The sequence below is a fragment of the Micromonospora sp. URMC 105 genome, from assembly GCF_051386295.1.
Classification (GTDB): domain Bacteria; phylum Actinomycetota; class Actinomycetes; order Mycobacteriales; family Micromonosporaceae; genus Micromonospora.
This window is the reverse complement of the sequence record NZ_JBPQTL010000006.1, coordinates 1-114,180: the sequence shown is the minus strand read 5'-3', so window position 1 is coordinate 114,180 and position 114,180 is coordinate 1. Positions and strand designations below refer to the sequence as shown.

The window sequence follows — 114,180 nt, the reverse complement described above, 5'->3', positions numbered from 1 at the left end:
CACCCCACCCACCCTGCGCCGCTCCGGCGACCCGAAGGTGACCAAGGACATCGCCACCGCCACGATCCGGGTCGAATGGGCTCTGCCGGGCACGACCACCTGGGCGTACGACCGGCCGGTACGGCTGCGCCAGGGCCGGGACGACCAGTGGCAGGTGATCTGGGAGCCGCAGCTGGTGCAGGAGCAGCTCGGCGAGGGCGACCGGTTGACGCTGCGCCGCGACCGCAGCCCCCGGGCCGGGGTGCTGGACGCCGCCGGGCAGCCGATCGTGGCGCCCCGGAAGGTGGTCCGGGTCGGTGTGCAACCCAGTGAGGTGACCGACGCCAAGGCGCTGGTCCGGCAGCTCGACGCCGCGTTCCGGGCGATCCGGCCGCCGCTGAATCCCCCGGTCGACCTCTCCGACCTGCCGAAACGGCTCAGCGAGGCCGATCCGGGCGCTTTCGTCGAGGTGGTGACGCTGCGGGACGAGGCGTACCGGCAGATCCGGCCGCGCATCTACGACCTGCCCGGCACCCGGTTCCCCAGCGAGCAGCGCGACCTGGCGCCCACCCGGGAGTTCGCCCGGGCGCTGCTCGGCTCGGTCGACGAGGCGCAGGCCGACGACCTGGCCGCCCACCCGGACAAGTACGCCAAGGGCGACCTGGTCGGCCACGGCGGCCTGCAGGGCCGCTACGACGACCGCCTGCGCGGCACCCCCGGGCTCACCGTGCTCGTCCAGCGGCCCGCCGGCCCGGACGGCACGCCGGAGCCGACCGAGGTCTTCCGGCACGCGCCGCAGCCCGGTCAGCCGATGAAGACCACCCTCGACGTGGCCACCCAGAACGCGGCGGACGCGGCGCTGCGCGGGGAGAAGCGCCGCTCGGCCCTGGTGGCGGTACGGATCAGCGACGGCGCGGTGCTCGCCGCGGCCAACGGGCCGGGCGCGGCCGGGGAAAACCTGGCCTTCACCGCCCAGGTGCCGCCGGGCTCCACCTTCAAGATGGTCAGCGCCCTCGGCCTGCTGGACCGGGGCGCGGTGAGCGCCGACGCCACGGTGGACTGCCCGAAGACGTTCACCGTGGACGGACGCCCCTTCAAGAACTCCGACGACTTCGTCCTCGGCAAGGTGCCGTTCCGCACCGACTTCGCCCGCTCCTGCAACACCGCCTTCGCCTCGCTGGCGCCGAAGCTGGGCCCCGACGGGCTCGCCGCCACCGGCCGTACCCTCGGTCTGGAGGGCAGCTGGGACCTCGGCACGGACGCCTTCACCGGCAAGGTCTCGGCCAACGGCTCCCCGGTCGAGCAGGCCGCCGCGGCGATCGGCCAGGGCACCACGGTGGTCAGTCCGCTGGCCATGGCGGGGGCGACCGCCGCCGTCGCCCGTGGTCGCTGGGAGCAGCCGAAGCTGGTGCTCGACCCGGCCCCGGCCAAGCCGGCGGAGCCCGGTCCGCAGCTGAAGGCCGAGTCGGTGGAGCCGCTGAAGGCGATGATGCGCGAGGTGGTCACCGCCGGTACGGCCAAGGCGCTGTCCGACGTGCCGGGCGGTCCGGTCTACGGCAAGACCGGCACCGCCGAGTACGACAACAACCCGGCGCACACCCACGCCTGGTTCGTCGGCTGGCAGGGCGACGTCGCGTTCGCGGTGTTCGTGGAGCAGGGCGGGTCCAGCACGTCCAGCGCCGTTCCGATCAGCGAGCGTTTCCTCCGCGCCCTGCGCTGACCCGCCCGGCGTCGTCGCGCCTTCCGGCGCCCGGGCGAACCCCCGTTTGCGGCGGGTCGGGGTGTCCGTCGGCCGTGATGCCCCGACCCGCCGCGAACGGGGATCGATCACGGACAGGCGATGCCGGCGGACGACGGCGACGTCCCGTCCTCCGCGGCCCCGTCCTCCTCGGCGCGGGGCACCCGGCGGAGCAGGCCGGGCCCGACGGCAGCGGGCGGACCGACCGGCTCGACGGCCACCGGTGTCTCGACCGGCGCCGGCCCGAGCAGCCCGGTCGCCGGGCCCGGTGCGGCCCCCGCCCCGACCTCGCCCTCGACGGCCCGGCCGGCGTCGGCCGCGTCCACCGCCGGCTCTCCGGACCCGTCCGGCGTGATGCCGACCGGCGAGCCCGTCCCCCGGACCGGCTCGGCACCACTGCCGGGCGGGGTGACGGCACGGGCGAGCGCCCCGGTGGACCGGACGCGCTGCGGCGGCGGGGCCGCCGGCAGCAGCCGGGGCGGCACCGCCTCCGGCGCCGACACCGGGGCCAGCCCGGCCACGACGGTGTTGACGATCTCGGCGGCGTACGAGCCGTCCGGGTCGTAGTCGGGGTCGAAGACGGTCAGCTCGACGCCGAGGCAGTGCGGGGTGTCCACCAGGCCGGCGAGGAGGATCTCCAGTTCGGCGAAGGCGATCCCGCCCGGGTCGGGGGCGTCCACCGCCGGCATCACCACCGGGTCGAGCACGTCCACGTCGATGTGCACCCAGTAGCCGGCGCAGTCGGCGAGCTGCTCGTGCGCCCACTGGGCGGTACGGGCCGCGCCCTCGGCGCGCAGCGCCGGCACCGGCCGGGTGGTGATGCCGGCGGCCTGCAGGTCGAGGCGGTACTCGTCCTGCGCGCGGATCCCGAGCACCACCACGTCGATGTCGCGGAAGTAGGGGCGCCGCCCCTCGATGGCGGCCAGGTCGGCCTGCCCGCGCCCGGTGACCAGGGCCAGGTCCTCCCCCGCCGCCGCGCCGACGTACGAGGCGTTGCCGGGGTGCCGGAAGTCGGAGTGACCGTCCACGAAGACCAGGCCGATCCGGCCGCCGACGGCCTCGCCGAGCCGGTGCATGGCCAGCGCCGAGCCCAGCAGCACGGAGCAGTCCCCGCCGAGCACCAGCGGGAACTCGCCCCGGTCGATGATCGCGCCGATCCGGTCGGCCAGCGCCACCGAGTAGCCGGAGATCTCCCGGGCGTGGCAGACCCCGTCGCCGGGCCGCCAGTCGCCCGGGTCGTACCGGGGTGGGGTGAGGCAGCCGGCGTCGCGGGCCCGCAGCCGGGCGAGCAGGTCGTGGTCGCGCAGCGCGCCGGGGGCCTTGCCGCAGCCGGGGACGGAGGTGGACGTGGGTGGGCGCAGTCCCAGGTTTGTCGGCGCGTCGAGGACGGCGATCCGGCGCATCATGGGCTCCCGTCCTCGGTGGTCGGGCGGGCCGGCCGGAACGCCGGCCCGCGCTGGCGTGCTACGAACTCAGAACAGGGCGCTGGCCAGGGCCCGCCGGGCCGAGGCGACCGCGGGGTCGTCCGGGCCGGCGATGGTGAAGAGCGAGACCAGGTGCTGGCGTACCTTCTCCCGGTCGTCGCCGGCGGTCCGGCGGACCAGACCGACCAGCCGGGCGTACGCCTGCTCGGCCATGCCGCTGAGCACCTCGACGTCGGCGGCGAGCAGCTGAGCCTCGACGTCGTCGGGGGCGCCCTGCGCGGCGGTGAGCGCCGCCTGCGGGTCGACGCCGGCGACCCGGCGGGCCACCCCGACCTGGGCCAGGCCGGCCTCCGCCGCGGCGTCCGCCGGGGACTCGGCCAGGATCTTCCGGTACGCCCGCTCGGCGGCGTCCAGGTCGCCGCTCATCAGGGCGTCGTCGGCCTCGTCGAGGCGCGGGTCCTCCGGCTCGGCCACAGCCACGCCGCCGGCCTTGAGCACCGCGGAGATCCACTGGCGCAGCTGGGCCTCCGGCACCACGCCCGGGAAGGCGTCGATCGGCCGCCCGCCGACGACCGCGTAGACGGTCGGGAGCGCCTGGATCTGGAACATCTGGGCGATCCGGGGGTTCTCCTGCACGTCGATGCGGGCCAGCACCCACGTGCCGCCACCCTCGGCGGCCAGCCGCTCCAGCACCGGCGCGAACTGGTCACTCTCCGGGTAGCCGGCCGCACCGAAGAAGATGACGACGGGCACGGTCATCGACCGTTCGAGCACCTCGGACTGGAGGGTCGCCTCGGTCACGTCGACCACGGCGAGGCCGCCACCACCGGTGGCGGGGCCGCCCGGGAGACCGGCGGGCGGGCCGGCCTGGGTCGGTGTGCTGGGGCGGGTGTTGGCCGGTGCGGTGCTGCGCAGCGCACTGAGGTCGACCGCGCCGCGGGTGAAGATCGACGAGGTGATCCGTGGGTCGCTCATGGTTACCTAGTCTCGCACGTGTCCCGCTGAACTCAGATCAACCGCGACGGCGACAGTTGCAACTCTCACCCCTGCTCACCGCCCACCCGGCCGCTTCCGCGACCGCCCCGCGCGACGATGCCCTCGCCGGTGGCCGTCCGCACCTTTCGCGGTGCTTCGCGGCCACCGGCGAGGGCACCGGTCGCGGAGGGTGGAGCAGGGTCAGAAACGGGCCGGCTCGCGGTAGACGCCCCACTCGGCGCGCAGCGCGTCGCAGATCTCGCCGAGGGTGGCCTCGGCGCGGACGGCGTCGAGCATGGCCGGGATCATGTTCTCGCCGGTGCGGCCGACCTCGACCATCCGGGCGACGGCGGCGGTGACGGCGGCGTCGTCGCGGGCGGCCTTGCGCTCGGCCAGCAGCCGGCGCTGCTCCAGCTCCACCTCGTGCGAGATGCGCAGGATCTCCAGCTCCTTGGCGACCGTGCCGGTGTGGCAGTTGACGCCGACGATCCGCTTGTCGCCCTTCTCCAGCGCCTGCTGGTAGACGAAGGCCGACTCGGCGATGTGGCCGGTGAACCAGCCGTCCTCGATGCCGCGCAGGATGCCGGAGGTCATCGGGCCGATCTGGTGCGGGCCCTCGCCGCCGAGCTGCCGGATCCGGGCGAAGATCTCCTCCGCCTCGGCCTCGATCTTGTCGGTGAGCGCCTCGACGTACCAGGAGCCGCCGAGCGGGTCGGCGACGTTGACCACGCCGGTCTCCTCCATCAGCACCTGCTGGGTACGCAGGGCGATCTCGGCCGACTCGTCGGTGGGCAGGGCCAGGGTCTCGTCCAGGGCGTTGGTGTGCAGCGAGTTGGTCCCGCCGAGCACCGCGGCGAGCGCCTCGACGGCGGTGCGCACCACGTTGTTGACCGGCTGCTGCGCGGTCAGCGACACCCCGGCGGTCTGCGTGTGGAACCGCAGCCAGAGCGCCTTTTCACTGGTGGCGCCGTAGACGTCGCGCAGCCAGCGGGCCCAGATCCGGCGGGCGGCGCGGAACTTGGCGATCTCCTCGAAGAAGTCGACGTGCGAGTCGAAGAAGAAGCTCAGGCCCGGAGCGAAGACGTTGACGTCCAGCCCACGGCTGAGCCCCAGCTCGACGTAGCCGAACCCGTCGGCCAGCGTGTACGCCAGCTCCTGCGCGGCGGTCGCCCCGGCCTCGCGGATGTGGTAGCCGGAGACCGACAGCGGCTTGTACCGCGGGATCTCCCGGGCGCAGTACTCCATCAGGTCGCCGATCAGGCGCAGGTGCGGCTCAGGGTCGAAGAGCCACTCCTTCTGCGCGATGTACTCCTTGAAGATGTCGGTCTGCAGCGTCCCGTCCAGCGTGGACAGGTCCACGCCCTGCCGCTCGGCGGCGACCAGGTACATGCAGAAGACCGGCACGGCCGGGCCGGAGATGGTCATCGAGGTGGTGACGCCGCCCAGGTCGATGCCGTCGAAGAGCGTCTCCATGTCGGCGGCGCTGTCCACCGCGACGCCGCAGTGGCCGACCTCGCCGAGCGACTGCGGGTCGTCGGAGTCACGCCCCATCAGGGTGGGCATGTCGAAGGCGACGGAGAGCCCGCCGCCACCGGCGCCCAGGATCATCTTGTAGCGCTCGTTGGTCTGCTGGGCGTTGCCGAACCCGGCGAACTGCCGGATGGTCCAGGTGCGCCCCCGGTAACCGGTCGGGTAGAGCCCCCGGGTGTACGGGAACTCGCCCGGCCAGCCGATCCGGTCGAAGCCCGGGTACGCGGTGCCCTCCGGCGGCCCGTAGACCGGGTCGACGGTCATCCCGGACAGCGTGGTGAAGTCGGCGTCCCGCTTTCGCGCGGCGTCGTAGCGGGCCTGCCAGCGTGCCCGTCCGGCTGCGATCTCGTCGGCGTTCATCCGCGGGGCTCCTCCTCGAGTCCTCGACTGAAGACCGAGTGTAGAACGCCGGCCTGAACGATCGCTAAGGATGTTCGTACCGGCCGGTAACGTGACCGGCCGGTACGCACCTCGATCAGGTCACTCGGACGAACGGGCGCTTTCCTGCCGCCGGAACTCCTCGACCGGGAGCCCGCCGCGCCCCCAGTTCTCGGTGTCGACCTCGTCGATCACGACGAAGGTCGAGGTCAAGGGCTTGTTCAGGACGTCGAGCAGCAGCTGGCTCACGCCCTTGATGAGGGCGGCCTTCTCCTCGGCGGTCGCCGCGGAGGCGCCCGGCGTGCTCCCCTCCCGGGTGATCTGGATGGTGACGATCGGCATCGCGCTGGTCCTTTCTGCGGGGTTGCGTTGGGTCAGTGACCGGCGTTCTGGCCGCCGTCGACGTGCAGGATCTCGCCGGTGACGAAGGGCGCGGACTCGAGGTAGAGCACGGCGTCGACGACGTCGCTGGTCTCGCCGAGCCGGCCGACCGGGTGCAGGCCGGCGAGCGCCTCGTGGGTCTCGACCGGGTGCATCGGGGTCTTGATGACACCGAGCGCGACGGCGTTGGCCCGGACGCCCCGGCTGGCGTACTCGATGGCCAGGGACTTGGTCGCGGAGTTGAGGCCACCCTTGGTCAACGACGCCAGCACGGAGGGGACGTTGGAGTTGGCCTGGTCCGCCAGGGTGGTGGTGATGGTGACGATGTGCCCCGCGCCGGAGGCCAGCAGGTGCGGCAGGGCGCGCCGGGTGATGTGGAAGAAGCCGGTGACGTTGATCCCGGTGACCCGCGCGAAGTCCTCGTCGGTGTAGTCCGTGAACGGCTTGGCGACGAAGACGCCCGCGTTGTTGATCAGAGTGTCGATGCGGCCGAAGCGCTGCAGGGCGGCGTCGACCACCCGCTCCGCGGTGTCGGCGTCGGCGATGTCGCCCCGGACGGTGACGATCTCCGGGTCCTGGGCGTCGCCGATCGAGCGCGAGGTCGCCACGACGCCGTAACCGAGCTTGCGGTACGCCGCCACCAGGCCGGCGCCGATGCCCTGGGACGCCCCGGTGACCACGGCGACCTTCTGTCCCTGACTGGTGCTCATGACGTTCCCTTCCTGACGGGCTGAGACCCCGTTGGCCCGGCCCTGCACGACCAGTAGACGACTGGTCGACAAAAAGTTAGCCGACCGGTCATGTATCGTCTAGTTCATGGGACGGACGAGTGACGCACGGAACAAGATCCTGGAGGCCGCCGCGACCCTGTTGGAGCAGCGGGGATATTCCGCGCTGGGCGTGGCGGAGATCTGCACGACGGCGGGTGTGCCGAAGGGCAGCTTCTACTACTTCTTCGAGTCCAAGCAGGCGCTCGCGCTCACCGTCATCGACGAGCACTGGACGCGGCAGCGACGGCAGTGGGTCGAGCTGCTCGGCAGCGACCGCGACCCGCTACGGCGCCTGCGGGACCTCTTCGAGGCCACCGCGGAGGTGCAGCGCGCCGGGCAGCAGAAGGCCGGCCTGGTCACCGGCTGCCTCTTCGGCAACCTCGCGCTGGAGCTGAGCACCCAGGCCGAGGAGGTCCGCAGCCGGCTCCAGGAGATCTTCGAGGCCCAGATCGACCTCATCGAGCCGCTGGTCGCCGAGGCGAAAGAGCGGGGCGAGGCCGGTCCGTCGGTCGACACCCGCGAGACCGCGCGGTCCATCGTCGCCCAGATCGAGGGACGCGCGCTGCTCGCGAAGCTGCTCAACGACCCGGCCCAGCTGGAGACCCTGTGGCGCAACGGCCTGGACCTGCTCCAGGTGCCGCCGCAGGTGCGGGCCGCGCTGGACTGAAACTGACCCCGCGTCGGCCCGGAAAAAGCGCGGCGCGCACGGCCTCAGGCCGACGGCACCGCCGGACCGCCCAGGGCCACGTCGTCCACCCGGATGTTGATTTCGTCGACCCGCAGCCCGTACCCCTCGACCGCCGCCGTCACCGCCGCCCGGACCCCGTCGGTCACCTGTGGCACCGGGTGACCGGCGGTGATCACCAGCACCAGGTTGACCACGGCCGCGCCACCGGTCACGTGCGCCGAGCAGCCCCGCCGGGCGTCGCCGACCTGGTCCAGGCCCACCTTGTCGAGCACGGCGTTGAAGAACCGGGCCACGTCGCCGCCCAGCTCGGCCACCCCGGGCACAGACTTGGCGGCGGCCACCGCGATCTTCTCCACCACCTCGTCGGAGACATGCGTCGTCCCGCCCGCCACCGCCTCCGGCGTCACCGACAGCTCCTGGGTCGCCTCGTCCATGCTCTCCCCAAACGGCTCGCACCGCCCCACGGGTCGTGAGGCGGTGCGAGCGTACTAGCCGGGGACCGGTCCGCAGTGGACCGGTCAGGAGCCGAGCTGCGTCAGCAGCTCGTCCGCGGCGGCGTACGGGTCGAGCGCGCCCTTCGCCACCTTGGCGGCGAGCGTGGTCAGCTCCGTACCGTCGCGCAGCGAGCCGATCCGGGCGCGGAGCGCGCCGAGCGCGATCGCCTCGATCTCGGCGGCGGCCCGCGCCTCCCGGCGGCGGCGCAGCTCGTCGTGCTGCTCCAGCCAGCCGCGGTGCTTGTCGATGGCGGCGGCGATGTCGTCGATCCCCTCGCCGCGGGCGGCGATCGAGCGGACCACCTGCGGGCGCCACTCCCCCGGCCCGCGCTCACCGAGGGCGATCATGCCCTGAATGTCGCGCACGGTGGCGTCGGCGCCGTCCCGGTCGGCCTTGTTGACCACGAAGACGTCGGCGATCTCCAGGATGCCGGCCTTGACCGCCTGGATCGCGTCACCCATGCCGGGCGCCAGCAGGACCAGCGTGGTGTCGGCGAGCGAGGCCACCTCGACCTCGGCCTGGCCGACGCCCACCGTCTCCACCAGCACCACGTCGCAGCCGGCACCCTCCAGCACCCGCACCGCCTGCGGGGTGGCCGCGGAGAGGCCGCCGAGGTGGCCCCGGCTGGACATCGAACGGATGTAGACCCCCGGGTCGGTGGCGTGGTCCTGCATCCGGACCCGGTCGCCGAGGATCGCGCCGCCGGTGAACGGGCTGGACGGGTCGATCGCCAGCACACCGACCCGGTGCCCGCGCGCCCGCAGCGCCCGGACCAGCTCGTTGGTGGTGGTCGACTTGCCCACCCCGGGCGAGCCGGTCAGCCCCACCACCTGGGCCTGACCGGCGTACGGCGCGAGGGCCGCCGCCACCTGCGGCAGCACCTCGTCACCGGACTCGACCAGGGTGATCAGCCGGGCCACCGCGCGGGGGTCACCCGCGCGGGCCCGTTCCACCAGCATCGGTACGTCCCGGCTGCGGCGCACCGGCCCGGTGGCCGCCGCCGGGGCGTGGTCGACGGCATCGCTCACTGCTGGGTCTCGCCACCGTTCGGCACGTGGATGATCAGCGCGTCGCCCTGACCGCCGCCACCGCAGAGCGCGGCCGCGCCGGTGCCGCCACCCCGGCGCTTGAGCTCCAGCGCGAGGGTGAGCACCAGCCGCGCGCCGGACATGCCGATCGGGTGGCCCAGCGCGATCGCGCCGCCGTTGACGTTGACCTTGTCCGGGCTGATCCCCAGGTCACGGGTCGACTGGATGCCGACCTGGGCGAACGCCTCGTTGATCTCGATCAGGTCCAGATCCTCGACGCTCAGCCCGCCCTTCTTGAGGGCGTGCTGGATGGCGTTGGACGGCTGCGAGTGCAGCGAGTTGTCCGGCCCCGCGACGTTGCCGTGCGCGCCGATCTCGGCCAGCCAGGTCAGCCCCAGCTCCTTGGCCTTGGCCTTGCTCATCACGACCACGGCGGCGGCGCCGTCGGAGATCGGCGAGGAGCTGCCGGCGGTGATGGTGCCGTCCTTGGCGAACGCCGGGCGCAGCTTCGCCAGCGACTCCACCGTGGTGTCCGGCCGGATGCCCTCGTCCTCGCTGATCACCAGCGGGTCGCCCTTGCGCTGCGGGATGACCACCGGGGTGATCTCGTCGGCGAAGTGGCCGTTCTTCTGCGCGGCGGCGGCCCGCTGGTGGCTGGTCGCGGCGAACGCGTCCTGCTCCTCACGGGTGATGCCGTGCCGCGTGCCGTGCTTCTCGGTGGACTCGCCCATCGCGCAGCAGTCCCAGGCGTCGGTGAGCCCGTCCAGCGCCATGTGGTCCTTGATCGTGACGTCGCCGTACTTGTAGCCGGAGCGCTGGCCGAGCAGCAGGTGCGGGGCGTTGGTCATCGACTCCATGCCGCCGGCCACCACGACGTCGAACTCGCCGGCCCGGATGAGCTGGTCGGCCAGGGCGATCGCGTCCAGGCCGGAGAGGCAGACCTTGTTGATGGTCAGCGCGGGCACGGACATCGGGATGCCGGCCTCGACCGCCGCCTGCCGGGCCGGGATCTGGCCGGCGCCGGCCTGGAGCACCTGCCCCATGATCACGTACTGAACCTGGTCCGGGGCGACGCCGGCGCGCTCCAGCGCCGCCTTGATCGCCACGCCGCCGAGCTTCGTCGCCGGGAGGTCCTTGAGGTTGCCCAGCAGGCGCCCCATCGGGGTCCGCGCGCCGCTGATGATCACCGAAGCCATTGCCTGCCTCCGAGGGGGTGCCGACCTGTACGCCTTAACGATTGTTCGGTCAGACTAGCGCCATGGCTGAGAACTCCCCCGTCGAGCCCGCTGCCGACTATGTCACAGACATCGGTCTGCGCCGTATCGACCACGTCGGGGTCGCGGTCGCCGACCTCGACGCCGCGATCGACTTTTACCAGCGCACCTTCGGGATGCGCTGCGTGCACACCGAGACCAACACCGAGCAGGGCGTCCGCGAGGCGATGCTGGCGGTCGGCCCGACCACCGAGGGCGGCTGCGTGCAGCTGCTCGCCCCGCTGACCCCCGAGTCGACCATCGCGAAGTTCCTGAACCGCAACGGGCCGGGCGTGCAGCAGGTGGCGTACACGGTCGCCGACATCGACGCCGCCTGCGCCGCGCTGCGCGAGCGGGGCGTACGGCTGCTCTACGAGAAGCCCAAGCGCGGCACCGCCGACTCCCGGATCAACTTCGTGCACCCGAAGGACGCCGGCGGCGTCCTGGTCGAGCTGGTCGAGCCGGCCGCCGACGCCCACTGACCACGCCTCGCCCCCCTTCGCGCCGCCGTCTGTGGCGGGTCGGGGTGTCCCCGTCGCCGGACACCCCGACCCGCCGCGAACGGGGGCGGCGCGGCCGAGAGGAAGGGGAGCGAGCGCGAGGGTGCGCGGTAGGGGTGCCGCACGGACATCTCCACGCATCGGCCAATGCAGTTTTTCACAGAGGACTTCCGGCCCTAGCTACCGTTCAGTAACGTCCCGGCCCAACAAGGAGCGCGACCGGTGCCGGATGTGTCGATTGCCGACATGGCGGTCGGTCGCACCGGCGCCGACGATGGCAGCACCCTCTGCCCCCGGCGTGGGTGCGGACGAACGGGAGGTCACCGTGCAGGACATCCTCGAAGCGATCATGGCGGCGGAAGGCTCGGACCAGCCGGAGCGGGAGCTCGCCGGTCTCGCCGGGTTGCCGGTACCGGAGACCTACCGCGGCATGGTCGTCCGCGCCGAGGACACCCGGATGTTCGACGGGATGGCCACCCGCGACAAGGACCCGCGCAAGGCCCTGCACCTGCAGGAGGTCCCCACCCCGGAACTCGCCCCGGGCGAGGCCCTGGTCGCCGTGATGGCCAGCGCCATCAACTACAACACGGTCTGGACCAGCATCTTCGAGCCGCTGCCGACCTTCAAGTTCCTCCAGCGCTACGGCCGGCTCTCCGAGCTGACCCGCCGGCACGACCTGCCGTACCACGTGGTGGGTTCGGACGCGGCGGGCGTGGTGCTGCGCACCGGGCCCGGCGTGACCAAGTGGAAGGCCGGCGACGAGGTCGTCGCGCACTGCCTCTCGGTGGAGCTGGAGGACGCGGCCGGCCACGACGACACCATGCTCGACCCGCAGCAGCGGATCTGGGGCTTCGAGACCAACTTCGGCGGCCTCGCCGAGCTGTGCGTGGTCAAGGCCAACCAGCTGATGCCCAAGCCGCGCCACCTGAGCTGGGAGGAGGCGGCCAGCCCCGGGCTGGTCAACTCCACCGCGTACCGGCAGCTGGTCTCGCACCACGGCGCCAACATGAAGCAGGGCGACGTGGTGCTGATCTGGGGCGCCTCCGGCGGCCTCGGCGGCTACGCCACCCAGATGGCCCTCAACGGCGGCGCGATCCCGGTCTGCGTGGTCTCCTCGCCGGAGAAGGCCGAGCTGTGCCGGAAGATGGGCGCCGAGCTGGTCATCGACCGCACCGCCGAGGGCTTCCGGTTCTGGAAGGACGAGCAGACCCAGGACCAGGACGAGTGGCGCCGCTTCGGCGAGCGGATCCGTGAGCTCACCGGCGGCGAGGACCCGGACATCGTCTTCGAGCACCCCGGCCGGGAGACCTTCGGCGCCAGCGTCTACGTGGCCAAGAAGGGCGGCACCATCGTCACCTGCGCCTCCACCAGCGGCTACCAGCACCAGTACGACAACCGTTACCTGTGGATGCACCTCAAGCGGATCGTCGGCAGCCACTTCGCCAACTACCGGGAGGCGTGGGAGGCCAACCGGCTGGTGGCCCTGGGCCTGATCCACCCGACGGTGTCGCGGACCTACCCGCTGGAGCAGACCGGCCAGGCCGCGTACGAGGTGCACCGCAACGCCCACCAGGGCAAGGTCGGCGTGCGCTGCCTCGCCCCCGCCGACGGGCTGGGTGTCCGGGACACCGAGCTGCGAGCCCGCCACGAGGATGCGATCAACCGGTTCCGCGGCCACTGAGCCGTCCGGGTGAGGCCGGCATGCCCATTGCGGTGAGGAGGCCATTGCCTTTCCACATGGGTGGCGTACCCCCATTCGAGTGACGACGGACAAAGGGCCGCGGGCATCCCCCGCGGCCCTTTTCCTGCTCACTCGGCGTAACCTCGGCCCGCCCGGGACCTGCCAAGATCGCCGATTGGTCCGGTGTCGACGAGGGCAGAAGTTGACCATGTAATGAGGACACGAAAGCTCGGGACCGCTCTTGCGAACGACCCCGGGGAGTCTGCAAGTATGTCCCAATGCCCCAGCAGCAGTCCTCCCCTCTCGCGTTCTTCGATAACGCGAACTCGCAGCCAGATTTCACCGTCGGCCTGCGCGGATACAACACCCACCAGGTCGATGACTTCATCGGCCGGATGACCGCCGCGCTGACCCAGTCCGAGCAGGCCCGGGCCGAGGCCGAGCAGCGGATGAACGACGCCCAGCGTCGGCTCCGCCAGGCCGAGCAGCGCCAGGGCGCGCTCGAGCAGAAGCTCGCCGACACCAACAAGCAGCTCGAGGAGAACAGCCGGCCGACCCTCTCCGGCCTGGGTACTCGCGTCGAGCAGATCCTGCGGTTGGCCGAGGAGCAGGCCAACGACCACCGTAACGAGGCCAAGCGCGAGTCGGAGGGCATCCTCTCCGCCGCCCGCCTGGAGGCCCGGGAGATCACCGACAAGGCGCGCGCCGAGGCGGCGGCGATGAAGGCCACCGCCGAGCGCGAGGCCGGCAACGTCCGCACCACCGCCGAGCGCGAGGCCGCCGAGGTCCGGGTGCAGGCCCGCCGCGAGGCCGACACCCTGCGTGCCGACGCCGACCGGGAGACCAAGCAGCTGCGTACGGTCACCGCGCACGAGGTGGCCGAGCTCAAGTCCACCGTCGAGCGGGAGGTCGCCACGCTGCGCGCCACCGCCGAGCGGGAGATCACCCAGCAGCGGGCCAAGGCCGCGCGCGAGGCCGAGGAGAAGCGGGCCGAGGCGACGAAGCTGCTCACCGACGCCCGGGACAAGCGGGACAAGGACCTGCAGGCGCTGGAGCTCCAGCTCGCCGAGCGCCGCGAGAAGGCCGAGCGCGAGGAGTCGGAGCGGCACGCCGCCCAGGTCGCGCAGACCCAGAAGCTGGTCGGCGAGGCCGAGCAGCGGGCCCGCGCCGCCCAGGAGCGCGCCAAGGAGATCGAGCAGCGCGCCGAGGCGCGCCGGGTCGAGTCCGAGCGCACCGCCAACGAGACCGTCGACAAGGCCAAGGCGCTGGCCGAGAAGACCCTCAACGAGGCCAAGGCCGAGGCGAAGCGGCTGCTCACCGAGGCGCGCACCGAGGCGGAGCTGACCACCCAGGCGGCCCGTCGCGAGGTCGAGGACCTCACCCGTCAGAAGGACGCGGTCACCTCCCAGCTCGGCCAGATGCTCTCCGGTCTGGCCGGCATCGTCCCGGGCGTGCCGGCCCAGCAGTCGGCCGCCGCGCCGGCCAAGCCGGAGGCCGCCAAGGCGGCGGGCACCGAGCAGCGGGCGACCGCGGAGACGGCCAGCTGACCCAGCGCACCGTGGGGGCATGAGTGCACGGCGTGGGGTGCCATCGGGTTGACCGGTGGCACCCCGCGCCGTATGCGTTTCCCAACCCCTGATACAGGCGGTACGGCCACAGTGAAGTAGGTCCCAACAGGGGCGTCCGTATCGCCCCAGCAGGGCCGGATGCGTGTGAGGATGGGGGCATGTCGCACGGCGAGGAACTGTTCGCTCTCGGCGGGGACGTGACCACGGAGCCCAGCTTCGAGTCCGCCCTGCGGGGGTACGAGAAACGACAGGTCGACCGGTACGTCGCTCGTGCGGAGCACGAGATCGCGACTCTGACGGCCGAACGGGAACAGGCGTACACCCAGATCCACAAGCTGGCCGGGCAGGTCGAGCACCTCCAGCGGGACCTGGCCCAGGTGCGCAAGCAGGTGGGCGTGGTGGACCGGGCCTCGTTCAAGCACCTCGGGCCCCGGGTGGAACAGATCCTCGCCCTCGCCGAGGAGCAGGCGGACGCCATCCTGAGCGCCGCCAACGAGGAGATCGAGGCCCGCCGCGCCGCCGCCGAGCACATCATCGACGAGGCCCGCGAGCAGGCCGCCCGGGCGCTCAAGGACTTCGAGATCGCGCTGGCCGCGCGGCGCGCGGAGGAGGAGCGGCACACCGCCGCCCGCAAGGCCGAGGCGGACACCGCGGTCCGGACCGCCAAGGAAGACGCCGCCCGGATGCGGGCCACCGCCCAGGACGAGTCGACCCGGATGCGGGCCACCGCTGAGGACGAGTCGACCCGGATGCGCACCGCCGCCCAGGAGGCCCTGGCCAAGGCGCAGCAGGAGGCCACCCAGCTGCGCGACACGGCCAAGGAGATCCACAGCCGCGCCCAGCAGGAGGCCACCAAGCTGCGCGAGACGGCCCGGGAAGCGCTGGCGAAGGCCCAACAGGAGGCGACCCAGCTGCGCGAGGCGGCCAAGGAGGTGCACGCCAAGGCCCAGCAGGAGGCCAAGCGGCTCACCGAGTCGGCGGCCGAGGCCGGGCGGGCCACCCACGCCAAGGCGCTGCAGGAGGCGAAGCGGATCACCGACGACGCCGAGGAGGCTGCGAAGGGCACCCGGGGCCGGGCCCGGCAGGAGGCGCACCGGCTGACCACGGAGGCCGCCGAGGCGGCCAAGCGCAACCGCGCCGAGACCGAGACGTACGTGCAGCGGATGCGCACCGAGACGGAGGCGTACGTCCAGCACGCCCGCGCGCAGACGCAGCAGGAGCTGGGTGCCTGGCGGGCGGGCGTGGAGAAGGAGGTCAACAGCCGGCGGGAGACCGCCGACCGGGAGCTGGCCCAGCGCCGCGCCGCCGTCGAGCAGGAGTACGCCAAGCGCCGCGACGAGCTGGAGAAGAAGTACACCAGCCGGCACCAGGAGCTGGAGAAGCAGCACAAGACCCGCCACGACCAGCTGGAACGGGAATGGACGGCGCGCCGCGACGAGATCGAACAGGGTGCCGCCGGGATCCGCCAGGCCGCCGAGACCGACGCGCTCACCATGCGCCGCCGGGCCGAGGAGGAGGCCACCACGCTGCTGCAGCGGGCCGAGACGGACGCGGCCGACAAGCGCCGCAAGGCCGACGAGCACGTCGCGGCGTCGCGCCGCCAGTTCGAGGAGTACGCCGCCACGACCCAGCAGCACCTGGCCACCACCCAGCAGCACCTGGCCGCCACGCAGCAGGAGGCGGCGGCGGGCCGTCAGCAGCTCGCCCAGGTGATGCTGGAGATCGCGCAGGCCCAGCAGCAGCTCGCCGACCTGCGGCAGGAGACCTGGCAGGCGCGGCAGGAGTTCGACGATCTCCAGCGCCAGATCACCGAGCTCCAGCTGCAGAAGGTCACCGGCACGGCGGCCGTGCCGATGACGGACGGTGCCACGCCGGCGCTCAGCGGTGCCACGCCGAGCACCGACGGCGCGAAGCCGACGGCCGACGGCGCCAAGCCTGCGACCATCGGCGCGAAGGCCACGGCCGTCGCCACGAAGAACACCGCCGACGGCGCACGGCCGACGACCGACGGCGCCAGGCCGACGACCGACGGGGCGACGGCCGGCACCGGCGGGGCGAAGGCCACCGGCGACGGCGGGCGGACCGCCAAGGGCGCGCCGGCCGGGCCGGTCCCCGCCACGGACGGCGCGAAGCCCAGCGCCCGGCCGGTGGCTGAACCGGTGACCACGGTGGACGGTGCTGCGGCGGGTGCCGGGGTGGACGGCGAGCCGACGGTGGCCGCGGTCCCCGGCACGGGCGGCCGGGGGGCCACCCCCACCAAGATCACTAGCAGCGGCGAGAACGGCAAGCGGCCGACCAAGCCGACCACCGACGAGCGCAGCGCCAAGCCGAGCAAGGTCACCGCCGAGTCGGAGTGACCGGAGCCGGTGCGTCGGCCAGGGCCGTTGCAGCGGTACCGCCGCCAGGGCCGTTGCACCGGCACGGTCGGCCGGGGACCGCTGAAGCGGCACCGTCAGCCGGGATGGTGCTGGCCGCTACCGCATGATCAGCCACCGGTCCCGCCCTTCGCCCAGATCGCGATGACCGGGCCCGGCGGCACCCCTGCGCCAATCGCTTTGCTCTGCTGCCCTTACGGCGACACCGGCGCTGTCGCCGTAAGGGCAGCAGAGCAAAGGACCGGAGGAAGGCACCGAGGGCGGGGCGCAGTGCCGCCCCCGGTGAGCTGACAAACCCGGGCCCGCACCTGCGCCCGGCGGGCCGCGCCGCCATCGTCGTCCGGCGCGCCCCGACGGGTGCCGCACGTGCCGACGGGGCTGGCCCGGACACCTGCCGGCCATTACCCTCCGGGCAGGAGAGGCCGGGCACGGGCTCAGGTCACGGGCTCAGGACACGGACGGTCGGCAGTTCCGGCGTACCCGTCGGGACACGATCCCGGGAGGTCGGGTGGGACAGGACGAACCGGCGGAGGGCGGCTCCCGGAGCGACGCCGGCGGTACGGGACCGACCACGCCCGGCGTGGACCGCACCCCGCGCGGCGGGGCGTACCCCGGCACGGGCAGCGAGCACTCCGGCACCGACGCAGAGCACCCGCGGGCCGTCGAGGAAGGGGCCGGCGACACGACGACCACGCCGGCCGAGGCGGACCCGGCCGACCCCGCCGCCCCCGTGGCGACCGCCTCCGGCCGCTTCGGGCAGCCGGGGCGGCCGCTGCGCCGCAGCAGCTTCCTGGTCGGCTTCACCGGGACGCTCGGCGTGCTGCTGGCGTACACGCTCTACCTGGGCATCCGCAACGCCGGGGGCATCCTCGTCCTGGTGGTCATCGCGCTGTTCCTGGCGGTCGGGCTCCGACCGGCGGTGGTCCGGCTGCGTGACTGGCGGGTGCCGAACGGCCTCGCGGTGGCGGTGGTCGTCCTCACCGTGCTGCTGCTGATCGCCGGCGGCCTGGTGGCGATCGTGCCGCCGGTGGTGAGCCAGACCGGGGAGTTCGTCGACCAGATCCCCAGCTACGTCGAGGAGTTGCGGCGCAACCCCACGGCCAACGAGCTGGTGGAACGGTACGACGTGATGGAGCGCGTCCAGTCGGCGGCGAACCCCGACACCGTGGGCCGGGCGCTCGGCGGGGTGCTGGGCGGCGCCCAGCTGATCTTCGGGACCCTGCTCCGGGCGCTCACCGTGCTGGTGCTGACCATCTACTTCCTGGCCTACTTCGACAAGCTGCGCGCCCTGGCGTACGGGCTGGTGCCGCGCTCGCGCCGGCAGCGGGTCAGCCTGATCGGCGACGAGATCCTGGCCAAGGTCGGGGCGTACATGGTGGGGGCGCTGAGCATCGCCGTGCTGGCCGGCGTGAGCACCTTCGTCTTCGCGCTGGCGGTCGGGCTGCCGTACCCGTTCGCGCTGGCCGTGGTGGTCGCGGTGACCGATCTGATCCCGCAGATCGGCGCCACCCTCGGCGCGGTGATCGTCGGGCTGGTCGGATTCGCCACCGGGCTGCCCACGGGCATCGCCTGCGTGGTCTTCTTCCTGATCTACCAGCAGGTGGAGAACTACCTGATCTACCCGAAGGTGATGCGGCGGTCGGTAGAGGTCAACGAGGTGGCCGCCCTGCTCGCCGCGCTGCTGGGGGTGGCGCTGATCGGGGTGGTCGGTGCGCTCATCGCCATCCCCACGGTGGCCGCCCTCCAGCTGATCCTGCGCGAGGTGGTGCTGCCCCGGCAGGAGGCCCGCTGAGGCTCAGTCCCGCGCCGGACCCGGCACGGGCGTGTCGGCGAAGGAGGCCACGGTGCGGTCGGCGTACGCGCTGACGTCGCCGGTCTCCATCGGGCCGTCCCAGGTGGTGGGCAGCGGCAGGGGCACCGCCGGGTTGACCCGCCGGACGATCTCGTCCAGCACGCGCTCGGCGTCGCCCACCCAAAGGTGCTTCGCGCCGGGCACCCCGACCACCTCGGCCTGCGGCACCGCCGCGAAGCGCTCCCGGGCCTCGTCGGGCCGCAGGTAGTCGTCGAACTCGGGCACCAGCGCGGTGACCGGCGTGCCCTCCTCGGCCCACGTGGCGAGATCCGCCGGCTGGGAGAAGCGCAGCGGCGGGGAGAGCAGGATCGCCCCGGCCACCGCCGGGTCGCAGCCGTACTTCAGGGCCAGGTCGGTGCCGAACGACCAGCCCACCAGCCAGATGTTCGGCAGCTCGTGGAACTCGGCGTACTCGATCGCGGCGGCGACGTCGAAGCGCTCCCCCACCGCGGCGTCGAAGGCCCCCTCGCTGGTGCCGCGGACGCTGCTGGTGCCCCGGGTGTTGAACCGGAGCACGGCGAGGTCTGCCAGGGCCGGCAGCCGCCAGGCCGCCTTGCGGAAGACGTGGCTGTCCATCATCCCGCCGTGCGTGGGCAGCGGGTGCAGGCAGACCAGGGTGCCGACCGGCTCGCGGTCCACCGGCCGGGCCAGCTCACCGACCAGGCGCAGGCCGTCGGCGGTGTGCAGCTCGATGTCCTCCCGGTGGCCGGGCAGGATCGACGACGCGCGGATCGGTGTGCTCACTGCTCAAGTCTGGCGCGACTTCACCGCCGCCGCCCGCCCGGGCGGAAACGAGGTGATCCAGATCGCTCAGCCGTACTTCGGGGCGCTGCGCCCGCGCTGGATCCCCGGGCCGCGCCGGTCCCGGGCCCGCCAGCAGCCGCTGTGCCAGTGCCGGCGGTCGGTGAGGTCGCCCGTCCCGTCGGCCGGCCAGGCCACCAGGTGCGCCACCCCGGGGCGGATCTCCTGGTCGCAGCCGGGACAGCGGTACGTCTTGGTGGACGCACCGCCGCCGATGCCGCGTACCTGCCACTCCCCGTCGCGCCACTGCTGCACCGAGGCGACGCCCTGCCGGACGCGGTCGGAGTCCAGGTGGGCGGCGTCGTCCCGGCGGGGACGGTTGCGACGAGGGCTCACGCTTTCCAGCGTACGGTCCGGCCGACGGGACGCTCCGCCGGCCGGACGCCGGGTCAGTCCCAGCTCTCCGGCCGGGTGAGGTCGTCCGCGAGGCGCGCCCCGCCCAGCACCGTGACCGCGTCCGCCTCGGTGAACCCCTGCTGGGGCCGGCCGGACGAGGGCCGGCCCGCGGCTGCTGACGTACTCCTCGAAGGTCACACCCTCAGACGCCGTCACCGGCGCCCGGTGTTGACCGGGTCAGCGACGGGTGTGGTCGCGGAAGCCCCGGCCGCTCTTGCGGCCCAGGTAGCCGGCGGTGACCAGGTGCTCCAGCAGCGGCGCGGGGGCGAAGCCGGGCTCGCGCAGCTCCAGGTAGAGCTCCCGCTGGATGGCCAGCGAGACGTCCAGCCCGACCACGTCGAGCAGCTCGAAGGGGCCCATCGGGTAACCGCAGCCGAGCTTCATCGCGTAGTCGATGTCGTCGGCGGTGGAGTAGCTGGCCTCCAGCATCTTCACCGCGTCGTTCAGGTACGGGAAGAGCAGCGCGTTGACGATGAACCCGGAGCGGTCGCCGCAGACCACGCCGGTCTTGCCCAGCGTCGCGCAGACCGCGCGGGCGGTGGCGGTGGTCTCCGCCGAGGTGCGGATGGTCTGCACCACCTCGACCAGCGGCATGATCGGCGCGGGGTTGAAGAAGTGCAGCCCCACCACGTCGGCCGGGCGCTGGGTGGCCATCGCCACGTCGATCACCGGCAGCGAGGAGGTGGTGGTGGCGAGCACCACGCCCGGCTTGCAGATCTCGTCGAGGCTGGCGAAGAGGGCCTTCTTGACGCTCAGCTCCTCGACCACGGCCTCGACAACCAGGTCGACGTCGGCCAGGTGCTCCAGCGTGGCGGACCAGTTGATCCGGCCCAGCGCAGCGTCCCGGTCGGTCTCGCTGAGCTTGCCCCGCACCACGCCCTTGTTGAGCGAGGTCTTGACGGACTCGAAGACCTTGGCGGACTTCTCCGCGCCGCGGGTCACCGAGACGACCTCGTAGCCGGCCTTGGCGAAGACCTCGATGATGCCGGTGGCCATCGTCCCGGAGCCGACCACGCCGACCTTGGCGATGCCCCGGGCACCGTCGGCGAGCGCCGACTGCGACGCCACGGGCGTCTGCTCGTCGGGTACGACGACCGGGGAGCCCGGCCGCTCGTAGGTGTAGAAGCCCCGGCCGGACTTGCGGCCGAGCAGACCCGCGGTGACCATCTGCTTGATCAGCGGCACCGGGGCGTGCCGGCGGTCCCGGCCGCCCCGCCGGTACATGGTGTCCAGGATCTCGTACGCGGTGTCGAGGCCGATCAGGTCCATCAGCGCGAGCGGGCCCATCGGCAGGCCGCAGCCGAGCTTCATGGCGGCGTCGATGTCCTCGCGGGTGGCGTACCGCGACTCGAACATGCTGACGGCGTGGTTGAGGTAGCCGAAGAGCAGCGCGTTGGCGATGAAGCCGGCCCGGTCGTTGATGGTGACGTCGACCTTGCCGAGCCGCGCGCAGAGCGCCTCGACGTCGGCGACCACCTCGGCGGAGGTGACCACCGTGCGGACCACCTCGACCAGCTTCATCACCGGGGCCGGGTTGAAGAAGTGGATGCCGATCACCTGGTTGGGCCGGGTGGTGGCGACGGAGATCTCGGTGACGCTCAGCGACGAGGTGTTGGTGGCCAGGATCGCCTCGGGCTTGCAGACCCGGTCCAGCTCGGCGAAGATCCCCTGCTTCAGGTCGAGGTGCTCGGGGACGGCCTCGACCACCAGGTCCACCGAGTGCAGGGCGTCCAGTCCGACCTGGAAGTGCACCCGGGAGAGCAGGGCGTCCCGGTCGGCCTCGGCGAGCTTGCCCTTGGCGACCGCGCGGTCGGTGGAGCCGGTGAGGTTGGCCCGGCCGCGCTCCAGCGCGCCCTCGGAGATCTCCACCGCGACGACGTCGATGCCGTTGCGGGCGAACACTTCGACGATGCCGGCACCCATGGTGCCCAGACCCACCACACCCACACTGGTGAACTCGCGCGCCACGACCGGCCTCCCCTGGTTTGCTCCGCACCCCGCCGACTTGAACGGCGACTAAGGTTATGCGCCGGAGTCTGCCACGTGACGATGCGTTGTCGAGACGCCGTGGGATATTTCACGCACGGGGTCAGTTCGTCGCCGGCGCCCCGGTCAACGCCAGCAACTCGGCCACGAACTCGGCCGGTCGTTCCAGGTGCGGGCTGTGCCCGCAACCGGGAAGCACCAACTCCCGGTACGTGCCGCCGGCTGCGGCGTACCGCTCCAGCACCGCCCGGGTCTGCCCGACCATCGGCTGCGGCGGGCACGCCTGCTCACCCGGCCAGCCCGGCACCACCCCGAGCGACCCCAGGTACGCCAGGTCGAACAGCGAGGTGTCCGAGACGATCACGTCGGCGTCGCCGCGTACCCAGGAGATGGGCGGCTTGACCGCGACGGCGACCAGCTCGTCGGCGAGCCGGAAGTGGGCCGGGGCGAGCGCGTTGAGCACCCCGCGCTCCCCGGGCGCGGTACCCGGCCAGTGCGGCGAGGCGATGGCCGTGCCGGGGTAGTTGTCGTCGCCGGTGGCGGTGCTGAGCAGGCTGTCCAGCAGCAGTTCCTCGTCCTCGGCGAGCGCGGCCGGGTCGGCGACGTAGGCGCTGCGCAGCACGGAGCGGGGGCTGGTCGGGGCGTCCGCGCTCCGGTCGCCGGCGGCGAGCCGGGCCACGAAGTCCGGGTTCACCGAGCCGGCGCCGGTACCGGCGAAGTCGGGCGTGGTCGGGGTGCCGTCGAGGTCCCGCGTGCCGCCGAAGCCGTACGGCGACACCGGCGCCTCCAGCAGCAGGGCCGCCACCCGGTCCGGATGGTCGACCAGCAGCCGCATCGCCACACCACCGCCGAGCGAGTGCCCGACCACCACCGGGCGCGCGCCGGGAGCGAAGAGGTCCGCCTCGTCGAGCAGGGCGGCCACGTCGTCGGCGACGTCGGCCAGGCCCCGGGTGGCGTCCACCGGGGCGGTGTCGGTGTCGCCGTACCCGCGCAGGTCGGGCGCGACCACCCGGAGCGTCGCGGGCAGCCGGCGGACCAGCGGCTCCCAGAACGCCGAGGAGGAGCCGTTGCCGTGCACCAGCAGCACCGGCACCCCGTCCCGCGGTCCGGCCACCCGTACCCGCTGGGTGATGCCGTTCGCGGTCACAGTCCGCTGCGCGCTCTCCATCCGCGGCATGCTGCCACGGCGGCGTGCCCGGGTCCATGGCTCGGCCGCCCACCATCCGCCCGCTCCGGGTGTGCCGAGCCCCTGGCCCCGGCCCGGACGGGCGTCCGTGCCGGCCGAGGGTCAGCTCGCGCCGTCGGTTCCGGCTGCCGGCTCCAGCGGTGCACCGCCGGTCGGCCGGGCGTCGATCGGCTCGGTGACGGGGGTGGCCAGCGGTAGCGGCAGGGTCGGCCGGTGGCTGCGGCGGACGGGGTCCGCCCCGGCGAACCGCAGCCCCACCGGGTCGGTGGTGGCCAGGCCCGGGTCGAAGAAGCGCAGCTCGGTACGGCCGAGCCGGACCACGTCACCGTCGCAGAGCTGCTCCGGGCCGGTGATCCGCCGGTCGTTGAGCCAGGTGCCGTTGGTGGAGCCCAGGTCCACCAGGACGGCCGCGGCGTCGGTCAGTCGTACCTCGGCGTGCCGCCGGCTCAGGTGCGCGTCGGCCAGCACGATGTCGGCGGTCGGCGCGCGGCCGATCACCAGCGGCTGTCGGCTCAGCCGGAAGCTGGCCCCGCGCATCGTTCCCCCCGCCACCGTCAGCAACGGCGTCAGTTCCGCGAAATCCTCCATGGACAGTCAGCTCCCCACCCACCCTCGCCCCCGCGTCAGCGTGCCAGGTCCCGGCCACCCACCTCACCACCCGCGTGTACACCTCCGCGATCCCGCCTGGACAACTGCCGTCAACCGGTCGGGCGGCGAGCGGACGGCGCGGCGGGGCCGGCGACGGTCGGCGCCGCGCGGCGCCGCCGGTCCACGGCGGCGGGCCGAGGACCGCTCCGGTCACCCCTACCGGTCGGTAATCTCCGGGTCTAGACTTCCGCCATGACGGCTGTGCATGTCCCCGGTACCCCGGTCATCGAGGGCGGTCGACTGGTCTCGACGAGCCCCGCGACGGGCGTGGAAGCCGGCCGCTTCGAGGTGGCCACCCCCGACGACGTCGCCCGCGCGGTCGAGCGGGCCCGCGCCGCCGGCGAGTGGTGGGCCGGGCTGGGCTTCACCGGGCGCCGCGAGCGGCTGCTGCGCTGGCGCGGCCTGCTCGCCCGGCGGATCGAGGAACTGGCGGAGCTGGTCCACGTCGAGGGCGGCAAGCCGGTCGCCGACGCGATCGTCGAGATCCTCACCGCGATCGAGCACATCGACTGGGCCGCCCGCAACGCCCGGCGGGTGCTCGGCCCGCGCCGGGTCCGCTCGCGGCTGATCCTGGCCGAGTTCTCCGGCCACCTCGAATACCAGCCGTACGGGGTGGTCGGCGTGATCGGCCCGTGGAACTACCCGGTCTTCACCCCGATCGGCTCCGCCGCGTACGCCCTGGCCGCCGGCAACGCCGTCGTGCTCAAACCCAGCGAGTACACCCCGGCCGTCGGGCAGTGGCTGGTGGACGCCTTCGCCGAGGTGGTGCCGGAGCAGCCGGTGCTGACGGCGGTGCACGGCCTCGGCGACGTCGGCGCGGCGCTGTGCCGCTCGGGGGTGGGCAAGCTGGCCTTCACCGGCTCGACCGCCACCGCGAAGAAGGTGATGGCGGCCTGCGCCGAGTCGTTGACCCCGGTGCTGCTGGAGGCCGGCGGCAAGGACGCGATGATCGTCGATTCCGACGCCGACCTGGACGCCGCCGCCGAGGCGTGCGTCTGGGGGGCGCTGACCAACGCGGGTCAGACCTGCATCGGCATCGAGCGGGTCTACGCGGTCGAGCCCGTGTACGACGCCTTCGTCGACAAGGTCGTCGCCCGCGCCGGGCGGCTGACCGTCGGTGCGGAGGGCGCCGACATCGGCCCGATCACCATGCCCAGCCAGCTCGACGTGATCCGCCGGCACATCGACGACGCCGTCGCCTCCGGCGGGCGCGCCGTGCTCGGCGGGCCGGACGCGGTCCAGCCGCCGTACGTGCACCCGACCGTGCTGGTGGACGTCCCCGAGTCCTCGGCCGCCGTTCGCGAGGAGACCTTCGGCCCGACGCTGACCATCAGCCGGGTACGCGACGCCGACGAGGCCGTACGCCGGGCCAACGCGCTGTCGTACGGCCTGGGGGGTTCGGTCTTCGGTCGCAAGCGGGCCGTGGCGATCGCCCGGCGGCTGCGCTCGGGCATGGCCTCGGTCAACTCGGCGCTCACCTTCGCCGGCATGTCCACGCTGCCGTTCGGCGGGGTGGGTGACTCCGGCTTCGGGCGGATCCACGGCGAGGACGGGCTGCGCGAGTTCGGCCAGGCCAAGTCGATCACCCGGCGGCGGGCCCGGTCGCTGCTGCCGTCGATGACCTTCGAGCGTACCCCCGCCGACGTGGCGCGTCTGGTGAAGGCCGCCAAGGTGATGTACGGGCGGCGCTGAGCGCCCGTCGGCTCAGAAGAGGGTCAGCTCGTCCCGCTCGATGCCGCGCAGCTTGTCGTAGTCGACCACCACGCACCGGATCCCCCGGTCGGTGGCGAGCACGCGGGCCTGCGGCTTGATCTCCTGCGCGGCGAAGACGCCGGAGACCGGGGCGAGCAGCGGGTCGCGGTTCATCAGTTCCAGGTAGCGGGTGAGCTGCTCCACGCCGTCGATCTCGCCGCGCCGCTTCACCTCGACGGCGACCGCGCCGGCGTTGGCGTCGCGGCAGAGCAGGTCGACCGGGCCGATCGCGGTCATGTACTCCCGCCGGACCAGGGTGAAGCCCTCACCCAGGGTCTCCGGGTTGGCGGCGAGCAGCTCCTGCAGGTGCGCCTCGACGCCGTCCTTGCGCAGGCCCGGGTCGACGCCCAGCTCGTACGAGGTGTCCTGGAAGATCTCCTCCAGGGTGATCCGCAGCTCCTCGCCGGCCTTGTTGACCACCCGCCAGACGCCCGGAGCCTCCTCCAGCCGGCACGGCGGGCTCATCCAGTTCAACGGCTTGTACGCCCGGTCGTCGGCGTGGATCGACACCGAGCCGTCCGCCTTCACCATCAACAGGCGCGTGGCCAGCGGCAGATGTGCCGAGAGCCGTCCGACGTAGTCCACCGAGCACTTCGCAATCACCAGCCGCACCCGACGAGGGTAGCCGAGGACCGGGCCGTCGCCATCGAGCGGACCTGGCGCGCCGGTGCGATGCTGATTTCGTGTTCGAAGTTCTCACGGGTACCGGTCTCGCGGCATCGGCCGGCCTGAACGCATACATCCCCCTGATCACCATGGGGTTGCTCGCCCGCTACACCGATCTGATCGAGCTGCCGAGCGGCTGGCAGTGGCTGGGCAACGGCTGGGTGGTACTGATCCTGGCGGTGCTGCTCGCCGTCGAGGTCGTCGCCGACAAGGTGCCGGTGGTCGACCACGTCAACGACGTCGTACAGACCGTCGTCCGCCCGACCGCCGGCGGCCTGGCGTTCGGCGCGGGGGCCGGCTCCGAGACCGTGACGGTCAGCGACCCCGACACGTTCTTCTCGTCCCACCAGTGGGTCCCGGTGGTGAGCGGCGTCGTCATCGCCCTCGGCGTGCACCTGCTGAAGTCGGCCGCCCGGCCGGTCGTCAACGCCACCACCGCGGGCTTCGGCGCACCGGTGGCCAGCACCGCGGAGGACGCGACGAGCGCCGTCATGTCGGTGGTGGCGATCCTGCTGCCGGTGCTGGTGCTGGCCTTCCTGCTGGGCCTGCTGGCCTTCCTCTTCTGGTTCCTGCGCCGCCGCTCCGACCGCCGCCGCGAACGCCAGGCCGCCCGCGCCGCCGGCTTCCGCGTCTGACCCCGAACCCGCCGTTGATCATGAAGTTGACGGCGAAGTGGATCTCCTCCACTGCCGCCAACTTCATGATCACCGCGTCCGGACGGGCTGGTTCAGTGCGGGTCGGCGGAGTTGAGGGTTTTGACCACCTGGTCGTAGTCGCCGCGGGCCTCGGCGTAGCGGAGGAACTTGACCCGCTCGACCTGGATCTCCTTCGCGTCGGGCTGCGCCTCCAGCAGCCCGACCACCTCCGCCACGAACTCGTCCAGCGGCACCGCGAACTCGCTGTGCTCCTGGCCAGGCAGCAGCGAGGTGCGTACGGCCGGCGGTTCGAGCTCCACGATCTTCACGGTGGTGTCGGCGAGCTGCAGCCGGATCGACTCGCTGAGCATGTGGATCGCGGCCTTGGACGCGTTGTAGCTCGGGGTGACCTTGAGCGGCGCGAACGCGAGACCCGACGAGACGGTCATGATCGTGGCGTCCGGCTGCGCCCGCAGATGCTCGACGAAGGCGGCGATGAGCCGGATCGGGCCGAGCACGTTGGTGTTCACCACCGCCTCGGCGGAGGCGAGGAACGTCTCGGGCTGGTGCCAGTCCTCGATGCGCATGATGCCGGCCATGGTGACGAGGACGTTGAGGTCCGGGTGCCTCGCCAGCACCTCCCGCGCGGCCGAGGCGATGCTCGCCGGGTCCGCCGTGTCGATCGTGACCGTGTCGATGCCGGGGTGCTCGGCGGCGATCTGCTTCAGCAGATCGGTGCGGCGGCCGCCGACGATGACAGTGTTCCCTCTGGCCTGCAGTTCGAGGGCGAGGGCGAGGCCGATCCCGCTCGTGGAGCCGGGGATGAAGACGGTGTTTCCGGAGATGTTCATGCACCCACTTTCGCCGGTCCGCCGGGGCTGGATGCAGAGAGCGCTCATCAGGGGACCGGCAATCCCTGGTTCGTCCCGGCGACCGGCGGATACTCGGCTCATGGACCGTGCAGCCCTGGCCGACTTCCTCCGCCGCCGCCGCGAGACGCTGCAGCCCGCGGACGTCGGGCTGCCGGCCGGCGCACGCCGCCGCGCGCCGGGCCTGCGGCGCGAGGAGGTGGCCGCCCTGGCCGCCATGTCGACCGACTACTACACCCGGCTGGAGCAGCAGCGCGGCCCGCAGCCGAGCCCGCAGATGCTCGCCGCGCTGGCCCGGGCGCTGCGGCTGACGACCGGTGAGCGTGACTACCTGTTCCGGGTGGCGGGGCAGAACGCCCCGGCGCGGGTGACGACGGCGACCCACGTCGCCCCGGCGCTGCTGCGCGTGCTGGACCGGCTCGACGACACCCCGGCGCTCATTTTCTCCAACCTCGGCGAGATCCTCGTGCAGAACCGGATGGCCGAGGCCCTGTTCGGGGACCGGTCCGGCCACACCGGCCTCGCCCGCAGCGAGATCTACCGGTGGTTCACCGACCCCGCCGAGCGGCTGCGCTACCCGGAGGACGACCGCCCCCGGCAGAGCCGCGCCCAGGTCGCCAACCTGCGCGCCGCGTACGGGTCGATGGGCCCGCGGTCGCGCGCCGGTGAGCTGGTGCGGGTGCTGCAGAAGGCGAGCCCGGAGTTCGCCGAGCTGTGGGAGCGGCACGAGGTCGCGCAGCGCTTCGCCGACCACAAGACGCTCATCCACCCCGAACTCGGCCCGATCGAGCTGGACTGCCAGGTGCTGTTCACCGAGGACCAGTCCCAGGCGCTGCTCGTGCTCACCGCGCCACCGCGCAGTGAGGGCCACGAGAAGCTGAAGCTGCTCGCTGTGCTGGGGAACGAACGCTTCCCCGCCGACACCACACCTGCTTAGCCCCGCCGCACCTCGCCGGGTGACCGGTGGCCGGGACACCACGAGACCGCCCGCACTGCCATGATCACGCGGTGCTCGCGAAGAACTCCCGCGTCCCGCTCACCGCCGTCACCCTGGCGCTGGCCGCCGTCGCCGCGCTCCTCGTCGGTCCGTCACCCGATCGGCCCCCGGCACGGGCCGCCCTGCTGAAGGCGCCGGCCGGCCACGGACCGGCCCCGGCGGGCGGGACCGCCGTGACACCGGCGCCCGGCCCGGGCGGGCGGCCCGGGGCGGGCTCCGGGTTGCCCGGGGCGACGCCGCCGGGCACCCTGCCGCCGGTGGTCGACCACGGTCCGCGTACCGGCAACAAGGTGGCGCTCACCTTCGACGCCGACATGACCGACACGATGCGCCGGCAGCTGCGCCGGCCGCACCCGCCGTCGTACGCGAACCTGGCGATCGTCGAGCTGCTGGAGCGCGAGCGGGTGCCGGCCACCTTCTTCCTCACCGGCAAGTGGGTCGAGGAGTACCCGGAGCTGACCCGTCGGCTGGCCGAGAACCCGCGCTTCGAGCTGGCCAACCACACCTACGGGCACGCCGCGTTCACCCCGCGCTGCTACCACCTGACGCCGCTGCCCCGGCGGGAGATGACCCGGGACGTGGCGCGGACCTTCAAGACGATCGGCCGGTACGGCGGCCGGCAGACCCGCTACTTCCGCTTCCCCGGCCTCTGCCACGACCGGACCGCCCTGACCGAGCTGGCGCCACTCGGACTGACCGTGGTGGACGGTGACGTGGTCAGCGGCGACCCCTTCGCCACCGCCTGGCAACCGATCGTCCGGGCGGTGCTGAGCCAGGTCCGGCCCGGCTCGGTGATCATCCTGCACGTCACCGAGGCGAACGCGGCGATGACCGACGAGGCGCTGCCGCACATCCTGGCCGGGCTGGCCGAGCGGGGCCTGGCGCCCGCCCCGCTCTCCGAGGTGCTCGCCCGCTGAACCGGACGCCGGTGGAGGGCTTGCGCCACCGGCCTAGCCTGCGGCCATGACGTACCAGCCGATCCGGGTGCCTCCGCGTGACAACCGCCGCACGCTGCGGATCGTGCTGATCGTGGTGGGCGTGGTGCTGGCCCTCTGCTGCCTCGGCGGCACGGTCGGCGGCTTCTTCCTCTACGGCGCCGCGAAGGAGGCGGTCGGCCCGGCCCGGGAGGCCACGACGAGCTACCTGGACGCGGTCCGGGCCGGCGACCACCAGCGGGCGTACGAGCTGCTCTGCCGCGAGGAGCGGGAGCGGACGTCGCTCGCCGACTTCGGCCGGCGGCAGGCGGCCGAGCCGCGCCTGGTCGACCACGACATCGCGGGGCTGACCGTCAACAACACCAACGGCCAGGTCCGGGGCACCGCCACCGTACGGCTGACGACGGAGACCGGCGGCGCGAGCACGCGGGTGCTGACGCTGGTCAAGGAGGACGGGGCCTGGCGCCTGTGCGGGTGACCCTCCCTCAGAACACCGCGCCGAACCGGGGCAGATGCCTACCATCGGGACATAAGCCGATAGGGAGGCCGTCATGACCGCACCGATCGAGATGCCCCGGGTACAGGAGTGCACGGTCGTGTCCTGCGCCTACAACCGCACCAACGACTGCCACGCCTTCGCCATCACCGTCGGCAGCAGCGACCACGCCCGCTGCCACACCTTCGTGGAGATGCCGGTGCGCGGCGGGATCGAGCAGCTCATCGCCCAGGTCGGGGCGTGCAGCCGGTCGGACTGCCAGCACAACTCGGAGCTGGAGTGCCACGCCCCGGCGATCACCGTCGCCCCGGACCAGGACATGGCCGACTGCGTGACGTACCAGCCGCAGACCGTCTGAGCCCGCGCGACCGGGCGGTCGCGCGGGCGGTGAACCCCGGTCAGGCGGTGAGGCCGTTGGCCTGGCGGATCACGCCGACCAGCTCGTCGATGATCCCGGTCAGGGCGAAGTCCTTCGGGGTGAACACCCGGGCGACCCCGGCGGCGCGCAGCGCCTCGGCGTCCCCGGCGGGGATGATGCCGCCGACCACGACCGGCAGGTCACCGCGCCCGGCCGCCCGCAGCCCGTCGAGCACCGCCGGCACGGCCGCCAGGTGCGAGCCGGAGAGCACCGACAGCCCGACCAGGTCCACGTCCTCCTCGACGGCGGCGGCGACGATCTGCCCGGCGGTGAGCCGGATGCCCTGGTAGACCACCTCGAAGCCGGCGTCGCGGGCGCGTACCGCGATCTGCTCGGCGCCGTTGGAGTGCCCGTCCAGGCCGGGCTTGCCGACCAGCAGCCGCAGCCGGCCGCTGCCCAGCTCCTGCGCGGTGGCGGCGACCCGCTCCCGGACCGCGACCAGGGTGGCGTCCCCGCCGACCCCGGCCGCGCCGGTCAGCCCGGTCGGCGCCCGGTACTCACCGAAGACCTGGCGCAGCGCGCCGGCCCACTCGCCGGTGGTCACCCCGGCCCGCACGCACTCCAGCGTCGCCGGCATCAGGTTCGCCGTGGTCGCGGCGTCCGCCCGCAGCCGGGCCAGTGCCGCGTCGACCGCCGCGTCGTCCCGCCCGGCCCGCCATTCGCGTACGGAGGCGGTGGCGGCCGCCTCGACCGCCGGGTCGACCTGCTCGACGGACTCCGCACCGGCGGCGGTCAGCGGGGACGGCTCGGTCTCGGTGAACCGGTTGACGCCCACCACCACGTCGGCGCCGGACTCGATCCGGCGGCGACGGTCGGCCAGCGAGGCGACCAGCGCGCTCTTGAGGTAGCCGCTCTCCACGGCGGTCACCACGCCGCCCATCTCCAGCACCTTCTCCAGCTCGACGCGGGCCCCGGTGACGATCTCGTCGACCAGCGCGGTCATCACGTGCGAGCCCTCGAACAGGTCCGGGTACTCCAGCAGGTCCGACTCGTACGCGAGCACCTGCTGCATCCGCAGCGACCACTGCTGGTCCCACGGCCGCGGCAGGCCGAGCGCCTCGTTCCAGGCGGGCAGCTGCACCGCGCGGGCCCGGGCGTCCCGGGAGAAGGTGACGCCGAGCATCTCCAGCACGATGCGCTGGATGTTGTTCTCCGGCTGCGCCTCGGTCAGGCCCAGCGAGTTGACCTGTACGCCGTAGCGGAAGCGGCGCTGCTTCGGGTTCTGCACGCCGTAGCGCTCGCGGGTGATCTCGTCCCAGAGCGCGCCGAAGGCGCGCATCTTGGCGATCTCCTCGACGAAGCGCACGCCGGCGTTGACGAAGAACGAGATGCGCTGCACCACGTCGCCCATCCGCTCGGCGGGCACCTGGCCGGAGTCGCGTACCGCGTCGAGCACGGCGACGGCGGTGGCCAGCGCGAAGCCGACCTCCTGCACCGGCGTCGCGCCGGCCTCCTGCAGGTGGTACGAGCAGATGTTCGTCGGGTTCCAGCGGGGCATCTCGCGCAGCGTGTACGCGATGACGTCGGCGGTCAGCCGCAGCGACGCCGCCGGCGGGAAGATGTACGTCCCCCGGGACAGGTACTCCTTGATGATGTCGTTCTGCGTGGTCCCGGCGCAGCGGGACAGCTCCGCGCCCTGCTCCTGGCCGACCGTCCCGTAGAGGGCGAGCAGCCACATCGCCGGCGCGTTGATCGTCATCGAGGTGTTCATCTCGGCCAGCGGGATGCCCTCGAAGAGCGCCCGCATGTCGCCGAGGTGCGCCACCGGCACCCCGACCCGGCCGACCTCGCCGGCGGCGAGTTCGTGGTCCGGGTCGTACCCGGTCTGGGTCGGCAGGTCGAAGGCGACCGACAGGCCGGTCTGGCCCTTGGCCAGGTTGCGGCGGAAGAGCGCGTTGGTGGCCGCGGCGGAGGAGTGCCCGGCGTACGTGCGCATCACCCAGGGGCGGTCGCGCTCCGGCAGTCGGCCCGGGAGTGCCTTCTCGTCCATGGCCGGAGTCTAAGTTACCGTTCAGTAAAACGGGCTGTGGAAAATTACACAGCTCCATGGAGCGGGCAGCCGGGTCGGCCCGGCGCGACATGGCCGACACCACCACACCCCGGGCAGCCGACGCGGCGTCCGAGGTCGCACACTGGACGTCATGGATGACGAGCTCGCGATCTCCGTACGGGGACTGCGCAAGGCGTACGGCGACAACGTCGCGGTGGCGGGGGTCGACCTGGACGTCCGGCGCGGCGAGGTGTTCGCCCTGCTCGGCCCGAACGGCGCGGGCAAGACCACCACGGTGGAGATCCTGGAGGGCTACCGGCAGCGCGACGCCGGCGAGGTCTCGGTGCTGGGCAGCGACCCCGCCCACCCGGCCGCGGACTGGCGCTCCCGGGTCGGCATCGTGCTGCAGGGCACCGGCGAGTTCGACGAGCTGACCGTCGGCGAGGTGGTCCGGCACTTCTCCGGCTTCTACCCCGACGCCGACGACCCGGACAAGGTCGTCGAGCGGGTCGGGCTGGGCGCCAAGGCCAGGGCCCGCACGCACACGCTCTCCGGCGGGCAGAAGCGCCGGCTCGACGTGGCGCTGGGCATCATCGGCCGCCCCGAGCTGCTCTTCCTCGACGAGCCGACCACCGGCTTCGACCCGGAGGCCCGGCGGGAGTTCTGGGAGCTGATCCGGGACCTGGCGGCGGCCGGCACCACCATCGTGCTGACCACGCACTACCTGGACGAGGCCGAGTCGCTCGCCGACCGGGTCGGGGTGATCGCCGGCGGCCGGCTGGTCGAGGTGGCCCCGCCGAACCGGCTGGGCAACCGGCAGGAGTCCCTGACGACCGTCTCCTGGCGTACCCCGGACGGGACGCCGCAGACGGCGCAGAGCGCGACGCCGACGGCCCTGGTGGCGGAGCTGGCCGCGCGCTTCGGCGGCGAGGTTCCCGGCCTGACGGTGACCCGGCCGACCCTGGAAGACGTCTACCTGCGGATGATCGGACACTGATGACGACCACGACGAAGCCGGCCGCCCCGGCCGCCGCGACCGGTGGCCGGCGGATCGGCCCCGGCGCCCTCGCGCTGCGGCAGGGCCGGCTGGAGATCACCCAGTTCCTGCGCAGCCGGGAGTCCGTCGTCTTCACGATGGGCTTCCCGATCATCATGATCCTGATCTTCGCGTCGATCTTCGACGGCACGATCGGCGGCGGGGTGAAGTTCACCCAGTACTTCATCACCGGCATGATCGCGACCGGGCTGATGACGGTGAGCTTCCAGAACCTCGGCATCTGGATCCCCATCGAGCGGGACCGGGGGGTGCTCAAGCGCTACCGGGGCACGCCGATGCCGAAGTGGGTGTGGTTCGCCGGCAAGGTGATCATGGTGGTGGCGATCGGTGTCGCCGAGACGGCGCTGCTGCTGGCCGTCGCCGTGGCGCTGTTCGACCTCGACCTGCCCGGCACCGCCGGGACGTGGTTCACCTTCGGCTGGGTCTCCGTGCTCGGGGTGACCGCCTGCACCCTGTGCGGGATCGCCATCTCCTCCCTGGCCCGCACCGCGCGCAGCGGCTCCGCCGTGGTCACCCCGGTCGCCCTGGTGCTCCAGTTCATCTCCGGGGTGTTCTTCGTCTTCACCGAGCTGCCCGCCTGGATGCAGCAGGTGGCGGCGCTCTTCCCGCTCAAGTGGATGTGCCAGGGACTGCGCGCGGTCTTCCTGCCGGAGAGCTTCGGCGCCCAGGAACCCGGCGGCTCCTTCGAACTGGGCCGGGTCGCCCTGGTGCTGGCGCTGTGGTGCGTGATCGGCCTGGTGCTCTGCCTGACCACCTTCCGCTGGACCACCAAGCGCGACGGCTGACGACGAAGAGGGGGGGGGGGGGCCCCCCCCCCCCCCCCCCCCTCTCGCTGCCCGGGCTCAGTACGTGTAGAAGCCCTTGCCGGTCTTGCGGCCCAGGTCACCGGCGGTGACCATGCGCTGGAGCAGCTCCGGCGGGAAGAACTTCTCGTCGGCGGTGTCGGTGTAGATGTTCTTCGAGGCGTGCAGCAGCACGTCCACGCCGGTCAGGTCGGTGGTGGCCAGCGGGCCCATGGCGTGACCGAAGCCCAGCTTGCAGGCGGTGTCCAGGTCCTCGGCCGACACCACGCCGGACTCGACCAGCTTGACCGCCTCGACGACCAGCGCCGCGATCAGCCGGGTGGTGACGAAACCGGCGATGTCCCGGTTGACCACCACCACGGTCTTGCCGATCCCCTCGGCGAACGCCTTCACCGTCGCCAGCGTCTCGTCGCTGGTCTTGTAGCCCCGGACCAGCTCGCAGAGCTTCATCATCGGCACCGGCGAGAAGAAGTGGGTCCCGACGACCGACTCCGGGCGCTGCGTCACCGCGGCGATCTGGGTGACCGGGATGGCCGAGGTGTTGGTGGCCAGCACCGCGTCGGACTTGCAGATCTTGTCCAGCGCGCGGAACACCTCGTGCTTGATCTCCAGCCGCTCGAAGACCGCCTCGACCACGATGTCCGCGTCGGCCGCCGCCTCCAGGTCCGTGGTCGGGGTGATCCGGCCCAGCGTCGCCTCGACCTCGGACGGGTCGATGCGGCCCTTCTCGGCGAACTTCTCCAGCGACTTCCGGATGCCGTCGACGCCCCGCCCGGTCGCCGCGTCGTCCAGGTCGCGCAGCGTCACCTGCCAGCCCGCCTGCGCCGCCACCTGGGCGATGCCCGAACCCATCAGCCCGGCACCGACGACCGCGAGTCGACCCGCCATCTGCTTCTCCCTCGCTGCGAATGAGTGTCTGTCTGCACCCTAGTCGGCGAGCCTGAACGACGGCTAAGGCCCCGGCCGCGGCGGCGGAGCGCTCAGATGGTGAGGTCCGGCGCCTCCGGTGCGGTCCCCCGCTCCACCTGCACCCCGAGCGCCCGCAGGTCGCCCACGAAGTCCGGGTAGCCGCGGTCGACGTGGTACACGTGGGAGACCTCGGTGACGCCCTGGGCGCAGAGCCCCGCGATGATCAGGCCCGCGCCGGCCCGGATGTCGGTGGCCCGCACCGGGGCGCCGGAGAGGCGGTCCCGGCCCCGTACCACCGCGTGGTGGCCGTCGGTTTTGATGTCCGCACCCAGCCGCATCATCTCGTTGGCGAACATGAACCGGCCGTCGAAGATGTTCTCGGTGATCAGCGAGGCGCCGTGGCTCACCGCGGCCAAGCCGATCGCCATCGGCAGCAGGTCGGTGGCGAAGCCCGGGTACGGCAGGGTGACCACGTCGACGGCGGCGGGCCGGTCGTCGGCGCGTACCCGGAAGGCGTCGCCGCGGGTCTCCACCAGCGCGCCGGCCGAGACCAGCTTGTCCAGCGCGACCTCCAGGTAGGCCGGGTCGACGCCGGTGACGGTGACGTCCCCACGGGTCATCGCGGCCCCGAACGCCCAGGTGCCGGCGACGATCCGGTCCCCCACCGTGGCGTGCCGCACCGGGCGCAGCTCGGGCACCCCGACGATGCGCAGCGTGGAGGTGCCCGCGCCGGAGATCTGCGCGCCCATCTGGTTGGCCATCGTGCAGATGTCGACGATCTCCGGCTCGCGGGCCGCATTGTCGATCACCGTCACGCCCCGGGCCAGCACCGCCGCCATCACCAGGTTCTCGGTGGCCCCGACGCTGGGGAAGTCCAGCACGATCTCCGCGCCGTGCAGGCCGTCCGGCGCCGAGGCGATGACGAAGCCGTGCTCGCCGGAGATGTCCGCACCCATCCGGGTCAGCCCGGAGATGTGCATGTCCAGCCCCCGCGAACCGATCGCGTCCCCGCCGGGGTGGGCCACCCGGACGTACCCGCGGCGGGCCAGCAGCGGGCCCAGCACGCAGATCGACGCGCGCAGCCGGCGGACCAGGTCGTAGTCGGCCTCCGCGCCGGGCTGCTCGGGCACGTCGATGACCACCGAGCGGGACCGGGCCACGCCGCCCCGGGCGACCATCGGGTCGACCGGATCGTCGGCCTCGAACCGCACGCCGCAGCCGAGCCGGCGCAGCACCTCCCCCATGATCGCGATGTCGGTGATCCGGGGGACGTTGGTGATCACGCTGCGCCCCGGGGCGAGCAGCGCGGCCGCCATCAGCTTGAGCGCGGAGTTCTTGGCGCCGACCACGTGCACCGTGCCGGCCAGCCGGGCGTCACCGCCCACCCGGATGACATCGACGTCGTTGACCGCGCAGTCACCGGCCGCGGCGGGACCGGCCCCGCCGGGCCAGCCGAGGCTCTCCTCCGGGCGCGCCGGAATCGTCAGGTCCGGTATCCGTAGGCTGTGCGTCATGGCCGTCCACCTCACGCGCATCTACACCAAGGCCGGCGACGCCGGCATGACCAGGCTGAGCAACAACGAGCAGGTGCCGAAGACCGACCCACGGATCGCCGCGTACGCGGACGTCGACGAGTGCAACGCCGCGATCGGCGTGGCGCTCGCCCTCGGGCAGCTCGACGGGGAGCTCCGGGCGGTGCTGGAGTCGATCCAGAACGACATGTTCGACGTCGGCGCCGATCTGGCGACCCCGGTCGAGCCGGATCCGGCGTACCCGCCGCTGCGGGTCACCGAGGAGTACGTGGAGCGCCTTGAGGGCTGGTGCGACGAGTACAACGCACGCCTGAGCAAGCTCGACTCCTTCATCCTCCCCGGCGGCACCGCTGGCGCGGCGCTGCTGCACGTGGCACGGACGGTCGCCCGGCGCGCCGAACGGGCCGCCTGGGCACTGGTCGCGCACGACCCGGATCGCACCAGCTCCCTTCCGGCAAAGTATCTCAACCGCCTCTCCGATCTGCTGTTCATCCTGTCAAGAACGGCAAATCCGAACGGCGATGTGCTATGGGTGCCGGGCGGCAAGCGCTGAGCATCGGCGCGCTGTCGGGGCGGGCGTACGACCGGCTCGCCCCGGGGCTGAACCACCTCGCGTTCCACGCCGGTCCGCCCGCCGCGGTGGACCGGCTGGTCGCCGCGGCGCCGGCGCACGGCTGGACGCTGCTCTTCCCGGACCGCCACCCGCACGAACGGCACAAGGTGAACAACCGCGCCTGGACGACGCAGCGGGCGGCGTGAAGGATTTCCGGGGAGCCCACCCGCGGAGGGATCAAGCCTGACCGCCCGGAGCGGGTGGGCTCCCCGGAAATCCCGACGGTGAGTGGGGACGGCTCAGGCCGCGGGCCAGTCCTGGGAGGCCAGACGCGGCGAGGCCGCCCCGGGCGGGGCGGCCTCCAGCCAGCTGAGGAATCCGGTGACGGTGGAACGCGCCATGGCGATCTCGACCGGTGCGTGGTGACTGGTACACCGGAGGATCACCCAGTCGGCGGGCATGGAGAGACGCTCCTGCCCCTCGGGCAGGCGCCGCCGCTCCACCACCAGCTCCTTGCGGGAGAGCACCCGCTTCGGGCGCAGGGCGAAACTGAACAGCCGGTACCACCGGAGCTCGTCGCCGACGAATCGCCCGAAGCCGGGCGACCAGCCTCGGCCGTCGAGCACGGTGGTGACCCGGACGCCGAGCCGGATGATGCCGCCGCTACGGGTGACGAGGGCCCGCCGGATGAAGAGGATCAGAGCCGCGGCGAGGAGCACCGCGAAGCCGATTCCGATCCCTTCCAGAATCTCCATCGGCGGGTCGGCTCAGCGCGCCGGAGTGGCCGGGGTGGCGCTCTCGGCGAGGACGGTTACGCCCTCACCGGTCACCGACAGGAAGCCGCCGGCGACGTCGTACGCGACCTGCTGGCCGCCGGCCTGCTTGATGCGGACCTGGCTGGGCTCCGCGAGCTGGCCGAGCAGGGGCGCGTGCCCCGGCAGCACACCCAGCTCACCCTCGGTCGTCCGGGCGACGACCATCTCGGCCTCGCCCGACCAGACCTTCTCCTCGACGGCTACGAGCTCGACGTGAAGCTGCTGTGCCACGCTGTCTCCTTGCTGCGGCGGCGGATTGTCGAAAGTCTAGTCCCGCCGCCGGGAGCGCCCCAACGCGGGTGGCGAGACCTGCGACACCCGCCTGGTGACCCGACGGACCGGGCCGGCGGGAAGCCGGCCCGGCGGTGGCGGGCGGTCACTTGTTGCGGTTACGGAACTCCGGGTGTTCGAGCAGGAACGCGTCCAACTGCTCGTTCTTGAGCGCGGCGAAGAAGTCGTCCGCGACGGGCAGCAGCCGCTCACCCCGGTACGCGCTGCCGGTGCCGATCCCCTCGCCCGGCAGCTTGATCAGCTCGACGTTCTCCGGGCGTACACCCTTGAGGGCGATGGCGAAGTCGACCACGCTGTTGCCCCGGCCGTTGAACGTCAACGACTGACCGGCGGCCCGGATCACCCGGTCCAGCTTGATCGGGTTGGTCACCACGTCGGCGCTGGCCGCCTGCTTGACCATCGCCTTGATGAACTGCTGCTGGTGGCGCTGGCGGCCGTAGTCGCCGTCCGGAACGCCGTTCTTGGGGTAGCGCTGCCGCACGTAGTCCAGCGCCTGCCAGCCGCTCAGGTGCTGGTTGCCCTTCTTGTACTCCGCCTGCGGCCCGATGTAGCCGGGGCCGTTCGGGTTGCCCTTGCGGTGCGTGCCGTCGGGCTCGCGGTGCTCGGACTTCACGTCCCGCTCGATGTACATGTCGACGCCGCCCATCGCGTCGACGATCTTCTGGAAGCCGGTGAAGTTGATGATCGCGCCGGCGTCGAAGCGCTCGATGCCGGTCACCTTCTGCACGGTCTTGGCGAGCAGCTCGAAGCCCTGCGGAGTGCTCGGGTTCTGCCCCTGCACCACGCTGCCGTTCGACATGGCGCCGTTGAGCTTCCCGGTGCCGCCGGGGTAGCCGGCCTTGTCGAACTTCGGGATCTCGACGTACAGGTCGCGCGGCAGGGAGAACAGGTACGCCCGGTCCATCGTCTCGGGCACGTGCAGCACCATGATGGAGTCCGCCAGCGGCCGGTCCTCCGGCTTGCGCGGGTCGGTGCCGACCAGCAGGATGTTGAGCGGGCCCTTCACGTTGCTCTTGCGCTCCTGCGCCCCGGCCGCCTGGTCGCCGAAGAGGTCGGCCTTGCCGACGGCGCCCTCGTACCGGGTCAGCAGCGCCTCGTAGCCGACCAGCACCACGCCGCTGAGCAGCATGAGCACGGCGCCGAAGACGGTGCACATCCTGGCCCACCGAGGCACGCCGGACCACATGGACGGCTTGCCGCCGCCCTTGCCGGCCTTAACCACGCGCTTCTCCATTCGTCGTCACGCCCACGACTTGGAAGACGGGCGGACGCAGCCAAAATGTTGCACCTGATCGACGCCGATTGTCGGGCGCCGCGCTCGAAACGGTACCGCGCCGTCGTGGGAATCGCCGCACCGACAACCGGACACGGGGCACCAGCAGGTCCGCAATGGCCGAAGGCCACCCCGGCGGGCCGGGGTGGCCTTCGTTCGCTGTGACGGAGTTCTCAGCCCTCCGACATCAGTTCCTTCGCCTTGCGCTCCAGGTCCTCGAGACCGCCGCACATGAAGAAGGCCTGCTCGGGGAAGTGGTCGTACTCGCCCTCGCTGATCTTCTTGAACGCCTCGATGGTCTCCGCGATCGGGACCGTCGAGCCCGGCACGCCGGTGAACTGCTCGGCGGCGTAGGTGTTCTGCGACAGGAAGCGCTCGATCCGCCGGGCCCGGGCCACGGTGATCTTGTCTTCCTCGGAGAGCTCCTCGATACCGAGGATGGCGATGATGTCCTGCAGGTCCTTGTAGCGCTGCAGGATCCGCTTCACCTCGGTGGCGACCTGGAAGTGCTCCTGGCCGACGAACTCCGGGGCGAGGATCCGGGACGAGGACGCCAGCGGGTCCACGGCCGGGTAGATGCCCTTGTCGGAGATCGACCGCTCCAGGTTGGTGGTCGCGTCCAGGTGGGCGAACGTGGTGGCCGGCGCCGGGTCGGTGTAGTCGTCGGCGGGCACGTAGATCGCCTGCATCGAGGTGATGGCCTGGCCCCGGACGGAGGTGATCCGCTCCTGGAGCTCGCCCATCTCGTCGGCCAGGGTCGGCTGGTAACCCACGGCGCTCGGCATGCGGCCGAGCAGCGTGGAGACCTCGGAACCGGCCTGCGTGAAGCGGAAGATGTTGTCGATGAAGAGCAGCACCTCCTGCTTCTTCACGTCGCGGAAGTACTCCGCCATGGTCAGCGCGGAGAGCGCCACCCGCAGCCGGGTGCCCGGCGGCTCGTCCATCTGGCCGTAGACCAGCGCGGTCTTGTCGATGACGCCGGACTCGGTCATCTCGGCGATGAGGTCGTTGCCCTCACGGGTGCGCTCACCCACGCCGGCGAAGACCGACGTACCACCGAAGTTCCGGGCGACACGGGTGATCATCTCCTGGATGAGCACCGTCTTGCCCACGCCGGCACCGCCGAACAGGCCGATCTTGCCGCCCTTGACGTACGGGGCGAGCAGGTCGATGACCTTGATGCCGGTCTCCAGCATCTCGGTCTTCGGCTCCAGGTCGGCGAAGGCCGGGGCCTTGCGGTGGATGCCCCACCGGTCGTCCGCCTGGAGGGTCTCGCCCTCGGTCAGGTTGAGGCACTCGCCGATGGCGTTGAAGACGTGGCCCTTGACCGCGTCACCCACCGGCACCGTGATCGGCGAGCCGCTGTCGCGGACCTCCGCGCCACGGACCAGGCCGTCGGTCGGCTGCATCGAGATAGCGCGGACCATGTTGTCACCCAGGTGCTGGGCGACCTCCAGGGTCAGCGTCTTCTCGCCGCCGGAGAGCGTCACGTCGACGTTCAGGGCGTTGAACAGGGCCGGCATGGCGTCACGCGGGAACTCGGCGTCGACGACCGGGCCGATGACCCGGACCACGCGACCCGTGGCCGTCTTGGTCTCTACTGGGGCAGTCATCACACTTCACTTCCCGACGCGGCCAGCGCGTTAGCGCCGCCGACGATCTCGCTGATCTCCTGGGTGATCCCGGCCTGGCGGGCCGAGTTCATCTCGCGCGTGTACTTCTCGATCATCTCTTCGGCGTTGTCGGTGGCGCTCTTCATCGCCCGCCGCCGGGACGCCGACTCGCTCGCCGCCGACTCGATCAACGCCGCGTAGATCCGCGTGTTGATGTACTTCGGCAGCAGCGCGTCGAGCAGCGCCTCCGCCTCCGGCTCGAACTCGTACGCCGGCAGCAGCCCCTCGGACTTCGGCCGATCCTCGACCTGCATGGGGCCGATGATCTTCGCGACCGGCGTCTGGGTCATCAGGCTGTGGAACTCGGTGTAGACGATGTGCAACTCGTCGATCCCGAGCACGCCGTCCGCCCCGGCCTGGCCGTCCGCGTCGTCCGCGCCGGCCGAGAACGCCTTGATCAGCGTCTCGCCCACCTCGCGGGCGTCGGCGAAGGACGGCTGCTCCGAGAAGCCCGTCCAGTTCGCCGCCATCTCCCGGTCGCGGAACCGGTAGAACCCGACGCCCTTGCGGCCGATGACGTAGAGCACCGGGTCCTTGCCGTCGGCCTTGAGCCGGGCGATCAGCGACTCCGCAGTCCTGATCGCGTTGGAGCTGTAACCACCGGCCAGGCCGCGGTCGCTGGTGACCAGCAGCACGCCCGCCCGCCGCACCCGCTCACGCGGGGTGAGCAGCGGGTGGTCGATCCGCGCGTTGGACGCCAGCGCCGTGAGGACGCCGGTGATGGCCTGGGCGTACGGCAGGGACGCCTCCACCCGGGCCTGGGCCTTGGCGATCCGGCTCGTCGCCACGAGCTCCATCGCCTTGGTGATCTTCTTCATCGACTTCGCCGAGCGGATCCGTTGACGAAGAACGCGAACCTGGGCCGCCATGGGATCAGCTCTCGGCCGGGCGGTCGGTCTGGCCGTCGCGGAAGCGGGTCACCGTCTCGCGGTTCTCCTCGCCCTCGAGCGGCGCGGCCGGGGCCTCGTTGATCCGGCGCTCGTCCTCCTTGCCCAGGAAGACCTGCTTGAACTCGGCGATGGCCGAGTCCAGCGACGAGATGATGTCGTCGTTCCACTGGTTGTCGGCGATTGCGGCCAGCACACCCTCGTGCTTGTGCCGCAGGTACTGGAGGAACTCGGCCTCGAAGCGACGGACCTCGCCGACCGGGATGTCGTCCAGCTTGCCCTCGACGCCGGCCCAGACCGAGACGACCTGCTCCTGCACCGGGTACGGCGAGTAGTTCGGCTGCTTGAGCAGCTCGACCAGGCGGGAACCGCGGTTGAGCTGGTTCTGCGAGGCCCGGTCCAGGTCGGAGGCGAAGGCGGCGAACGCCTCCAGCTCGCGGTACTGGGCCAGGTTGAGCCGCAGCGAGCCGGCGACCTTCTTCATCGGCTTCACCTGCGCGGCGCCACCGACCCGGGAGACCGAGGTACCGACGTTGATCGCCGGCCGGACGCCCTGGTTGAACAGGTCGGTCTCCAGGAAGATCTGGCCGTCGGTGATCGAGATGACGTTGGTCGGGATGAAGGCCGAGATGTCGTTGGCCTTCGTCTCGATGATCGGCAGACCGGTCATCGAGCCGCCACCCAGCTCGTCGGAGAGCTTCGCGCAGCGCTCCAGCAGACGCGAGTGCAGGTAGAAGACGTCACCCGGGTAGGCCTCGCGGCCCGGCGGACGGCGCAGCAGCAGCGACACGGCCCGGTACGCCTCGGCCTGCTTGCTCAGGTCGTCGAAGACGATCAGGACGTGCTTGCCGCCGTACATCCAGTGCTGCCCGATGGACGAGCCGGTGTACGGGGCGAGGTACTTGAAGCCGGCCGGGTCGGAGGCCGGGGAGGCGACGATGGTGGTGTACTCCATCGCGCCCGCCTCCTCCAGGATGCCCTTGATGCCGGCGATCGTGGAGGCCTTCTGGCCGATGGCGACGTAGATGCAGCGGACCTGCTTCTTCGGGTCGCCGGTGCGCCAGTTGTCCCGCTGGTTGAGGATGGTGTCCAGGGCGACCGTGGTCTTACCGGTCTTCCGGTCACCGATGATCAGCTGACGCTGGCCCCGACCGACCGGGGTCATGGCGTCGATCGCCTTGATACCGGTCTGCAGCGGCTCGTCGACGGACTGCCGGGACATCACGTTCGGGGCCTGGAGCTCCAGCTCGCGGAAGCCCTCGTTGGCGATGTCACCGAGCCCGTCGATCGGCTGGCCGAGCGCGTCGACCACGCGACCGAGGAAGGCGTCGCCGACCGGCACGGAGAGCACCCGGCCGGTGCGCTTGACGCGCTGCCCCTCCTCCAGCTTGGCGGAGTCACCGAGAACGACGACACCGATCTCCCGGACGTCGAGGTTCAGCGCCACGCCGAGCGTGCCGTCCTCGAACTCCAGGAGCTCGTTGGTCATGGTCGAGGGCAGGCCCTCGACGTGGGCGATGCCGTCGCCGGTGTCGGCGACGGTGCCGACCTCCTCGCGGGAGACGTCGGACGAGTAGGAGGAGACGTAGCGCTCCAGGGCGCCGCGGATCTCCTCCGTCGAGATGGTCAGCTCGGCCATCCTCTGCTTCCTTAAGTATCAGGGTCCCGGGATACCTAGTACCGACCGGTCCGAATGGCGTCGATCAGGGGCTGCGAGACGCTGGTCAGCGCTTCGCGAGCGCGTTGCGGGTCTCGTTGAGGCGGCGCAGGACGGTGCCGTCGTACAGGTCGGAGCCGACCTGGACGCTCACCCCACCGAGCACCTCCGGGTTGACCGTCTGCTTGACGGAAACCTCTCGACCGTACATCGCGGAGAGGCGGGCACCCAGGCGTCGCTCCTCCTCGTCACTCAGGGGGGCCGCTACGGTGACGTACGCCACCTGACGGTCCCGCCGCTCGGCGGCCAGCTCGACCAGCCGAGTGAGCGATCCGGTGAAGGAGCGCCCGCCGAAGCCGGAGAGCGCCACCTCGATGAGGCGGACGGTGGCCAGCCGGGCCTTGCCGGCCAGCAGGTCACCGACCAGGACGCCCCGCCGGTCCATCGGGACCGCCGGGTTCGACAGCACCGCGGAGAGCTCGGGCTGGCCGGCGACGACCTGCCCGAAGCGGAACAGCTCGTCCTCGACCTCACCCAGGTCACCGGCGGCGTCGACGCTGGCCAGCACGGCCTCCACGCCGAGCCGCTCGGCGCCGTCGAGCAGTTCCGACGGCGCCGACCAGCGACCGGAGACCATCGTGGCGAGCAGGTCGAGCGCCCCCTCGCCGATCTTGCCCCGCAGCATCTCGCCGAGCAGACCGGCGCGGTCCGCCCGGGACCGGGCGGGGTCCGAGAGGGCCCGCCGCAGCCGGGGCTCCCGCCGAAGCAGGCCGGCGACGGCGAGCAGGTCGTTCGCGGTGTGGGCCACCGCGACCGGGTCGGCACTGCGCGCGTACGCGTCGAGGTGCTCGGCCGCGACCTTGTACGACTCCCGGCTGGCGGCCTGCATCAGCGGGCCCCCGCGCTCTCGAGACCGCTCAGGAACCGGTCGACGGTGCCCTTGCGACGAGCCTCGTCGGCGAGGGACTCCCCGACGATCTTGCTGGCCAGGTCCACCGCGATCGTGCCGACCTCGGTGCGCAGCTCGCGCACGATGGTGGCCCGCTCGGCGGCGAGCTGCTCCTTGCCGGCCGCGATGATCCGGTCGGACTCCTCCCGCGCCTTGGCGAGGATGTCCTGACGGATGCCCTCCGCGTCGGCCCGGGCGTCGTCCCGGATCTTGGCGGCGTCGGTGCGCGCCTCGGCGAGCTGCGCGCGGTACTGCTCGAGGAGCTGGTTGGCCTCGGCCTGGGCGGCCTCGGCGCGCTTGATGCCACCCTCGATCGCGTCGACCCGCGCCTGGAACGTCTGCTCCATGCGGGGGAAGACGAACTTCATCAGCACGAAGCAGAGCACGGCAAAGGCGACCGTCCCGACCACGAGCTCCTGCCACAGCGGGACGATCGGGTTGTGGGCCGTTTCACCACCTTCGGCGGCGAGCAGGTGGTACATGGTTACCTCCCGGTCAACAGGGGTGGATCAGGCGCCAGCCCAGATGAAGCCGAAGGCGATACCCAGCAGCGCGAGCGCCTCGATGACGGCGAAGCCGATCCAGACGTACGGCAGGGTCATCCGGGACGACTCCGGCTGGCGGGCGGTCGACTGGATGTAGGCGGCGAAGACCAGGCCGACGCCGATGCCCGGGCCGATGGCGGCGAGGCCGTAGCCGATGGCGGCGGTGCTGCCCTCTACCGCGGCGAGAACGCTAGCGTCCATTGGTGTGGTTCCTCCTGGTTATCACGCGTGACTCTCACGCGGGACGACAACGGTTGGTGCGAAGTGGATCAGTGCTCGTCGGCGAGCGCGCCCTGCACGTAGCTGGCGGTCAGCACCGTGAAGACGTACGCCTGCAGGACGATCACCAGGAACTCGAGGAAGGTCAGGGCGATGGTCATCACCCAGGACAGCACCGAGACCGGGGCCAGCCAGGTGTTGGCGCTGAGCATCGCGAAGCCGCCGAGCGTGAAGACCAGCAGGAGCATGTGGCCGGCGAACATGTTCGCGAAGAGACGGACGGCCAGCGAGAACGGCCGGACGAGGAAGGTCGAGAAGAACTCGATCGGGATCAGCAGCGGCAGGATGTACCAGGGCGCCGGCGGGATCAGCGAATTCTTGATGAACTTGCCCGCGCCGTGGTGCTTGATGCCCGCGTAGATGAAGAGCACGTAGCTGATCACCGCGAGGATCGCCGGGAAGGCGATGTGCGAGTTCGGCGAGATCTGGAAGCCCGGCAGGATCGCGAAGAAGTTGGTCAGCAGGATGAAGCAGAACAGCGTGGTGAAGTACGGCGCGAACCGCACCCCCGCGTGCCCGATCATGTCGACCGCGATGTTGTTCCGCACGAAGCCGTAGATCGACTCGGCGAACCACTGCTTCTTCGTCGGGACCAGCTGCGGCTTCCGGTAGCTGGCCAGGAAGAAGATGATCAGGACGCCGACGGCGATCCAGACCATCGCAGTGATCTTCGTGAACCAGTACGAGTCGTGCGCACCCCAGGGCAGGATGCTGGGCAGGTAGAAGTCCTCCACACTGGGTGGGAATGCCGCCTGGCCCGCTGCCAGGACGTTCGCCTGTCCGAACACCGCGTCCCTTCCTAAGTAGGCGTGCCGAGTCGGCGGACGACCAGGATGATTCCCCCGGCCATGCCGAGCACGACGCCGATCCCGGTGGCGATGCCGCCGGAGTCGAGCCACTGGTCGACCAGCCAGCCGATGAATCCCCAGAAGACCATGCCCGTGATGAGGTATCCGAGCGCGGTCCAACCCTGGCCGGCACCGGACGGAACGTCGCCTGAGCCGCCATTGGGTTGGGGGGTTTGGTCACCAGCCATGACGGGGCGAACGATATCAGCCGGGAAGACGAGGCTGTGCCTCACCCCCCGCACAACCGTCGTTGTGTGGGCCGTTGGCAGGTCGCGTCGTCTGGAGGCACGCTACTCCCCTTCCGCCGGTCAGAAAATGACCGGAGGTGGACAGTCGCGCGCGGCGTCCGCCAGGTGAGACGCCGCCACGACGTGACCACGGTCGGTGTGCGGCCGGACCGTCAGCCGGACACGCCCCGCTGGTGCACCCTGGTCAGCCACCAGATGTGCACCCCGGTCCAGACCGCCACGCCCGCCGCGATGCCGAGGCAGAGCGGGATCAGCCCGTCCCAGCCGGTCGAGGCCACGGCCACCATCACCACGCCGAGCAGGGTGAACTTGGCGGCGTACAGGCCGAGCCCGAACGGGAGCACCAGCTGCGGGTTGACCGCGTCGGCCCAGGCCAGCACCACCGTGGTCAGGGTGAAGCTGGCCGCCGCCACGGCCACCCCGGCGGCGGCGCCCAGCGCCGCGTCGCCCCCGCCGGTCACCCCGCCGACCAGGGCGGCCACCGCGCCCAGCAGCGCCGAGGCGAGCAGCAGCACCGGCAGGTGGCGCAGTCGCCAGCGCCGGTCCGCGGCCGCTTCCGGCGCGCGCACCCCGGGCTCAGCCACGGGGGTACGCCGGGAAGGCGGCGACCAGCTCGGCGACCTCGCCGGCGATCCCGGCGAGCGTGTCGGCGCCCTGCGGTGCGGCCGGGTCGGTGCGGACCGCGCGGGCGATCAGCGAGGCGACCTGGCGCATCTCCGGCACGCCCATGCCCTGGGTGGTGACGCTCGGCGTGCCGACCCGGATGCCGGAGGCGACCATCGGCTTCTGCGGGTCGTACGGGATGGCGTTCTTGTTCAGCGTGATCGCCGCAGCGTCGCAGCGGGCCTCGGCCTCGGCGCCGGTCACCCCGGTCTCGCGCAGGTCGACCAGGGCCAGGTGGGTGTCGGTGCCGCCGGAGACCGGGCGCATCCCCTCGGCGGCCAGCCCGGCGGCGAGCGCCCGGGAGTTCTCCACCACCTGCGTCGCGTAGGCCCGGAATTCGGGCTGCGCGGCCTCGCGCAGCGCGACCGCCTTGGCCGCGACGGCGTGCATCAGCGGGCCGCCCTGGGTGAACGGGAAGACCGCCTTGTCGATCCGGGCGGCCAGCGACTCCCGGCAGAGGATCATGCCGCCGCGCGGGCCGCGCAGCACCTTGTGGGTGGTGAAGCAGACGACGTCGGCGTACGGCACCGGCGACGGGATCGCCTGACCGGCGACCAGCCCGATGAAGTGCGCGGCGTCCACCATCAGGTACGCGTCGACCTCGTCGGCGATCTCCCGGAACCGGGCGAAGTCGATCAGCCGGGGGTACGCGGTCGCCCCACAGATGATCATCTTGGGCCGGTGCGCCAGGGCGAGGTCGCGGACCTCGTCGTAGTCGATCAGCTCGGTGTCCCGCCGGACGGTGTAGCCGACGGTGTGGAACCACTTGCCGGAGAAGTTCACCCGGCTGCCGTGGGTGAGGTGCCCGCCGTGCGGCAGGTCCATCGCCAGCACCGTGTCGCCGGGCTGCACCAGCGCGGCGTACGCGGCGAGGTTCGCGCCGGCCCCGGAGTGCGGTTGGAGGTTGGCGTGCTCGGCGCCGAAGAGCTCCTTGGCCCGGGCGATGCCGATCTCCTCGGCCCGGTCGACCTCGGCGCAGCCGCCGTAGTAGCGCCGGCCCGGATAGCCCTCCGCGTACTTGTTGGTCAGCGTCGAGCCGAGCGCCGCGAGCACCGCCGGGGAGGTGAGGTTCTCGCTGGCGATCAGCTGCAGGCCGCCGCGCAGCCGGTCGAGCTCACCCAGCACCACCCCGGCGATCTCCGGGTCGACGGTGCTGAGCTGCTGGAAGTCCGGCCCCCAGAAGGTGTTGCTCGCGTTCTCCACAGCGAAGGAGTCTATGGGGCCGCACACTGGAAGCCGTGAGATGCCTCGTCACGGGAGCCACGGGTTACATCGGCGGGCGGCTCGCGCCCCGGCTGCTGGCCGAGGGGTACGAGGTGCGCTGCCTGGCCCGCAAGGCCGGGCGGCTGCGCGACGTGCCCTGGGCGGCGCAGGCCGAGGTGGTCGAGGGCGATCTGCGCCGGCCGGAGACGCTGACCGCCGCGTTCGCGGGCGTCGACGTCGCGTACTACCTGGTGCACTCGCTCGGGCAGGCCGACTTCGAGACGGCCGACCGGGAGGCCGCGACCCACTTCGCCGAGGCGGCCGCCGCAGCCGGCGTACGCCGGATCGTCTACCTCGGCGGCCCCGAGCCGAAGGAGGACGGCGGGGTCCCCTCGCCGCACCTGCGGTCCCGGGCGGAGGTGGCGCGGATCCTGCTCGCCAGCGGCGTGCCCACGGTGGTGCTGCGGGCCGCCGTGATCATCGGATCGGGCTCGGCCTCGTTCGAGATGCTGCGCTACCTCACCGAGCGGCTGCCGGCGATGGTCACCCCGCGCTGGGTGCGCAACCGGATCCAGCCGATCGCGGTCCGCGACGTGCTGCGCTACCTGGTCGGCTGCGCGACCCTGCCGCCCGAGGTGGACCGCTCCTTCGACATCGCCGGCCCGGACGTGCTCACCTTCGAGGAGATGATGCAGCGCTACGCCCGGGTGGCCGGGCTGCGCCGCCGGGTCATCCTGCGGGTACGGCCGCTGACGCCGTCGCTCTCCTCGTACTGGGTGGGGCTGGTCACCCCGGTGCCGAACAAGATCGCCCGACCGCTGGTGGAGAGCCTGGTCCACGAGGCGGTGGCGCGCGAGCACGACATCGCCCGGTACCTGCCCGACCCGCCGGACGGGCTGGCCGGCTTCGACCAGGCCGTCGCGCTGGCGCTGGCCAAGGTGCGCGACGCCCAGGTGGAGACCCGGTGGTCCACCGCGAGCGGTCCGGACGCGCCGGCCGAGCCGCTGCCCAGCGACCCGAAGTGGTCCGGCGGCACGGTCTACACCGACCTGCGGGAACGCGAGGTCGCCGCCCCGGCGACCGCGCTCTGGCGGGTGATCGAGGGGGTCGGCGGCGAGCACGGCTGGTACTCGTTCCCGCTGGCCTGGTCGATCCGGGGCTGGCTGGACCGGCTCATCGGCGGGGTCGGGCTGCGCCGCGGCCGGCGGGACCCGCACCGCCTCCAGGTCGGCGAGGCGCTGGACTTCTGGCGGGTCGAGGAGATCGTGCCGGGCGAACTGCTGCGGCTGCGGGCCGAGATGCGGCTGCCCGGCCGGGCCTGGCTGGAGATGCGCGCCGAGCCCACCGCCGACGGCCGCAGCCGGTACGTGCAGCGCGCCGTCTTCCTCCCCCGCGGCCTGGCCGGACACGCCTACTGGGGCTCGGTGGCCCCGTTCCACGCCGTCGTCTTCGGCGGCATGGCCCGCAACATCGCGCGCGGCGCCGAACACGCCCGCTGAGCCGCTCCGGCAGGGTCGGTTGCGGTCGCGGTGCCCAATCCGGGGCCGGCCGCCGTCATGGGATCAGCTGCCGTTCGCGGGGCCAGTGCCGTTCGCGGGGTCAGTTGCCGTCGCGGGGGCCGGTCTCGCGGAAGGCGACCGCCTCGCTGGGCGGGACGAAGTCGCGGGCCGGCTGCCCCTCAAGGGCGGCGTCGAGCACCCGGCCCGCCGCGTCCACCATCCGCGCCTGTACCGCCCGGCCCACCGCGTCCCGGCGGTCGTCCGGGTTCGCCGCCATCGAGGCGATGGCGAGCTGCGGGGTGAACGCCACCACCGACTCGGTCTCGTACCCCTCCGAGCTGCCGGTCTTGCCGGCCACCGGGCGGCCCAGCCGCAGCCGGAGCAGGTCGGCGGTGCCGCCGTCACAGCGGTTGTACATCGTCTGGTCGCCCACCGGGCAGCGGGCCACGTCCACCGCCGCCCGGGCGACGTCGGTGTCGACCACCTGCCGGCAGTCCGGGCGCCCGGCCGCCACCTCCTGCCCGGCGCTGTCGGTGATCGACACGACCGGCAGCGGTGCGCACCAGGTCCCCTCGGCGGCCACCGTGGCGTACGCGTTGGCGAGGTCGAGCGGGGTGGTCGAGGAGACCCCGAGGGTGAACGAGCCCCAGTTGCGGGCACCGGAGCGGGCCAGCCGGGCGTCGCCCTCGGAGCGGAACACGATGCCCAGCCGCTCGGCCATCTCCACCACCCGGTCCGCGCCGACCCGCTCGATCAGCCAGGCGAAGTAGGTGTTCACCGAGCGGCCGAAGGCGGTCCACATGGTGTGCCGCCCGTCCATCCACGACGGCGTGGCGTTGACCGGGCACCAACGGCCGCCGCAGCTGGCCGATCCGGCGTCGGCCGGGAACCGGGTGAGGATCCGGCTCGGCGCGGTGAAACCGGTCTCCAGCGGCAGCCCGGACTCCAGGGCGGCCAGCACGGTGAAGAGCTTGAAGGTGGAGCCGGCCTGGTAACCCTCGATGCCGTTGCCGCCGGCCACGAGCTGGTTGACCGTGTTCGGGTAGTTCTTCTGCCCGCGCGGGTTGCCGTCGACGCTGTAGTTGCGGTTCACCGCCATGGCCAGCACCCGCCCGGTGCCGGGCTGGACCACCGCGGTCGGTACGGCCCGGCGGTCGGTGACGCGGTAGATGTCCAGCACCTCCTGCAGGGTGGCCCGCTGCACGGCCGGGTCCAGCGAGGAGACGATCCGGAAGCCGCCCCGGCGCAGGGTGTCCTGCCGCTCCGCGGCGGAGGAGCCGAAGGCCGGCTGGGCGCTCCACCACTGGGTGAACCAGTCGCAGAAGAAGCCCCAGTCGTTCTGCGCCTGCGGCACACCGGTGCAGTCGTTCGGGGTCTGGCTGGGGCGCAGCCCCAGCGGGGCGGCCTTGGCCTGCTCCGCCTCGGCCGCCGACACCTGCCCCGCACCGACCAGCCGGTCCAGCACGTACGCCTTGCGGCGCAGGGCCGCGTCGGCGTCGCCGTTGATGGGGTCGTCGGTGTCCGGCGACCGGACCAGGCCGGCGAGCAGGGCCGCCTGGGGCAGGGTGAGATTCGCCGGCGACGTGGAGAAGTAGCGCTTGCTGGCGGCGGCGATGCCGTACGCCCCGGCGCCGAAGTAGGCGATGTTGAGGTAGCGGCGCAGGATCTCGTCCTTGTCCAGCTCCCGCTCCAGGGAGAGGGCGTACCGCACCTCCCGCAGCTTGCGGGCGACGGTGATCTCGGTGGCCGCCCGGCGCTGCTCCCGGGTCAGCCGGGGATCGCTGGCCAGCACGTTGCGCACGTACTGCATGGTCAGCGTGGAGGCGCCCTGCCGGGTGTGGCCGTCGCGCCGGTTGACGGTGAAGGCCCGGATCACGCCGCGCACGTCGACGCCGCGGTGCTCGTAGAAGCGGGTGTCCTCGGCGGCCACGATGGCCTGGCGCATCACCGGGGCCACCTTCGCCAGCGGCACCTCGACCCGGTCCTCGGTGTAGAACGAGGTGATCAGGGTGCGGCCGTCGTTGGCGTACAGGTTCGACCGTTGCGCGGTGGGTGGGGTGCGCAGGCTCGACGGCAGCTCCGAGTAGGGCGCGGCGAGCGCGCCGAAGCCCAGCCCGAGCACCAACGCGGCCGGAAGGGCCGCCGCCGCCAGCACCAGCCCGGCGAGCACGCCGGCGATCACCACGGTGAGCAACTTGTCGAGATGGGCCCGGATCATCAGTACTCCCCGCAGGAGCCGTCAGGACCCGTTCAGAATGACCCGCACCGCCCCACCTGCCGCCAAATTTCCCTAAATCCGGAGGAAATTCGCGAGCGGGACGCGGCGCGGAGCACGGGACACGCCGCCCGGTTCACCCGGGCGGGGGTCAGGGCAGCAGCGCCGCGGTGAGCGGGTGGACGGTCTCCTCGATCTCGTCGGCCACCCGGCTGAAGCACTGGTCGCCCCGGCCCCACGGGTCGTCCAGGTCGTCGGAGTGCAGCGCGGACGCGCCCTGCCGGGCCGCGTCGGCCGCCTCCACCAGCGCCACGCCCCGGGCGTACACCGCCTCCCCGGTGGCCTCCGCCGGTGGCAGGGCGGCGGCGTCCACCAGCCCCAGCAGCCGGCCGAACTCGCCGAGCACGAAGGTGCGCGACGCGGCGTCCGGCCGCAGCGCCACCACGTACTCCTGCTGGTCGGCGGTGGCGGTGAGGACCAGGTCGGCGGCGTCGATCAGATCCGACCGCAGCTTGCGGGCGGCGAACCCCGCCACGTCGCCACCGCGCGCCAGCACCTGCCGGGCCGCCGGCGGGTTCATCTCCTCGCCGGCGTGCCAGCCGCCGGTGCCGGCGCTGTGGCTGTGCAGCAGCTCGTCCGAGCGGGCCGGGTCGACGCCGAGCCGGCCCAGCCGCTCGCGGACCGCGAGCAGCAGCAGCCGCTCCGCCATCGGGGAGCGGCAGATGTTGCCCATGCAGACGTGCAGGACGGTGAACGGCGGCACTCAGGCCCCCCGCTCGTCGAGGATGTCCGGCGCCACGTCGCGGAGCTTGTCCAGGCCGATCGCGCCCAGCCGCAGCACCCGGGGCACCTCGCCGGTCAGGTCGACGATGGTGCTCGGCACCGGGTCCGGGCAGGGCCCGGCCTCCAGGTAGGCGCGGACCGAGTAGGCAAGCTGGTCACGGGCCTCCTCGGCGGTCAGCGCGGCCGGTTGCCCGGCCTTGTTCGCCGAGGCCACCGCCATCGGGCCGGTCTCGCGCAGCACCTCCAGCGCCACCGGGTGCAGCGGCATCCGGACCGCCACCGTGCCGCTGGCGTCGCCCAGATCCCAAGCCAGGCTCGGGGAGTGCTCCACCACGATGGTCAGCGCGCCCGGCCAGAACGCCTCGACCAGGTCGCGTGCGGCCCGCGGCAGCGAGAAGACCAGGCCGTCCAGGGTGTGCCGGGAACCGATCAGCACCGGCGGCGCCTGCCGGCTGCCGCCCTTGGCGTCGGCAAGGGCCTTGACGGCGTACGGGGTGAAGGCGTCCGCGCCGATCCCGTAGACCGTGTCGGTCGGCAGGACGACCAGCTCGCCGTTCTTGACCGCCTCGATGGCAGCGGCGATGCCGCGGTCCCGGTCGGCGGGCGACCGACAGTCGTAGAGCATCACGAGGAGCCAGTCTGCCACGCCGGTGCCGCCGCGGCGGGGTGCGGGCCGTCCGCCCGCCGGGACGCGGTGGCGAACCGGGGCCGCCCGGCGAGGTCCCGGTGCTCCGTCACCTCGGCGTAGCGGCCGTCGGCGGCGAGCAGCGCCGGCACCGCCGCCCCGTGCGTGTCGTCGTGCTCCACGCCCAGCGCGCCGCCCGGGCGCAGCAGCCGCGCGGCGCGGGCCAGCACCGGCCGGATCACGCTCAACCCGTCCGCCCCACCGAAGACCGCCTCGTCCGGGTCGTGCCCGGCCACCTCCGGCGGTACGGCCACCGCCCGGGGCACGTACGGCGGGTTGCAGAGCAGCACGTCCACCTCGCCGACCAGCGCGGCCAGCAGTTCCGGGTCGGTGACGTCGGCCGCGACCACCTCGACCGGCCGGTCGCCGGCGGCGGCCCGCTCGGCGGCGTTGCGGCGCAGCCAGTCCAGCGCGGCCGGGGACCGCTCCACGGCCACCACCCGGGCCGTCGGCACCTCCTGCGCGAGCGCCAACGCGATCGCCCCGGAGCCGCTGCACAGGTCCACCACCAGCGGCGCCGGTCGCGTCCGGGCCGCCTCGATCCCCCAGCCGGCGAGCAGTTCGGTCTCCGGCCGGGGCACGAAGACCCCCGGCCCGACCGCCAGCTCCAGGTGCCGGAACGCGGCCCGGCCGGTCAGGTGCTGCAACGGCTCCCGGTCGGCCCGCCGGGCCACCAGCTCCTCGAACCGCGCCCGCTGGTCGGCGGTGAAGCCGTCCGCCAGCGCCAGCCGGCCCCGGGGCACGTCCAGCACGTACGCGGCGAGCTGCTCCGCCTCGGCCCGGGCCGAGGGCACCCCGGCGGCGGCCAGGGCGCGGGCGGCACGGGCCACCGCGAGCGAGGGACGCTCGCGTTCTGCCCCTTCGGAGGGGTGGCGCGGGAGGGAGGTCACGACATAATCATGATGCGTCGCGGGTCAGGTCACGAGCGGGGGCGTCCCGGCGCACACCGACAGGAGGTTGGCAGGTGGGGTGGCTCGACCGGGTCGAAGACCAGGTTGACGCCCTCCAGCGCGCCCGCACCCTGCAGGAGGCGAGCCGGTCCGCCGAGGCGTGCGGCCTGCTCGAACGGGTGCTGAGCACCACCACCGACCCGCACACCCGCGCCGACGCGCTGGTGCAGCGCCTCTGCGCACTGATCAATCTCGGTCGCACGGCCGAGTTCACCGGGGCCATCGAGGAGGCCGCCACCGCCGTGCGCGACCTGCCCGAGCCGTACCTGCACGGGCACCTCAACGCGCTGGCCGCGCTCGCCGCGCACCACCAGGGCGCGCTGGACCGGTGCGTGACCCACCTGGTCCGCGCCGCCCGGGCGCTGGGCGCGGCCGAGGAGCGGGACCGGGACACCGCCTGGGGCTGGCACGACCTGGCGATGGCCTACTCGTACCTCAGCTTCCACGGCCACGCCCTCGGCGCGATCGAGCGGGCCCGGCAGCACGGGCTGGGCGCCGGGCTCCCCGAGGAGGTGTTCGCCGCGCCCGGCATCCGGCTGCGCAACGCGGTCGCCCTCGACCACAACGGCGACAGCGACGGCTGCCTGCGGGTGCTGCGCGACATCGCCATCGACCTGAACCGGTTCGTCCGCGACGGCCGCAGCGACCGGATCCGCCCCAGCAGCCTCGCCGCCTACGGCTACGCCGCGGCCCGCCGGGCCGCCCTCGGCGACCCCCCGGACACGGGTACGCAGACCGACCCGGTCCGCCTGCTCCGCCACGGCGGCGACAGCGCCCGCGCCCGGGACATGCGGCAACTGGGGCAGATCTGCCTGGCGGTGGCCGGCGGTCAGCCGATCGAGGCGATCACCCGGCTCGACGGCGCCCGGGTCTCCAACGAGACGCTCGGCGCGGCCGAGCCGGCCCGGCTGCGCAGCATCGCGTACGCCCGGGCCGGCGACCACGTGGCCGCGCACCGGGCCGACCGGATGGCGTTCCGGCTGGCCGCGCAGCGCAACGACCGGCTGCGGGACGTGTACATCGACGGCATCGCCGCCCGGATCGACCACGAGGAGATGCGCCGCGAGGCCGCCCGGTACGAGGGCGAGGCGCTGACCGACCCGCTCACCGGCCTGCCCAACCGTCGCCGGCTGGAGCGTTACATCGCCTCGGTGACCTCCCGGGGCGAGCGGGTGGTGATCGGCGTCTGCGACCTGGACGGCTTCAAGGCGGTCAACACCACCCACGGCCACCACTCCGGGGACCTGGTCCTGCAACGGATCGCCGGGGTGATCAACCGGGTGATGCGCCGGGGCGACTTCGTGGCCCGCTACGGCGGGGACGAGTTCGTGGTGGTGCTTGCCGGGGCGGGGATGACCGAGGCGGCCGAGGTGGCCCGGCGCATCCACGCGGCGGTACGCACCGAGGACTGGGAGTCCCTGGTGCCCGGCACCCCGGTCGGCGTGAGTATCGGCTTCGCGGAGGTGGACGGCGCGAACGGCGCGCTGCGCGACGCCCTGGGTACCGCCTTCGAGATCGCCGACCGCGAGATGCTCCGCGCCAAGCCCCGCCCCGGAGGGGTGGGGTCAGCGGCGGGTGAGTTCGGGGTCGCCGGCCAGGCGGGCGGCGCGGTCGGCCTCGGTGAGGGCGTCGAGGACGCCGTCCAGGTCGCCGGCGAGCGCCAGGTCGAGGTTGTACGCCGTGTAGCCGATGCGGTGGTCGGTGATCCGGTTCTGCGGGAAGTTGTAGGTGCGGATCCGCTCCGAGCGGTCGACCGTGCGCACCTGCGCCTTGCGGGCGTCCGAGGCGGCGGCGTCGGCCTGCTCCTGCGCGACGGCGAGCAGCCGGGCCCGCAGGATCCGCATCGCCTGCTCCCGGTTCTGCAACTGGGACTTCTCGTTCTGGCAGGAGACCACCACGCCGGTCGGCAGGTGGGTGATCCGCACCGCGGAGTCGGTGGTGTTCACCGACTGGCCGCCCGGCCCGGACGAGCGGAACACGTCGATGCGCAGCTCGTTGGGGTCGATGGTGACGTCGACGTCCTCCGCCTCGGGCAGCACCAGCACGCCGGCGGCGCTGGTGTGGATGCGCCCCTGCGACTCGGTGACCGGCACGCGCTGCACCCGGTGCACGCCGCCCTCCCACTTCAGCCGCGACCAGACGCCGTTGCCGCCCTCCGGGACGCCCTTGGTCTTGATCGCCAGCGAGACGTCCTTGACCCCGCCCAGGTCGGAGTCCTGTGCGTCGATGACCTCGGTGAGCCAGCCGTGCCGCTCGGCGTACCGGGTGTACATCCGCAGCAGGTCGGCGGCGAAGAGCGCCGACTCCTCCCCGCCCTCGCCGGCCTTGATCTCGATGATCACGTCCTTGGCGTCGTGCGGGTCACGCGGGATCAGCAGCTCGGCCAGGCGCTCCTCGAGCGCCGGCAGGCTCGCCGCAATCGACTCCGCCTCCCCGGCGAAGGACGGGTCCTCGGCGGCCAGTTCCCGGGCCGCGGCCAGGTCGGCGCGGGCCTGCTCCAGCTCACCGGCGGCCTTGTGCAGCGGAACCAGCTCGGCGTACCGGCGGCCGACCCGGCGCGCGGTGCCCTGGTCGGCGTGGATGGCCGGGTCGGCCAGCCGCTTCTCCAGCTCGGCGTACTCGTCGAGGAGGGAGGCCAGGCGCTCGCTGCTCATGCGGGGGATGCTCCTTCGACGACGATCAGGTGGAAAGCGGGGCGGAACGGACGACGCCCGCGCCCGGCTGAAAGCCGGACACGGGCGTCGTCGGTGGAGCTACTTGGCCTTCTTCGCCTGAACCTTGGCGTACTTCTGCTGGAACTTCGCGACCCGGCCGGCGGTGTCGAGAACGCGCTGCTTACCGGTGTAGAACGGGTGGCAGGCGCTGCAGGTCTCGACGTGGATGGCGCCGCCCCGGGCGGTGCTGCGGGTCGAGAAGGTGTTACCGCAGGAGCAGGAGACCTCGGTGGTCACGTACTCCGGGTGGATGTTGGGCTTCATGTCGCCTCGGTCCTTTCGTCGGTGGTCGCCGGGTCGCCGCTGATCTCCCCGTCACGTGGTGCGCGACGGACTCGGGCGTGAACCGGAACCGGTGGCCGATTGACCAGTGTGCCATGGGCGTGAGCCGACCCGGTAAGCGGGCCGCACGATCGGTCCGGCAGTGGAAACGCCCGCCTCCCTGCTCGCATTCCCGCCACCGCCGACCAGCATTCCCTCCCCCGGCGTACGGTGGGACGGTGCCCGATTCGTCCCTGAGCCGCGCGGGATGGGCAGGATGCCCCGACTGATCGCCACCCGTGGGCTGCCCGCCTCCGGCAAGACCACCTTCGCCCGTACCCTGCAACCGGCCGTGGCCCGGGTGAACCGGGACGACCTGCGCCGGATGTTGCACGGCGAGCGGCTCTTCACCCAGCGGGCCGAGTACCAGGTGACGCTCGCCCAGCGGGCCCAGGTGGAGGCGCTGCTGCGGGCCGGGGTCAGCGTCTGCGTGGACGACACCAACCTGCGCTCCCGCACCCTGCGCGACTGGGCCGACCTGGCCGCCCGCTACGACGCCGACTTCGAGGTGCACGACTTCACCGACGTGCCCCTCGAGGAGTGCCTGCGCCGCGACGCCGTGCGGGCGGAGGCGGACCGGGTCGGTGAGCCGGCCATCCGCCGGCTGCACGAGCGGTACCTGGCCGACCGCCCGCTGCCGCTGCCGGTGCCGACCGCCCGCACCGGCCGGGCCGGCACCGTCGACCCGGCCCCGGCCGGGCCGCCGGAGATCGTGCTGGTGGACATCGACGGCACGGTGGCGCTGAACGTCTCCCGCAGCCCGTACGACATGACCCGGGTCGGCGAGGACGAACCCAACGAGGCGGTGATCGCGGCGGTCCGGGCGATGCACGCCGCCGGGTACGGGGTGGTCTTCTGCTCCGGGCGCGACGCCACCGCCCGCGCCGCCACGGTCGCCTGGCTGGACCGGCACGTCCGGGTGCCGTACCTCGGTCTGCACCTGCGCGCGGTGGGCGACTCGCGCAAGGACGCCGTGGTGAAGCGGGAGATCTACGAACGCGAGGTACGCGACCAGTACCGGGTGGTCGGGGTCTTCGACGACCGGCAGCAGGTGGTGCGGATGTGGCGCGCGCTCGGGCTGACCGTGTTCCAGGTCGCCGAGGGCGACTTCTGAGCGCTCGGCGACCTGGAGCGCCGGGCGCGACGCCTGCTGCGCACGCTTTGCTCTGCTGCCGCCACGGCGACACCCACGGCCCGGGGTCCGGACGGCCGGTGTCGCTTCGAGGGCAGCAGAGCAAAGCGGGTGGCAGGAGCGTCCTCGGCCCGGCTGAGAGGTGCTCCCGGTCGGCCCCTGCTGAGGAGACCCACGGCACGCACCGCCGGCCGGCCCTCGCAAGGGCCGCCCGGCGGACGCCGGACCGGTCAGGCGGCGGGCGCCTCCCCAGGTGTCCGCGCCGCCGTCAGCGCGACCGTCGCCTCGGCCCGGACGCCGTTGACGGTCACCGCGAGCAGCACCTGCGCCCCGGCGCGCAGGGCGGTCAGCTTCCCCGTGGCGGGGTCGAAGCGGGCCACGTGCCAGGGTCGCACGCCCCTGGCGGTGCCGACGTGCACGCCCGGCGACGCGGACCAGTCGGCGCTGACCGGTGCCGCCACGGGCACGGTGCGACCACCGGGCTGGATCAGCGTCGCGGTCACCGGGGCCGGCGCGCCCACCGCCACGGCGTCCGGCGCGGTCAGCGTCAGCCGGTCGGTGTGGGCGTGGAACTCCGCGGTGACCCAGCGCGGCCCCTCGGCCAGCGGGTCCCGCCGCGCCCGGTCGGCCTCGGCCGGGGTCACCGGGTCCACCCCGAACTCGGTCCAGCCGGTGAACCCGCCGAGCTGCGGCGGCGTCGACGGGTTCTTGCCCGAGTTGCCGTTGATGACGTACGGCACCCCGTCCACCCGGTCGGCGTGGAACGTGCCGACGTGCCCGCCGACGAAGAGCGCGCCCTTGCCGGTGCGGTGCTGGAAGTCGGCCAGCCACTGCTCCAGCAGCGCCGCCTCCTTGCGGTCGCCGAGCTGGCTGGCCTTGGCGGGGCTGGGGTCGCGCGGCGGATGGTGGTGCACCACCACCACCGAGCCGACCCCCGGATCGGCGGCGGCGTCGTCCAGCGCCTCCCGCAGCATCCGCACCTGGTCGAAGCCGCCACCGCGCAGTGACCCGGTCGAGGAGTTCAGCGTGACGAACCGGGTGCCCCGATGGTCGAAGACCCGCTGCGGGTCGCCGAAGACGGCGCGGAAGTTGTCGATCGGCGCACCCATGATCTCGTGGTTGCCCGGGACGTAGTACCAGGGCAGCTCGCCGCCCAACTCCTCGTCGAGCAGCCGCTTGGCCAGTGCGAAGTCGGCCGGGTACGCGGTGTCGACGAAGTCGCCGCCGATCACCAGGAAGTCCGGCTTCGCCGCCTTCACCTCGCGCAGCGTACGGCGGGCCTGGGCGACCAGGTCGCTGTCCGGGTCGGCGGCGACGAACTGGGCGTCGGAGAGCACCGCGAAGCGCCACGGCGCGCCGTCCACCGTGCCGTCGCGCAGCACCACCCGGTCGGTGCGGGGCGGCTCGGCCGGCACGTCGACGGTGGGCGGCACCTTCGCCACCAGGTCGTCGATCACCACCTCGCTGGTGTACCGGGCGGCCGGGTTGGTCTCCGCCACGTAGAACCGGCGGACCCGCACCGGGTACTGCACGCCGGGCGGGACCGTGAACTCGACGTGGCGCCACCCCTTCCAGGTGATCAGCGGGCCGCGCAGCACGTGCTGGGTGTCCTGCGCGTCGTGCAGGTGCAGGCTGGGCCATTCCCCGGTGCCGTTCCCGTTGATCCACATGCCGAACGCCTGCGGCTGACCCGGCACCGCGATCCAGGCCGGCGGGTCGGCGTACGCGGCGCGGGTGCCGGTGGACTGGCCGAAGTCGTACGTCATCCGCAGCCCGGTGCCGGTGCGACCGGGTGCGGGGGCGACCGCGCCGCCGGCCCGCGCCTGGCTGAACCGCCACGAGGCCGCGTCGTCGAAGGTGGCCACCGGCACGTCGGTCAGCCCGACGGTGACCGGCAGGACGCTCCGGTGCCGGCCGACGTGGACGGTGACCAGCGCGGAACCGCTGTCACCCAGAGCCTTGACCGACAGGTTGCCGTCGGCGGTCGGGGTGATCGACAGCAGCTGCGAGTCGTACTCGAGCTTCAGGTCGGCCGGCTCGATCGGCGCGGTGTTGCCCTCGGCGTCGTAGCCGACCACGCCGAACAGTCCGGTGTCGCCGGCCCGGTTCAGGCCGACCCGGTCCACCGTGGAGTCCACCCGGTCCAGCGGGCCGAGCACGGTCAGGTCGAGGGTGCCCCGGGCAGCGCCGCGCCAGGCGGTGACGGTGCTGTGCCCGGGGGCACCCGCCCGGAACACCCCGTCGGCCACGGTGCCCTGCGCCGCCGGGTTCGCCCGCCACGCCGGCCTGCCCTCGGCCGGGCCGTACGTCTCGTCGTGACCGGCCGCGGTGAGCCGGCGGGTCAGCCCGGGGAAGACCCGGTCGGGCCGGCCGCCGCGCACCGGCGCGACGCCCGGCGCGGCGGTCGGGTCGCCGGCGGTCTCCAGCCAGTACCCGGTGAGCCGGCCGCTGCCCTGCGGGGCGTAGACGGCCAGTCCGTTGGGCACGGCGCGTTCGGTGCCGTCGGAGGGGCTGTTCTCCACCTGCACGGCCGCCGCGCCGGGCTCCCGGGCGAGCAGCGTGGACGAGCCGCCCCCGTCCAGGTTGAGCGCGTGGTGCGCGCCCAGCTCGGCCATCATCTCGCCCATCTCGGTCTGCGTGACGCCCCGGCTGTCCAGCTGGCGCCCGTCCACGGTGAGCAGGATCATCCGCCGCCCGTCGGCGCTGAAGCCGACCGCGGTGCGCGGGGCCAGGGTCGGGTCGGCGATCGCCTGCACCACGCCGTCGCGGAGCAGGACGTTGCCGCCGCCGACGGCGGCCCGCAGCTCGCCGCCCTCGGACGGCTTCGGCTGCCACCGCAGGTCGACCGGGTCGCCCGGGCGCAGCGCCGCGAGTGCGTCCGCACCGGCGTCCCGGCCGAGCAGGACGGTGGTGCCGGCCGGGATCGGCCCCTCGCCCGCCGCGCCGGCCACCGTGGCGACCCGGCCGTCCCGGACCGCCACCTCGGTGACCCGGGCCGCCCCGTCGACCGCCCGCCGCCGGGGGTACGACTCCAGAGCGCGGTGAACACGCCGACCCCGCCGGCCTGTACCAGGTTGTTGAACTGGGTCAGCGTGACCGGGCCGGCCGGCAGCGTCGCGGTGCCGTCGAAGTGCACCTGGACCACCCGGCCGAGACCGTCGCCGGTGATCGCGGCCGCGTTGGGGTGGCCGGCGACCGGGGACTGGATCAGCTCACCGTCGCGGATGCCGACGCCCTGCGCCGCGCCGGAGTTGTTGATGTCGAAGAAGTCGCCGTTGACCGCGGCGACGGCCCGGGACCGGTCGACCGCGCCCCGCAGCGGCTCGGCCCGGGCCACCTCCCCGGAGTTGACGTAGTCGACCGTCAGCCCGCCGGTGAGGTCGGCGGTGAGCGCGTCGGCGCGCAGCCAGCCGGCGGCGTCGTACCGGTCGAAGGAGGTGAGGTCGAGCCCCGGCGCGACCGGACGGGTGGCCCGGGCGGTCTGGAGCCCGGCGGCCGGCGCGACGCCGGTCGGGGCGAGCGCCACCGAGGAGGCCGGGTACGACGAGGCGTGCGGCGCGTCCTCGACGGTGGTGCCGACGGCGGGCGGCGCGGCGGTCGCCGGCCCGGTCCCGGCGAGTGCGAGCAGCGGCGTCAGCAGCAGGACGCCGGAGAGACGGGCAGATCGACTGCGGGTACGCATGGACGACAGTCAACCCGGCCGTGCACAGAAGTTTCAATACCTGGCGGCCGAACTGAAGGAAAATTCCAGACGGTTCGCCCGCCCCGGGAACGACGAAGGGCACGGCCGTCGCGGCCGTGCCCTTCGCGGGTCTCACCCGGGTGAGGTCACTCCCCCGGCGTCGACTTGGCGATCTGCATCAGGAACTCGATGTTGGTACGGGACTTCTTGAGCCGGTCCAGCAGCAGGTCCAGCGCCGCCTGCGAGTCCAGCGAGTGCAGGACCTTGCGGAGCTTGTGGATGATGGCCAGCTCCTCCGGCGAGAGCAGGATCTCCTCCTTGCGGGTGCTGGAGGCGCTGACGTCGACGGCCGGGAAGGTCCGCTTGTCGGCGATCTTCCGGTCCAGCTTCAGCTCCGCGTTACCGGTGCCCTTGAACTCCTCGAAGATGACCGTGTCCGCCATGGACCCGGTCTCCACCAGCGCGGTGGCGAGGATGGTCAGCGAGCCGCCGTTCTCGATGTTGCGGGCCGCGCCGAGGAAGCGCTTCGGCGGGTAGAGCGCGGTGGAGTCGATACCACCCGACATGATCCGGCCGCTGGCCGGCGCCGCCAGGTTGTACGACCGGCCGAGCCGGGTCACCGAGTCGAGCAGCACGACCACGTCGTGCCCCAGCTCGACCAGGCGCTTGGCCCGCTCGATTGCCAGCTCGGCCACCGTGGTGTGGTCCTGCGGCGGACGGTCGAACGTGGCCGCGATGACCTCGCCCTTGACCGTGCGCTGCATGTCGGTGACCTCTTCGGGCCGCTCGTCCACCAGCACCACCATCAGGTGGCACTCCGGGTTGTTGTGCGTGATCGCGTTCGCGATCGCCTGCAGCACCATGGTCTTACCGGCCTTCGGCGGCGACACGATCAGCGCCCGCTGCCCCTTGCCGATCGGCATGACCAGGTCGATCACCCGGGTGGTGAGGATGTGCGGCTCGGTCTCCAGCCGCAGCCGCTCCTGCGGGTACAGCGGAGTGAGCTTGTAGAACTCGGGACGACGCTTGGCCTCGTCCAGCTCCATGCCGTTGATGGTGTCCAGCCGGACCAGCGGGTTGTACTTGTCCCGGCGCTGCTCACCGTCGCGGGCGGCCCGCACCGCACCGGTGATCGCGTCACCGCGGCGCAGCCCGTACTTCTTGATCTGGGACATCGAGACGTAGACGTCGTTCGGGCCGGCCAGGTAGCCGGTGGTCCGGACGAAGGCGTAGTTGTCGAGGATGTCGACGATGCCGGCCACCGGGACGAGCACGTCGTCCTCGCTGACCTGCGGCTCGCGACCGCCCTCGCGACCGCCCTCGCGGCCACCGTCGCCGCCCTCGGCCCGCTCGCCCCGGCCACGCCGGCGGTCACGGAACCGGCTGCGCCGGCCGCGCCGGCCGCCGCCCTCGCCGTCCTCGTCGGTGTCGTTGTCGCGCTGGGCCCGGTCGCCACCGCGGTCGTTGCGGTCGCCCCGGTCGGTGCGGTCGCGCTCGGCCCGCTCGCCGCGGTCGGTGCGCTCGCCGCGCTCGGCCCGGTCGCCACGGTCAGCCCGCTCGCCCCGGTCGGTGCGCTCGCCGCGCTCGGCCCGGTCGCCACGGTCAGCCCGCTCGCCCCGGTCGGTGCGCTCGCCACGCTCGGCCCGGTCGCCACGCTCGGCCCGGTCACCGCGCTCGGCCCGCTCGCCACGCTCGGCCCGGTCACCGCGCTCGGCCCGGTCACCGCGCTCGGTGCGCTCGGCCCGGTCCCGGCCACGGCCCTCGCCACGCTCGCCGGTCTCGGCGGGAGCGGCCTCCTCGGTCCGCGCCTCGGCGGCACGGCCCTCGGCGGGACGGCTCTCGGCGGCGGCCCGGCTGCGGCGGGTCCGGGTACGTCCCTCGGCCTCACCCGTGGTGGCCGGAGCGGCCGGAGCCTGCTCGGCGGCCTCGCGAACCTCGGCGTGCACCTCTTCCCGGGCGGGGGCGGCGGCGGCCGCGACCTCGGCCCGCGGTCGAGGGGTGCCGGCGGCGGAGCCGCCCTGCTGCCGCTCGGTGATCGCGCTGATCAGCTCGCCCTTACGCATCCGCGCCGTCCCGGAGATGCCGAGCGACGCGGCCAGGCTCTGCAGCTCCGGCAGCAGCATCGCTGACAGACCGGTGCCGCTGCGCCGACGGCGGGCGGGGGCGGCGGTGGTGGCATCGCCAGCGACGTTGGAAACATCCGACGTCACGTCGGTGGTGTCGCTCAATGGATTCCTTCCCTCGATAGGCCGGGACTGCCCGGAGTCGACAAGCTCAGGTGGCCGGGCGGCCTCGGTGCACCCGCCTCGCATTGACGCGTCGCGGGAGTCTGTGGCACAGCAGCTGGTGGTTTCCCGACTCACCACCATCGGTGAGCAGGTCTCGCCGCCTGCGGCGACCTGTGGAAACTGCGGTGCGGCGTGGGCCTTGGCAGGGGTGACGGGCTTACCGCCGAGAGCTTCGGGGGTGCGCCGACCCGCAGGAAGATCGCATGCTTCGCGGCTGTGCTAAGTCTAGAGCGTAATCAACTCTTCCGACCTGCGGCAACAGGGTCCCGCTCGGCGTGTCCCAGTCTACCCCGGACAAGCGTTGCTCCGCGCGCCTCTACCGACAACCGCCAGACCTGCCAGTCTGTTCCCGCGTCGAAGCCGGTCGGCGGCTCGCTCAGCGCCAGTACGGTCGGCCCCGCACCACTCACCACAGCCGCCACATCCGCCGCACGCAACGCGCTGACCAGGGCGGCCGTCCCCGGCATCCCCGGTGCGCGGTAGTCCTGGTGCAGCCGGTCGACGGTCGCCGGCAGCAGCAGCCCCGGCTCGGCGGTCAGGGCGTGCACCAGCAGCGCCGCCCGACCGGCGTTCTGTGCGGCGTCGGCGTGCGGGACGGTCGCCGGTAGTGCCGCGCGGGCGGTCGCGGTCAGCCCGCGTTCGGCCGGGACGAAGACGGTGGGCCGTACCCCGTCGGCGACGGGCAGCGACACGGCCCGGGCACCGCCGGGCTCCGTCCAGGCCACCGTGAAGCCGCCCAGCAGGCAGGGAGCCACGTTGTCGGGGTGGCCCTCGATCTCGGCGGTCAGCCGGAGCACCCCGTCGTCGTCGAGCCGCTCGGGCCCGTCGGTGACCAGCGCGCGGGCCAGCAGCACCCCGGCGACGATCGCCGCCGACGAGGAGCCCAGGCCCCGGGCCTGCGGGATCCGGTTGACGCACTCCAGCGCCAGCCCCCGGGGCTGCCCGCCGAGCACGTCGAAGGTGGCGCGCATGGCCCGGGCCACCAGGTGCCGGTCGTCCTCCGGCAGCTCACCGGCGCCCTCGCCGGTGACCGCCACCCGCACACCGGACGAGGTCACCTCGGCGGCCACGTCGTCGTGCAGCCCGAGGGCGAGGCCCAGCGCGTCGAAGCCCGGACCCAGGTTGGCGCTGGTGGCGGGGACCCGGACCCGCACCGGCCCGGAGGCGAAAGTCAACGGCACCGGCTCATGCTAGGGCCCGGCACCGACGTGGCGGGGTTCCGCCCGGACCGTGGGAACAGATCATTTCCGCTAGCCTGCCCGGGCGCTGATGATGTCGGGCGTCGCGGTGCTGCTGGTGGTCAGCCTGATCGCGCTGGCCTGGAACGTGGCTCTGCCGCACCTGTTCGACCTCCGCTGGAACGGTGCCGGCGGGTACCGCCAGTATCAGCTGTTCAGCCTCGCCGTCGGAGTGCTGTTGGCGATCGGATATCCGATCGGGATCGGCCTGCTCGTCGCCGCGGTGTTCGCCGGCCGGCCGGTCGCCGCGCCCGCCGTCGACTGGGCGGGCTGGACGCCGCCGGCTGCCGGCGACGACCCGGGCCACCCGGGCCCCGCCCCGCAGGCGCCCGCCGCCACCCAGTGGGGGACGACCGACCTCCCCGCGCCGCCGGCCACACCCGACCGGACCTGATCCGCCGAACGCCCGTCGGCGGTCAGGAGGCGGACGCGGGCGTCGCCTCCGTGACCGGGTCGGAGAGCGAGAGGCGACGGGTGGCGATCCGCCAGCCCACCGCGTAGACCAGCGTGACCAGGCCGCAGCCGGCGAGCACCACCCGCTCGTTCACCACGTCCACCACCGAGGCCACCACCAGCTGGCTGACCGAGATGGCCAGCGTCGCCAGCATCATGTCGGTGGCGAAGACCCGGCCGCGCAGCCGGTCCGGCACCTCGCCCTGCAGGGCGAAGTTCGACAGCACCCAGTTGCTGCCGCCACCGAAGTGCGCGACGAAGACCAGGACCAGCACCAGCGGGAACCAGCCAACCACCGAGGCGCCCAGGTAGGCCAGGCCGTACAGGGACATCGACAGGGCCAGGCCGGGCAGCAGCCAGGCCCGGTTGGTGAGTACCCGGCGCATCAGGATCGGCCCGACCAGCGCCCCCGCGCCCCGGAACGCGAAGAGCAGGCCCGCACCGACCGCTCCCACGCCGTACACGCCGGCGAGCAGCGGAAAGACGGTCAGCACGCCGTTGCCGAGCCCGACCGCCGACTTCACCGTGACCAGCGCCAGCACCCGGGGCCGGTGCCCGATGTAGCCCAGCGCCTCGCGGATCGCCGCCCAGGTGCGCGGCGTGGGCCGATCGGCGTGGCGGGGCGCCTGCAGGGGGCGGCGGATCCGCGCGGCCAGGCCCGCGGCCAGCGCCAGGCCGACCGCCGCCACCCAGAAGCAGGCGTACGGCCCGGCGGCGGCGCTCAGCACGCCGCCGAGCGAGGCCCCGACCACGGTCATCGTGCCCCAGGCGGAGCCGGCGATCGCGTTTCCGGCGGCCAGCTCGTCCGGGTCGAGCACGTTGGGCAGGGCGGCCTGGGCGGCGGGTGAGTAGAACGCCTTGGCCACCGCCACCACCGCGATGCCCAGCATGGCCAGCCAGGCGGTGCCGGCGCTGCGCACGCCGAGCAGGAGCAGCACCCCGAGCAGGGCGGCCACGTTTGCCACCATCATGATCTTCTTGCGGTCGAAGCGGTCCGCGATGGTCCCGGTGTACGGCAGCAGCAGCGCGACGACCCCGGTGTCCAGGGCGAGCACCAGCGCCCCCCAGACGCCACTGCCGGTCAGCTGCGGCAGCAGCACCAGCAGGGGCACCATGACGAACCAGTCGGCACCGAAGACCACCAGCTCGGCGAGGAAGAGATTGCGGAAGTTGCGGTTGCGAGCGAGGACCGAGAAGGTGGGCGACACGTGCCCGAACCTTACCCGGCCACTCAGACCTCGGCGCTGCGTTGCAACAGCTGGGAGACGGTGACGAAGGTGTAGCCGCGGCCCCGCAGCCCGGCGATCAGTGCGGGCAGGCCGCGCAGCGCCACCAGTCGGCGCTCCGCCCCCACGTCGTGGGCGAGCAGGATGGTGCCCGGCACGACGTCGGCCACGATGCGCCGGGCGTGCCCGGCCGGGTCGTCCGGGTACTCGCTCTCGACCATCTGCAGCGACCAGAGCACCAGGCGGTAGTCGAGGCGTACGGCGGCGTGCAGGAGCGCACCGCCGAGGTGCCCGTACGGCGGGCGGACCACCCGTGGCGCGCGGCCGGTGACGTCGGCGACGGCGTCGTGGCAGCGGCGCAGGTCGTCGTGCACCTCGGCGGCGTCCATCCGGGCCAGGTCCCGGTGCCGCCAGCTGTGGTTGCCCACCTCGTGCCGACCGAGGCGGTCGCGGATCAGGCCGGCGTGCCGACGGACCCGCTCACCGACCAGGAAGAAGGTGGCCGGCACGTCGTGCTCGTCGAGGGTGTCCAGCACCATCGGCGTCCACTGAGGCAGCGGGCCGTCGTCGAAGGTGAGCGCCACCAGCCGACCACCACCGGTGGGGACGTGCCACACCACCTCCAGCGCACCGGCACCGACCTGCTGCCGCCGGCTGCCCACGGTGGCGCTGGCCGGCCCACCGGCGAGCGGCAGCCGCCGGTCGGCGATGAAGGCCGTCTCGGCCATCCCGGCCGCGCCGACCGCGGTGCCACCGGCCAGCAGCGCGCCGCGGCGCAGCACCGCGCGCCGTCCCCATCCCCCGCCGTCCCCGCTCGCCATGCCGGCCCCCGCCCGTGTGGTCACCCCACAGTGGATGATCGACAACCGACGGTAGAAGACCGGCGCAACGCCGCCGGACCGTTCCCCCGCGGCGCTGCGCGGGTGGGGCTACTCGTCGGTCGGGGGCAGCGGCGAGCGCCGGCTCTTCGGCAGCCGCAGCACCTCGAACTGGTCGGTGCCGTCGAGCAGCGCGGCCGAGGGGGCCGGGTGGGTGGCCGGCTCGGCGGTCCGGGTACCCCCGGCGGTCACCGGGACCGGTGCCTCGACCTCCTCCGCGGCCGGCTCGGCCGGGGCCGGGCCGCCGGAGCGGCGGGCCCGGCGGGCCCGCAGCGACTCCTTGGTGCGCTCGACCATGGTGTAGAGCGTCGGCACCAGCACCAGGGTCAGCAGCGTCGAGCTGAGCAGGCCGCCGATCACCACCACGGCCAGCGGCTGGGAGATGAAGCCGCCCTCGCCGGTGAGCCCGAGGGCCATCGGCAGCAACGCGAAGATGGTGGCGACCGCGGTCATCAGGATCGGGCGCAGCCGCCGCCGGCCGCCCTCGACGACCGCCTCGGTGACGCCCATCCCTTGCGCCCGGTACTGGTTGATCAGGTCCAGCAGCACGATCGCGTTGGTCACCACGATGCCGACCAGCATGAGTACGCCGATCAGCGCCGGCACGCCCAACGGGGTACCGGTCGCCAGCAGCAGGCCGATCGCGCCGGTCGCGGCGAACGGGATCGAGATCAGCAGGATCAGCGCCTGGGTGATGCTGCGGAAGGTCGCCACCATGATCAGGAAGACGATCGCGATCGCGGCCAGCACCGCCAGGCCCAGGTCGCCGAAGGCCTCCTCCTGCTCGGCGCTGGCGCCGCCGACGGTCACCGTCGCGCCGGGCACGTCGATGTCGGCGACCCGCTTGCGCAGCTCCTTGGTGGTCGCCCCCAGGTTGGAGCCGGTGGCGGTACCGGTCACGGAAACAGTGCGCTCGCCGTCGATCCGGGTGATCTGCTGCGGTCCCTCACCCTGCGCGACGTCCGCGACGTCGTCCAGCTTGACCGGACCGATCGGCAGGGCGCGCAACTGCTCCACCGTCGTCGGCGGGGTGGCCGAGGTGCGCAGCACCACGTCCTGCTGACCGCCGTCCAGCGTCACCCGCCCCAGCGGGGCGCCCCGGTACGCCTGCGACACCAACTGTCCGACTGCCGCCTCGCTGAGCCCGGCCCGGGCCGCGGTGAGCCGGTCGACGGTGACGTCGACCCGCGGCACCCGCGCCGCCAGGCTGGTGGAGACGTCCTCGACGCCCGGCGTACCGGCCATCGCCGTGCGGGCCTCCTCGGCCGCGCGGGCCAGCGTCTCCTGGTCCGCCGCCTGGACGACCAGTTCGAGCTGGTCACCCTGGCCCTGGCCGAAGGTGAGCTCGCCGGCCTCGGGACCGAGGGCGGCGAACTTCTCCCGCAGGATCTCCTTCATCTCCTTGGCGTCGGTGTCGCCGCCCAGCGCCACCGACCAGCGGGCGACGTTGTTGCCCCCGCCGCCCAGCCACGGCTGGTCGCTGCCGCCCGCGGTGACCTGGTACGTCTCGACGCCCTCGGTCCGCCCGAGCACCTCCTCGACCCGGCGGGCCGCCTGGTCGGTGGCGGCCAGCCCGGCACCCGCCGGCAGCTCCTGGGTGATGTTCAAGGTGTCCTGGCCGGAGTCGTCCAGGAAGTTGGTCTCCAGCTTCTGGGCGAGGCCGAACGTGCCGAAGAGCACCAGCAGCCCCACCGCGACGGTGATCCAGCGGGTCCTGCGGGTGCGGGTGGCGAACCCGATCGCCGGCAGGTACGCCCGCTGCAACGGGCTGCGCAGCTCCTTGGACTCCGCGGCCCGGCGCAGCGCCTCGTCGTCCGCGCCGGCCCGGCGCGGCGTCAGGAACCAGTACGCCAGCACCGGGATCACGGTCAGCGAGACCAGCAGGGAGGCGAGCAGGGCCACCGTCACGGTGATCGCGAACGGCGCGAAGAGCTGCCCGACGAAACCGCCGACCAGCGCGATCGGGGCGAACACGGCGACCGTGGTGAGGGTGGACGCGGTGACCGCGCCGGCCACCTCGCGGACCGCGGCGACGATCGCCTGGTGCTTGGGTTCGCCGTACTCCAGGTGGCGTTTGATGTTCTCCAGCACCACGATCGAGTCGTCCACCACCCGGCCGACGGCGATGGTGAGCGCGCCGAGGGTGAGCAGGTTGAGCGAGTAGTCGCCGACCCAGAGCGCGATCAGCGCCACCACCACCGACAGCGGGATGGAGACCGCGGTGACCAGGGTGGAGCGCACCGACAGCAGGAAGACCAGGATCACCACGACGGCCATCAGCAGGCCGAGCAGGCCCTCGGTGGTCAGGCTCTCGATGGACTTCTCGACGAACGGCGCCTGGTCGAAGACGACGGTCAGCTCGGCGCCGGAGGCCGAGCGCAGGTCGTCGAGCCGGTCGCGGATCTCGTGCGAGATGCGTACGGCGTTGCCGTCCGGCGCGGCGGTGACCTGGATGCCCAGGCTCTCGATGCCGTTGGTGCGGGTGATCGCGGTGGCCGGGGCGAGCTGCTGCTGCACGGCCGCGACGTCGCCGAGGCGTACCGGCAGGGCCTTCGGCGCGGTCGGGGTGAGCACGATGCCGCGCAGGTCGTCCAGGGTGGTGATCGGCGTGCCGACCTGCACCGGGAGCGCCCGGGTGCCGTCGGTGACCGCGCCGGCGGGCACGGAGACGCCGTTGGTCTTCAGCGCCGCCGCGATCGCGGTCGGGGCGAGCTTCGCGGCGGCGAACTTCGCCGGGTCAGGAGTGATCGTCACGACCTGGTCGCGGGTGCCGGTCACCTCGACGGTACGGACGCCCTCGATCCCCTCCAGCTCGGGTACGACCGTGCCGCGCAGCTTCTCGGCCAGCGCCCGCTCGTCGCCGCCGCCGCTGGCGGCGAGCACCACCGCCGGCAGATCGTCCGTGCTGCCGGTGAGGACCTGCGGGTCCACCGCCTCGGGCAGCTGCGCGTCGATCCGGCCCAGCGCGGTCTGCATCTTGTTGGCCGCGTCGTCGATGTCGGTGCCGAACTCGAACTGCACCGAGACGGTCGCCGAGCCCTCGCGCGAGGTGGAGGTGACCTTCTCCAGTCCGGTCAGGCCCTGGAGGCTGTTCTCGATCGGCTCGGTGACCTGGGACTCGACGATCTCCGGCCCGGCGCCCGGGTAGACGGCGACGACGAACGCCCCCGGGAACTCCAGCGACGGCAGCAACTGCTGCTTGAGCGACGGTACGGCGAAGGCCCCGAACGCCGCGGTCACCACCGCGATCAGGGCCACCAGTCCACGGTTGGCAAGGCTGGATCTGGCGAGCAGCGACATCGGCGGACTCACTCCTGCAGGAGGTCGAGGGGGTGACCAGAGTGTGCCCGACCCGCCAACTTCATGATCGACACAGGCCCGGGGACCGGCGCAGGCCCGGGGACCGGGGTGGGGGTGGGGGTTAGGCGAGGTCGAGGGAGCGGGCGGCGGCGAGGATGTCGTTGGCGATGGTGACCGGCGCCGGAGCGGTGGAGATGGCCCACTCCGGGTCCTTGAGGCCGTGCCCGGTGACCGTGCAGACGACCGTGGAGCCCGGCGGGACCAGGCCGGCCGCGGCCTGCTGGAGCAGACCGGCCACGCTGGCCGCGCTGCCCAGCTCGACGAAGACCCCGACCTCCCGGGCGAGCAGCCGGTACGCCGACAGGATCTCCCGGTCGGTGACCGCCGCGATCAGCCCCTGCGAGGCGTCCCGGGCGTCGACGGCCTTGGTCCAGCTCGCCGGGTTGCCGATCCGGATGGCGGTGGCGATCGTCGCCGGCTCGTGCACCACCTGACCGGTCACGATCGGGGCGGCACCGGCGGCCTGGAAGCCGTACATCTTCGGGGTGCGGGTGGCGTTACCGGCGGCCAGGTCCTCGCCGTAGCCCATCCAGTACGCCGAGATGTTGCCCGCGTTGCCCACCGGCAGGCAGTGGATGTCCGGGGCGTCGCCGAGCGCCTCGACGATCTCGAAGGCGGCGGTCTTCTGGCCGTGCAGCCGGTCCGGGTTGACCGAGTTGACCAGCGCCACCGGGAAGTCCTGGGCGAGCTTCGCGGCCAGCGACAGGCAGTCGTCGAAGTTGCCCTGCACCTGGAGCAGCTTCGCCCCGTGCACCAGCGCCTGGGCCAGCTTGCCCAGCGCGATCTTGCCCTGCGGCACCAGCACGGCGCAGGTGATCCCGGCACGGGCCGCGTACGCCGCGGCGGAGGCGCTGGTGTTGCCGGTGGAGGCGCAGATGATCGCCTTGTCCCCCGCCTCGACCGCCTTGGACACCGCGACGGTCATGCCGCGGTCCTTGAACGAGCCGGTCGGGTTGGCCCCCTCGACCTTCAGGTAGACGTCGCAGCCGAGCCGGGCGGAGAGCACCGGCGCGGGCAGCAGCGGGGTGTTCCCCTCGTGCAGGGTGACGACGGGGGTGGCGTCGGTGACCGGCAGCCGGTCCCGGTACGTCTCGATCAGACCCCGCCACATGTCGCTCTCCTCGCCTCGCCCCGTCGCACCGGGGGTACCTCAAGCCTGGACCAGCCGGCCCGGGCGGCGACCGGCGCACCCGCCACCACCCACCAGACGGGACGCCCTACAGCCCGCCCTCCACCCGCAGCACGCTGGTCACCGAGCCGACGATGTCCAGCCCGCGCAGCTCGCGGACGGTCGCGGCGAGCGCCGCGTCGGGCGCGACGTGGGTGACGATCACCAGCTCGGCGCCGGAGCCCCGACCGACCGGCCCGGAGCCGGCCGGACCCTGCCGCACCGTGGCGATGGAGACCTCGTGCCGGGCGAACACCCCGGCCACCGCCTCCAGCACACCCGGACGGTCGGCCACGTCGAGGCTGATGTGGTAGCGGGTCAGCGCCTCCCCCATCGGCCGCACCGCCAGGTCGGCGTACGCGGACTCGCTGGCCGCCCGCGCCGCGGCGAGCCGGTTGCGGGCCACCGCCACCACGTCACCGAGGACCGCGCTGGCGGTCGGTGCCCCACCGGCGCCCCGGCCGTAGAACATCAGCTGCCCGGCCGCCTCCGCCTCGACGAAGACCGCGTTGAACGCGTCGCCCACGCCGGCCAGCGGGTGGGTCAGCGGGATCATCGCCGGGTGCACCCGCACGCTGACCGTCTCCCGGCCCTGCGCGTCCGCGCCCCGGGCCGCGATGCAGAGCAGCTTGATGGTGCAACCCATCGCCTTGGCGCTGGCCACGTCCGCGGCGGTCACCTCGGTGATCCCCTCGCGGTGCACGTCGGCCGCGGTGACCCGGGTGTGGAACGCCAGCGAGGCGAGGATGGCGGCCTTGGCGGCGGCGTCGAAGCCCTCCACGTCGGCGGTCGGGTCCGCCTCGGCGTACCCGAGCTCGGTGGCCTCCTCCAGCGCCTCGGCGAAGCCGGCGCCGGTGGCGTCCATCGCGGAGAGGATGAAGTTGGTGGTGCCGTTGACGATGCCGGTGACCCGGTTGATCCGGTCGCCGTGCAGCGACTCGCGCAGCGGGCGCAGCAGCGGGATCGCCCCGGCCACCGCGGCCTCGTAGTAGAGGTCGGCGCCGCCCTCGGCGGCCGCGTCGTGCAGGCTCGCGCCGTCCTCGGCGAGCAGCGCCTTGTTGGCGGTGACCACGCTCTTGCCGGCCCGCAGCGCCTCGACCAGCCAGCCGCGGGCCGGCTCGATGCCGCCGACCACCTCGACCACCACGTCCACGTCGTCGCGCTTGATCAGCCCGAGCGGGTCGGTGGTGAACAGCGCCGGGTCGACCGGCAGGTCGCCGCGGTCCCGGCCGACCCGGCGTACGGCGATGCCGGCGATCTCCAGCGGGGCGCCGATCCGGGCGGCGAGGTCGGCCGACTGCTCGTGCAGCAACCGGACCACCTCGCTGCCCACGGTCCCGCAGCCGAGCAGCGCCAAACGCACAGGTGACGTCATCCCACATCCAATGCGAGCAGATCCTCTTCGGTCTCCCGCCGGACGATCAGCCGGGCCCGGCCGTCGCGCACCGCGACCACCGGGGGGCGGGGCACGTGGTTGTAGTTGCTGGCCATGCTGCGGCAGTACGCGCCCGTGCCGGGCACCGCGACAAGATCTCCGGGCTGCACGTCGGCGGGCAGGAATTCATCCTTCACCACGATGTCCCCGGACTCACAGTGCTTTCCCACCACGCGGGCGAGCATCGGCTCGGCCACCGACGCCCGGTTCGCCATCGTCGCCGAGTACGAGGCGTCGTAGAGCGCGGTACGGATGTTGTCGCTCATCCCGCCGTCGACGCTGACGTACGTCCGGATCCCGTCGACGTCCTTGACCGTGCCGACCTCGTAGAGGGTGAAGACGGCCGGGCCGACGATCGCCCGGCCGGGCTCGATCGACAGGTGCGGCACGGCCAGCCGCTCGGCCGCGCACTCGCCGTCCACGATCTTGCGCAGCCGCTTGGCCAGCTCCTGCGGGGTGGCCGGGTCGTCCTGGGTGGTGTACGCGATGCCGAAGCCGCCGCCGAGGTCCAGCTCGGGCAGCTCCACGCCGCGTGCGTCGCGGATCTGCGCCTGCAGGGCGAGCACCCGGCGGGCGGAGACCTCGAAGCCGCTGGCGTCGAAGATCTGCGACCCGATGTGCGAGTGCAGCCCGCGCAGGTCGAGCACGCCCTCGTCGAGCACCTTGAACGCGGCGGCCGCCGCCGCGCCGCCGGCCAGCGAGAAGCCGAACTTCTGGTCCTCGTGCGCGGTGGCGATGAACTCGTGGGTGTGCGCCTCGACGCCGACGGTGACCCGGATCAGCACGCCGGGGCGTACCCCGCGCTCGCGGGCCAGCGCGGTGAGCCGGTCGATCTCGCCGAACGAGTCGAGGATGATCCGGCCCACCCCGGCGTCCAGCGCCCGGGTCAGCTCGGCCACGGACTTGTTGTTGCCGTGGAAGCCGATCCGCTCCGGGGGCATCCCCGCCGACAGCGCGGTGGCCAGTTCACCGCCGGTGCAGACGTCGAGGTGCAGCCCCTCCTCGGCGATCATGCGGACCACCGCACGGCAGAGGAACGCCTTGCCCGCGTAGTAGACGTCGACATCACCGAAGGCGGCGCGGAAGTCGCGGCAGCGCGAGCGCAGGTCGTCCTCGTCGAGCACGTACACCGGGGTGCCGTACTCGGCGGCGATGTCGTGGATGCCCAGGCCGGCGACGGCGAGCGCGCCGTCGGCGGCGCGGGTCACGTTGCGCGGCCAGAGCTGCGGCACCAGGGCGTTGACGTCGGCCGGGGTACGCAGCCACGCCGGCCCCCGGCTGCCGATGTCGCCGTGCAGGGCACCGGCCTCATGTGCGCGCACGGGTGCTCACATCCTCTCCGGAGCGGTGACGCCGAGCAGGTGCAGGCCGTTGGCGATGACCACCCGGGTCGCGTCGTTGAGCCAGAGCCGGGCCCGGTGCAGGTCGGTGACCTCTTCGTCGCCGCGCGGCAGGATCCGGCAGTTGTCGTAGAACCGGTGGTACGCCCCGGCCAGCTCCTCAAGGTAGCGCGCCACCCGGTGCGGCCCCCGCAGTTCGGCCGCCGTGGCCACCACGGCGGGGAACTCGGCGAGCGCCTTGAGCAGCTCGTTCTCCTTCTCGTGCCCGAGCAGCTCGGCACGGAAGCCCGCGGCGTCACCCCGGGTCAGCCCCACCTCGGCGGCGTTGCGGCCGACGCTGGCCGTCCGGGCGGCGACGTACTGCACGTAGTAGACCGGGTTGTCGCGGGTGGCCCGGGTCCAGAGCTCCACGTCGATGTCGATCGGCGAGTCGCTGGAGTAGCGGGCCAGCGCGTACCGGGAGGCGTCCACCCCGATCGCGTCGACCAGGTCCTCCAGGGTGACCACGGTGCCGGCCCGCTTGCTCATCCGCACCGGGGCGCCGTCGCGGACCAGGTTGACCAGCTGGCCGATCAGGATCTCCAGGTTACGCTCCGGGTCGTCGCCGAAGCAGGCCGCCATCGCCTTCATCCGGCCGATGTAGCCGTGGTGGTCGGCGCCCAGCATGATCACGACCCGCTCGAAGCCGCGCTCGCGCTTGTCGAGGTAGTAGGCGCAGTCGGCGGCGAAGTAGGTCCACTCGCCGTTGGACTTGCGCAGCACCCGGTCCTTGTCGTCCCCGAAGTCGGTGGTGCGCAGCCAGGTCGCGCCGTCGGCCTCGAAGAGGTGGCCCTGCGCCCGCAGCCGCTCCAGGGCGAGGTCCAGCTCACCCCGGTCGTGCAGGTCCTTCTCGTTGAAGTAGGTGTCGAACTCCACACCGAAGGCGCGTAGCGAGGACTTGATCTCGGCGAACATCAGCGCGACGCCCTCGACCCGGAAGACCTCCTGGGCGGCGGCGTCGTCCAGCTCCAGCACGCCCGGCCGGACGGCCCGGACCTGCTCGGCGATCTCGGCGATGTACGCCCCGCCGTAGCCGTCCTCGGGGGCCGGCTCGCCCTTCGCGGCGGCGAGCAGCGACCGGGCGAACCGGTCGATCTGGGATCCGGCGTCGTTGAAGTAGTACTCGGTGCCCACGTCGGCACCGGTCGCGCGCAGCAGCCGGGACAGCGCGTCGCCGACGGCCGCCCAGCGGACCCCGCCGATGTGCACCGGACCGGTCGGGTTGGCCGAGACGAACTCGAGGTTGACCTTCTGGCCGGCGAGGGCGTCGCTGCGGCCGTACTCCGCGCCGGCCTCGACGATCGACCGGGCGAGCTGGCCGGCGGCGGCCGCGTCGAGCCGGATGTTGAGGAAGCCCGGGCCGGCGATCTCCACGGACTTGACCCCCGGGGCGCGGCCGAGCTGGTCGGCCAGCGCGGCGGCCAGGTCCCGCGGCGGGACGCCCACCTTCTTGCTGAGCTGCAGCGCCAGCGTCGAGGCGTAGTCGCCGTGCTCGGGATTGCGCGGTCGCTCCACCGCCGTCCGCTCCGGGAGCGCGGCGGGATCCAGCCCACGCTCGGTGAAGACGGCGTGGGCTGCGGAGAGGACGACCTCGGCGAGTTCTGCGGGAGTCACCGAACCATGCTAACGGGGGTAGACTCGGTCACTCGGCGGCGACCCTGCGCGTCACCCGGCCCGCCAATCCCCTGACCGACCGACCTGACGAGGCACCATGAGCATCAGCACCCCGGGCGGCCCGGAGCGCCGTCCGACCGTGGTCAGCACCGGCAAGAAGCCGGCGGCTGGCCGGCCCGCGTCCGGCGCCAAGCCCGGGGCCGGCAAGTCGGCGGGCGGCGCCCGCCCGGCCTCGGGCGGCAAGGGCCCCCGCAAGCCGGTGACCCCGGTCAAGGTGAGCCAGGGTCGGGCCTGGGGTCCGATCGCGCTCTTCGTGGCCGTCGGCGTGCTCGCCGCGGCGATCATCGGGTACGGCGCGTACGCGGCCTTCCAGGGCTCCAAGCCGTGGGAGAAGCGGGCGGCCGACATCGACGGCATCGTCGACTTCCGCAAGAAGGACGCCAAGCTCGTGCAGGGCGGCCAGCACCAGCAGGGCGCGATCAAGTACGACATCAACCCGCCGGTCGCCGGCCCGCACAACGCGGCCTGGCAGAACTGCATGGGTGACGTCTACGACGCCCCGATCGCCAGCGAGCACGCGGTGCACAGCATGGAGCACGGCGCGGTCTGGATCACCTACCGCCCCGACCTGCCGGCCGACCAGGTGGCGACGCTGAAGAGCAAGGTCCAGGGCAAGGAGAAGCTGATGCTCAGCCCGTTCCAGGGGCTGGACAAGGCGATCTCGCTGCAGGCCTGGGGCTACCAGCTCAAGGTCGACAACGCCGACGACAGCCGGATCGACGACTTCATCAAGACGCTGCGGGTCAACGCCTCGGTCGAGGGTCCGAACGCCAACTGCGGCCAGGGCATCACGGCCACCGGCACCACCCCGCGCGACCCGCAGCCCACCCAGTAAGGACGGGAATGACCGCTCCCACGACGACGGACAGCGCGCCCGGCGAGACCCCGGCCACCGACGACGGTGGCCGGCGGTCCGCGGGCCGCTACGGCGTCCTCGCGCTGACCGCCGCCGTCGTGGTCGGTCTCCTGCTGGGGTACGCCGGCGGCCTGCTGACGCCGAATCTCACCCGACCGGGTGACACCTCGGCCGAGGCGGGCTTCGCCCGGGACATGACCAGCCATCACGCCCAGGCGGTCGAGATGGGGCTGATCGCCTTCCAGAAGGGCAGCGACCCGGAGGTACGGCAGATCGGCGGCGACATCGCCACCGGCCAGCAGGGCGAGATCGGCACCATGCAGACCTGGCTGCGGTCGTGGGGGCTGGACCCGACGGGCTCCGAACCGGCGATGGCCTGGATGCCGGACGGCAGGGCGAGCCTGCGCGACGGGCTGATGCCGGGCATGGCGACGCCGCAGGAGATGGCGACGCTGCGGGCCGCTCAGGGGCGCGAGCTGGACGTGCTCTTCCTCGACCTGATGATCAAGCACCACCTGGGCGGGGTCCACATGATCCAGGGGGTCCTCGACCAGGGCGGGGACGACGACGTGCTCGCGGTCGCCCAGACCATGAAGAACACCCAGCAGACGGACCTGGTCAACCTCCAGAACGCCCGCAAGCGCCTGGGCGGCTGACCCGCCGATCCGGCTGATGGAGGCCCGCGTACCGCTCCGGCGGACGCGGGCCTCTGTCTTGTCGGTCCACCCTCGCGGGACTCGATGTCCGTTTCACGGGGTATGCGCCGTCCGACCCATTGCAGTCGTTCGAGAGTTTTCTACCCACATATCGTGACCAGTTGCGATTCGGGCTCGTTGCGCAGGACGTGGGGGTTGCACTCAGAGACGCGCGGCGTTCGGTCACCAGCTGGTGCCGACGCCACACCATCGGCGGTGACGGAGCGGTGGCAGCCGTCCGTCGCGGACATCGGCAGGGCGAGCCCGGAACGCTCAGCCGCGAACAGGAACTCGAACTGATCGACGCCCTGCGGGGCGTCCACCCCGACGAGTTCGGGCTGGACGAAGAGTTGTGGACACGCCAGAGCCTGAGCACGCTGATCCAGCGCCAGTTCGACCTGGCGATGGACCCGGGCACCGTCGGGGCGTACCTGCGGGCCTGGGGGTTGGGTCCGCGGGAGCCGCGGGAGCGGGCCTGCGGGCTCTGCGTCGGCGCGGTCGAGCGCTGGGTGCGCAGCGAGTACCCGGCGATCACCCGGGCCGCCCAGGAACACTCCGCCGAGGTCTACTGGATCGGCCGGGTACGCCTGCGCGGCACCATGCCGGCGGCCGACGTGATCTCCGCGGTGTCGTCGCGGGGCCGGGTCCGGTTCATGGTGACCACGCCCGGGGTGGACGCCCCGCTCCCCCGCGACTTCGTGCTGCGGCTCAGCGGCGCCGAGGAGCGCACCGTGCACCTGATCGTGGACGGCTCGTGGCCCAAGAACGAGTGGCCCCGCCGCCTCCCTCGCCGCATCGTCCTGCACCCCCTCCCCAGCTGCGGCCGCGCCCTAGCCGCCGCCTAACCCCACCCCCCACCCGCCGCCCCTTGGGCAGGCGCGGTGATCATGAGGTTGACGGCGATGTGGATCTCCCTGAGCCCGCCAACCTCATGATCGCCGCGTGGTGGCCGGGGTGCCGATTCGGAATTCGCGGGAGGGGTTTGCTACTCTTCTCGGGTCGCTGAGCCCCCGTAGCTCAGGGGATAGAGCACCGCCCTCCGGAGGCGGGGGCGCAGGTTCGAATCCTGCCGGGGGCACATCACTGACATACGCGAATGGCCCCGGCTGCCCAGCCGGGGCCATTCGCGTTTCCGGCAGAATTCCGTCCGCTTCCCCCGAACGAGATCAGGGGAAGCCGCATCACACAGGGCAGAACCCGAAACCCTGCCCGGCCGGAAGGAAACCCCCCGATGCGGACCCTGCGCCTGATGACCGCTGCTCTCAGCCTCTCGATCCTGACCGGCTGTACGGCCGAACCGGAGAATGTCGACGGAGCGGCGGGACCGGCGGGCAGCCCGCCGGTGACCGCCGGCGCCACCGCCTCCCCGAGCGCCACCACCTCGCCCACCCCGTCGGCGATCGCCAGTGCCGCCGTCTCCCCGAGCGCCGTTCCCACCACCACCCCGTCGGCCGCTCCGTCGGCCTCCCGTCGGCCCAGCGAGATCCGCAGGACCGACTGGGCCAACGTGACGCTGGCGAACCTGGACTACCTGGGCCTCGGTGACGTGCGGTTCCGCGACGGCAGGGTCTCCTCCGGCGCCAACAACTGCACCATGCTGCCCGGCGGCGCCCGACCCGCGTACGCGGAGTTCCTCACCGAGGAACCGGCGAACAGCCCGGTCACCGAGGATGCGCTCATCCTCATCGAATGCGGCAGCGACGGCCTGGATCAGGCGCTCGTCCCGGTCAAGCTCGGCTTCGACCAGAAGACCCGCGAGACGATGGGGTTCATCCAGGCCGACCCGTCCCCCGGACCGGGCAGCCGGATGACCTTCACCTCGTACACCGTCGAGAAGGGCGTGATCGTGACGACCGTCCGGAAGGCCGACGGCGGCCGGGAGACGCGCCGCTACCGGTTCGGCGGCGGCAAGACCTGGGAACGCCTCTAGGCCGCCGGTGCCAGGGTTTCGCTCGTCCACACACCGCGCAGGATCTCCTCGGTGCGGTCGACCCCATCGACCTGTCGGATCTGGAGGTAGACGCCGTAGTCGCCGATGGACGGCGTGATCAGTGCCTCGGAGAAGGAGATGGTGGTGCCACCGCAGCGGGTCCACCGTTGCACGGCGGCGGTGGTGGTGCCGGTGCGGTATCGCCGATCGGGTTCGGGAACGCATGTGGAGTGGTCGGGCAGGGCCGGAGTGCCGCCGCGCAACGCCCTGCTCGCGCCGACGAACACACCCGGGACGGCGGTCGCCGGGTCGGACCACGCCGCCAGGTCCGCGCCGACGACCAGACCCGGGGCGCGACCGGCCGGCAGGCGGATCGACTGCGGGTTCCAGCCGGAGCGACGCACCTGTTTGGCCCATGCCGCCGGCACCGCCACCGAGAGACTGCCGGAGGCGTCGGTCACCCGCGTCCACCGGGATTCCAGCAGGGGCCCGTCGGCCCACGCCGTACCGACGAGCACGGCCACGACGGTCAGGACGGACGCGGCCGCCAGCCACCGGAGGGCCACGGACCGCCGGACGGGCCGACCCGACGCCGCGGCATCCAGCGCGTCGGCGAACGCCGCCGCCGACGGCCACCGTCGTGCCGGGTCGGTGTGCAACGCGCGCAGCACCACACCGTCCACGTGCGACGGTGTCTCCGGCCGGAGCTTCGACGGGCGTACCACGGGCATCGCGGCGGCTGCCGCGACGGCCTGGACCGATGCGGGAAGGCTGGGGGGCCGGCCGGTGAGCATGTGGTAGGTCAACGCCCCCAGCGCATAGACGTCGGCGCGTACGTCGAGGCCGCCACCGAGGCGGGCCTGTTCCGGCGCCATGTAGCCGGGCGACCCGGCGACCACGGTGAAGCCGGAGCCGTGGGCGACGGCCTTCGCCAGACCCAGATCGCCGACGAGCACCCGTTGGGCGGCACCCGCCGCGGTGAAGAGCACATTGGACGGCTTCAGGTCGCGGTGGATGACACCGAGGTCGTGCAGGACGGCCACGCCCCGGGCGAGGTCCGCCGCGGTACCCAGGGCGTCCCGCACCGGCATCGGTCCGGCGTCGAGTCGCTCCGCGAGGGTGCCACCCGACGCGTAGGTCATCACCAGATAGGGCCGCCCATCGGCCAACTCCCCCACGTCGAGGACGCGGACCAGTCGATCCGACTCGGCGCGGCGCAGGATGCGCGCCTCCTCGGTGAAGCGGGTCCGGACGTCGACGTGGTGTGTCCAGTTGTCGGCCAGGACCTTCAGCGCGACCGAGGTCCCCAGGTCCTCGTCGTCGGCGAGCCACACGGTGGCGAAGGCACCCGATCCGAGGCGTCGGCGAACTCGATACCGACCGATCCTCTCGGGCACCGACATCGCCGTACTATAGGCCGGTCGTCAGCCGCATCGCTGCCACACATTCGGGGGAACGGCCGGCCCATGCCGCTCAGTACGGAGACCGAGGCCCTGGCCCGACAGGCCGCGGCCGGCGACGCGACGGCGCTCGACGCGTTGCTGACGAGCATCGGCCCCGTTGTGCTCCGACAGTGTGGCCGGTTCCTGCCGTGCCTGCAGGACGCGGAGGAGGCGTGTCAGGACGCCCTGCTCCAGGTCGCCCTGCACATCACCCGGTTCGAGGGCCGGTCGAGGTTCTCCACCTGGCTGCACGTCGTGGTCGCCAACTGCGCCCGGCAGACGTACCGCTCGCTGAAGCGGCGCGCGGCCGAGCGGCCGGCTGCCGCGCTGCCGGTGGACGTCCCGGACCCGCGGACCACGAGCGTGATCGCCGGTTCCCGGCTGGACCTGCTGGACGCGTTGGAACGCCTCGAGGCCCAGCGGCCGAACCTGGTGGCCGCGCTGGTGCTGCGGGACCTGTGCCAGCTGGACTACGACGAGATCGCCGAGCATCTCGCGATCCCCGTCGGCACGGCGAAGTCACAGGTGCACCGGGCGCGGCAGCACGTCCGACAATCGCTCGACGGTGCGTGACGGCGCAGCGCGGGGCCGGACGCCCGCACCGGTCCCCCACCGCCCGGGCAGGCCGGGCCGGAATCGTCGTGTCTGAGCGCGCCTGAGCGGATCCGAGCGGTCCCCGCGCCGGGCGGCCCGACGGCAGGACCGGGTAGACCCTGGGTCGCCCTGCCGCTCTCCCGGGCCGGGTACGTTCACCCAGGTCGCGGCCCCAGGGGCCCGGCGGCGGAGCGCGGACCGGCCCCGGCCGGAGACCGGCGACACAGCCGGCGATGTCTACCGCGTCACCTCGCGGCCGGGGAACCGGACGCCCGCGCCGGGCGAGGCACGGAGGGGACGCCGCATTGCCGGATTGTTACAACTCCCGTCCATCGGAAACTTGCGGATCGCCTTCGGCCGTGAATAAGTTGTGGTACGCAACAAAACCTCGTGAGGCCTAACCCAGCGAGAGGCATCCATGATGTTGGCGAGGTGCAGCAAGTCATGAGCGACGCGCCCATCCTCCTGGAGATGCGCTCCATCACCAAGGAGTTCCCAGGAGTCAAGGCTCTTTCCGACGTCAACCTCGTGGTTCGCGCCGGTGAGATCCACGCCATCTGCGGCGAGAACGGTGCGGGCAAGTCGACGCTGATGAAGGTGCTCAGCGGCGTCTACCCGTACGGCACGTACGACGGCGACATCGTCTATCAGGGCGCCGAGACCCGCTTCTCCGACATTCGGGCGAGCGAGGCCGCCGGCATCGTGATCATCCACCAGGAGCTCGCGCTCATCCCGCACATGTCGATCACCGAGAACATCTTCCTCGGTAACGAGCCCCGCAAGCGGGGGGCGATCGACTGGAAGGCCGCGAACCGGATGGCGCTGGACCTGATGGCCCGGGTCGGTCTCCAGGAGGACCCGGACACCCTGATCAAGGACATCGGCGTCGGCAAGCAGCAGCTGGTGGAGATCGCCAAGGCGTTCGCCAAGGACGTCAAGCTGCTCATCCTGGACGAGCCCACCGCCGCGCTGAACGAGGCGGACTCGCGCCACCTGCTGGACCTGCTGCGCGGCTTCCGCTCGCGGGGCATCACCTCGATCATGATCTCGCACAAGCTGAACGAGATCGAGGCGATCGCCGACCAGATCACCATCCTGCGGGACGGCCGGACGGTGGAGACGCTGGACGTGCAGGCGGGCGGCGTCGACGAGGACCGGATCGTGCGGGGCATGGTCGGTCGCGAGCTGAGCAGCCGCTTCCCGGACCACACGCCCAAGATCGGTGAGGTCTTCTTCGAGGTCCGCAACTGGAACGTCCGGCACCCGATCTCGGCCGAGCGCCAGGTCTGCAAGAACGAGAGCTTCGTCGTCCGCCGCGGCGAGATCGTCGGCTTCGCCGGGCTGATGGGCGCCGGCCGCACCGAGCTGGCGATGAGCGTCTTCGGCCGCTCCTACGGCGTGTACGAGTCGGGCACGATCATCAAGGACGGCAAGGAGATCGTGCTGAAGTCGGTGGCGGACGCGATCGCCCACGGGCTCGCGTACGTCAGCGAGGACCGCAAGGCGATCGGTCTCAACCTGCTCGACGACATCAAGACGTCGACGGTGGCCGCCAAGCTGTCCAAGATCTCCCGGCACGGCGTCCTCGACCAGGTCGCGGAGTACAAGGCGGCCGAGTCGTACCGCCGGGAGCTGCGGACCAAGACCCCGTCGGTCGACGAGGGCGTCTCCAAGCTCTCCGGCGGCAACCAGCAGAAGGTCGTCCTGGCGAAGTGGATGTTCACCGACCCGGACCTGCTGATCCTCGACGAGCCGACACGCGGCATCGACGTGGGCGCCAAGTACGAGATCTACGGAATCATCCAGCGGCTCGCCGACCAGGGGAAGGGCGTCGTCGTCATCTCCTCGGAACTGCCTGAGCTGATCGGGCTCTGCGACCGCATCTACACCGTGTTCGAAGGAACCATCACGGGCGAGATCGCCCGCGAGGATGCGGACCCGGAGACCCTCATGAAGCAGATGACCTCTACGAAGAAGATGCAGACACGATGAGCCGATTGAAGGACCTGCAGAAGAACCTCTTCGGAGGCACCACTTCCAACGCCCGCCAGTTCGGGATGATCTTCACCCTGGTGGCGATCGTCCTCCTGTTCCAGATCCTCACGGACGGGCTGACCCTGCGGTCGGACAACCTGATCGCGCTGTTCCAGCAGAACTCGTACATCCTCATCCTGGCCATCGGCATGCTGATGGTGATCGTCGCCGGGCACATCGACCTGTCTGTCGGCTCGGTCGCCGCCATCGCCGGCATCCTGGTGGCCAAGTCGATGGCGGAGTGGGACCTACCCTGGCCCGTCGCCATCCTCTTCGGCCTCGCCATCGGCGCGGTCATCGGCGCCTGGCAGGGCTTCTGGGTCGCCTACATCGGGGTGCCGGCGTTCATCGTCACCCTGGCGGGCTTCCTGCTCTTCCGGGGCGGCAACCAGTTCATCGGCAACGCCAACACCATCCCGGTGCCGGAGGAGTTCCGGATCATCGGCTCGGGCTTCCTGCCCGAGGTCGGGCCGAGCACGGGCTACAACAACCTGACGCTGCTGCTCGGCCTCGCCGCCTGCGTCGCCGTGGTGTGGCGGGAGTTGAAGTCCCGCAAGACCCGCCGGGAGATGGACGCCGACCCGGCACCGATGTGGATCTCGGTCCTCCGGATGGCCGTCATGGTCGGTCTGATCGTCTTCGCCTCGCTGCGCTTCGCCAGCGGTCGCGTCGGCACCAGCTTCCCGGTCTCCGGCATCATCCTGGTGGCGCTGGTGCTGGCCTACTCCTTCTACACCCGTAACACCTCCGGTGGCCGGCACATCTACGCGGTCGGCGGCAACGCCCGGGCCGCGGAGCTCTCCGGTGTGAAGCTCAAGCGGGTCAACTTCTTCGTCATGATGAACATGTCGGTCCTGGCCGCCCTGGCCGGCATGATCTTCGTGGCCCGTTCGGCGGCCTCCGGTCCGCAGGACGGCAACGGCTGGGAACTGGACGCGATCGCCGCGGTCTTCATCGGTGGCGCGGCCGTCTCGGGCGGTATCGGGACCATCAGCGGCTCCATCGTCGGTGGTCTGGTCATGGCCGTGCTCAACAACGGCCTGCAACTGCTGGGTGTCGGCACCGACCGCGTCCAGATCATCAAGGGCCTGGTCCTGCTGCTGGCCGTCGCACTCGACGTCTACAACAAGAAGCAGGGACGCTTCTCGATCATCGGCAGCCTCACCCGCTCGTTCCGCCGAGACGCACCCACCACGCCCCCGTCTGCGTCGGAAGCGGAGCGCGAGCCCGCCAAGACCGCGGTGTCCGGCTGACGGCCACCGACCTCTCCCCTATCACCACTCCAGAAGGGCACTACCCTCTCATGCGCAATCTGCTTGCCAAGACGGTGGCCATCGGTGCCATCGCGACGCTGGCCCTGACCGGCTGCGGCTCCGGCCGTGACGGTGAGTCCGGCGGCGCCGGCGCCCCGGCCAAGGGCTTCGCGGCCGACTCCCTGATCGGTGTCGCCCTGCCGTCGAAGACCTCGGAGAACTGGGTCCTCGCCGGTGACCTGTTCACCAACGGCCTGAAGGAGGCCGGCTTCAAGAGCGACGTGCAGTACGCCGGCGCGTCGACCACCGTCGCCGACCAGCAGGCTCAGATCACCGCCATGGTGACCAAGGGCGCCAAGGTCATCGTCATCGGCGCGACCGACGCCGCGCAGCTGTCGACCCAGGTCGCCGCGGCGCACCAGGCCGGCGTGAAGGTCATCGCGTACGACCGGCTGATCACCAACACCCCGGACCTCGACTACTACGTCGCCTTCGACAACTTCAAGGTCGGCCAGCTCCAGGGCCAGGCCCTGCTGGACGGCATGAAGGCCAAGAAGCCGAACGGCCCGTACAACATCGAGCTCTTCTCCGGCTCCCCGGACGACAACAACGCCGGTGTCTTCTTCAACGGCGCGATGAGCGTGCTCAAGCCGGAGATCGACAAGGGCAACGTCGTCGTCGCCTCGAAGCAGACCGACGTCAAGCAGACCGCCATCCAGGGCTGGAAGGCCGAGGGTGCGCAGGCCCGCATGGACCAGCTGCTGACCTCGACCTACGGCAACAAGGAGCTGGACGGCGTCCTCTCCCCGAACGACACGCTGGCCCGCGCGATCATCACCTCGATCAAGGGTGCCGGCAAGAAGGTCCCGGTCGTCACCGGCCAGGACTCCGAGGTCGAGTCGGTCAAGTCGATCATGGCTGGCGAGCAGTACATGACGATCAACAAGGACACCCGGAACCTGGTCAAGCAGACCATCGCGATGGTGAAGTCCCTCCAGGCCGGTGACAAGCCGGAGATCAACGACACCAAGTCCTACAACAACGGCAGCAAGGTCGTCGACACGTACCTGCTCCCGCCGGTCGCCGTCACCAAGGCGAACGCGGCCGAGGCGTACGCCAACGACCCGAAGCTGGCGCCGCTCACCAAGTAACACCAGCGGGTAGTCACGACGTCGGGTCCCGGAAGTCCGTTTTCCGGGACCCTTCGTTGTACTCCCCGGCAGACACCGAGCACCGACGGGAGGCGGCTGACCGTGGCGACACCCATGCGGTCCGGCCCACCCCGGCAGAACCGCAACCCCGAACTCCCGCTGCCCGCGGCGCCCGGCGCCAGCCAGGAGGAGATCCGCCGGCAGAACCTCGGCGCCGTACTGCGCCACGTGCACGTGCACGGACCGACCTCGCGTGCCGAGCTGACGGCCCGGCTCGGGCTCAACCGCAGCACCATCGGCGCGCTCGCCGCCGACCTCACCGCCGCCGGCCTGGTGACCGAGGAGGCCCCGACCACCGCCCGGCGCGCCGGCCGCCCCTCGCTGGTGGTCAGCCCTCGCGCCGACCGGGTCCACGCCCACACCCTGAGCATCGAGGCCGACCGGCTGCGCGCCGCCCGCATCGGCCTCGGCGGTCGCATCCTCGACCTGCGCGAGGCCGCCCGTCCGCCCGGCATGACCGCCTCGGACGCCGTCGGCCCGCTGGCCGCCCTCGTCCGCGACATGGACCGCGCCGCCCCCGCCGACGCGCTGCTCGTCGGCGGCGCGGTCGCCGTGGTCGACACCACCCGCGACGCCGACGGCAGGATCCGGATCGGCGGCGCCGACGAGGCGCTGCCCGCCGCGCTGCGCGCCGAGTTCCCGACCGGCCCGGGCTTCGTCACCGGCGACCTCGCCGACATCGCCGCCCTAGCCGAACACGTCCGGGGCGTGGCGACGGGGGTCGACGACCTCGTCTACCTGCACGGCGACCTGGGCGTCAGCGCCGGCATCATCAGCGGCGGCCGGCTGGTGCTCGGCCACCGCGGGCGCAGCGGCAAGGTCGGCCACATGGTGGTCAACCCCGACGGCCTGCCCTGCGGGTGCGGCTCGCGCGGCTGCTGGGAGACCGAGATCGGCGAGGCGGCGCTGCTGCGGCACGCCGGCCGGGAGGCCGACGGACCGGAGGCGGTCGGCGAGATCCTCCGCGCGGCGGCCGACGGCGAGCCGACGGCCCGGCGGGCCGTGGACCGGGTCGCCGACTGGCTCGGCTTCGGCGTGGCGAACCTGGTCAACGTGGTCAACCCGAACATCGTCGTGTTCGGCGGCTCACTGCGCGAGCTCTACCTCGCCGGCGCCGACGCGGTCCACCGCCGCCTGGGCGCGATGGTGCTGCCGCCCTGCCAGGAGCACGTGCAGCTGCGCGCGGCGGCGCTCGGGTGCGAGGCCGCCCTGATCGGCGCCGCCGAACTGGCCTTCGACACGCTGCTGGCGGACCCGCTGCAGATCGCCGCCACCGGCTAGGCCGGTCGGCGCGCGGCCGACGGGACGGACGCCCGGCTGGTCCCCGACGAGCGGCAGCGGACGCGCGGGCGGGCCCGCCACCTGACCGCCGCCGGACGCCCCGCGCCGGCCGAGGCCGAGTACCGGCGGCGCCACCCGTCGGCGCCGCCCGGCCGGCCGGGCCCGGGTCGAGCACGAAGGTCAGCCGGCCTCCCGCCGGGCCCGCGCCCGGCGTTTCCCCTCGTGCATGGCCTGTACCCGGGCCACCGGGATGGCCCGCCCCTCCGCGACCAGGTCGGCCGGGAGCCGCTGCGGCGCGGGCAGCGCGTCGGCCCACGGGTCCCGCTCGGCCACCAGCGCCGGCACCGTCCGCACCGTGAAGTCGGCGGGGGTGACCCGGTCGAGGTCGTCCCAGGCCACCGGGAAGGAGACCGGCAGGCCGGGCCGGACCCGCGGGCTGTACGCGGCCACCACGGTCGCCCCGCCGGCCCGGGTCGCGTCGACGAAGACCCGCCCGCCCCGGTCCTCCCGGATGAAGGCGGTGGTGGCCAGGGCCGGGTCGAGCCGTTCGGCGTGCACGGCGAGGGCCCGGGTGGCGGCGGCCGCCTCCTCGGCGGTGGTCGCCGGATCGACCGGTACGAAGACGTGCACGCCCTTCGCCCCGCTGGTCTTCACCGCCCCGGCCAGCCCGGCGTCGGCCAGCGCCCGGCGCACCAGGGCGGCGGCCCGGACGACCAGCCCGAACGGCTCCCCCTCCGGCGGGTCGAGGTCGAGCACCAGGTGGGTGGGGTGCTCGGGGTGCGCCACCGTGCTCAGCGTCGGGTGGTACTCGATCGCCCGCTGGTTGGCGAACCAGAGCAGGGTGCGCCGGTCGTCGCAGAGGGCGTACGACACCTGCCGGTGCGACGCCTCCGCCCAGACCGCGGTGCGGCGCACCCAGTCCGGCGTGTACTTCGGCAGGTTCTTCTGCATGAACGGGTCCTGCCCGCGCAGCAGCCGGATCACCGACAGCGGCCGGTCGCGCAGGCCGGGCAGGATGCGCTCGCGTACGGCGTCCAGGTAGTCGACCAGGTCCCGTTTGGTGACGTCACCGCCGGCGAGCAGCGGTTGGTCCAGGTTGGTCAGCCCGACCCCGTCCCGGGTCTCCTCCGCCCCGCTCATCAGCTCACCTTCCCGGCTGCGCCTTCCGGCCGCAAGCCGACGCGGCGGTCAGCCGGCGAACGGGTCGGTGCCGGCCCGCAGCGCGTCGAGCATGCCGGCGGCCCGGGACCGGGCGGCGGCGTACAGGCCGGAGCCGAGGCTGACCCGGGCCACCCCGAGGCGGGCCAGCTCCCCCACCGACGGCGTGCCGGGGCGCAGCAGGACGTTCACCGGCCCGTCGACCGCGGCGACGAACCGCCCGACCAGCTCCGGGTCGGCCAGCAGGATCGGGTAGACGCAGTCGGCGCCGGCGGCCCGGTAGCGGCGGGCCCGGCGGACCGCCTCGTCGAAGACCCCGGCCGGATCGCCGGGGGCGCGCAGGAAGGCGTCCACCCGGGCGTTGACCACCAGCTCCGGCCCGGCCGCCGCGCGCACGGCCGCCAGCAGGTCCGCCTGCTCGTCGACCGGGCACAGCCGTCTCGTACCCGGGTCGGAGTCCTCCAGGTTGAGCCCGGCGGCCCCGGTGGCGAGCAGCCGCTCGACCAGTTCGGCCGGCGGCAGGCCGTACCCCCGCTCCAGGTCGGCGGTGACGGGCACCTCGACGGCCCGGACGATCCGGGCCACCGCGGCGAGCATCTCGGCCACCGGGGTGGCCTCCCCGTCGGCGTGGCCGAGCGACTCGGCGACGGCGGCGCTGCTGGTGGCGACGGCGGGGAAGCCGGCGGCGGCGACGGCGCGGGCGGAGCCGGCGTCCCAGGCGTTCGGCAGGATCAGCGGGTCGCCGGGGCGGTGCCGGGCGCGCAGGGCGGCAGCGGCAGGGGTGGAGGTCATGGGGTCGATTCTCGGCCCCCGGCCGGCGCCCGCCTAAGCTCCAATTCCGTGCCGATGGACTGGGCCGGTTTCGGCGTCGACCTGCACCTGGAGCTGGACGCCAGCGGCGGCCGGCGGGCCGGGCTGGAGCGGGCGCTGCGCGCGGCCGTCCGGGACGGCCGGCTGCCGCCGTCGACCCGGCTGCCGGCGACCCGCGCGCTCGCCGCCGAGCTGGGCCTGGCCCGGGGCACGGTCAGCGCGGCCTACGACCAGCTCGTCGCCGAGGGCTGGCTGGTCGCCCGGGTCGGCTCCGGCACCCAGGTGAGCCCGCTGCGCCAGGCCGGGCCGCCGGTCACCGCGCCGCCGTCCGGTTCCGACGCGCCCCGGTACGACCTGCGGCCGGGCAGCCCGGACGTGGGCGCCTTCCCGGTCACCGCCTGGCTGCGGGCCACCCGCCGGGCGCTGGCAGCCGCCCCGGCCGACGTGTACGGCTACGGCGACCCGCGCGGGCGGGCCGAGCTGCGCGCCGCGCTCGCCGGCTACCTGGGCCGGGCCCGTGGCGTCCTGGCCGACCCCGGACGGATCGTCGTCACCAGCGGGTACGTCCAGGCGCTGGTCCTGCTGACCACGGTGCTGCGGGAGGCCGGTCCGCCGAGCCTGGCGATGGAGGACCCCGGGCTGCCGTTCCACCGCGAGGTGGTGCGCCGCCAGGGCGGCCGGGTGCTGCCGCTGCCGGTGGACAGCGCCGGCGCGCGCACCGATCTGCTCGGCGTCGGGGAGCTGGCCGGGGTGGCGGCCGCGGTGGTCACCCCGGCCCACCAGTACCCGTCGGGGGTGACCCTGCGGCCGGAGCGCCGGCATGCGCTGACCGGCTGGGCCCGGGACGCCGCCGCGCTGGTGATCGAGGACGACTACGACGGGGAGTTCCGCTACGACCGGCAGCCGGTCGGCGCGGTGCAGGGCATGGCCCCGGAGCAGGTCGCCTACGTCGGCACCGCGGCCAAGACCCTCGGCCCGGCGTTGCGGCTGGCCTGGCTGGTGCTGCCGGCCCGGCTGGTCGAGCCGGTGGTGGAGGCGAAGCGCCACCTGGACGTGCAGACCGAGGTGGTCGGGCAGCTCGCGCTCGCCGACCTGATCACCAGCCACGGGTACGACCGCCAGGTGCGCACCGTCCGCCGCCGCTACCGTGAGCGGCGCGATCTGCTGCTGGACCGGCTCGGTGGGCGGGTGGCCGTGGGCGGTGTCGCCGCCGGGCTGCACGCCACCGTCGCGCTGCCGCCGGACGGGCCCACCGAGGTGGAGGTGCTGGCCGGGGCCGCCGCCCGGGGGCTGGCCCTGACCGGACTGGCCGCCCACCGGCACCGCCCCGGGGCCGGCCCGCCCGGACTGGTCGTCGGGTACGCCACCCCGCCGGCGCACCGCTACCCGGCCGCGCTGGACGAGCTGGCCACGGTGCTGGGTACCGTCTCCGTCCGGCCCTGATTGCGGCGCAGCGCCACCAGGGCGACCAGCAGCGCTGCGGTGACCAGGGCGGCCGCGGCGGCGAACGCGGCGCGGTAGCCGGCGGCGAGGGCTTCGGTCCCGGCCTGGCCCGCGTCGCGCAGCAGGTCGCTCCGGTGGGCGGCGAGGGTGGCCAGCGCGGCCAGCCCGAGCGCGCCGCCGACCTGCTGGGTGGTGTTGGCCAGGCCGGAGGCGAGACCGGCGTCGGCCGGGTCCGCGCCGGCCATGGCGAGGGTGGTGACGGCGGGCAGGGTCAGCCCACCGGCCAACCCGAAGACGAGGATCGCCGGGAGCACGTCGGTCGGGTAGCTGCCGTTCACCGGCAACCGGGCCAGCAGCAGGAACCCGGGTACGGCGAGCGCCAGCCCGGCGAGCAGCACCGCCCGGCCGCCGAACCGGGCGATCAGCCGACCGGCGAGGCCGAGCGAGACCGCCGCGATCACCAGCGGGGTGGGCAGGAAGGCCAGCCCGGTCTCGGCCGGCGCGAGGCCCAGCACCAGCTGGAGTTCCAGCGCCAGCAGGAACTGGAAGCCGAAGAACGCGGCGATGGTGAGGAACTGGACCAGGTTGGCGGCGACCAGGTCGGGCGTGCGCAGCACCCGGGGCGGCAGCAGCGGGGTGACGGCGACCGCCTGCCGGAGTGTGAACCCGCCGAGCAGCGCCCCGGCCAGGACGCCTGCGGCAAGGGTGCGCGGGGCGGTCCAGCCGTGCTCGCCGGCGCCGACGATGGCCACCACCGTGGCCATCAGCCCGGCGGTGACCAGCGCCGCGCCGGGCAGGTCGAGCCCGGCCCGCAGCCCGACGCCGGAGTCGCCCGGCACCCATCGCACGGCGCCGCCCACGATGAGCACGCCGATCGGCAGGTTGATCAGGAAGATCGCCGGCCAGCCGGCCAGCTCGGTGAGAATCCCGCCGGCCAGCAGGCCCAGCGAGGCGCCGGCCGCGCCGGTGAAGCTGAAGACCGCGATGGCTCGGGCCCGTTCGGCCGGCGCCGGGAAGAGCCCGACGACCATGCCGAGGCCGACCGCGGTGGTGAGCGCCCCGCCGGCACCCTGCAGGAAGCGGGCGACGACCAGGGTGGCCGGGTCGGCGGCCAGGGCGCAGGCCAGCGAGGCGAGGGTGAACAGGGCGACCCCGGCGAGGAAGACCCGCCGGCGGCCGACCAGGTCGCCGAGCCGCCCGGCGAGCAGCAGCAGCCCGCCGAACGCGACCAGGTAGGCGTTGACCACCCAGGGCAGGTCGGCGGCGGCGAAGCCCAGGTCGCGCTGGATGGCCGGCAGGGCCACCGCGACGATGCTCCCGTCCAGGATGATCATCAAACTGCCGGCGCAGAGCACGAGCAGCGCCGGCCATCGGTTCGTCATCGGGCTTCCTCCTTGGTGCACGGTTTGTTACCGAGGCCATCGTCTGTGACCATCAGACCGAGCGGAAGGAGGCACTTTCGTGTCCCAGGGGAACAGCTGTGTGTCCATTGGACGGGAACAGGCCCGCGCCTGCACCGTCCGCGAGGCACTGGACCGGGTCGGTGGCAAGTGGAGCATCGGCATCCTGGTGGCCGCCGCCACCGGGCCGGTCCGCTTCACCGAGCTGGAACGGCAGGTGGAGGGGATCAGCCGGCGGATGCTCACCCTCACCCTGCGCAACCTGGAACGGGACGGCCTGCTGCACCGGCGGGTGCACCCGACCGTGCCGCCGAAGGTGGAGTACACCGCCACCCCGATGGCCCTGGAGCTCTACGAGTCGCTGGTCGCGCTCACCGAGTGGGCCGAACGGCACCGCGGGGCGATCAGCGAGGCGCGGGCCGCGTACGACCGGGAGCACGCGGAGCAGTGACTCCGGCCGCGACCGGCGCGTCCCACTCGACGTGGTGGTCGTAGAGCCAGGCGAGCGAGGCGCCGTCGTCCTTCGCCATCCGCTTGGCGAAGATCGGCAGGGCGAGGTCCCGCAGCACCCGGGCGACCGGACCGGCAACCTTGGTGCCGCTGGTGCGCCTCCCCTGCGCCACCACCCGCTCCACCCGGCCCCGGCGCAGCCGCTCGTACGCGGTGAACGCGGCCGGCACGTCGGGCAGGTCCCGCAGGCACTGCGCCAGCACCACGGCGTCCTCGAAGGCCATCGCCGCGCCCTGCCCGGAGGAGGGCGCGGCGGTGTGCGCGGCGTCGCCGATGACGATCATGCGGTCGCGGTGCCAGGTGGGCACCGACGGCAGGTCGTAGGTGGGCCAGCCGTACTGGATCCGGTCGGTGGCGTCGACGATCCGCAGCGCCGGGCCGGCGTCGCCGGCGAAAAGGTCACGCAGCCGGGCCCGCCACTCGTCCGGGCCGATCGCGGCGAGCTGGGCCGGGGTCAGCTCGTCGGGCTGGGGCGGGTTGGCGAACCACCAGACCTCGTCGTCGCCGACCGGAATCCAGCAGAAGAAGCACCGCCGGCCGAAGATCATGTTCATCACGCCGCGCTCGCCGGGCAGCCCCAGCCCGTGGGTGAAGCCGCCGGCGTTGAGCAGTGGGACGTACCGGGGGGCGGGCGCCGCCGGGTCGATGATCTGCCGGGTCCGCGAGCGCAGCCCGTCCGCGCCGACCAGCAGCTCACCCTCGGCGCTGCGGCCGTCGGCGAACCGGGCACGCACGCCCGCCCCGGTCGGCTCGGCCGCCACCAGGCGGGCGCCGTGCACGATCGGCACCCCCTGCCGGACGGCCTCGCCGCGCAGCGCCCGGTAGAGGTCGGACCGCTTCACCGTGGTGCTGCCCCGTCCCCGGGTGCGGGTGCCGCTGGTGCCGAACTCCCCCAGCCGGCGGCCCTTGTGGTTGAACATCGCCATCCGGGGCGTGGGGTGGCCGAGGTCGGCGACCAGCTCGTCGAGGCCGACCGCCCGGAGCGCGTCCAGCCCGTTGACCGACAGGGTCAGGAACGCCCCCACCCCGACGGCGTCCCGCTCGTACGCCTCGTAGACCACCGATTCGATGCCGGCGCGGCGCAGCGCGAGGGCGGCGACGGGGCCGGCGATGCCACCGCCGACGATCAATGCGTTAGTCATGTCATGACTATACATAGAATGACTATAACGAGGAAGACCGTCACCTAAGGTGAGGGCATGGCCGCCCGCGCACACCGCCACTCACCGCTGGCGATGATGGTGCTCGCCCTCCTGGTCGAGGCGCCGATGCACGCGTACCGGATGCAGCAGCTCATCCAGGAGCGCCAGAAGCAGGACGTGGTCAACGTCGCGCAGCGCAACAGCATCTACCAGGCCATCGAGCGCCTCCGGCGCGACGAGCTGGTCCGGGTCAGCCACACCGCCCGCGACGAGCGCCGCCCGGAGCGCACCGTCTACGAGCTGACCGAGGCCGGCCGGCGAACCCTCGACGGCTGGCTGGTCGAGGCGCTCGCCACCCCGGCACGCGAGTTCCCCGAGTTCCCCGCCGCGCTCTCCTTCCTGCCGCTGCTGCCGCCCGCCGAGGCGGCCCGGCAGCTCGAACGACGCGCCGACACCCTCGCCGCGCGGCTGCGCGAACGGGAAGCCGTCCTCGCCACGGTGGACCTGCCGCGGCTGTTCCTGGTCGAGGACGAGTACCGGCTGGCGCTGCTGCGTACCGAGCTGGACTGGGTCCGCGGGCTCGCCGCCGACCTGCGCGCCGGCACGCTGACCTGGTCCGGCGAGTGGCTGGCCGGGTGGACCGGCGCACCGGACGCCGACCGGGGATGACCGGTGTGGCGAATGCCACCCGACACGTCTGACCGATCGGTCAGACTCTGACCGATCGGTCAGGCATGCTGGAACGCATGGCACGGACCACCCCGCAGACCCACGGCGAGATCCTGGCCGCCGCGGCCCGGCGGTTCGCGGTGACCGGCTACAAGGGCACCTCGTTGCAGGACATCGCCCGCGAGGTGGGCTGTTCCAAGGCCGCCGTGCTCTACCACTTCGCCAACAAGGAAGCCCTGCTCGCCGAGCTGATGGCCAAGCCGATCGAGGTGCTGCGCCGGCTCGACGAGCGGATCGGCGCCCTCGACGGCGCCGCCGCCCAGCGCACCGCCGCCGAGGGCTTCGTCGACCTCGCGGTCCGCTTCCGGCGGGAGATCGCGCTGCTGCGCGGCGAGTTCCCCGAACTGCTGGCGCAGCCGGCCTTCGCGCACATCCAGCGCATCTCCGAACGGCTCCTCGACGCGCTCGCCGGCCCGGGTGACGGCCCGGGCGGCCGGATCGCCGCGATGGTCGTGCTGTCCGGCGTGCCGGAGGCGTGTGCCGAGTTCGTCGACGTGCCCGACGACGAATTGCGCCCCGCCCTGCTGGCGATCGCCACCCGGGCGTTGGCGCCGTTCGACCCACCCACCCCCGAATGAGGACAAGGATCTGATGGCCACCCTGCTGTACTGGCTCGGCCGGGCCTCGTTGCGCCACCGGCGACTCGTCGTCGCCGTCTGGCTCGTCGTACTCGTCGGCCTCGGCCTCGCCGCGGCGACCCTGCGCGGCCCGACGGCGAGCAACTTCACCATGCCCGGGACCGAGTCGCAGCAGGCGCTGGACCTGCTGGCCGAGCGGTTCCCGGCGGCCAGCGGCGCCACCGGCACCATCGCGGTGAAGGCGCCCGCGCCCGGCGGGCTCGGCACGCCCGAGGGCCAGGCCGTGGTCAAGGGGGTCGTGCAGGAGGCGGCGACCCTGCCCGGCGTGGTCGGCGCCGTCGACCCGTTCCAGGCCCAGGCGCTCTCCCCCGACGGCCGGTACGCCCTGGTGCAGGTGCAGTTCGCGACGGGCGCCGACGAGGTCACCGACGAGCAGCGTGCGGCGTACGAGAAGGTCGGCGCGCAGGCCGAGGCGCAGGGCTGGCAGATCGCGCCCGGCGGTGAGGTGCTCAACTCCGAGCCCGAGGTCGGCTCCACCGAGGCGCTGGGCGTGCTGGTCGCGGCGATCGTCCTGATCGTCACGTTCGGATCGCTGGTCGCCGCCGGGATGACCATGCTCAACGCCCTGATCGGCGTCGCCGTCGGCATGGCCGGCCTGTACGCGCTCAGCGGCGTGGTCGAACTGACCAGCACCGCCCCCATCCTGGCCCTGATGCTCGGGCTGGCCGTCGGCATCGACTACTCGCTCTTCATCACCTCCCGCCACCGGCAGCACCTGCTCGAAGGGCTGGAACCGGACGAGGCGGTCGGTCGGGCCGTCGGCACCGCCGGCTCCGCCGTGCTCTTCGCCGGCGCCACCGTGGTCATCGCGCTGGCCGGCCTGGCCGTGGTCAACATCCCCTTCCTCACCGTGATGGGTCTGGCCGCCGCCGGCACCGTCACCGTGGCGGTGCTCGTCGCGATCACCCTCCAGCCGGCCCTGCTCGGCTTCGCCGGCCGCAAGGTGCTCCCCCGCAAGCTGCGCGGGGCCCAGGCCGCTCCGGCCGCCGACGGCACCGCGCCCGCCGAGGACCGCTCCGGCTTCGGGTTCCGCTGGGCGCACTGGGTGACCAAGCTGCGGATCCCCGTCATCCTGGTCGGCCTGCTCGGCCTCGGGCTGCTCGCGCTGCCCGCCCAGGACATGCGGCTGGCCCTGCCGGACGCGGCCACCGCACCCGAGGGCAGCGCCGCCCGGGTCAGCAACGACATCGTCCGCGAAGGCTTCGGGCCGGGCTTCACCGGCCGGCTCGCCGTGGTGGTCACCTCGGACTCCCCGCAGGACACCGCGGCGGCCGTACCGCAGGTCACCGCGCTGATCCAGGGCACCGAGGGGGTGCTGGCCGTGGCCCCGCCGCAGGTGGACCCCTCCGGCCGGACGGCGCTGCTCGGCGTCATCCCCAAGACCGGGCCGACCGACGCGGCCACCGAGACGCTGGTGCAGGACATCCGCGACGGCGTCGGCGCGATCGGCAACGCCGAGGTGCTGCTCACCGGCGTCACCGCGATCGGCATCGACGTCTCCGAGAAGCTCACCGACGCGCTGCCGGTCTACCTGCTGCTGGTGGTCGGGCTGTCGATCCTGCTGCTGATGCTGGTGTTCCGCTCGATCCTGGTGCCGGTCAAGGCGGCGCTGGGCTTCCTGCTCACCGTGGCCGCCACCTTCGGCATCACCGTCGCGGTGTTCCAGCAGGGCCACCTGGCCGACCTGGTCGGGCTGGACACCCCGGGGCCGCTGATCAGCTTCCTGCCGATCCTGCTCATCGGCATCCTGTTCGGGCTCGCCATGGACTACGAGGTCTTCCTGGTCTCCCGGATGCGCGAGGACTTCGTGCACGGCGACACCGCCCGCCAGGCCACCATCAACGGGATGGGTCACGGCGCACGGGTGGTCACCGCCGCCGCGCTGATCATGATGTCGGTCTTCGGCGGCTTCGTCTTCCTCGACGACCCGGTGATCAAGTCGATGGGCTTCGCGCTCGCGATCGGCGTCGCCATCGACGCGTTCGTGGTGCGGATGACCATCGTGCCGGCGGTCATGTCGCTGCTGGACCGGACGGCCTGGTGGCTGCCCCGCTGGCTGGACCGGGCACTGCCCAACGTGGACATCGAGGGCGAGGGGCTGCGCGCCCACCTCGACCGCGAGCCGGTCGACGCCTGACCAGCGCCGGACCTGCCCGGCCGGCCTACACGCCGGCCGGGTAGGTCCCCATCTCGCCCATGGCGCTCAGCGCGGGCATCGGGTGCAGCGCGGTGGTCTCGTCGCACCAGACGAAGGCGTCGTACCGGTCGCCCAGGCGGGTCGGCACGTAGTTGCCCCAGGACTCGAAGCTCGGGTCGTAGACCACCCCGATCGCCCGGTGGTCGACGGTGCCGGTGACCCACTCGGGCTGGTCCTCACCGCCGAAGACCAGCACCGCCCGCTCCGGCATCAGCTCGTGCAGCCGCCGCTCCACCGACCCCTCCCGGGCCGGCGGCACGACCATCGCCTCGGCCGGCGACCCCCAGCGCGGCGCGGCGACGACGGTCCCCCGGTAGCTGCCGAAGCCCACCAGCGCGACCGCGTCCCGCCCCAGCCGTTCCCGGCTCAACTGGCCGATGTTGACCAGCCCGTCGGCGGCCATGTCGGTGGCCCGGGCGTCACCCACGTGTGTGTTGTGCGCCCAGACGATCCCCCGCGCGTCGGGGCCGTAGTGCTCCAGCAGGCGGTCCAAGGTGTCCGTCATGTGGATGTCCCGTACATTCCACGACTCGGGGCCGCCCCGCACCATCGCCCGGTAGTAGCGCTCCGCGCCGGCCACCACCTCCGCGTTCTGCCAGGCCGCGAAGGCGTCCGGGCCGTCCGAGGCGGCGTGTGCCCGGGTACGCGCCAGCAGGCGCACCACCTCCTCCTCGCAGCGCGCGGAGACGAACCGGCTGGCCGCGCCGTACTCCTCGACCCGCTTGCCGTACGGCTCGAAGCACCGGTAGGCGTCCTGCGCCGCCTCCAGCGAGTGCGGGTCCTCCTCGCCCAGGTAGTCGAAGATGGCCTGCATGGACTCCCAAAGGCTGTAGACGTCCAGGCCGTGGAAGCCGGCCCGCTCCCCCGCCGGGCGTTCCATGTTCCACGCTCGCAGCCAGCGGCAGAAGCGGTTGACCTCGGCGTTCGCCCACATCCAGGTGGGCCAGCGCGCGAAGCGTTCCAGGGCGATCCGCGGTTCCGCCGCGCCGCCCGGGCCGCCGGTCACCGAGCGGTTCACGCGGTCGCAGTCCGGCCAGTCCCCCTCCACGGCCACGAAGGAGAAGCCCTGCTCGGCGATGAGCCGACGGGTGAGCTGCTCGCGCAGCCGGTAGTAGTCGTAGGTGCCGTGCGAGGCCTCGCCGATCATCACCACCCGGGCGTCCCGGACACGCGCCAGCAACGGGTCGAAGTCGCTCGGCGCGCCGAGCCGCTGAACCAGCATGTCCGCGGCTACCCGGCGGGTCGGCGGGCAAACCGCGACCAGGCCCGGGGCCGACCGGGCCGGCGGGCCGGTCGGCCGGCAGGCCGGCAGGCCGGCGGGCAGTTTCCGGGCGGACGGCGGTGTGCCGGCGGGCAGGGCGGGTAGCCGGGCGCCATGACCGTCACCGGGGCGCAGTTGCAGGACTACCTGGCCGGGCTCGACTACCCGGTCTCCCGCGAGGACCTGATCCGCTGGGGTCAGGAGAACGGGGCCAGCACGGAGATGCTGCAGATGTTGCGGGCCTTGCCCGCCGACCAGTTCGACGACCCGGCCGAACTGCACGAGGCGCTCGGCACGCTCGCCTGACCGCTCCGGCTCAGGCGACCGCGACGGTCAGGCGAAGGCCGCATCGTCGCCGCGCGCGACGGCGCGCAGCAGACCGTCGGTCTCGGCGCGCGGGTCCGGCGCGGCGGCGCCCTCCGGCACCGCCCGCAGGTGCGGGCCACCCTCGGGTGGCGACGCCCGGTCACCGCCGCTCTCGCCGTGGGTCATCCCGTACAGCCTCTCGTCCGCTTCGCCTGCCCGCACGGTAGGCATTCGGCGCCGGAACCGCTCCGGACGGGTGCCGATCGCGCGGGTCGTGGGCGTGCAGCAGGCGGAACAGGACCAGCCACTGCTCCGGCCAGACCAGCCCGACCGGCGTGGCCGGGTCGAGCCGGGCCGCCCGCAGCGCACCGTCCACCCGGACGCGCGGATAGGCCGCGCGCAGCGAGGCCGCGAGCGAGCCGCCGGCGCCACCGAAGCCGAGCTCCACCATGCTCCGGTACGCCGGCAGCGCCGCCGGGGGCAGCAGCGGCGCGGGGCGGCGCTCGACGCGCAGGATCCCGCCGTCGACGCCGGGCACCGGCCGGAACGCGGTGCGCGGCACCCGCCCGGCCAGCCGCCAGTGGTGTTCCGGCCAGGTGAGCACGGTCAACCTGCTCCACCGCCCGTGGTCGCCGCTGCGCTTGCGGGCGTACTCCAGCTGGGTGAGCAGGGTCGCGGCCTGCAACCCGGGCGCGGCCAGGCACCAGCGGACCACCGCCGCCGTCAGCGACCAGGGGATGTTGCCGACTACCGAGAACGGCTCGTCCGGTGACGGTGCCGCGAGGAAGTCCTCCTGCCGGTGGCTGACCTGGGGCAGTTGCGCGGCGAGGGCGGCCAGCTCCCCGGCGGCGGCCGGGTCCACCTCGTACGCGATCAGCCGCGCGCAGCGCGCGGCGAGCGGGCGGGTCAGCTGACCTCGCCCGGCGCCGACCTCCAGCAGCAGGTCGTCGGGGCCGGGTCGGGCGGCCCGGACCAGCCGCGCGACGGCGGCCGGGTCGGTCAGGAAGTTCTGGGACAGTACGCGACGGGTCCGGTCGCGTGCGGTGGTACGGGTTCGGCGGGGCGCCACGGGGATCGTCCTGTCTGTCGCCGCTCGGCGACGGGTACGGACAGGCGGGCGCACGGGCGGGCCTGTCCGAGTGGGATCGGGACTAGGACGACCCTGGAGATTTCGGCGTGGGACGCGGGCGCGGGCGTGACGCCGCCCGCTGACCGCGGAAGTCGGCGGTCAGCGGCGTGGCGGCACCGGTGGTGACCCGACACACCGCCCGGCCGATGCACCGATGGGTGCACCGGAGGGTGCGCCGGTCGGCGGACCCGTCGGTGAACCGACCGGCGAAGCGGTCGGCGGGCCAGTCGGCGGACCGGTCGGCGGCGGCGCGGAGGTCAGGTCAGGCGCGGCGGTGGGCGTCCCGGCCGGCCAGGGCCGGGCGCCGGACTCGCGGGCGGGCAACCAGGAGGAGGCCCCGCACGGCCGGCGCGGCGGCCACGTCGATCAGGGCATGCGTGAACATGTCGGCCAGGCTAGCCCCGGGCCGCCCGCCCCGCGAGCGGTTTCCGTCACCGCCCGTCGTCGCCGTGCGGGCGTTGCCTGGCCGCTCGGTATTCGGGAGGCGGGCGGTCAGGCCGGGAGCGCGGGGCGTCCGGAAGGCCGCGCGTCGGGGTTCGGGCGTCGGCGAGCCAGACGTCGGGGCTGGGGCCGGGCCAAGACCCGGGGCCGGGCCGGGGCCAAGACCGGGGCTGAGGCCGGGACCCGGAGCCGGGGCCGCCGGGTCGCTTACTCCGAGTAGCGTCCGCCCCCCGTCTGCCATGGTGAGCGATATGCCTGTGAGGCATAAATATGCCGCACAGGCATATCGCTCGAAACCCAGGTGCCGTGGATTCGCCGACACGCCCGGCCGCCGGGCTACCGGCGGTGCGGCCTGGTCGCGGGCTCGCCGCCGGAAGGGGACAGGGAGCGCCGGCCGCGGTGGGCCTGGATCAGACGTCGACGGTGCGGCCCTGGGCGCGGGCGACCTCGGCGGCGGAGAGGATCGCCACCACCTCCCGGCCGAAACGCACGTCGCAGCGGTGGTCGCGGGTGCCGGCGTCGATCTCCTCCAGGAGCTGGTCGATCGCGGTGCCGAAGGCGGTGAGCGCGTTGCCGTCGCCCGGCGGGACGGACTCGGTGCCGTTCTCGCCGAAGAAGACGAAGTCGCGGGTCACCGCCTCCTGCGGGGCGTCCAGGGTGAGCGAGATCGAGCTGGTGGCCCCGCCGTCGTGGGTGAGCAGCAGGTGGACCAGGCCGGTCGGGCCGTCCATCGCGGCGACCCGGGTGACCCCGCCGAGCACCGGCAGGATGATCGACAGCGCGTGCGGGCCGATGTCCCAGAGTGCGCCGTGGTCGCGCCGCCACTGGGAGCCGCCGTACGGGCTGCCGGGCTGGTAGATCGAGGCGAACATGGTCGCCCGCGCGTGCTGCCAGCCGCCGGCCGCGGCGGTCGAGGCGAGGAAGCCGGTGACGTTCGGGTGGTAGCGCTGGGTGAAGAAGACGACCGAGGCCACCCCGGACTGCTGGGCGGCGGCGACCACCCGGTCGGCGTCGGCCAGGGTGAGCGCCAGCGGCTTGTCCAGCAGCAGGTGCCGGCCGGCGGTGGCGGCGCGGACGGCGAGGTCCGCCTGGATGTCGGGCGGGAGCGCGACCGCCACCGCGTCGCAGGCGTCCAGCAGCGCGTCGACGTCGTCGAACGCCGGTACGCCGTGCCGGTTCGCCAGCTCGCCGGCGCGCTCCGGGTTGCGTCCCCACACTCCCACCAGTTCGGCGCGCGGGTGCGCGTCGATCGCGGCGGCGTGCGTCTCCGCCGCCCAGTGACCGGTGCCGAACAAGCCGAACCGCAGCACGAGTACCCCCGGAGTCGTCGTCCGCCACGGCGATGCCGTGGCCGTGATCCAACCTAGTCGCCCCCGGCGGGGCAGGTGCAGCCGACGTGGCGGAGCGACCGGGGCGGGGGCGATTACTACGACGCTTAGTAGGCTGTGCCGGTGACCGAGACTCCGACGGTGTGCCCGCGATGACCAGCGCAGCCTCAGCCGGTTCGCCGGTGGACGGGATCCTCGCGACGGCAACGATCGTGCTGTCACTCGTACTCGCGCTCTGGAGCCTGATCGCGGCGGTGCGCCACCGCGCGCCGGACCGTCTCCAGTTCCTCGGCCTGGCGGTGCTGGAGGTGGCGCTGCTCGCGCTGGCCGTGGTGGCGCTGGTCGCGCTCGGCGGCGGCGAGCGGCCGGGCGAGCCCGGCGCCTTCTTCGGCTACCTGGTGACGCTGGTCTGCCTGCCGCCGCTGGCCTGGGTGCTGGCCAAGATGGAGCCGACCCGCTGGGGCTCGGCGATCGTCTGCGCGATCTGCCTGGTCACCCCCGTGGTCGTGGTCCGGCTCCAGCAGACCTGGGAGGTCCTCGGTGGTTGAGACCGGGACGCCCGCGCGCACCACGAATTCCGGTCCCGGCCGGCTGCTGATCGCGGTGTACCTGCTCTTCGCGATCGCCGCCACCTCGCGGGCCGGGCTCCAGATCGCCACGAAGTTCGACGAGGCACCGGTGGCCTACCTGCTCTCCGCGCTGGCCGCGGTGATCTACATCGTCGCCGCCGTCGGGCTGGCCCGGGCCGGTCACGCCGGGCGGCGGGTGGCGCTCGCCTGCTGCACCGTGGAGCTGATCGGGGTCGTCGGGGTGGGCGCGCTGAGCCTGGTCGACCGGGAACTCTTCCCGGACGAGACGGTCTGGTCCAACTTCGGCAGCGGTTACGGCTACATCCCCCTGGTCCTGCCGATCCTCGGCCTCCTCTGGCTCGCCCGCACCCGTCACTCCCCCACCTGACCCACCGCCCCCAGGCCCACCTTCGGCCGCACTCTCGGGAGAAAGCGTGGCCATGGAACGCGGAATGGCCACGCTTTCTCCGAAAGAGTGGCCATTCCAACGGGGGTGGGAGGGGTCAGGACTTGGGGCCGCCGGCTACGTAGATGACCTGGCCGGAGACGAAGCCGGCGCCTTCGCTGGTGAGGAACGAGATGGTGTGGGCGACGTCCTCCGGGCGGCCGGGGCGGCGGACCGGGATCTCGGCGGCGGCGTGCTGCTGCAACGCCTCGAAGTCGACCTTCATCCGGGCGGCGGTCGCGGCGGTCATGTCGGTGACGATGAAGCCCGGCGCGACCGCGTTGACCGTCACGCCGAACGGGCCCAGCTCGATGGCGAGCGTCTTGGTGAAGCCCTGCAGACCGGCCTTGGCCGCCGAGTAGTTCGCCTGGCCCCGGTTGCCCAGCGCGGAGGTGCTGGAGAGGTTGACGATCCGGCCCCACTTCCGCTCGACCATGTGCTGCTGTGCGGCCTGGCTGAACAGGAACGCGCCCCGCAGGTGTACGCCCATGACCGTGTCCCAGTCGCCGTCGGACATCTTGAACAGCAGGTTGTCGCGGAGCACGCCGGCGTTGTTGACCAGTACGGTCGGCGCGCCCAGCTCGGCGGCGACCCGCTCGACGGCCGCCTCCACCTGGGTCCGGTCCGACACGTCCGCGCCGACGCCCAGGGCCCGGCCGCCGGCCGCGGCGATCGCGTCCACCGTCTCCTTGGTCGCCGACTCCTCGATGTCGACCACGGCGACGGCCATGCCGTCGGCGGCCAACCGGCGGGCGGTGGCCGCGCCGATACCGCGCGCGGCTCCGGTGACGATGGCGACGCGAGGCTCTTCCGACATGATTACCTCCGGGTAACTTGGCTCGATCGATGGAGCTTAACCCCCTCCCACCGCCGCGCATCAGCCCTGACCCGGCTGTCGATCCGCACCGACTCCTATGCGAAATGATCTTCGCGGCGTACCGTCCCGTCTGGTCCTCCGACAGATGCCCGGTGCCCTGCTGTTCCGGTCAGGCAACGGCATCCGGAGACGTCGCCGACCCGTCGGCGACTGAAGCAGCAGACGAGGCAAGGACATGATCACGTGAAGTTCTCGCGATCCCGGAGAGCGTGGCTGGCCGCCGTGGTCTCCGCGGCCCTGGCGGCGACCGGAGGCTCACCAGCCTTCGCCGCCGGCGCCGGCTCGGCGGCCACCCCCCGCCCGACTCCCACAGCGCCGACCGGCGCATCCGACCTGCCCACCCCGCCGGGCACCCACTCGGTCACCCTGATCACCGGCGACGTGGTCACCACCCGACGCACCGCGAACGGCGGGACCGTCGACGTACGGCGGCCGGACGGCACCCCGGCCCCGGTGCGAGTGGTGGAATCCGGGGACGACCTCTACGTCTACCCCCAGTCCGTACTCCCCTACCTGGCCGCCGGCAACCTGGACAAGCGGCTGTTCAACGTCACCCGCCTGATCGCCGACGGGTACGGCGACGCGGACGTCGATCACCTGCCGCTGATCGTGTCGTACACCGACGCGGCGGCCGGGCTGCGCGCCGGCGCCGTACCCGCCGGGGCGACCCGCACCCGCGGGCTGAGCAGCATCAAGGGTGCCGCGCTGCGCGAGGACCGGGAACGGGCCGACGAGTTCTGGGCCGCGGTCACCGCCGGCACCGCCAGGACGTCGACCACCACGGCCGGCGGCGGCAGCGGCCGCTTCGGCGCTGGGATCGCCCGGATCTGGCTGGACGGGCGGGTCCACGCGGACCTCGCCGCCACCACCGCGCAGATCGGCGCCCCCGAGGTGTGGGCCGGCGGCGACACCGGCGCGGGCGTACGCGTGGCCGTGCTCGACACCGGCGTCGACGCCACGCACCCGGACCTCGCCGAGCGGATCGCCGAGTCGGCCGTGTTCGTCCCCGACGAGCAGCTCGACGACCGGATCGGGCACGGCACCCACGTCGCCTCCACGATCGCCGGCACCGGCGCCGCCTCCGGCGGGCGGGAGAAGGGCGTCGCCCCGGACGCCCGGCTCGCCGTCGGCAAGGTGCTCAGCGACGCCGGTTTCGGGCTGGACTCCTGGATCCTCGCCGGCATGGAGTGGGCGGTCCGGGACGCCGACGCCGACATCGTCAACATGAGCCTGGGCTCGAGCCAGCCCAGCGACGGCACCGACCCGATCAGCCAGGCGGTCGACACGCTCAGCGCGGAGACCGGCGCGCTCTTCGTCGTCTCCGCCGGCAACCTCGGCTCGCCCGGCAGTGTGACCGCCCCGGGCGCGGCGGACGCCGCGCTCACCGTCGGCGCGGTCGACGCCGACGACCACCTGGCCCCCTTCTCCAGCCAGGGACCCCGGACCAGCGACGAGGCCATCAAGCCGGAGCTGACCGCGCCCGGCGTCGGCGTCCTCGCGGCCCGCTCGCGGTACGCGCCCGGCGAGGGGGCGTACCAGAGCCTGGACGGCACCTCGATGGCCGCGCCGCACGTGGCGGGCGCGGCCGCGCTGCTCGCCGCCAAGCACCCGGACTGGACCGGTCAGCAGCTCAAGGACGCCCTGGTCAGCACGACGAAGGCCACCCCGCAGTACGACGCGTACCAGGCCGGCACCGGCCGGGTCGACGTCGCCGCGGCGGTACGCGCCCCGATCGTCGCCACCGGCACCGCGTACACCAGCGTGCGGTACGAGACGGCGAAGGCGGGCGGCAGCACCCGTCCGGTGACGTACGCCAACACCACCGGCGCGCCGATCACGCTGGACCTGACGGTGGACGCCCCGACCGCGCCGGCCGGACTGTTCGCCCTCTCCACGGGGCAGCTGACCGTGCCCGCCCACGGCACCGCCACGGTCACCCTGACCACGGACACCTCCCGGGCCGCCGTCGGCAGCCGGTACACCGGTCAGCTCGTCGCCACCGGGCCGGACCGTTCCGTGCTCACCCGCACCGCGATCGGCCTCGGCACGTTCACCCCGTACCACCGGCTCACGCTGGAGCTGACCGACCGGGCGGGCCGGCCGACCGCCGGCACCGTCGAGCTGGGTCAGCCGGGCAGCCACGGGCCGGACTTCGTCGACACCGACGCGGACGGCACGGCACAGCTGTACCTGCCCGAGGGCGTCTACTCGGCGATGACGTTCCTGAACGTCACCGGCAGCCACGGGCCGAACTCGCTCGGCCTGGCCCTGCTCGGCGACCCGGAGATCGACCTGCGCGCGGACACCACGGTCCGGCTCGACGGCGCGGCGGCGCGCCGGCTCCAGTCACTGGTGCCGCAGCCGACCGCCGACACGTTCGCCCGGCTGGACTACTTCCGGTCCCGGGGGGACGGCCGCTGGCGGTCGTTCCTCGAGGGCGGCGTCTTCTACGACAGCTTCTGGGCCCAGCCCACCAGCCACGACGTCACGCACGGCGACTTCCACGTCAGCGCCCGCTGGCGCAAGGAGCAGCCGGTGCTGCGGGTCGGCACCACGAAGGTCGACTTCGACGACGTGGTCCGCCAGCAGGGCACCACCCAGCTGCCGAAGGGCCGGTGGACGCTGCCCGCCGTCTTCGCCGGCAACGGCGCGGCGAGCGACTACGCCGGCCTGGACGCCCGGGGCAAGGTGGTCGTGGTCCGGCACAACCAGGAGGTCGGCGACTCCGCGCAGGCCGCCGCGGCGACCGCGGCCGGGGCGAAGCTGATGCTGGTGGTGAACGACCACCCGTGGCGCGAGGTGCGCGACTACTCCGTCGACTTCTCCACGCCCACCCCGATCGAGGTGGCGCTGCTCAGCACGGACGAGGGCGAGGCGCTGATCCGGCAGATCCGCAGCGGGCCGACGAAGGTGGAGGTGGCCTCGCAGCCGGTCGCCGAATACCTGTACGACCTGGTCCAGGCGTACCACAACCGGATCCCGAGCGAGCTGACCCGGACCGAGACCAGCAGGACACTGGCCCGGATCGACGTCGGCTTCGCCCTGCCCACCCCGCAGGCCCGAGGCGGGGAGTTCCGGTTCGACTGGCCGTCGTACTCGGACTGGGGCATCGGCCGGACCAGCAACCGGCCGCTCGCCGCGGTCCGCACCGACTGGGTGTCCACCGGCGAGCGGTACCGGTGGGGCCAGGAGGCGTACCTCGAGTCCGGTACGTACCAGCTCGACACCCGGCGCAGCTACCGGGCGGGCAGCCACGACGAGGAGCGGTTCTTCACCCCGATCGAACGGCCGCACCTGAACGACAACTTCACGCTACCCACCCGGTCCGGTGACTCGCTCAGGCTGGACGTGCCCGGGTGGGGCGGGGCCGACCACGTCGGCATGGCGTTGAACGCGGCCGAGCAGACCAACCAGCTGTACCAGGGGGACACGCTGCTCGGCCAGAGCAGCAGCACCTGGATCAGCGGCACCGCCCCGGACGCGGCCGACCTGCCGTACCGGTTGGCGGTGCGGACCCGGCAGGACCCGGCGGCCGGACCGTACTCCACCAGCACCGAAACCCAGTGGCGGTTCCGCTCCAAGGCGCCGGCCGGGGTCGAGTCGACCGTGCTGCCGCTGCTCCAGCTCGACTACACGGTCGACACCGACGCCATCGGCACGGCGAAGGGCAGGGCCGACCTGACCGTTTCCGCCGCGCACCTGCCCGGGGTCACCGGCTCCGGCGGCATCGGGCCGGTCACGCTGGAGATCTCGTACGACGACGGCGGGCACTGGCGGAAGCAGTCGCTGGAGCGCACGCCGGACGGAGCCTGGACCGCGCACCTGACGGCGCCGGAGGGCGCGGCGTACCTGTCGCTGCGCGCCGGCGCCACGGACCGCGCGGGCAACTCGGTCGAGCAGACCGTGATCCGCGCCTTCGGCGTGCGCTGACCGCTGCCCCTACCGGCGCGTGGCGTCCGGCCGGACGTCACCCCGGGACGGGACCCGGCGAGGCCGTGGTCAGCCCCGGCAGAGCCGGATCCAGCGGTAGCCGTAGCCGGCCAGCTTGAGGCGGTCGAGCTTGCCCACCTCGCCGTACCCCCGGTCGGCGAGGACGTCGGTCGGCAGGTCCGCCTCGGCGGCGAGCGAGCTCAGGTCGACCTCGACGTCGTCGGTGCCCAGGTTGTGCAGGAAGACCATCGTCCCGGTCGGCCCGTCGGCGCGGTGCGCCAGCACCCCGGCCGGCATCGGTACGTCGATGTGCGTCGTCGAGCCGGAGCCGATCTCCGGGGCCTCGCGCAGCGTACGGATCATCCGCTCGAACCAGGACAGCAGCGACTTCGGGTCGCGGCGCTGGGCAGTCACGTTGACCTTCTCGTAGCTGAACTCGCCCTTGTCGATCACCGGCCGGACCAGCTTCTCCGGGTCGGCGGTGGAGAACCCGGCGTTCGGCTTGTACGACCACTGCATCGGCGTACGAATGGCCTCCCGGCCGGGCAGCGACAGGTCCTCGCCCATGCCGATCTCCTCGCCGTAGCGCAGCACCGGCGTGCCGCGCAGCGAGAACTGCAACGCGTACGCCAGTTCGAGGCGGCGGCGGTCGTTGCCGAGCATCGGGGCGAGCCGGCGCCGGATGCCCCGGTCGTAGATCCGCATGTCCTCGTCCGGGCCGAACTCGGCGTACACCTGGTTGCGCTGCTCGGCGGTGAGCCGGGAGAGGTCGATCTCGTCGTGGTTGCGCAGGAAGGTGGCCCACTGCCCGCCGACGGGCAGCGTCGGGGTGTCCCGCAGCGCCTCGATCACCGGCTCCGGGTCCTGCCGGGCCAGGGCCAGCATGAGCCGGCCGTTGAGCATGAAGTCGAAGAGCATGTGGATGCGGTTGCCCGAGCCGCCGGAGTCACCGAAGAACGTCGGCAACTGGTCCGGCTCGACGTTCGCCTCGGCCAGCAGGACCGCGTCGCCGCGCCGCCACTGCACGTGCTGGCGCATCTCGGTGAGGAACTCGAAGTCCTTGGGCGAGTTCGGGTTGCCCGGCTCGGTCAGCTCGATGATGAACGGCACCGCGTCCATCCGGAAGCCGGAGACGCCGAGCTGCAGCCAGAACGACATGATCTTCTTGATCTCCGCGCGGACCTTCGGGTTGGCAAAGTTGAGGTCCGGCTGGAACTTGTAGAACCGGTGGTAGTACCACGCCTTCGCGGTGCGGTCGTAGCTCCACGTCTCGTTCTGCTCGCCGGGGAAGACCATGCCCTGGCGCCGGTCGTCCGGCTCGGTGTCGGACCAGACGTACCAGTCCCGGTAGGGCGAGTCGGGCGAGGAGCGGGCGGACTGGAACCACGGGTGCTCGTCCGAGGTGTGGTTGACCACCAGGTCGATGATCACCCGAATGCCCCGGTTCTGCGCCTGGTGCAGCAGCTCCGCGAAGTCGCCGAGGGTGCCGAAGCGGGGGTCCACGTTGTAGAAGTCGGTGGCGTCGTACCCGTCGTCCTTGCTGGGCGACGGGTGGATCGGGTGCAGCCACAGACAGGTGACCCCGAGCCGGGCCAGGTAGTCCAGCCGGCCGATCAGCCCCTGGATGTCACCGACCCCGTCGCCGTCGGAGTCCGCGTACGTGTCGATGTCGAGGCAGTAGACGACGGCCTCGGAATACCAACGGTCACCCATGCCGGATGAACATCTCCGGTCGATCACCGCGGCAAACCCGGCCGGCGCGCGGTCGGGCCGCCCCGGCCCGGCTTCGACGGGTACGGTGCCGATCATGGAGACCGGACTGGTACCGCCGAGCGAACCTCTGGGCTGGGCGCGGGGCGCCTGGCTGCACCCGCCGGTGCGCGCCGAGCACGGCCCGGCGGGCGAGCTGGTGGTCGAGCCGGCGGCGGAGAGCGACTTCTGGCGGCGGACCAGCTACGGCTTCGTACACGACAACGGGCCGGCCCTGCTCGCGCCGCTGCCGGTCGGCAGTGCCATGGAGGTGAGCTTCACCCTCGACCTCACCGGGCAGTTCGATCAGGCCGGCGTGCTGGTCCGGGTGGACGAGCGCACCTGGGTGAAGACCGGCGTCGAGCTGAGCGACGGTGAGCTCCAGCTCGGCGCGGTGGTGACCCGGGAGTTCTCCGACTGGTCGCTGGCGCCGGTGCCGGAGTGGGCGGGGCGGGAGGTGACCGTCCGGGTCAGCCGGGCCGGCGACGCGCTGACCGTCCGGGCCCGGGTGGACGAGGAGCCGTGGCGGCTGGTTCGGCTCGCCCCGCTGGACCCGGCGGCCGAGGCCACCGCCGGCCCGTTCTGCTGCGCGCCGCTGCGGGCGGGGCTCGCCGTCCGGTTCACCGGCTGGCGGCAGGGGCCGGCCGACACCGCGGTGCACCCGGCGCACTGACCGCCCCCGCCCCCCGGTTTGCGGCGGGTCGGGCTCTCCTCGGCGCCGGACACCCCGACACGCCGCAAAGCGGGACAGGGGTGCCGGCGCCCGGACGGGTCGCGCTGAGCGGATGGTCAGTGGGGCGGGTCACCGGCAGGTGTGGGGACGGGTTGCGCGGGTACCACTGTCCGATCCCGGCAGCTCTCGGAAGGACGCCCATGGCTCTCGCCCAGAACGTCGACCCGAACCAGTTCACCGGGCTGACCGGGTGGGTGGCGAGCGTCATCGACTCCTTGGGCGCGGTCGGGGTGGCGCTGCTGGTGGCCCTGGAGAGCATCATCCCGCCCATCCCCAGCGAGGTCGTGCTGGCGATGGCCGGCTACCTGGCCAGCGAGGGCCGGTTCCACCTGGTGGTGATCGTGCTGGCCGCGACGGCGGGTTCGCTGCTGGGCGCGCTGGTGCTCTACTGGCTCGGCGCGGCGCTCGGCGAGGAGCGGTTGAAGCGCTGGCTGGACCACCTCCCGCTGGTCGACCGGGACGACCTGGAGAAGGCCGACCGGTGGTTCGAGCGGTACGGCCGGTGGGCGGTGCTGATCGGCCGGGTGGTGCCGGTGGTACGCAGCCTGGTGTCGGTCCCGGCCGGGGCGAACCGGATGCCGCTGGGTGAGTTCGTCCTGTTGACCACGCTGGGCAGCGGGGTGTGGAACAGCCTGATCGTGGGGCTGGGTTTCGCGCTCGGCTCGCGGTGGGAGGACGTGGACCGCTACAGCAGCTGGTTCAACTACGCGATCTTCGCGGTCTTCGCGGTCATGATCGTGAGCTGGGTGGTCAAGAAGATCCGCAAGCGGCGGGCGCGGCGCGACCGGCAGTCGGTGACCGCCGGTCGCTGACCGCGACGCCGCCGCTCAGTACTTCGCGGTGATCGAGGTGTACTCCCAGGTGTTCTGGGCGATGCCGGAGCAGTGGGCAACCACGCCGCCGCCCGGGCAGGGGCGGTCCCGGTTGACCGACCAGAAGGTGAACCGGGACAGGTTGCGGGCCTTCGCCCAGTCGCGAATCTGCGTCCAGGTGGCCGGCGAGGTCAGCTCCTGCTGGTCGGAGAGGCCGTTCATGCCGGAGATGCCCATGTGCGCGTACGCGGTGGCGTCCGACCAGCCGAAGGCGGTCTTCAGCGCGTTCTTCAGCCCCTCGGCCGCGTTGACCGTGCTCTGGTACATGTTCGCGCCGCCGCCGAAGTTGAACGGCATGATGGTGAAGGTGTCGATGTTCGCGCCGAGCGCGGCGGCCTGGTTGATCAGCCGGGTACCCCAGTAGTTCGGCCCGGTGGTCGAGGTGCCGAAGGTGATGATCGTCTTGATCCCCGGGTTGTTCTGCTTGACGATCTTCAGCGCGCCGAGGATCCGGTCCTGCACCACCTCGTTCTCGAACTCGTCGCTGTTCTCGATGTCGATGTCGATCGCCTTCAGCCCGAACGCGTTGATCACCTGCTGGTACGCCCCGGCCAGCGCGGCCGCGGAGGAGCAGTTCGGGCCGAGCTTGTTGCCGCTCCACCCGCCGATGGACGGGATCACGTCACCGCCGGCGGCCCGGATCGCGGCGATGGTGCTCGCGTGCACGCCGCCGGTGAGCGAGCCGGTGCCGTCCCAGGCCGGGGTGCAGCCGCCGCTGGAGAGGATGAACGCGATGGTGAACCACTTGACCCCGGTCGCCCCCATCACCGTCGACGGCGCGGGCGGGTCGCCCCAGCCCGGGTAGAGGTAGGGCGCGACGGCCATTCCGGCGGTGCCTCCGGAGCAGCCGGTGGTGGTGGCGGAGACCGGCGCCGACTTCGCCGACTCACCGGAGGAGTTGTACGCGGCCACCGTGTAGCTGTGCGCGGAGCAGGCGGCCAGCCCGCTGAGGGTGGTGGCGGTGCCGGTGAGGGTGGCCCGGACGGCCGAGCCCTCGTACACCCGGTAGCCGGTGACCGTGCCGCCGACGGCGTTCCACGCCAGCGCGATCGACGAGGCGGTGGTGCCGGTGACCCGCAGGCCGCCGGGGGTGGCCGGGGCGGACGGGTTGCCGCCGCCACCGGTGCAGGCGCCGCCGTTGACCGTGCAGTTCACCGGGTCGCCGGTGCCGTTCACCACGAAGCCGAACGAGGTGCTGGCGCCCGGGGCGAGGGTGCCGTTCCAGGACTGGTTGACCGCGGTGACGTGCTGGCCGGAGGTGGTCAGCCGGGCGTCCCAGAAGGTGCCGAGCGAGCTGCCGGCGGGCAGGTCGAACTGCACGTTCCAGGAGCTGATGCTGGCCGAGCTGTCGTTGGTGACGGTGAACTTGGCCTCGTACCCGCTGCCCCAGCTGGAGGTGCGGACGAAGGCGGCGGTGGCGGCGGACGCGGCCGGTGGAGCCACGACGGTGGCCGCGACCAGGGCGGCGGCGAGCGCGACGGCGAACGTCGCCACGCGTGGGGAGCGGAGTTTCACGGTGGCCTCCAGGGACCTGTGGTGGGGGGTCCGCCCGGGGGTGGGCG

General features: G+C 73.0%; 98 protein-coding genes, 1 tRNA gene and 3 pseudogenes (1 of these 102 only partly in view). 42 read left to right on the top strand and 60 right to left on the bottom strand.

Going from position 1 to position 114,180, the window contains the following annotated elements:
- On the top strand, positions 1–1,699 hold the 3' portion of the coding sequence (locus ACSNN7_RS04180; RefSeq protein WP_436679231.1) for a penicillin-binding transpeptidase domain-containing protein. 260 nt of this gene lie to the left of the window's left edge; the window shows 1,699 of its 1,959 coding nt (coding positions 261–1,959); its start codon lies beyond the left edge, outside the window; it ends in the stop codon at positions 1,697–1,699.
- A gap of 470 nt (positions 1,700–2,169) precedes the next feature.
- Here the strand turns inward: ACSNN7_RS04180 and ACSNN7_RS04175 are convergent.
- The 5 genes and pseudogenes from ACSNN7_RS04175 to ACSNN7_RS04155 form a co-directional block, all read right to left on the bottom strand.
- Positions 2,170–3,123: pseudogene (locus ACSNN7_RS04175) on the bottom strand (arginase family protein); the annotation flags it as partial.
- A gap of 66 nt (positions 3,124–3,189) precedes the next feature.
- Positions 3,190–4,116 carry a tetratricopeptide repeat protein gene (locus ACSNN7_RS04170; RefSeq protein WP_436679229.1) on the bottom strand — a complete coding sequence of 309 codons (927 nt, stop codon included), beginning with the start codon at positions 4,114–4,116 and terminating at the stop codon, positions 3,190–3,192.
- A gap of 201 nt (positions 4,117–4,317) precedes the next feature.
- A complete protein-coding gene (locus ACSNN7_RS04165) occupies positions 4,318–6,006 on the bottom strand; it encodes an acyl-CoA mutase large subunit family protein (protein ID WP_334448887.1) in 1,689 nt (562 codons plus the stop codon).
- Positions 6,007–6,126: 120 nt separating this feature from the next.
- Positions 6,127–6,366 carry a tautomerase family protein gene (locus ACSNN7_RS04160; protein ID WP_436679227.1) on the bottom strand — a complete coding sequence of 80 codons (240 nt, stop codon included), beginning with the start codon at positions 6,364–6,366 and terminating at the stop codon, positions 6,127–6,129.
- Positions 6,367–6,398: 32 nt separating this feature from the next.
- Positions 6,399–7,115, bottom strand: coding sequence for an SDR family NAD(P)-dependent oxidoreductase (locus ACSNN7_RS04155; protein WP_436679225.1), 717 nt, complete (start codon positions 7,113–7,115; stop codon positions 6,399–6,401).
- A gap of 106 nt (positions 7,116–7,221) precedes the next feature.
- On the opposite strand from ACSNN7_RS04155, the gene ACSNN7_RS04150 reads away from it, so the two are divergent.
- Positions 7,222–7,842: a TetR family transcriptional regulator C-terminal domain-containing protein gene (locus ACSNN7_RS04150; RefSeq protein WP_436679223.1), complete on the top strand. Its 621-nt coding sequence runs from the start codon at positions 7,222–7,224 to the stop codon at positions 7,840–7,842.
- Positions 7,843–7,886: 44 nt separating this feature from the next.
- Here ACSNN7_RS04150 and ACSNN7_RS04145 read toward each other — a convergent pair whose 3' ends face one another.
- From ACSNN7_RS04145 to ACSNN7_RS04135, 3 genes are all read right to left on the bottom strand, one after another.
- Complete coding sequence (locus ACSNN7_RS04145; protein WP_436679222.1) at positions 7,887–8,297, bottom strand: Asp23/Gls24 family envelope stress response protein; 411 nt, start codon at positions 8,295–8,297, stop codon at positions 7,887–7,889.
- 84 nt (positions 8,298–8,381) lie between these two features.
- Entirely contained in the window at positions 8,382–9,386 is a 1,005-nt protein-coding gene (gene meaB / locus ACSNN7_RS04140; RefSeq protein ID WP_436679221.1) for a methylmalonyl Co-A mutase-associated GTPase MeaB, read from the bottom strand.
- Positions 9,383–10,582: an acetyl-CoA C-acetyltransferase gene (locus ACSNN7_RS04135; protein WP_436679220.1), complete on the bottom strand. Its 1,200-nt coding sequence runs from the start codon at positions 10,580–10,582 to the stop codon at positions 9,383–9,385. The genes meaB and ACSNN7_RS04135 overlap by 4 nt, the downstream gene beginning before the upstream one ends.
- A 62-nt stretch (positions 10,583–10,644) precedes the next feature.
- On the opposite strand from ACSNN7_RS04135, the gene mce reads away from it, so the two are divergent.
- From mce to ACSNN7_RS04110, 5 genes are all read left to right on the top strand, one after another.
- Positions 10,645–11,121: a methylmalonyl-CoA epimerase gene (mce, locus tag ACSNN7_RS04130; protein WP_436679219.1), complete on the top strand. Its 477-nt coding sequence runs from the start codon at positions 10,645–10,647 to the stop codon at positions 11,119–11,121.
- Between the two features lie 343 nt (positions 11,122–11,464).
- Entirely contained in the window at positions 11,465–12,820 is a 1,356-nt protein-coding gene (ccrA, locus tag ACSNN7_RS04125) for a crotonyl-CoA carboxylase/reductase (protein ID WP_436679247.1), read from the top strand.
- Between the two features lie 278 nt (positions 12,821–13,098).
- On the top strand, positions 13,099–14,367 hold the full coding sequence (locus ACSNN7_RS04120; protein ID WP_436679217.1) for a cell division protein DivIVA: 1,269 nt from the start codon (positions 13,099–13,101) through the stop codon (positions 14,365–14,367).
- Between the two features lie 179 nt (positions 14,368–14,546).
- Positions 14,547–16,745, top strand: coding sequence for a hypothetical protein (locus ACSNN7_RS04115; protein ID WP_436679216.1), 2,199 nt, complete (start codon positions 14,547–14,549; stop codon positions 16,743–16,745).
- Positions 16,746–17,493: 748 nt separating this feature from the next.
- On the top strand, positions 17,494–18,555 hold the full coding sequence (locus ACSNN7_RS04110) for an AI-2E family transporter (RefSeq protein WP_436679245.1): 1,062 nt from the start codon (positions 17,494–17,496) through the stop codon (positions 18,553–18,555).
- Between the two features lie 3 nt (positions 18,556–18,558).
- On the opposite strand, the gene ACSNN7_RS04105 is transcribed toward ACSNN7_RS04110, so the two are convergent.
- From ACSNN7_RS04105 to ACSNN7_RS04085, 5 genes are all read right to left on the bottom strand, one after another.
- Entirely contained in the window at positions 18,559–19,359 is an 801-nt protein-coding gene (locus ACSNN7_RS04105) for an alpha/beta hydrolase (RefSeq protein ID WP_436679214.1), read from the bottom strand.
- 66 nt (positions 19,360–19,425) lie between these two features.
- Entirely contained in the window at positions 19,426–19,752 is a 327-nt protein-coding gene (locus ACSNN7_RS04100; protein ID WP_210776214.1) for a hypothetical protein, read from the bottom strand.
- A 237-nt stretch (positions 19,753–19,989) separates the two neighbouring features.
- Positions 19,990–21,780, bottom strand: a complete 1,791-nt coding sequence (locus ACSNN7_RS04095) for a 3-hydroxyacyl-CoA dehydrogenase family protein (RefSeq protein ID WP_436679212.1) — start codon at positions 21,778–21,780, stop codon at positions 19,990–19,992.
- A gap of 121 nt (positions 21,781–21,901) precedes the next feature.
- Positions 21,902–22,966, bottom strand: a complete 1,065-nt coding sequence (locus ACSNN7_RS04090) for an alpha/beta hydrolase (RefSeq protein WP_436679211.1) — start codon at positions 22,964–22,966, stop codon at positions 21,902–21,904.
- Positions 22,967–23,086: 120 nt separating this feature from the next.
- On the bottom strand, positions 23,087–23,572 hold the full coding sequence (locus tag ACSNN7_RS04085) for an FHA domain-containing protein (protein WP_436679210.1): 486 nt from the start codon (positions 23,570–23,572) through the stop codon (positions 23,087–23,089).
- 252 nt (positions 23,573–23,824) lie between these two features.
- On the opposite strand from ACSNN7_RS04085, the gene ACSNN7_RS04080 reads away from it, so the two are divergent.
- On the top strand, positions 23,825–25,324 hold the full coding sequence (locus ACSNN7_RS04080) for an aldehyde dehydrogenase family protein (protein ID WP_436679209.1): 1,500 nt from the start codon (positions 23,825–23,827) through the stop codon (positions 25,322–25,324).
- 12 nt (positions 25,325–25,336) lie between these two features.
- Here ACSNN7_RS04080 and nucS read toward each other — a convergent pair whose 3' ends face one another.
- Positions 25,337–25,996 carry an endonuclease NucS gene (gene nucS / locus ACSNN7_RS04075; protein ID WP_334448917.1) on the bottom strand — a complete coding sequence of 220 codons (660 nt, stop codon included), beginning with the start codon at positions 25,994–25,996 and terminating at the stop codon, positions 25,337–25,339.
- Positions 25,997–26,067: 71 nt separating this feature from the next.
- On the opposite strand from nucS, the gene ACSNN7_RS04070 reads away from it, so the two are divergent.
- Complete coding sequence (locus ACSNN7_RS04070; protein WP_436679208.1) at positions 26,068–26,685, top strand: DUF4126 domain-containing protein; 618 nt, start codon at positions 26,068–26,070, stop codon at positions 26,683–26,685.
- Between the two features lie 92 nt (positions 26,686–26,777).
- Here the strand turns inward: ACSNN7_RS04070 and ACSNN7_RS04065 are convergent, their stop codons facing one another.
- A complete protein-coding gene (locus ACSNN7_RS04065; RefSeq protein WP_436679207.1) occupies positions 26,778–27,536 on the bottom strand; it encodes an SDR family oxidoreductase in 759 nt (252 codons plus the stop codon).
- A 100-nt stretch (positions 27,537–27,636) separates the two neighbouring features.
- On the opposite strand from ACSNN7_RS04065, the gene ACSNN7_RS04060 reads away from it, so the two are divergent.
- From ACSNN7_RS04060 to ACSNN7_RS04045, 4 genes are all read left to right on the top strand, one after another.
- Entirely contained in the window at positions 27,637–28,491 is an 855-nt protein-coding gene (locus tag ACSNN7_RS04060; protein ID WP_436679206.1) for a helix-turn-helix transcriptional regulator, read from the top strand.
- 71 nt (positions 28,492–28,562) lie between these two features.
- Entirely contained in the window at positions 28,563–29,468 is a 906-nt protein-coding gene (locus tag ACSNN7_RS04055; RefSeq protein ID WP_436679204.1) for a polysaccharide deacetylase family protein, read from the top strand.
- 46 nt (positions 29,469–29,514) lie between these two features.
- Positions 29,515–29,964 (top strand): Rv0361 family membrane protein, encoded by a 450-nt coding sequence (locus ACSNN7_RS04050; RefSeq protein ID WP_436679203.1) that lies wholly within the window; start codon positions 29,515–29,517, stop codon positions 29,962–29,964.
- Positions 29,965–30,037: 73 nt separating this feature from the next.
- Positions 30,038–30,340: a DUF1540 domain-containing protein gene (locus ACSNN7_RS04045; RefSeq protein ID WP_436679201.1), complete on the top strand. Its 303-nt coding sequence runs from the start codon at positions 30,038–30,040 to the stop codon at positions 30,338–30,340.
- 40 nt (positions 30,341–30,380) lie between these two features.
- Here ACSNN7_RS04045 and ACSNN7_RS04040 read toward each other — a convergent pair whose 3' ends face one another.
- The gene (locus tag ACSNN7_RS04040) at positions 30,381–32,390 is read right to left on the bottom strand and encodes a protein meaA (RefSeq protein WP_436679200.1); all 2,010 of its coding nucleotides are present in this window, start codon (positions 32,388–32,390) and stop codon (positions 30,381–30,383) included.
- 151 nt (positions 32,391–32,541) lie between these two features.
- Between ACSNN7_RS04040 and ACSNN7_RS04035 the strand changes: the two genes are divergently transcribed.
- Both ACSNN7_RS04035 and ACSNN7_RS04030 read left to right on the top strand, forming a co-directional pair.
- Positions 32,542–33,387 carry an ABC transporter ATP-binding protein gene (locus ACSNN7_RS04035; RefSeq protein ID WP_436679198.1) on the top strand — a complete coding sequence of 282 codons (846 nt, stop codon included), beginning with the start codon at positions 32,542–32,544 and terminating at the stop codon, positions 33,385–33,387.
- The gene (locus tag ACSNN7_RS04030) at positions 33,387–34,232 is read left to right on the top strand and encodes an ABC transporter permease (RefSeq protein ID WP_436679197.1); all 846 of its coding nucleotides are present in this window, start codon (positions 33,387–33,389) and stop codon (positions 34,230–34,232) included. The genes ACSNN7_RS04035 and ACSNN7_RS04030 overlap by 1 nt, the downstream gene beginning before the upstream one ends.
- Positions 34,233–34,289: 57 nt before the next feature.
- On the opposite strand, the gene ACSNN7_RS04025 is transcribed toward ACSNN7_RS04030, so the two are convergent.
- Positions 34,290–35,138 (bottom strand): 3-hydroxyacyl-CoA dehydrogenase family protein, encoded by an 849-nt coding sequence (locus ACSNN7_RS04025; RefSeq protein ID WP_436679195.1) that lies wholly within the window; start codon positions 35,136–35,138, stop codon positions 34,290–34,292.
- A gap of 92 nt (positions 35,139–35,230) precedes the next feature.
- Positions 35,231–36,673 carry a UDP-N-acetylglucosamine 1-carboxyvinyltransferase gene (murA, locus tag ACSNN7_RS04020; protein WP_436679194.1) on the bottom strand — a complete coding sequence of 481 codons (1,443 nt, stop codon included), beginning with the start codon at positions 36,671–36,673 and terminating at the stop codon, positions 35,231–35,233.
- Here murA and ACSNN7_RS04015 point away from each other — a divergent pair.
- Both ACSNN7_RS04015 and ACSNN7_RS04010 read left to right on the top strand, forming a co-directional pair.
- Positions 36,672–37,244, top strand: a complete 573-nt coding sequence (locus ACSNN7_RS04015; protein WP_436679192.1) for a cob(I)yrinic acid a,c-diamide adenosyltransferase — start codon at positions 36,672–36,674, stop codon at positions 37,242–37,244. The genes murA and ACSNN7_RS04015 overlap by 2 nt on opposite strands.
- On the top strand, positions 37,220–37,450 hold the full coding sequence (locus ACSNN7_RS04010) for a hypothetical protein (RefSeq protein WP_436679191.1): 231 nt from the start codon (positions 37,220–37,222) through the stop codon (positions 37,448–37,450). Before ACSNN7_RS04015 ends, ACSNN7_RS04010 begins: the two co-directional genes overlap by 25 nt.
- A 93-nt stretch (positions 37,451–37,543) precedes the next feature.
- Here the strand turns inward: ACSNN7_RS04010 and ACSNN7_RS04005 are convergent, their stop codons facing one another.
- The 13 genes from ACSNN7_RS04005 to glyA all read right to left on the bottom strand — a co-directional run bounded on the left by ACSNN7_RS04005 (position 37,544) and on the right by glyA (position 48,575).
- A complete protein-coding gene (locus ACSNN7_RS04005; protein WP_436679190.1) occupies positions 37,544–37,999 on the bottom strand; it encodes a DUF2550 domain-containing protein in 456 nt (151 codons plus the stop codon).
- A 12-nt stretch (positions 38,000–38,011) separates the two neighbouring features.
- Positions 38,012–38,290: a F0F1 ATP synthase subunit epsilon gene (locus ACSNN7_RS04000; RefSeq protein WP_089012816.1), complete on the bottom strand. Its 279-nt coding sequence runs from the start codon at positions 38,288–38,290 to the stop codon at positions 38,012–38,014.
- A 145-nt stretch (positions 38,291–38,435) separates the two neighbouring features.
- Positions 38,436–39,584 carry an LCP family protein gene (locus ACSNN7_RS03995; RefSeq protein ID WP_436679188.1) on the bottom strand — a complete coding sequence of 383 codons (1,149 nt, stop codon included), beginning with the start codon at positions 39,582–39,584 and terminating at the stop codon, positions 38,436–38,438.
- Between the two features lie 212 nt (positions 39,585–39,796).
- Positions 39,797–41,236: a F0F1 ATP synthase subunit beta gene (atpD, locus tag ACSNN7_RS03990; RefSeq protein WP_436679187.1), complete on the bottom strand. Its 1,440-nt coding sequence runs from the start codon at positions 41,234–41,236 to the stop codon at positions 39,797–39,799.
- The gene (locus ACSNN7_RS03985) at positions 41,236–42,165 is read right to left on the bottom strand and encodes a F0F1 ATP synthase subunit gamma (RefSeq protein ID WP_436679185.1); all 930 of its coding nucleotides are present in this window, start codon (positions 42,163–42,165) and stop codon (positions 41,236–41,238) included. Before ACSNN7_RS03985 ends, atpD begins: the two co-directional genes overlap by 1 nt.
- Before the next feature lie 4 nt (positions 42,166–42,169).
- Positions 42,170–43,822, bottom strand: a complete 1,653-nt coding sequence (gene atpA, locus ACSNN7_RS03980; protein ID WP_436679184.1) for a F0F1 ATP synthase subunit alpha — start codon at positions 43,820–43,822, stop codon at positions 42,170–42,172.
- A gap of 85 nt (positions 43,823–43,907) precedes the next feature.
- Positions 43,908–44,729: a F0F1 ATP synthase subunit delta gene (locus ACSNN7_RS03975; protein ID WP_436679182.1), complete on the bottom strand. Its 822-nt coding sequence runs from the start codon at positions 44,727–44,729 to the stop codon at positions 43,908–43,910.
- Positions 44,729–45,271, bottom strand: a complete 543-nt coding sequence (locus ACSNN7_RS03970; protein WP_088960569.1) for a F0F1 ATP synthase subunit B — start codon at positions 45,269–45,271, stop codon at positions 44,729–44,731. The genes ACSNN7_RS03975 and ACSNN7_RS03970 overlap by 1 nt, the downstream gene beginning before the upstream one ends.
- A gap of 27 nt (positions 45,272–45,298) precedes the next feature.
- Positions 45,299–45,535 carry a F0F1 ATP synthase subunit C gene (locus ACSNN7_RS03965; protein WP_088960568.1) on the bottom strand — a complete coding sequence of 79 codons (237 nt, stop codon included), beginning with the start codon at positions 45,533–45,535 and terminating at the stop codon, positions 45,299–45,301.
- A gap of 68 nt (positions 45,536–45,603) precedes the next feature.
- Positions 45,604–46,401, bottom strand: a complete 798-nt coding sequence (gene atpB / locus ACSNN7_RS03960; protein WP_334448954.1) for a F0F1 ATP synthase subunit A — start codon at positions 46,399–46,401, stop codon at positions 45,604–45,606.
- Positions 46,402–46,412: 11 nt separating this feature from the next.
- Positions 46,413–46,649 (bottom strand): AtpZ/AtpI family protein, encoded by a 237-nt coding sequence (locus ACSNN7_RS03955; RefSeq protein ID WP_334448956.1) that lies wholly within the window; start codon positions 46,647–46,649, stop codon positions 46,413–46,415.
- A 212-nt stretch (positions 46,650–46,861) separates the two neighbouring features.
- Positions 46,862–47,293, bottom strand: a complete 432-nt coding sequence (locus tag ACSNN7_RS03950) for a hypothetical protein (RefSeq protein ID WP_436679179.1) — start codon at positions 47,291–47,293, stop codon at positions 46,862–46,864.
- Positions 47,286–48,575, bottom strand: a complete 1,290-nt coding sequence (gene glyA, locus ACSNN7_RS03945) for a serine hydroxymethyltransferase (protein ID WP_436679178.1) — start codon at positions 48,573–48,575, stop codon at positions 47,286–47,288. The genes ACSNN7_RS03950 and glyA overlap by 8 nt, the downstream gene beginning before the upstream one ends.
- A 35-nt stretch (positions 48,576–48,610) precedes the next feature.
- Here glyA and ACSNN7_RS03940 point away from each other — a divergent pair, with 35 nt between their 5' ends.
- The gene (locus ACSNN7_RS03940; RefSeq protein ID WP_436679177.1) at positions 48,611–50,074 is read left to right on the top strand and encodes an SDR family oxidoreductase; all 1,464 of its coding nucleotides are present in this window, start codon (positions 48,611–48,613) and stop codon (positions 50,072–50,074) included.
- 100 nt (positions 50,075–50,174) lie between these two features.
- Here the strand turns inward: ACSNN7_RS03940 and ACSNN7_RS03935 are convergent, their stop codons facing one another.
- The 4 genes from ACSNN7_RS03935 to prmC all read right to left on the bottom strand — a co-directional run bounded on the left by ACSNN7_RS03935 (position 50,175) and on the right by prmC (position 54,647).
- Positions 50,175–52,292, bottom strand: a complete 2,118-nt coding sequence (locus tag ACSNN7_RS03935; protein WP_436679176.1) for a transglycosylase domain-containing protein — start codon at positions 52,290–52,292, stop codon at positions 50,175–50,177.
- A 148-nt stretch (positions 52,293–52,440) separates the two neighbouring features.
- Positions 52,441–53,052 (bottom strand): phosphotyrosine protein phosphatase, encoded by a 612-nt coding sequence (locus tag ACSNN7_RS03930; protein WP_436679174.1) that lies wholly within the window; start codon positions 53,050–53,052, stop codon positions 52,441–52,443.
- Positions 53,053–53,697 carry an L-threonylcarbamoyladenylate synthase gene (locus tag ACSNN7_RS03925; RefSeq protein WP_357110577.1) on the bottom strand — a complete coding sequence of 215 codons (645 nt, stop codon included), beginning with the start codon at positions 53,695–53,697 and terminating at the stop codon, positions 53,053–53,055. It lies immediately after the preceding gene.
- Positions 53,697–54,647, bottom strand: a complete 951-nt coding sequence (gene prmC, locus ACSNN7_RS03920; RefSeq protein WP_436679172.1) for a peptide chain release factor N(5)-glutamine methyltransferase — start codon at positions 54,645–54,647, stop codon at positions 53,697–53,699. Before prmC ends, ACSNN7_RS03925 begins: the two co-directional genes overlap by 1 nt.
- 74 nt (positions 54,648–54,721) lie before the next feature.
- Between prmC and ACSNN7_RS03915 the strand changes: the two are divergent.
- Positions 54,722–56,260 (top strand): annotated as a pseudogene (locus ACSNN7_RS03915) (diguanylate cyclase domain-containing protein); the annotation flags it as partial.
- Positions 56,261–56,272: 12 nt separating this feature from the next.
- On the opposite strand, the gene prfA reads toward ACSNN7_RS03915, so the two are convergent.
- Both prfA and rpmE read right to left on the bottom strand, forming a co-directional pair.
- Positions 56,273–57,361 carry a peptide chain release factor 1 gene (prfA, locus tag ACSNN7_RS03910; RefSeq protein WP_436679170.1) on the bottom strand — a complete coding sequence of 363 codons (1,089 nt, stop codon included), beginning with the start codon at positions 57,359–57,361 and terminating at the stop codon, positions 56,273–56,275.
- Positions 57,362–57,460: 99 nt separating this feature from the next.
- Positions 57,461–57,685: a 50S ribosomal protein L31 gene (rpmE, locus tag ACSNN7_RS03905; protein WP_436679169.1), complete on the bottom strand. Its 225-nt coding sequence runs from the start codon at positions 57,683–57,685 to the stop codon at positions 57,461–57,463.
- Positions 57,686–57,959: 274 nt separating this feature from the next.
- On the opposite strand from rpmE, the gene ACSNN7_RS03900 reads away from it, so the two are divergent.
- Positions 57,960–58,856: an AAA family ATPase gene (locus ACSNN7_RS03900; RefSeq protein WP_436679168.1), complete on the top strand. Its 897-nt coding sequence runs from the start codon at positions 57,960–57,962 to the stop codon at positions 58,854–58,856.
- Between the two features lie 248 nt (positions 58,857–59,104).
- Here the strand turns inward: ACSNN7_RS03900 and ACSNN7_RS03895 are convergent, their stop codons facing one another.
- From ACSNN7_RS03895 to thrB, 3 genes are all read right to left on the bottom strand, one after another.
- Positions 59,105–61,855, bottom strand: a complete 2,751-nt coding sequence (locus ACSNN7_RS03895) for a phosphodiester glycosidase family protein (RefSeq protein ID WP_436679167.1) — start codon at positions 61,853–61,855, stop codon at positions 59,105–59,107.
- An 847-nt stretch (positions 61,856–62,702) separates the two neighbouring features.
- Complete coding sequence (gene rho / locus ACSNN7_RS03890) at positions 62,703–64,784, bottom strand: transcription termination factor Rho (RefSeq protein ID WP_436679166.1); 2,082 nt, start codon at positions 64,782–64,784, stop codon at positions 62,703–62,705.
- Between the two features lie 296 nt (positions 64,785–65,080).
- Positions 65,081–66,025: a homoserine kinase gene (gene thrB / locus ACSNN7_RS03885; RefSeq protein WP_436679164.1), complete on the bottom strand. Its 945-nt coding sequence runs from the start codon at positions 66,023–66,025 to the stop codon at positions 65,081–65,083.
- A gap of 88 nt (positions 66,026–66,113) precedes the next feature.
- Here thrB and ACSNN7_RS03880 point away from each other — a divergent pair, with 88 nt between their 5' ends.
- Positions 66,114–66,476 carry a hypothetical protein gene (locus tag ACSNN7_RS03880; protein ID WP_436679163.1) on the top strand — a complete coding sequence of 121 codons (363 nt, stop codon included), beginning with the start codon at positions 66,114–66,116 and terminating at the stop codon, positions 66,474–66,476.
- A 22-nt stretch (positions 66,477–66,498) separates the two neighbouring features.
- Here the strand turns inward: ACSNN7_RS03880 and ACSNN7_RS03875 are convergent, their stop codons facing one another.
- The 7 genes from ACSNN7_RS03875 to argS all read right to left on the bottom strand — a co-directional run bounded on the left by ACSNN7_RS03875 (position 66,499) and on the right by argS (position 77,595).
- Entirely contained in the window at positions 66,499–67,743 is a 1,245-nt protein-coding gene (locus ACSNN7_RS03875; protein WP_436679162.1) for an MFS transporter, read from the bottom strand.
- Between the two features lie 23 nt (positions 67,744–67,766).
- Positions 67,767–68,606: a polysaccharide deacetylase family protein gene (locus ACSNN7_RS03870; protein ID WP_436679160.1), complete on the bottom strand. Its 840-nt coding sequence runs from the start codon at positions 68,604–68,606 to the stop codon at positions 67,767–67,769.
- An 84-nt stretch (positions 68,607–68,690) separates the two neighbouring features.
- Entirely contained in the window at positions 68,691–71,939 is a 3,249-nt protein-coding gene (locus ACSNN7_RS03865; protein ID WP_436679158.1) for an efflux RND transporter permease subunit, read from the bottom strand.
- A gap of 121 nt (positions 71,940–72,060) precedes the next feature.
- Positions 72,061–73,110, bottom strand: coding sequence for a threonine synthase (gene thrC, locus ACSNN7_RS03860; protein WP_436679155.1), 1,050 nt, complete (start codon positions 73,108–73,110; stop codon positions 72,061–72,063).
- A gap of 106 nt (positions 73,111–73,216) precedes the next feature.
- A complete protein-coding gene (locus ACSNN7_RS03855; RefSeq protein ID WP_436679243.1) occupies positions 73,217–74,530 on the bottom strand; it encodes a homoserine dehydrogenase in 1,314 nt (437 codons plus the stop codon).
- Positions 74,531–74,538: 8 nt separating this feature from the next.
- Positions 74,539–75,924: a diaminopimelate decarboxylase gene (gene lysA, locus ACSNN7_RS03850; RefSeq protein WP_436679154.1), complete on the bottom strand. Its 1,386-nt coding sequence runs from the start codon at positions 75,922–75,924 to the stop codon at positions 74,539–74,541.
- A 6-nt stretch (positions 75,925–75,930) separates the two neighbouring features.
- Complete coding sequence (argS, locus tag ACSNN7_RS03845; protein WP_436679153.1) at positions 75,931–77,595, bottom strand: arginine--tRNA ligase; 1,665 nt, start codon at positions 77,593–77,595, stop codon at positions 75,931–75,933.
- A 97-nt stretch (positions 77,596–77,692) separates the two neighbouring features.
- On the opposite strand from argS, the gene ACSNN7_RS03840 reads away from it, so the two are divergent.
- From ACSNN7_RS03840 to ACSNN7_RS03820, 5 genes are all read left to right on the top strand, one after another.
- Complete coding sequence (locus ACSNN7_RS03840; RefSeq protein WP_436679152.1) at positions 77,693–78,490, top strand: DUF3105 domain-containing protein; 798 nt, start codon at positions 77,693–77,695, stop codon at positions 78,488–78,490.
- An 8-nt stretch (positions 78,491–78,498) separates the two neighbouring features.
- On the top strand, positions 78,499–79,167 hold the full coding sequence (locus tag ACSNN7_RS03835; RefSeq protein ID WP_436679150.1) for a DUF305 domain-containing protein: 669 nt from the start codon (positions 78,499–78,501) through the stop codon (positions 79,165–79,167).
- Between the two features lie 188 nt (positions 79,168–79,355).
- Positions 79,356–80,051: a winged helix-turn-helix domain-containing protein gene (locus ACSNN7_RS03830; RefSeq protein WP_436679242.1), complete on the top strand. Its 696-nt coding sequence runs from the start codon at positions 79,356–79,358 to the stop codon at positions 80,049–80,051.
- Positions 80,052–80,212: 161 nt separating this feature from the next.
- Positions 80,213–80,284: transfer RNA gene (locus tag ACSNN7_RS03825), tRNA-Arg, on the top strand.
- A 171-nt stretch (positions 80,285–80,455) separates the two neighbouring features.
- Positions 80,456–81,136: a hypothetical protein gene (locus ACSNN7_RS03820; protein ID WP_436679148.1), complete on the top strand. Its 681-nt coding sequence runs from the start codon at positions 80,456–80,458 to the stop codon at positions 81,134–81,136.
- On the opposite strand, the gene ACSNN7_RS03815 is transcribed toward ACSNN7_RS03820, so the two are convergent.
- Positions 81,133–82,539, bottom strand: a complete 1,407-nt coding sequence (locus ACSNN7_RS03815; protein ID WP_436679147.1) for a serine/threonine-protein kinase — start codon at positions 82,537–82,539, stop codon at positions 81,133–81,135. The genes ACSNN7_RS03820 and ACSNN7_RS03815 overlap by 4 nt on opposite strands.
- 63 nt (positions 82,540–82,602) lie before the next feature.
- On the opposite strand from ACSNN7_RS03815, the gene ACSNN7_RS03810 reads away from it, so the two are divergent.
- From ACSNN7_RS03810 to ACSNN7_RS03790, 5 genes are all read left to right on the top strand, one after another.
- On the top strand, positions 82,603–83,151 hold the full coding sequence (locus ACSNN7_RS03810; protein ID WP_436679145.1) for an RNA polymerase sigma factor: 549 nt from the start codon (positions 82,603–82,605) through the stop codon (positions 83,149–83,151).
- A 465-nt stretch (positions 83,152–83,616) separates the two neighbouring features.
- The gene (mmsA, locus tag ACSNN7_RS03805; RefSeq protein ID WP_436679144.1) at positions 83,617–85,164 is read left to right on the top strand and encodes a multiple monosaccharide ABC transporter ATP-binding protein; all 1,548 of its coding nucleotides are present in this window, start codon (positions 83,617–83,619) and stop codon (positions 85,162–85,164) included.
- Entirely contained in the window at positions 85,161–86,459 is a 1,299-nt protein-coding gene (mmsB, locus tag ACSNN7_RS03800) for a multiple monosaccharide ABC transporter permease (protein WP_436679143.1), read from the top strand. The genes mmsA and mmsB overlap by 4 nt, the downstream gene beginning before the upstream one ends.
- Before the next feature lie 50 nt (positions 86,460–86,509).
- The gene (locus ACSNN7_RS03795; RefSeq protein WP_436679141.1) at positions 86,510–87,610 is read left to right on the top strand and encodes a substrate-binding domain-containing protein; all 1,101 of its coding nucleotides are present in this window, start codon (positions 86,510–86,512) and stop codon (positions 87,608–87,610) included.
- A 114-nt stretch (positions 87,611–87,724) separates the two neighbouring features.
- Complete coding sequence (locus tag ACSNN7_RS03790) at positions 87,725–88,951, top strand: ROK family transcriptional regulator (protein WP_436679241.1); 1,227 nt, start codon at positions 87,725–87,727, stop codon at positions 88,949–88,951.
- Positions 88,952–89,131: 180 nt separating this feature from the next.
- Here ACSNN7_RS03790 and ligD read toward each other — a convergent pair whose 3' ends face one another.
- Positions 89,132–90,091: a non-homologous end-joining DNA ligase gene (gene ligD / locus ACSNN7_RS03785; RefSeq protein ID WP_436679140.1), complete on the bottom strand. Its 960-nt coding sequence runs from the start codon at positions 90,089–90,091 to the stop codon at positions 89,132–89,134.
- A 48-nt stretch (positions 90,092–90,139) separates the two neighbouring features.
- A complete protein-coding gene (locus ACSNN7_RS03780; RefSeq protein WP_436679139.1) occupies positions 90,140–90,901 on the bottom strand; it encodes an isocitrate lyase/PEP mutase family protein in 762 nt (253 codons plus the stop codon).
- Between the two features lie 54 nt (positions 90,902–90,955).
- Between ACSNN7_RS03780 and ACSNN7_RS03775 the strand changes: the two genes are divergently transcribed.
- Positions 90,956–92,362 (top strand): PLP-dependent aminotransferase family protein, encoded by a 1,407-nt coding sequence (locus ACSNN7_RS03775; protein ID WP_436679239.1) that lies wholly within the window; start codon positions 90,956–90,958, stop codon positions 92,360–92,362.
- Here the strand turns inward: ACSNN7_RS03775 and ACSNN7_RS03770 are convergent.
- The gene (locus ACSNN7_RS03770; protein WP_436679137.1) at positions 92,302–93,744 is read right to left on the bottom strand and encodes an MFS transporter; all 1,443 of its coding nucleotides are present in this window, start codon (positions 93,742–93,744) and stop codon (positions 92,302–92,304) included. The genes ACSNN7_RS03775 and ACSNN7_RS03770 overlap by 61 nt on opposite strands.
- 100 nt (positions 93,745–93,844) lie before the next feature.
- Here ACSNN7_RS03770 and ACSNN7_RS03765 point away from each other — a divergent pair, with 100 nt between their 5' ends.
- Positions 93,845–94,213, top strand: a complete 369-nt coding sequence (locus ACSNN7_RS03765) for a winged helix-turn-helix transcriptional regulator (protein WP_436679135.1) — start codon at positions 93,845–93,847, stop codon at positions 94,211–94,213.
- Here ACSNN7_RS03765 and ACSNN7_RS03760 read toward each other — a convergent pair.
- Entirely contained in the window at positions 94,167–95,414 is a 1,248-nt protein-coding gene (locus tag ACSNN7_RS03760; protein ID WP_436679133.1) for an FAD-dependent oxidoreductase, read from the bottom strand. The two genes, ACSNN7_RS03765 and ACSNN7_RS03760, sit on opposite strands and share 47 nt — an antisense overlap.
- 57 nt (positions 95,415–95,471) lie before the next feature.
- Between ACSNN7_RS03760 and ACSNN7_RS03755 the strand changes: the two genes are divergently transcribed.
- The 3 genes from ACSNN7_RS03755 (at position 95,472) to ACSNN7_RS03745 (ending at position 98,918) form a co-directional block, all read left to right on the top strand.
- Positions 95,472–96,083: a PadR family transcriptional regulator gene (locus ACSNN7_RS03755; RefSeq protein WP_436679131.1), complete on the top strand. Its 612-nt coding sequence runs from the start codon at positions 95,472–95,474 to the stop codon at positions 96,081–96,083.
- A 77-nt stretch (positions 96,084–96,160) separates the two neighbouring features.
- The gene (locus ACSNN7_RS03750) at positions 96,161–96,721 is read left to right on the top strand and encodes a TetR/AcrR family transcriptional regulator (protein ID WP_436679130.1); all 561 of its coding nucleotides are present in this window, start codon (positions 96,161–96,163) and stop codon (positions 96,719–96,721) included.
- Between the two features lie 13 nt (positions 96,722–96,734).
- Positions 96,735–98,918 (top strand): MMPL family transporter, encoded by a 2,184-nt coding sequence (locus ACSNN7_RS03745; RefSeq protein WP_436679128.1) that lies wholly within the window; start codon positions 96,735–96,737, stop codon positions 98,916–98,918.
- A 25-nt stretch (positions 98,919–98,943) separates the two neighbouring features.
- Here ACSNN7_RS03745 and ACSNN7_RS03740 read toward each other — a convergent pair whose 3' ends face one another.
- On the bottom strand, positions 98,944–100,200 hold the full coding sequence (locus ACSNN7_RS03740; protein WP_436679127.1) for an erythromycin esterase family protein: 1,257 nt from the start codon (positions 100,198–100,200) through the stop codon (positions 98,944–98,946).
- 153 nt (positions 100,201–100,353) lie between these two features.
- On the opposite strand from ACSNN7_RS03740, the gene ACSNN7_RS03735 reads away from it, so the two are divergent.
- Positions 100,354–100,545, top strand: a complete 192-nt coding sequence (locus tag ACSNN7_RS03735) for a DUF2795 domain-containing protein (protein ID WP_334449009.1) — start codon at positions 100,354–100,356, stop codon at positions 100,543–100,545.
- Positions 100,546–100,572: 27 nt separating this feature from the next.
- On the opposite strand, the gene ACSNN7_RS03730 is transcribed toward ACSNN7_RS03735, so the two are convergent.
- The 4 genes and pseudogenes from ACSNN7_RS03730 to ACSNN7_RS03715 form a co-directional block, all read right to left on the bottom strand.
- The gene (locus ACSNN7_RS03730; protein ID WP_436679125.1) at positions 100,573–100,731 is read right to left on the bottom strand and encodes a hypothetical protein; all 159 of its coding nucleotides are present in this window, start codon (positions 100,729–100,731) and stop codon (positions 100,573–100,575) included.
- Positions 100,732–100,822: 91 nt separating this feature from the next.
- Positions 100,823–101,614: pseudogene (gene erm / locus ACSNN7_RS03725) on the bottom strand (ErmE/ErmH/ErmO/ErmR family 23S rRNA (adenine(2058)-N(6))-methyltransferase); the annotation flags it as partial.
- Between the two features lie 322 nt (positions 101,615–101,936).
- The gene (locus ACSNN7_RS03720; RefSeq protein WP_255540576.1) at positions 101,937–102,059 is read right to left on the bottom strand and encodes a hypothetical protein; all 123 of its coding nucleotides are present in this window, start codon (positions 102,057–102,059) and stop codon (positions 101,937–101,939) included.
- Positions 102,060–102,525: 466 nt separating this feature from the next.
- A complete protein-coding gene (locus ACSNN7_RS03715) occupies positions 102,526–103,425 on the bottom strand; it encodes a Gfo/Idh/MocA family protein (protein WP_436679123.1) in 900 nt (299 codons plus the stop codon).
- A 170-nt stretch (positions 103,426–103,595) separates the two neighbouring features.
- On the opposite strand from ACSNN7_RS03715, the gene ACSNN7_RS03710 reads away from it, so the two are divergent.
- Together ACSNN7_RS03710 and ACSNN7_RS03705 are read left to right on the top strand one after the other, a co-directional pair.
- Positions 103,596–103,991, top strand: a complete 396-nt coding sequence (locus ACSNN7_RS03710; RefSeq protein ID WP_436679122.1) for a hypothetical protein — start codon at positions 103,596–103,598, stop codon at positions 103,989–103,991.
- On the top strand, positions 103,984–104,400 hold the full coding sequence (locus ACSNN7_RS03705; RefSeq protein ID WP_436679120.1) for a hypothetical protein: 417 nt from the start codon (positions 103,984–103,986) through the stop codon (positions 104,398–104,400). Before ACSNN7_RS03710 ends, ACSNN7_RS03705 begins: the two co-directional genes overlap by 8 nt.
- Before the next feature lie 115 nt (positions 104,401–104,515).
- Here ACSNN7_RS03705 and fabG read toward each other — a convergent pair whose 3' ends face one another.
- Positions 104,516–105,274 (bottom strand): 3-oxoacyl-ACP reductase FabG, encoded by a 759-nt coding sequence (fabG, locus tag ACSNN7_RS03700; RefSeq protein WP_436679119.1) that lies wholly within the window; start codon positions 105,272–105,274, stop codon positions 104,516–104,518.
- Between the two features lie 243 nt (positions 105,275–105,517).
- On the opposite strand from fabG, the gene ACSNN7_RS03695 reads away from it, so the two are divergent.
- Positions 105,518–109,264: a S8 family serine peptidase gene (locus ACSNN7_RS03695; protein WP_436679118.1), complete on the top strand. Its 3,747-nt coding sequence runs from the start codon at positions 105,518–105,520 to the stop codon at positions 109,262–109,264.
- 69 nt (positions 109,265–109,333) lie between these two features.
- Here the strand turns inward: ACSNN7_RS03695 and ACSNN7_RS03690 are convergent, their stop codons facing one another.
- Entirely contained in the window at positions 109,334–110,977 is a 1,644-nt protein-coding gene (locus tag ACSNN7_RS03690; protein ID WP_436679117.1) for an alpha-amylase family protein, read from the bottom strand.
- Positions 110,978–111,071: 94 nt separating this feature from the next.
- On the opposite strand from ACSNN7_RS03690, the gene ACSNN7_RS03685 reads away from it, so the two are divergent.
- Both ACSNN7_RS03685 and ACSNN7_RS03680 read left to right on the top strand, forming a co-directional pair.
- Positions 111,072–111,686, top strand: a complete 615-nt coding sequence (locus ACSNN7_RS03685; protein WP_436679115.1) for a DUF1349 domain-containing protein — start codon at positions 111,072–111,074, stop codon at positions 111,684–111,686.
- A gap of 200 nt (positions 111,687–111,886) precedes the next feature.
- Positions 111,887–112,558, top strand: coding sequence for a DedA family protein (locus ACSNN7_RS03680; RefSeq protein ID WP_436679114.1), 672 nt, complete (start codon positions 111,887–111,889; stop codon positions 112,556–112,558).
- A gap of 15 nt (positions 112,559–112,573) precedes the next feature.
- On the opposite strand, the gene ACSNN7_RS03675 is transcribed toward ACSNN7_RS03680, so the two are convergent.
- A partial coding sequence (locus tag ACSNN7_RS03675; protein ID WP_436679113.1) for a cellulose binding domain-containing protein occupies positions 112,574–114,180 on the bottom strand: 1,607 nt, incomplete at its 5' end.

Coding starts and splice junctions, on each gene's coding strand:
- ACSNN7_RS04170 (WP_436679229.1), bottom strand. CDS start 4,116: ATGAGCGACCCACGGATCACCTCGTCGATCTTCACCCGCGGCGCGGTC.
- ACSNN7_RS04165 (WP_334448887.1), bottom strand. CDS start 6,006: ATGAACGCCGACGAGATCGCAGCCGGACGGGCACGCTGGCAGGCCCGC.
- ACSNN7_RS04160 (WP_436679227.1), bottom strand. CDS start 6,366: ATGCCGATCGTCACCATCCAGATCACCCGGGAGGGGAGCACGCCGGGC.
- ACSNN7_RS04155 (WP_436679225.1), bottom strand. CDS start 7,115: ATGAGCACCAGTCAGGGACAGAAGGTCGCCGTGGTCACCGGGGCGTCC.
- ACSNN7_RS04150 (WP_436679223.1), top strand. CDS start 7,222: ATGGGACGGACGAGTGACGCACGGAACAAGATCCTGGAGGCCGCCGCG.
- ACSNN7_RS04145 (WP_436679222.1), bottom strand. CDS start 8,297: ATGGACGAGGCGACCCAGGAGCTGTCGGTGACGCCGGAGGCGGTGGCG.
- ACSNN7_RS04135 (WP_436679220.1), bottom strand. CDS start 10,582: ATGGCTTCGGTGATCATCAGCGGCGCGCGGACCCCGATGGGGCGCCTG.
- mce (WP_436679219.1), top strand. CDS start 10,645: ATGGCTGAGAACTCCCCCGTCGAGCCCGCTGCCGACTATGTCACAGAC.
- ACSNN7_RS04120 (WP_436679217.1), top strand. CDS start 13,099: ATGCCCCAGCAGCAGTCCTCCCCTCTCGCGTTCTTCGATAACGCGAAC.
- ACSNN7_RS04115 (WP_436679216.1), top strand. CDS start 14,547: ATGTCGCACGGCGAGGAACTGTTCGCTCTCGGCGGGGACGTGACCACG.
- ACSNN7_RS04090 (WP_436679211.1), bottom strand. CDS start 22,966: ATGGAGAGCGCGCAGCGGACTGTGACCGCGAACGGCATCACCCAGCGG.
- ACSNN7_RS04085 (WP_436679210.1), bottom strand. CDS start 23,572: ATGGAGGATTTCGCGGAACTGACGCCGTTGCTGACGGTGGCGGGGGGA.
- ACSNN7_RS04080 (WP_436679209.1), top strand. CDS start 23,825: ATGACGGCTGTGCATGTCCCCGGTACCCCGGTCATCGAGGGCGGTCGA.
- ACSNN7_RS04065 (WP_436679207.1), bottom strand. CDS start 27,536: ATGAACATCTCCGGAAACACCGTCTTCATCCCCGGCTCCACGAGCGGG.
- ACSNN7_RS04060 (WP_436679206.1), top strand. CDS start 27,637: ATGGACCGTGCAGCCCTGGCCGACTTCCTCCGCCGCCGCCGCGAGACG.
- ACSNN7_RS04050 (WP_436679203.1), top strand. CDS start 29,515: ATGACGTACCAGCCGATCCGGGTGCCTCCGCGTGACAACCGCCGCACG.
- ACSNN7_RS04045 (WP_436679201.1), top strand. CDS start 30,038: ATGACCGCACCGATCGAGATGCCCCGGGTACAGGAGTGCACGGTCGTG.
- ACSNN7_RS04040 (WP_436679200.1), bottom strand. CDS start 32,390: ATGGACGAGAAGGCACTCCCGGGCCGACTGCCGGAGCGCGACCGCCCC.
- ACSNN7_RS04035 (WP_436679198.1), top strand. CDS start 32,542: ATGGATGACGAGCTCGCGATCTCCGTACGGGGACTGCGCAAGGCGTAC.
- ACSNN7_RS04030 (WP_436679197.1), top strand. CDS start 33,387: ATGACGACCACGACGAAGCCGGCCGCCCCGGCCGCCGCGACCGGTGGC.
- ACSNN7_RS04025 (WP_436679195.1), bottom strand. CDS start 35,138: ATGGCGGGTCGACTCGCGGTCGTCGGTGCCGGGCTGATGGGTTCGGGC.
- ACSNN7_RS04015 (WP_436679192.1), top strand. CDS start 36,672: ATGGCCGTCCACCTCACGCGCATCTACACCAAGGCCGGCGACGCCGGC.
- murA (WP_436679194.1), bottom strand. CDS start 36,673: ATGACGCACAGCCTACGGATACCGGACCTGACGATTCCGGCGCGCCCG.
- ACSNN7_RS04010 (WP_436679191.1), top strand. CDS start 37,220: ATGGGTGCCGGGCGGCAAGCGCTGAGCATCGGCGCGCTGTCGGGGCGG.
- ACSNN7_RS04005 (WP_436679190.1), bottom strand. CDS start 37,999: ATGGAGATTCTGGAAGGGATCGGAATCGGCTTCGCGGTGCTCCTCGCC.
- ACSNN7_RS03995 (WP_436679188.1), bottom strand. CDS start 39,584: ATGGAGAAGCGCGTGGTTAAGGCCGGCAAGGGCGGCGGCAAGCCGTCC.
- atpD (WP_436679187.1), bottom strand. CDS start 41,236: ATGACTGCCCCAGTAGAGACCAAGACGGCCACGGGTCGCGTGGTCCGG.
- ACSNN7_RS03985 (WP_436679185.1), bottom strand. CDS start 42,165: ATGGCGGCCCAGGTTCGCGTTCTTCGTCAACGGATCCGCTCGGCGAAG.
- atpA (WP_436679184.1), bottom strand. CDS start 43,822: ATGGCCGAGCTGACCATCTCGACGGAGGAGATCCGCGGCGCCCTGGAG.
- ACSNN7_RS03975 (WP_436679182.1), bottom strand. CDS start 44,729: ATGCAGGCCGCCAGCCGGGAGTCGTACAAGGTCGCGGCCGAGCACCTC.
- ACSNN7_RS03970 (WP_088960569.1), bottom strand. CDS start 45,271: ATGTACCACCTGCTCGCCGCCGAAGGTGGTGAAACGGCCCACAACCCG.
- ACSNN7_RS03965 (WP_088960568.1), bottom strand. CDS start 45,535: ATGGACGCTAGCGTTCTCGCCGCGGTAGAGGGCAGCACCGCCGCCATC.
- ACSNN7_RS03955 (WP_334448956.1), bottom strand. CDS start 46,649: ATGGCTGGTGACCAAACCCCCCAACCCAATGGCGGCTCAGGCGACGTT.
- ACSNN7_RS03935 (WP_436679176.1), bottom strand. CDS start 52,292: ATGATCCGGGCCCATCTCGACAAGTTGCTCACCGTGGTGATCGCCGGC.
- ACSNN7_RS03925 (WP_357110577.1), bottom strand. CDS start 53,697: ATGCTCTACGACTGTCGGTCGCCCGCCGACCGGGACCGCGGCATCGCC.
- prfA (WP_436679170.1), bottom strand. CDS start 57,361: ATGAGCAGCGAGCGCCTGGCCTCCCTCCTCGACGAGTACGCCGAGCTG.
- rpmE (WP_436679169.1), bottom strand. CDS start 57,685: ATGAAGCCCAACATCCACCCGGAGTACGTGACCACCGAGGTCTCCTGC.
- ACSNN7_RS03900 (WP_436679168.1), top strand. CDS start 57,960: ATGCCCCGACTGATCGCCACCCGTGGGCTGCCCGCCTCCGGCAAGACC.
- ACSNN7_RS03880 (WP_436679163.1), top strand. CDS start 66,114: ATGATGTCGGGCGTCGCGGTGCTGCTGGTGGTCAGCCTGATCGCGCTG.
- ACSNN7_RS03865 (WP_436679158.1), bottom strand. CDS start 71,939: ATGTCGCTGCTCGCCAGATCCAGCCTTGCCAACCGTGGACTGGTGGCC.
- thrC (WP_436679155.1), bottom strand. CDS start 73,110: ATGTGGCGGGGTCTGATCGAGACGTACCGGGACCGGCTGCCGGTCACC.
- ACSNN7_RS03840 (WP_436679152.1), top strand. CDS start 77,693: ATGAGCATCAGCACCCCGGGCGGCCCGGAGCGCCGTCCGACCGTGGTC.
- ACSNN7_RS03835 (WP_436679150.1), top strand. CDS start 78,499: ATGACCGCTCCCACGACGACGGACAGCGCGCCCGGCGAGACCCCGGCC.
- ACSNN7_RS03820 (WP_436679148.1), top strand. CDS start 80,456: ATGACCGCTGCTCTCAGCCTCTCGATCCTGACCGGCTGTACGGCCGAA.
- ACSNN7_RS03815 (WP_436679147.1), bottom strand. CDS start 82,539: ATGTCGGTGCCCGAGAGGATCGGTCGGTATCGAGTTCGCCGACGCCTC.
- ACSNN7_RS03810 (WP_436679145.1), top strand. CDS start 82,603: ATGCCGCTCAGTACGGAGACCGAGGCCCTGGCCCGACAGGCCGCGGCC.
- mmsA (WP_436679144.1), top strand. CDS start 83,617: ATGAGCGACGCGCCCATCCTCCTGGAGATGCGCTCCATCACCAAGGAG.
- mmsB (WP_436679143.1), top strand. CDS start 85,161: ATGAGCCGATTGAAGGACCTGCAGAAGAACCTCTTCGGAGGCACCACT.
- ACSNN7_RS03795 (WP_436679141.1), top strand. CDS start 86,510: ATGCGCAATCTGCTTGCCAAGACGGTGGCCATCGGTGCCATCGCGACG.
- ACSNN7_RS03790 (WP_436679241.1), top strand. CDS start 87,725: ATGCGGTCCGGCCCACCCCGGCAGAACCGCAACCCCGAACTCCCGCTG.
- ligD (WP_436679140.1), bottom strand. CDS start 90,091: ATGAGCGGGGCGGAGGAGACCCGGGACGGGGTCGGGCTGACCAACCTG.
- ACSNN7_RS03780 (WP_436679139.1), bottom strand. CDS start 90,901: ATGACCTCCACCCCTGCCGCTGCCGCCCTGCGCGCCCGGCACCGCCCC.
- ACSNN7_RS03775 (WP_436679239.1), top strand. CDS start 90,956: ATGGACTGGGCCGGTTTCGGCGTCGACCTGCACCTGGAGCTGGACGCC.
- ACSNN7_RS03770 (WP_436679137.1), bottom strand. CDS start 93,744: ATGACGAACCGATGGCCGGCGCTGCTCGTGCTCTGCGCCGGCAGTTTG.
- ACSNN7_RS03760 (WP_436679133.1), bottom strand. CDS start 95,414: ATGACTAACGCATTGATCGTCGGCGGTGGCATCGCCGGCCCCGTCGCC.
- ACSNN7_RS03755 (WP_436679131.1), top strand. CDS start 95,472: ATGGCCGCCCGCGCACACCGCCACTCACCGCTGGCGATGATGGTGCTC.
- ACSNN7_RS03750 (WP_436679130.1), top strand. CDS start 96,161: ATGGCACGGACCACCCCGCAGACCCACGGCGAGATCCTGGCCGCCGCG.
- ACSNN7_RS03745 (WP_436679128.1), top strand. CDS start 96,735: ATGGCCACCCTGCTGTACTGGCTCGGCCGGGCCTCGTTGCGCCACCGG.
- ACSNN7_RS03740 (WP_436679127.1), bottom strand. CDS start 100,200: ATGCTGGTTCAGCGGCTCGGCGCGCCGAGCGACTTCGACCCGTTGCTG.
- ACSNN7_RS03735 (WP_334449009.1), top strand. CDS start 100,354: ATGACCGTCACCGGGGCGCAGTTGCAGGACTACCTGGCCGGGCTCGAC.
- ACSNN7_RS03730 (WP_436679125.1), bottom strand. CDS start 100,731: ATGACCCACGGCGAGAGCGGCGGTGACCGGGCGTCGCCACCCGAGGGT.
- ACSNN7_RS03720 (WP_255540576.1), bottom strand. CDS start 102,059: ATGTTCACGCATGCCCTGATCGACGTGGCCGCCGCGCCGGCCGTGCGG.
- ACSNN7_RS03710 (WP_436679122.1), top strand. CDS start 103,596: ATGACCAGCGCAGCCTCAGCCGGTTCGCCGGTGGACGGGATCCTCGCG.
- fabG (WP_436679119.1), bottom strand. CDS start 105,274: ATGTCGGAAGAGCCTCGCGTCGCCATCGTCACCGGAGCCGCGCGCGGT.
- ACSNN7_RS03690 (WP_436679117.1), bottom strand. CDS start 110,977: ATGGGTGACCGTTGGTATTCCGAGGCCGTCGTCTACTGCCTCGACATC.
- ACSNN7_RS03685 (WP_436679115.1), top strand. CDS start 111,072: ATGGAGACCGGACTGGTACCGCCGAGCGAACCTCTGGGCTGGGCGCGG.
- ACSNN7_RS03680 (WP_436679114.1), top strand. CDS start 111,887: ATGGCTCTCGCCCAGAACGTCGACCCGAACCAGTTCACCGGGCTGACC.